The organism is Enterobacter sp. FB (genome assembly GCF_000805795.1).
In the GTDB taxonomy this organism is placed as follows: domain Bacteria; phylum Pseudomonadota; class Gammaproteobacteria; order Enterobacterales; family Enterobacteriaceae; genus Enterobacter; species Enterobacter roggenkampii.
Map to the genome: position 1 here is coordinate 230,687 of NZ_JSZC01000006.1, position 114,414 is coordinate 345,100.

General features: G+C 56.8%; 109 protein-coding genes, 1 tRNA gene and 1 riboswitch (2 of these 111 only partly in view). Of the genes, 56 read left to right on the forward strand and 54 right to left on the reverse strand.

What is annotated here, in order from left to right:
• A protein-coding gene (hldE, locus tag PI91_RS03540; protein ID WP_039265448.1) for a bifunctional D-glycero-beta-D-manno-heptose-7-phosphate kinase/D-glycero-beta-D-manno-heptose 1-phosphate adenylyltransferase HldE crosses the window boundary here: on the forward strand, positions 1-1,120 show its 3' portion. It extends 311 nt beyond the left edge of the window; the window shows 1,120 of its 1,431 coding nt (coding positions 312-1,431); its start codon lies off the left edge, out of view; its stop codon occupies positions 1,118-1,120.
• Between the two features lie 115 nt (positions 1,121-1,235).
• On the opposite strand, the gene ubiK is transcribed toward hldE, so the two are convergent.
• Entirely contained in the window at positions 1,236-1,532 is a 297-nt protein-coding gene (gene ubiK, locus PI91_RS03545; RefSeq protein WP_008502963.1) for a ubiquinone biosynthesis accessory factor UbiK, read from the reverse strand.
• Between the two features lie 119 nt (positions 1,533-1,651).
• Positions 1,652-1,802: riboswitch (FMN riboswitch) on the forward strand.
• A 106-nt stretch (positions 1,803-1,908) separates the two neighbouring features.
• Between ubiK and ribB the strand changes: the two genes are divergently transcribed.
• A complete protein-coding gene (ribB, locus tag PI91_RS03550; protein ID WP_008502964.1) occupies positions 1,909-2,562 on the forward strand; it encodes a 3,4-dihydroxy-2-butanone-4-phosphate synthase in 654 nt (217 codons plus the stop codon).
• Positions 2,563-2,606: 44 nt separating this feature from the next.
• On the opposite strand, the gene PI91_RS03555 is transcribed toward ribB, so the two are convergent.
• The 5 genes from PI91_RS03555 to zupT all read right to left on the reverse strand — a co-directional run bounded on the left by PI91_RS03555 (position 2,607) and on the right by zupT (position 8,606).
• Complete coding sequence (locus tag PI91_RS03555) at positions 2,607-3,668, reverse strand: type 1 fimbrial protein (RefSeq protein ID WP_039265449.1); 1,062 nt, start codon at positions 3,666-3,668, stop codon at positions 2,607-2,609.
• Entirely contained in the window at positions 3,652-4,413 is a 762-nt protein-coding gene (locus PI91_RS03560; protein WP_039265450.1) for a molecular chaperone, read from the reverse strand. The genes PI91_RS03555 and PI91_RS03560 overlap by 17 nt, the downstream gene beginning before the upstream one ends.
• Before the next feature lie 9 nt (positions 4,414-4,422).
• Positions 4,423-6,861, reverse strand: coding sequence for a fimbria/pilus outer membrane usher protein (locus PI91_RS03565; protein WP_039265451.1), 2,439 nt, complete (start codon positions 6,859-6,861; stop codon positions 4,423-4,425).
• 78 nt (positions 6,862-6,939) lie between these two features.
• Positions 6,940-7,500 (reverse strand): fimbrial protein, encoded by a 561-nt coding sequence (locus tag PI91_RS03570; protein WP_021242311.1) that lies wholly within the window; start codon positions 7,498-7,500, stop codon positions 6,940-6,942.
• A gap of 332 nt (positions 7,501-7,832) precedes the next feature.
• Complete coding sequence (gene zupT, locus PI91_RS03575) at positions 7,833-8,606, reverse strand: zinc transporter ZupT (protein WP_008502969.1); 774 nt, start codon at positions 8,604-8,606, stop codon at positions 7,833-7,835.
• 196 nt (positions 8,607-8,802) lie between these two features.
• Between zupT and ygiD the strand changes: the two genes are divergently transcribed.
• Positions 8,803-9,591, forward strand: a complete 789-nt coding sequence (gene ygiD / locus PI91_RS03580; protein WP_023294571.1) for a 4,5-DOPA dioxygenase extradiol — start codon at positions 8,803-8,805, stop codon at positions 9,589-9,591.
• 79 nt (positions 9,592-9,670) lie between these two features.
• Here the strand turns inward: ygiD and PI91_RS03585 are convergent, their stop codons facing one another.
• The 3 genes from PI91_RS03585 to tolC form a co-directional block, all read right to left on the reverse strand.
• On the reverse strand, positions 9,671-10,831 hold the full coding sequence (locus tag PI91_RS03585; RefSeq protein WP_021242309.1) for a glutathionylspermidine synthase family protein: 1,161 nt from the start codon (positions 10,829-10,831) through the stop codon (positions 9,671-9,673).
• 2 nt (positions 10,832-10,833) lie between these two features.
• Positions 10,834-11,499 carry a DUF1190 family protein gene (locus PI91_RS03590; protein ID WP_008502972.1) on the reverse strand — a complete coding sequence of 222 codons (666 nt, stop codon included), beginning with the start codon at positions 11,497-11,499 and terminating at the stop codon, positions 10,834-10,836.
• Positions 11,500-11,693: 194 nt separating this feature from the next.
• Positions 11,694-13,172 (reverse strand): outer membrane channel protein TolC, encoded by a 1,479-nt coding sequence (gene tolC, locus PI91_RS03595; RefSeq protein ID WP_032675510.1) that lies wholly within the window; start codon positions 13,170-13,172, stop codon positions 11,694-11,696.
• A 204-nt stretch (positions 13,173-13,376) separates the two neighbouring features.
• Here tolC and nudF point away from each other — a divergent pair, with 204 nt between their 5' ends.
• The 5 genes from nudF to parE are packed head-to-tail and all read left to right on the forward strand — an operon-like array spanning position 13,377 to position 17,785.
• Entirely contained in the window at positions 13,377-14,009 is a 633-nt protein-coding gene (gene nudF, locus PI91_RS03600) for an ADP-ribose diphosphatase (RefSeq protein ID WP_008502974.1), read from the forward strand.
• The gene (locus PI91_RS03605; protein WP_003862516.1) at positions 14,006-14,428 is read left to right on the forward strand and encodes a DUF1249 family protein; all 423 of its coding nucleotides are present in this window, start codon (positions 14,006-14,008) and stop codon (positions 14,426-14,428) included. Before nudF ends, PI91_RS03605 begins: the two co-directional genes overlap by 4 nt.
• Positions 14,429-14,455: 27 nt before the next feature.
• A complete protein-coding gene (cpdA, locus tag PI91_RS03610; protein WP_008502975.1) occupies positions 14,456-15,283 on the forward strand; it encodes a 3',5'-cyclic-AMP phosphodiesterase in 828 nt (275 codons plus the stop codon).
• Positions 15,283-15,864, forward strand: coding sequence for an esterase YqiA (gene yqiA / locus PI91_RS03615; protein ID WP_008502976.1), 582 nt, complete (start codon positions 15,283-15,285; stop codon positions 15,862-15,864). The genes cpdA and yqiA overlap by 1 nt, the downstream gene beginning before the upstream one ends.
• A gap of 28 nt (positions 15,865-15,892) precedes the next feature.
• Complete coding sequence (gene parE, locus PI91_RS03620; protein WP_008502977.1) at positions 15,893-17,785, forward strand: DNA topoisomerase IV subunit B; 1,893 nt, start codon at positions 15,893-15,895, stop codon at positions 17,783-17,785.
• 83 nt (positions 17,786-17,868) lie between these two features.
• Here parE and PI91_RS03625 read toward each other — a convergent pair whose 3' ends face one another.
• Positions 17,869-20,010: a TonB-dependent siderophore receptor gene (locus PI91_RS03625; protein WP_039265452.1), complete on the reverse strand. Its 2,142-nt coding sequence runs from the start codon at positions 20,008-20,010 to the stop codon at positions 17,869-17,871.
• A gap of 385 nt (positions 20,011-20,395) precedes the next feature.
• Between PI91_RS03625 and PI91_RS03630 the strand changes: the two genes are divergently transcribed.
• From PI91_RS03630 to PI91_RS03650, 5 genes are read left to right on the forward strand one after another with little or no spacing between them, the layout of a single operon-like run.
• Positions 20,396-21,208 (forward strand): ABC transporter ATP-binding protein, encoded by an 813-nt coding sequence (locus PI91_RS03630; protein ID WP_039265453.1) that lies wholly within the window; start codon positions 20,396-20,398, stop codon positions 21,206-21,208.
• On the forward strand, positions 21,205-22,188 hold the full coding sequence (locus PI91_RS03635) for an iron ABC transporter permease (RefSeq protein WP_039265454.1): 984 nt from the start codon (positions 21,205-21,207) through the stop codon (positions 22,186-22,188). The genes PI91_RS03630 and PI91_RS03635 overlap by 4 nt, the downstream gene beginning before the upstream one ends.
• Entirely contained in the window at positions 22,185-23,225 is a 1,041-nt protein-coding gene (locus PI91_RS03640) for an iron ABC transporter permease (protein ID WP_039265455.1), read from the forward strand. The genes PI91_RS03635 and PI91_RS03640 overlap by 4 nt, the downstream gene beginning before the upstream one ends.
• A gap of 9 nt (positions 23,226-23,234) precedes the next feature.
• Positions 23,235-24,185 carry an iron-siderophore ABC transporter substrate-binding protein gene (locus PI91_RS03645; RefSeq protein WP_039265597.1) on the forward strand — a complete coding sequence of 317 codons (951 nt, stop codon included), beginning with the start codon at positions 23,235-23,237 and terminating at the stop codon, positions 24,183-24,185.
• Positions 24,182-25,069 carry a MurR/RpiR family transcriptional regulator gene (locus PI91_RS03650; protein ID WP_021242303.1) on the forward strand — a complete coding sequence of 296 codons (888 nt, stop codon included), beginning with the start codon at positions 24,182-24,184 and terminating at the stop codon, positions 25,067-25,069. Before PI91_RS03645 ends, PI91_RS03650 begins: the two co-directional genes overlap by 4 nt.
• Before the next feature lie 96 nt (positions 25,070-25,165).
• Here PI91_RS03650 and PI91_RS03655 read toward each other — a convergent pair whose 3' ends face one another.
• From PI91_RS03655 to qseB, 4 genes are all read right to left on the reverse strand, one after another.
• The gene (locus PI91_RS03655; protein ID WP_008502984.1) at positions 25,166-25,480 is read right to left on the reverse strand and encodes a putative quinol monooxygenase; all 315 of its coding nucleotides are present in this window, start codon (positions 25,478-25,480) and stop codon (positions 25,166-25,168) included.
• A gap of 31 nt (positions 25,481-25,511) precedes the next feature.
• On the reverse strand, positions 25,512-26,093 hold the full coding sequence (locus PI91_RS03660) for an NAD(P)H-dependent oxidoreductase (RefSeq protein WP_039265456.1): 582 nt from the start codon (positions 26,091-26,093) through the stop codon (positions 25,512-25,514).
• 105 nt (positions 26,094-26,198) lie between these two features.
• A complete protein-coding gene (gene qseC, locus PI91_RS03665; protein WP_039265457.1) occupies positions 26,199-27,548 on the reverse strand; it encodes a quorum sensing histidine kinase QseC in 1,350 nt (449 codons plus the stop codon).
• Complete coding sequence (gene qseB, locus PI91_RS03670; RefSeq protein WP_039265458.1) at positions 27,545-28,204, reverse strand: quorum sensing response regulator transcription factor QseB; 660 nt, start codon at positions 28,202-28,204, stop codon at positions 27,545-27,547. The genes qseC and qseB overlap by 4 nt, the downstream gene beginning before the upstream one ends.
• 138 nt (positions 28,205-28,342) lie before the next feature.
• Here qseB and PI91_RS03675 point away from each other — a divergent pair, with 138 nt between their 5' ends.
• The 5 genes from PI91_RS03675 to PI91_RS03695 all read left to right on the forward strand — a co-directional run bounded on the left by PI91_RS03675 (position 28,343) and on the right by PI91_RS03695 (position 35,819).
• On the forward strand, positions 28,343-28,744 hold the full coding sequence (locus tag PI91_RS03675; protein WP_039265459.1) for a YgiW/YdeI family stress tolerance OB fold protein: 402 nt from the start codon (positions 28,343-28,345) through the stop codon (positions 28,742-28,744).
• A gap of 118 nt (positions 28,745-28,862) precedes the next feature.
• Positions 28,863-31,121, forward strand: coding sequence for a DNA topoisomerase IV subunit A (gene parC, locus PI91_RS03680; protein ID WP_039265460.1), 2,259 nt, complete (start codon positions 28,863-28,865; stop codon positions 31,119-31,121).
• Positions 31,122-31,284: 163 nt separating this feature from the next.
• On the forward strand, positions 31,285-32,022 hold the full coding sequence (gene plsC / locus PI91_RS03685) for a 1-acylglycerol-3-phosphate O-acyltransferase (RefSeq protein WP_024906505.1): 738 nt from the start codon (positions 31,285-31,287) through the stop codon (positions 32,020-32,022).
• A 58-nt stretch (positions 32,023-32,080) separates the two neighbouring features.
• Positions 32,081-33,493, forward strand: a complete 1,413-nt coding sequence (gene ftsP / locus PI91_RS03690) for a cell division protein FtsP (RefSeq protein WP_039265461.1) — start codon at positions 32,081-32,083, stop codon at positions 33,491-33,493.
• Between the two features lie 151 nt (positions 33,494-33,644).
• Positions 33,645-35,819: a YgiQ family radical SAM protein gene (locus tag PI91_RS03695; protein WP_023344923.1), complete on the forward strand. Its 2,175-nt coding sequence runs from the start codon at positions 33,645-33,647 to the stop codon at positions 35,817-35,819.
• 97 nt (positions 35,820-35,916) lie between these two features.
• Here the strand turns inward: PI91_RS03695 and dkgA are convergent, their stop codons facing one another.
• Both dkgA and yqhD read right to left on the reverse strand, forming a co-directional pair.
• On the reverse strand, positions 35,917-36,744 hold the full coding sequence (dkgA, locus tag PI91_RS03700) for a 2,5-didehydrogluconate reductase DkgA (protein ID WP_008502994.1): 828 nt from the start codon (positions 36,742-36,744) through the stop codon (positions 35,917-35,919).
• A gap of 105 nt (positions 36,745-36,849) precedes the next feature.
• Complete coding sequence (yqhD, locus tag PI91_RS03705) at positions 36,850-38,013, reverse strand: alcohol dehydrogenase (protein WP_008502995.1); 1,164 nt, start codon at positions 38,011-38,013, stop codon at positions 36,850-36,852.
• A 194-nt stretch (positions 38,014-38,207) separates the two neighbouring features.
• Here yqhD and PI91_RS03710 point away from each other — a divergent pair, with 194 nt between their 5' ends.
• On the forward strand, positions 38,208-39,107 hold the full coding sequence (locus tag PI91_RS03710) for an AraC family transcriptional regulator (RefSeq protein WP_039265462.1): 900 nt from the start codon (positions 38,208-38,210) through the stop codon (positions 39,105-39,107).
• A gap of 48 nt (positions 39,108-39,155) precedes the next feature.
• On the opposite strand, the gene yghB is transcribed toward PI91_RS03710, so the two are convergent.
• The gene (gene yghB / locus PI91_RS03715) at positions 39,156-39,815 is read right to left on the reverse strand and encodes a DedA family general envelope maintenance protein YghB (RefSeq protein WP_008499812.1); all 660 of its coding nucleotides are present in this window, start codon (positions 39,813-39,815) and stop codon (positions 39,156-39,158) included.
• A gap of 143 nt (positions 39,816-39,958) precedes the next feature.
• Entirely contained in the window at positions 39,959-41,146 is a 1,188-nt protein-coding gene (metC, locus tag PI91_RS03720) for a cystathionine beta-lyase (protein ID WP_039024633.1), read from the reverse strand.
• Between the two features lie 251 nt (positions 41,147-41,397).
• Between metC and exbB the strand changes: the two genes are divergently transcribed.
• The gene (exbB, locus tag PI91_RS03725; protein ID WP_021242115.1) at positions 41,398-42,129 is read left to right on the forward strand and encodes a tol-pal system-associated acyl-CoA thioesterase; all 732 of its coding nucleotides are present in this window, start codon (positions 41,398-41,400) and stop codon (positions 42,127-42,129) included.
• 4 nt (positions 42,130-42,133) lie between these two features.
• A complete protein-coding gene (gene exbD / locus PI91_RS03730; RefSeq protein ID WP_008499809.1) occupies positions 42,134-42,559 on the forward strand; it encodes a TonB system transport protein ExbD in 426 nt (141 codons plus the stop codon).
• Positions 42,560-42,602: 43 nt separating this feature from the next.
• Here the strand turns inward: exbD and PI91_RS03735 are convergent, their stop codons facing one another.
• Positions 42,603-43,052 (reverse strand): hypothetical protein, encoded by a 450-nt coding sequence (locus PI91_RS03735; RefSeq protein ID WP_023294557.1) that lies wholly within the window; start codon positions 43,050-43,052, stop codon positions 42,603-42,605.
• 1 nt (position 43,053) lies between these two features.
• Positions 43,054-43,458 carry a hypothetical protein gene (locus PI91_RS03740; RefSeq protein ID WP_008499807.1) on the reverse strand — a complete coding sequence of 135 codons (405 nt, stop codon included), beginning with the start codon at positions 43,456-43,458 and terminating at the stop codon, positions 43,054-43,056.
• Between the two features lie 103 nt (positions 43,459-43,561).
• On the opposite strand from PI91_RS03740, the gene PI91_RS03745 reads away from it, so the two are divergent.
• A complete protein-coding gene (locus PI91_RS03745; RefSeq protein WP_008499806.1) occupies positions 43,562-44,065 on the forward strand; it encodes an ESA_00282 family adhesion-associated protein in 504 nt (167 codons plus the stop codon).
• Between the two features lie 82 nt (positions 44,066-44,147).
• Positions 44,148-44,636 (forward strand): TIGR00645 family protein, encoded by a 489-nt coding sequence (locus tag PI91_RS03750; protein WP_008499805.1) that lies wholly within the window; start codon positions 44,148-44,150, stop codon positions 44,634-44,636.
• Between the two features lie 64 nt (positions 44,637-44,700).
• Here PI91_RS03750 and PI91_RS03755 read toward each other — a convergent pair whose 3' ends face one another.
• On the reverse strand, positions 44,701-45,741 hold the full coding sequence (locus tag PI91_RS03755) for an aldo/keto reductase (RefSeq protein ID WP_039265463.1): 1,041 nt from the start codon (positions 45,739-45,741) through the stop codon (positions 44,701-44,703).
• A gap of 181 nt (positions 45,742-45,922) precedes the next feature.
• The gene (locus tag PI91_RS03760; protein WP_232764373.1) at positions 45,923-48,469 is read right to left on the reverse strand and encodes an autotransporter outer membrane beta-barrel domain-containing protein; all 2,547 of its coding nucleotides are present in this window, start codon (positions 48,467-48,469) and stop codon (positions 45,923-45,925) included.
• A gap of 550 nt (positions 48,470-49,019) precedes the next feature.
• Between PI91_RS03760 and PI91_RS03765 the strand changes: the two genes are divergently transcribed.
• The 3 genes from PI91_RS03765 (at position 49,020) to PI91_RS03775 (ending at position 51,424) form a co-directional block, all read left to right on the forward strand.
• Entirely contained in the window at positions 49,020-50,567 is a 1,548-nt protein-coding gene (locus PI91_RS03765) for a methyl-accepting chemotaxis protein (RefSeq protein WP_023326068.1), read from the forward strand.
• Between the two features lie 126 nt (positions 50,568-50,693).
• Positions 50,694-50,948, forward strand: coding sequence for a hypothetical protein (locus PI91_RS03770; protein ID WP_039265465.1), 255 nt, complete (start codon positions 50,694-50,696; stop codon positions 50,946-50,948).
• 203 nt (positions 50,949-51,151) lie between these two features.
• The gene (locus PI91_RS03775; RefSeq protein ID WP_008499800.1) at positions 51,152-51,424 is read left to right on the forward strand and encodes a hypothetical protein; all 273 of its coding nucleotides are present in this window, start codon (positions 51,152-51,154) and stop codon (positions 51,422-51,424) included.
• Between the two features lie 44 nt (positions 51,425-51,468).
• Here PI91_RS03775 and PI91_RS03780 read toward each other — a convergent pair whose 3' ends face one another.
• The 4 genes from PI91_RS03780 to yghU form a co-directional block, all read right to left on the reverse strand.
• A complete protein-coding gene (locus PI91_RS03780; RefSeq protein WP_008499799.1) occupies positions 51,469-51,795 on the reverse strand; it encodes a DNA-binding protein in 327 nt (108 codons plus the stop codon).
• Between the two features lie 12 nt (positions 51,796-51,807).
• Positions 51,808-52,140 carry a type II toxin-antitoxin system RelE/ParE family toxin gene (locus PI91_RS03785; protein WP_008499798.1) on the reverse strand — a complete coding sequence of 111 codons (333 nt, stop codon included), beginning with the start codon at positions 52,138-52,140 and terminating at the stop codon, positions 51,808-51,810.
• A 192-nt stretch (positions 52,141-52,332) separates the two neighbouring features.
• Positions 52,333-52,665 carry a glycine zipper domain-containing protein gene (locus PI91_RS03790; RefSeq protein ID WP_008499797.1) on the reverse strand — a complete coding sequence of 111 codons (333 nt, stop codon included), beginning with the start codon at positions 52,663-52,665 and terminating at the stop codon, positions 52,333-52,335.
• A gap of 158 nt (positions 52,666-52,823) precedes the next feature.
• Positions 52,824-53,690, reverse strand: coding sequence for a glutathione-dependent disulfide-bond oxidoreductase (gene yghU, locus PI91_RS03795; RefSeq protein ID WP_008499796.1), 867 nt, complete (start codon positions 53,688-53,690; stop codon positions 52,824-52,826).
• Positions 53,691-53,935: 245 nt separating this feature from the next.
• On the opposite strand from yghU, the gene PI91_RS03800 reads away from it, so the two are divergent.
• The 6 genes from PI91_RS03800 (at position 53,936) to gss (ending at position 61,365) form a co-directional block, all read left to right on the forward strand.
• Entirely contained in the window at positions 53,936-55,525 is a 1,590-nt protein-coding gene (locus PI91_RS03800; RefSeq protein ID WP_039265466.1) for an ABC transporter substrate-binding protein, read from the forward strand.
• A gap of 45 nt (positions 55,526-55,570) precedes the next feature.
• A complete protein-coding gene (locus PI91_RS03805; protein ID WP_032675493.1) occupies positions 55,571-56,524 on the forward strand; it encodes an ABC transporter permease in 954 nt (317 codons plus the stop codon).
• Between the two features lie 5 nt (positions 56,525-56,529).
• A complete protein-coding gene (locus tag PI91_RS03810) occupies positions 56,530-57,375 on the forward strand; it encodes an ABC transporter permease (protein ID WP_008499793.1) in 846 nt (281 codons plus the stop codon).
• Entirely contained in the window at positions 57,368-58,345 is a 978-nt protein-coding gene (locus tag PI91_RS03815) for an ABC transporter ATP-binding protein (RefSeq protein ID WP_039265467.1), read from the forward strand. Before PI91_RS03810 ends, PI91_RS03815 begins: the two co-directional genes overlap by 8 nt.
• Entirely contained in the window at positions 58,342-59,319 is a 978-nt protein-coding gene (locus tag PI91_RS03820; protein WP_039265468.1) for an ABC transporter ATP-binding protein, read from the forward strand. Before PI91_RS03815 ends, PI91_RS03820 begins: the two co-directional genes overlap by 4 nt.
• 183 nt (positions 59,320-59,502) lie before the next feature.
• Entirely contained in the window at positions 59,503-61,365 is a 1,863-nt protein-coding gene (gene gss, locus PI91_RS03825; RefSeq protein ID WP_039265469.1) for a bifunctional glutathionylspermidine amidase/synthase, read from the forward strand.
• Positions 61,366-61,417: 52 nt separating this feature from the next.
• On the opposite strand, the gene pgaD is transcribed toward gss, so the two are convergent.
• From pgaD to pgaA, 4 genes are read right to left on the reverse strand one after another with little or no spacing between them, the layout of a single operon-like run.
• A complete protein-coding gene (gene pgaD, locus PI91_RS03830; RefSeq protein WP_039265470.1) occupies positions 61,418-61,849 on the reverse strand; it encodes a poly-beta-1,6-N-acetyl-D-glucosamine biosynthesis protein PgaD in 432 nt (143 codons plus the stop codon).
• Positions 61,846-63,177: a poly-beta-1,6-N-acetyl-D-glucosamine synthase gene (pgaC, locus tag PI91_RS03835; RefSeq protein ID WP_039265471.1), complete on the reverse strand. Its 1,332-nt coding sequence runs from the start codon at positions 63,175-63,177 to the stop codon at positions 61,846-61,848. Before pgaC ends, pgaD begins: the two co-directional genes overlap by 4 nt.
• Complete coding sequence (gene pgaB / locus PI91_RS03840; protein WP_113771488.1) at positions 63,170-65,113, reverse strand: poly-beta-1,6-N-acetyl-D-glucosamine N-deacetylase PgaB; 1,944 nt, start codon at positions 65,111-65,113, stop codon at positions 63,170-63,172. The genes pgaC and pgaB overlap by 8 nt, the downstream gene beginning before the upstream one ends.
• A gap of 2 nt (positions 65,114-65,115) precedes the next feature.
• Entirely contained in the window at positions 65,116-67,554 is a 2,439-nt protein-coding gene (gene pgaA / locus PI91_RS03845) for a poly-beta-1,6 N-acetyl-D-glucosamine export porin PgaA (RefSeq protein ID WP_039265472.1), read from the reverse strand.
• Between the two features lie 671 nt (positions 67,555-68,225).
• On the opposite strand from pgaA, the gene PI91_RS03850 reads away from it, so the two are divergent.
• Both PI91_RS03850 and PI91_RS03855 read left to right on the forward strand, forming a co-directional pair.
• Positions 68,226-68,753: a LuxR C-terminal-related transcriptional regulator gene (locus PI91_RS03850; protein WP_021242095.1), complete on the forward strand. Its 528-nt coding sequence runs from the start codon at positions 68,226-68,228 to the stop codon at positions 68,751-68,753.
• 282 nt (positions 68,754-69,035) lie between these two features.
• Positions 69,036-69,362: a hypothetical protein gene (locus PI91_RS03855; RefSeq protein WP_039265473.1), complete on the forward strand. Its 327-nt coding sequence runs from the start codon at positions 69,036-69,038 to the stop codon at positions 69,360-69,362.
• Here the strand turns inward: PI91_RS03855 and PI91_RS03860 are convergent.
• From PI91_RS03860 to PI91_RS03870, 3 genes are all read right to left on the reverse strand, one after another.
• Complete coding sequence (locus PI91_RS03860) at positions 69,340-70,158, reverse strand: DUF4225 domain-containing protein (RefSeq protein ID WP_023326053.1); 819 nt, start codon at positions 70,156-70,158, stop codon at positions 69,340-69,342. The genes PI91_RS03855 and PI91_RS03860 overlap by 23 nt on opposite strands.
• Before the next feature lie 543 nt (positions 70,159-70,701).
• Positions 70,702-70,777, reverse strand: a tRNA-Phe gene (locus PI91_RS03865).
• Positions 70,778-70,872: 95 nt separating this feature from the next.
• Positions 70,873-71,586 (reverse strand): DUF554 domain-containing protein, encoded by a 714-nt coding sequence (locus PI91_RS03870; RefSeq protein WP_008499781.1) that lies wholly within the window; start codon positions 71,584-71,586, stop codon positions 70,873-70,875.
• 182 nt (positions 71,587-71,768) lie between these two features.
• Between PI91_RS03870 and PI91_RS03875 the strand changes: the two genes are divergently transcribed.
• A complete protein-coding gene (locus PI91_RS03875; RefSeq protein WP_039265474.1) occupies positions 71,769-73,904 on the forward strand; it encodes an ornithine decarboxylase in 2,136 nt (711 codons plus the stop codon).
• Positions 73,905-73,992: 88 nt separating this feature from the next.
• On the opposite strand, the gene PI91_RS03880 is transcribed toward PI91_RS03875, so the two are convergent.
• Positions 73,993-74,685, reverse strand: coding sequence for a response regulator (locus PI91_RS03880; protein ID WP_023326051.1), 693 nt, complete (start codon positions 74,683-74,685; stop codon positions 73,993-73,995).
• Positions 74,675-76,300, reverse strand: coding sequence for a sensor histidine kinase (locus PI91_RS03885; RefSeq protein ID WP_039265475.1), 1,626 nt, complete (start codon positions 76,298-76,300; stop codon positions 74,675-74,677). Before PI91_RS03885 ends, PI91_RS03880 begins: the two co-directional genes overlap by 11 nt.
• Before the next feature lie 344 nt (positions 76,301-76,644).
• On the opposite strand from PI91_RS03885, the gene PI91_RS03890 reads away from it, so the two are divergent.
• The 8 genes from PI91_RS03890 to citG are packed head-to-tail and all read left to right on the forward strand — an operon-like array spanning position 76,645 to position 83,956.
• Positions 76,645-78,006 (forward strand): 2-hydroxycarboxylate transporter family protein, encoded by a 1,362-nt coding sequence (locus PI91_RS03890; RefSeq protein ID WP_021242090.1) that lies wholly within the window; start codon positions 76,645-76,647, stop codon positions 78,004-78,006.
• Between the two features lie 17 nt (positions 78,007-78,023).
• Complete coding sequence (locus tag PI91_RS03895; RefSeq protein ID WP_021242089.1) at positions 78,024-78,887, forward strand: fumarylacetoacetate hydrolase family protein; 864 nt, start codon at positions 78,024-78,026, stop codon at positions 78,885-78,887.
• A gap of 13 nt (positions 78,888-78,900) precedes the next feature.
• Positions 78,901-79,923 (forward strand): [citrate (pro-3S)-lyase] ligase, encoded by a 1,023-nt coding sequence (citC, locus tag PI91_RS03900; RefSeq protein ID WP_039265476.1) that lies wholly within the window; start codon positions 78,901-78,903, stop codon positions 79,921-79,923.
• A gap of 16 nt (positions 79,924-79,939) precedes the next feature.
• Positions 79,940-80,233 (forward strand): citrate lyase acyl carrier protein, encoded by a 294-nt coding sequence (gene citD / locus PI91_RS03905; protein ID WP_023294531.1) that lies wholly within the window; start codon positions 79,940-79,942, stop codon positions 80,231-80,233.
• A complete protein-coding gene (gene citE, locus PI91_RS03910; protein WP_023294530.1) occupies positions 80,230-81,105 on the forward strand; it encodes a citrate (pro-3S)-lyase subunit beta in 876 nt (291 codons plus the stop codon). Before citD ends, citE begins: the two co-directional genes overlap by 4 nt.
• 10 nt (positions 81,106-81,115) lie before the next feature.
• Positions 81,116-82,639, forward strand: a complete 1,524-nt coding sequence (citF, locus tag PI91_RS03915; RefSeq protein ID WP_039265477.1) for a citrate lyase subunit alpha — start codon at positions 81,116-81,118, stop codon at positions 82,637-82,639.
• Positions 82,636-83,175, forward strand: a complete 540-nt coding sequence (gene citX / locus PI91_RS03920; protein WP_023326046.1) for a citrate lyase holo-[acyl-carrier protein] synthase — start codon at positions 82,636-82,638, stop codon at positions 83,173-83,175. Before citF ends, citX begins: the two co-directional genes overlap by 4 nt.
• Positions 83,153-83,956, forward strand: a complete 804-nt coding sequence (gene citG, locus PI91_RS03925) for a triphosphoribosyl-dephospho-CoA synthase CitG (RefSeq protein WP_039265478.1) — start codon at positions 83,153-83,155, stop codon at positions 83,954-83,956. Before citX ends, citG begins: the two co-directional genes overlap by 23 nt.
• Positions 83,957-84,035: 79 nt before the next feature.
• Here citG and PI91_RS03930 read toward each other — a convergent pair whose 3' ends face one another.
• From PI91_RS03930 to mutY, 4 genes are all read right to left on the reverse strand, one after another.
• The gene (locus PI91_RS03930) at positions 84,036-85,292 is read right to left on the reverse strand and encodes a nucleoside permease (protein WP_039265479.1); all 1,257 of its coding nucleotides are present in this window, start codon (positions 85,290-85,292) and stop codon (positions 84,036-84,038) included.
• A 218-nt stretch (positions 85,293-85,510) separates the two neighbouring features.
• Positions 85,511-86,587 (reverse strand): membrane-bound lytic murein transglycosylase MltC, encoded by a 1,077-nt coding sequence (gene mltC / locus PI91_RS03935; protein ID WP_021242082.1) that lies wholly within the window; start codon positions 86,585-86,587, stop codon positions 85,511-85,513.
• Positions 86,588-86,711: 124 nt separating this feature from the next.
• Entirely contained in the window at positions 86,712-86,984 is a 273-nt protein-coding gene (locus PI91_RS03940; RefSeq protein ID WP_008499765.1) for an oxidative damage protection protein, read from the reverse strand.
• A 26-nt stretch (positions 86,985-87,010) separates the two neighbouring features.
• Entirely contained in the window at positions 87,011-88,063 is a 1,053-nt protein-coding gene (mutY, locus tag PI91_RS03945; RefSeq protein ID WP_169809165.1) for an A/G-specific adenine glycosylase, read from the reverse strand.
• 144 nt (positions 88,064-88,207) lie between these two features.
• On the opposite strand from mutY, the gene trmB reads away from it, so the two are divergent.
• From trmB to PI91_RS03960, 3 genes are read left to right on the forward strand one after another with little or no spacing between them, the layout of a single operon-like run.
• Positions 88,208-88,927 carry a tRNA (guanosine(46)-N7)-methyltransferase TrmB gene (gene trmB, locus PI91_RS03950; protein WP_025760376.1) on the forward strand — a complete coding sequence of 240 codons (720 nt, stop codon included), beginning with the start codon at positions 88,208-88,210 and terminating at the stop codon, positions 88,925-88,927.
• Positions 88,927-89,253 carry a YggL family protein gene (locus tag PI91_RS03955; protein ID WP_003862421.1) on the forward strand — a complete coding sequence of 109 codons (327 nt, stop codon included), beginning with the start codon at positions 88,927-88,929 and terminating at the stop codon, positions 89,251-89,253. Before trmB ends, PI91_RS03955 begins: the two co-directional genes overlap by 1 nt.
• A 56-nt stretch (positions 89,254-89,309) precedes the next feature.
• A complete protein-coding gene (locus PI91_RS03960; RefSeq protein ID WP_039265480.1) occupies positions 89,310-90,026 on the forward strand; it encodes a DUF2884 domain-containing protein in 717 nt (238 codons plus the stop codon).
• A gap of 190 nt (positions 90,027-90,216) precedes the next feature.
• Here PI91_RS03960 and hemW read toward each other — a convergent pair whose 3' ends face one another.
• The 5 genes from hemW to PI91_RS03985 are packed head-to-tail and all read right to left on the reverse strand — an operon-like array spanning position 90,217 to position 93,537.
• The gene (gene hemW / locus PI91_RS03965; protein WP_039024092.1) at positions 90,217-91,365 is read right to left on the reverse strand and encodes a radical SAM family heme chaperone HemW; all 1,149 of its coding nucleotides are present in this window, start codon (positions 91,363-91,365) and stop codon (positions 90,217-90,219) included.
• Positions 91,358-91,951, reverse strand: coding sequence for an XTP/dITP diphosphatase (locus tag PI91_RS03970; protein WP_023294524.1), 594 nt, complete (start codon positions 91,949-91,951; stop codon positions 91,358-91,360). The genes hemW and PI91_RS03970 overlap by 8 nt, the downstream gene beginning before the upstream one ends.
• 3 nt (positions 91,952-91,954) lie before the next feature.
• Positions 91,955-92,251, reverse strand: coding sequence for a DUF167 family protein YggU (yggU, locus tag PI91_RS03975; RefSeq protein WP_008499758.1), 297 nt, complete (start codon positions 92,249-92,251; stop codon positions 91,955-91,957).
• Positions 92,248-92,814, reverse strand: a complete 567-nt coding sequence (locus tag PI91_RS03980) for a YggT family protein (RefSeq protein ID WP_039265481.1) — start codon at positions 92,812-92,814, stop codon at positions 92,248-92,250. Before PI91_RS03980 ends, yggU begins: the two co-directional genes overlap by 4 nt.
• A gap of 21 nt (positions 92,815-92,835) precedes the next feature.
• Positions 92,836-93,537, reverse strand: coding sequence for a YggS family pyridoxal phosphate-dependent enzyme (locus PI91_RS03985; RefSeq protein WP_008499756.1), 702 nt, complete (start codon positions 93,535-93,537; stop codon positions 92,836-92,838).
• A 17-nt stretch (positions 93,538-93,554) separates the two neighbouring features.
• Between PI91_RS03985 and PI91_RS03990 the strand changes: the two genes are divergently transcribed.
• Positions 93,555-94,535 carry a type IV pilus twitching motility protein PilT gene (locus PI91_RS03990; protein ID WP_039265482.1) on the forward strand — a complete coding sequence of 327 codons (981 nt, stop codon included), beginning with the start codon at positions 93,555-93,557 and terminating at the stop codon, positions 94,533-94,535.
• Between the two features lie 10 nt (positions 94,536-94,545).
• Here PI91_RS03990 and ruvX read toward each other — a convergent pair whose 3' ends face one another.
• From ruvX to metK, 8 genes are all read right to left on the reverse strand, one after another.
• Positions 94,546-94,962 (reverse strand): Holliday junction resolvase RuvX, encoded by a 417-nt coding sequence (gene ruvX, locus PI91_RS03995; protein ID WP_021242076.1) that lies wholly within the window; start codon positions 94,960-94,962, stop codon positions 94,546-94,548.
• The gene (locus tag PI91_RS04000) at positions 94,962-95,522 is read right to left on the reverse strand and encodes a YqgE/AlgH family protein (RefSeq protein WP_008499752.1); all 561 of its coding nucleotides are present in this window, start codon (positions 95,520-95,522) and stop codon (positions 94,962-94,964) included. Before PI91_RS04000 ends, ruvX begins: the two co-directional genes overlap by 1 nt.
• A gap of 82 nt (positions 95,523-95,604) precedes the next feature.
• Positions 95,605-96,552 (reverse strand): glutathione synthase, encoded by a 948-nt coding sequence (gene gshB, locus PI91_RS04005; RefSeq protein ID WP_008499751.1) that lies wholly within the window; start codon positions 96,550-96,552, stop codon positions 95,605-95,607.
• A 19-nt stretch (positions 96,553-96,571) separates the two neighbouring features.
• Positions 96,572-97,303, reverse strand: coding sequence for a 16S rRNA (uracil(1498)-N(3))-methyltransferase (gene rsmE / locus PI91_RS04010; protein ID WP_021242075.1), 732 nt, complete (start codon positions 97,301-97,303; stop codon positions 96,572-96,574).
• A 51-nt stretch (positions 97,304-97,354) separates the two neighbouring features.
• The gene (gene endA, locus PI91_RS04015) at positions 97,355-98,062 is read right to left on the reverse strand and encodes a deoxyribonuclease I (RefSeq protein ID WP_021242074.1); all 708 of its coding nucleotides are present in this window, start codon (positions 98,060-98,062) and stop codon (positions 97,355-97,357) included.
• Between the two features lie 94 nt (positions 98,063-98,156).
• A complete protein-coding gene (locus tag PI91_RS04020) occupies positions 98,157-98,654 on the reverse strand; it encodes a SprT family zinc-dependent metalloprotease (RefSeq protein ID WP_039265483.1) in 498 nt (165 codons plus the stop codon).
• A gap of 58 nt (positions 98,655-98,712) precedes the next feature.
• Positions 98,713-100,110: a galactose/proton symporter gene (gene galP / locus PI91_RS04025; RefSeq protein ID WP_008499747.1), complete on the reverse strand. Its 1,398-nt coding sequence runs from the start codon at positions 100,108-100,110 to the stop codon at positions 98,713-98,715.
• A 441-nt stretch (positions 100,111-100,551) separates the two neighbouring features.
• Positions 100,552-101,706 (reverse strand): methionine adenosyltransferase, encoded by a 1,155-nt coding sequence (metK, locus tag PI91_RS04030; protein ID WP_032664347.1) that lies wholly within the window; start codon positions 101,704-101,706, stop codon positions 100,552-100,554.
• Between the two features lie 138 nt (positions 101,707-101,844).
• Here metK and PI91_RS24130 point away from each other — a divergent pair, with 138 nt between their 5' ends.
• The 4 genes from PI91_RS24130 (at position 101,845) to speB (ending at position 105,637) form a co-directional block, all read left to right on the forward strand.
• Entirely contained in the window at positions 101,845-102,015 is a 171-nt protein-coding gene (locus PI91_RS24130; protein WP_045335271.1) for a hypothetical protein, read from the forward strand.
• A gap of 354 nt (positions 102,016-102,369) precedes the next feature.
• Positions 102,370-102,501 carry an acid stress response protein YqgB gene (gene yqgB, locus PI91_RS24465; protein ID WP_127312443.1) on the forward strand — a complete coding sequence of 44 codons (132 nt, stop codon included), beginning with the start codon at positions 102,370-102,372 and terminating at the stop codon, positions 102,499-102,501.
• A gap of 8 nt (positions 102,502-102,509) precedes the next feature.
• Positions 102,510-104,486, forward strand: a complete 1,977-nt coding sequence (gene speA / locus PI91_RS04035; protein WP_008499744.1) for a biosynthetic arginine decarboxylase — start codon at positions 102,510-102,512, stop codon at positions 104,484-104,486.
• A 230-nt stretch (positions 104,487-104,716) separates the two neighbouring features.
• Positions 104,717-105,637, forward strand: a complete 921-nt coding sequence (gene speB / locus PI91_RS04040; RefSeq protein ID WP_008499737.1) for an agmatinase — start codon at positions 104,717-104,719, stop codon at positions 105,635-105,637.
• A 50-nt stretch (positions 105,638-105,687) separates the two neighbouring features.
• Here speB and PI91_RS04045 read toward each other — a convergent pair whose 3' ends face one another.
• Both PI91_RS04045 and PI91_RS04050 read right to left on the reverse strand, forming a co-directional pair.
• Positions 105,688-106,956 (reverse strand): OprD family outer membrane porin, encoded by a 1,269-nt coding sequence (locus PI91_RS04045; RefSeq protein WP_039265484.1) that lies wholly within the window; start codon positions 106,954-106,956, stop codon positions 105,688-105,690.
• Between the two features lie 209 nt (positions 106,957-107,165).
• The gene (locus PI91_RS04050; protein WP_021242066.1) at positions 107,166-107,924 is read right to left on the reverse strand and encodes a M48 family metallopeptidase; all 759 of its coding nucleotides are present in this window, start codon (positions 107,922-107,924) and stop codon (positions 107,166-107,168) included.
• 272 nt (positions 107,925-108,196) lie between these two features.
• Here PI91_RS04050 and tkt point away from each other — a divergent pair, with 272 nt between their 5' ends.
• The 5 genes from tkt to PI91_RS04075 form a co-directional block, all read left to right on the forward strand.
• Positions 108,197-110,188 (forward strand): transketolase, encoded by a 1,992-nt coding sequence (gene tkt / locus PI91_RS04055; protein ID WP_039265485.1) that lies wholly within the window; start codon positions 108,197-108,199, stop codon positions 110,186-110,188.
• 325 nt (positions 110,189-110,513) lie between these two features.
• Positions 110,514-111,533, forward strand: coding sequence for an erythrose-4-phosphate dehydrogenase (gene epd, locus PI91_RS04060; protein WP_039265486.1), 1,020 nt, complete (start codon positions 110,514-110,516; stop codon positions 111,531-111,533).
• 49 nt (positions 111,534-111,582) lie between these two features.
• Positions 111,583-112,746 carry a phosphoglycerate kinase gene (gene pgk / locus PI91_RS04065; protein WP_008499732.1) on the forward strand — a complete coding sequence of 388 codons (1,164 nt, stop codon included), beginning with the start codon at positions 111,583-111,585 and terminating at the stop codon, positions 112,744-112,746.
• A 92-nt stretch (positions 112,747-112,838) separates the two neighbouring features.
• Positions 112,839-113,918: a class II fructose-bisphosphate aldolase gene (gene fbaA, locus PI91_RS04070; RefSeq protein ID WP_008499731.1), complete on the forward strand. Its 1,080-nt coding sequence runs from the start codon at positions 112,839-112,841 to the stop codon at positions 113,916-113,918.
• Positions 113,919-114,104: 186 nt separating this feature from the next.
• On the forward strand, positions 114,105-114,414 hold the beginning of the coding sequence (locus PI91_RS04075; RefSeq protein WP_039265487.1) for a small-conductance mechanosensitive channel MscS. 545 nt of this gene lie beyond the right edge of the window; only the first 310 of its 855 coding nucleotides appear in the window; its start codon is at positions 114,105-114,107; its stop codon lies beyond the right edge, outside the window.

The window sequence follows — 114,414 nt, forward strand, 5'->3', positions numbered from 1 at the left end:
CACCAAGCTGCGCGTGCTGTCACGTAACCAGCAGCTGATCCGCCTTGACTTTGAAGAAGGGTTCGAAGGCGTTGCTCCCGAGCCGCTGCACGAGCGCATTAACCAGGCGTTAGGCAATATCGGCGCGCTGGTGCTGTCCGACTACGCGAAAGGCGCGCTGGCCAGCGTGCAGACGATGATCCAGCTGGCGCGTAAGGCCAGCGTACCGGTGCTGATCGATCCTAAGGGCACCGACTTTGAGCGCTATCGCGGCGCAACCCTCCTGACGCCAAACCTCTCCGAGTTTGAAGCGGTGGCGGGCAAATGCAAAACCGAGGAAGAGCTGGTTGAGCGCGGCATGAAGATCATTGCTGACTTCGAATTATCTGCGCTGCTGGTGACCCGCTCCGAGCAGGGGATGACGCTGCTGCAGCCGGGCAAGGCGCCGCTGCATATGCCAACCCAGGCGCAGGAAGTGTATGACGTGACCGGTGCCGGTGATACGGTGATCGGCGTGCTGGCAGCGACGCTGGCGGCGGGGAACTCCCTGGAAGAAGCGTGCTACTTCGCCAACGCCGCGGCAGGTGTGGTCGTTGGTAAACTCGGTACCTCAACCGTTTCCCCAATCGAGTTGGAAAACGCGGTGCGCGGCCGTGCGGACACCGGTTTCGGTGTGATGACCGAAGACGAGCTGAAAGTGGCTGTCGCCGCTGCGCGCAAGCGCGGTGAAAAAGTGGTGATGACTAACGGCGTGTTCGACATCCTGCACGCGGGCCATGTCTCTTATCTGGCGAATGCGCGAAAGCTGGGTGATCGCCTGATTGTGGCGGTGAACAGCGATGCCTCAACCAAACGTCTGAAGGGTGAAACGCGTCCGGTGAACCCGCTTGAGCAGCGTATGATCGTGCTCGGCGCGCTGGAAGCCGTGGACTGGGTGGTGTCGTTTGAAGAAGACACGCCGCAGCGCCTGATTGCCGGTATTCTGCCGGACCTGCTGGTGAAGGGCGGGGATTACAAGCCGGAGCAAATCGCGGGCAGCGAAGAGGTCTGGGCCAACGGCGGTGAGGTGATGGTGCTCAACTTCGAGGATGGGTGTTCCACCACCAACATCATCAAGAAGATCCAGAAAGACAGTCAGTAAAAAACGGGCCTATTGGCCCGTTTTTTTATGTCGGGTGGCGGCTGCGCCTTACCCGACCTACGCGTTCATTCAGGCCCGGTAAGGCGTAGCCGCCACCGGGCTCAACAGGCCGCACTTACTCCTGGTTATCCACCGGCGGAATGGCTGGCGCTGGCTTCACTTCTTCCGGCGCATTGCGGTTTTCCAGCTCGGTCAGACGCTGTTCCAGCAGTGCCAGCTTCTCGCGGGTGCGCAGCAGAACCTGGGTCTGCACGTCAAACTCTTCGCGGCTGACGAGATCAAGGCGAACCAACTGCGCCTGCAGCGTCTGGCGGATTTTCTTCTCAACGTCATCACCAAATTCACGAATGCCTTTTGGCATAGACTCGTGAACCTGACGCGCAATTTGCTCAATTTTCTTCGGGTCAATCATTGTCGTTTCCCTTGATGAAAAGGTGTTAGTGTCCATTGTAGCGCGTCATGCCCGGGGTAAACAAAATTGTTTGATGCTTATGCATTGCCCAGGATAATCAATAGCGTTATAGTTATCTCGCTTATTCTCAGGGCGGGGCGAAATTCCCCACCGGCGGTAAATCAGCTTAACGCTGAAAGCCCGCGAGCGCTTTGGGTGAATTCTCAAAGGTCAGCAGATCCGGTGTAATTCCGGGGCCGACGGTTAGAGTCCGGATGGGAGAGAGTAACGATCCAGTCGGGCATGGGCCCGCTCACGTTATCTTTTTGCCGCTTATACGGCGCTCCTAAGACTGCCCTGATTCTGGTAACCATAATGTTAATGAGGTTTTTTTACCATGAATCAGACGCTACTTTCCTCTTTTGGCACTTCAACTCAACGTGTTGAACATGCACTGGATGCACTGCGCGAAGGCCGCGGTGTGATGGTGCTTGACGATGAAAACCGTGAAAACGAAGGCGACATGATTTTCGCCGCCGAAAACATGACCGTTGAACAGATGGCGCTGACCATCCGTCACGGCAGCGGCATCGTATGCCTGTGTATTACCGAAGATCGTCGTAAGCAGCTCGAGCTGCCGATGATGGTCGAAAACAACACCAGCGCGTTTGGTACCGGATTTACCGTGACCATTGAAGCGGCGCATGGCGTGACCACCGGTGTGTCTGCGGCTGACCGTCTGACCACCGTACGTGCCGCGATTGCTGATGATGCGAAGCCATCCGATCTGCATCGTCCAGGCCACGTCTTCCCACTGCGCGCGCAGGCGGGTGGCGTGCTGACCCGCGGCGGTCACACCGAAGCGACGATCGACCTGGTGACGCTGGCTGGCTTCAAACCTGCGGGCGTGCTGTGTGAACTGACCAACGACGACGGCACCATGGCGCGTGCACCAGAGTGCATCACCTTCGCACGTCTGCACAACATGCCGGTGGTAACGATTGAAGATCTGATTGAGTATCGCCAGGCGCACGAGCGCAAAGCCAGCTGAAATGGCTGATGTGAAAAAGCCGGGGAAACCCGGCTTTTTTGTCTCTAGTGGTAGTTAATTTTGAACAGCACCACCGTTTCGAACGGGCCGGACTGGATCGCTTTTCCTTCGACCGGCGACAGTTCTGCGGTGTATTGCTGCTCATGCTCAAGCGTGCTGCCCGTAAAATCCACGTATTCGTTGTAGTGGTTAAAGGTGTAGGGCTCGGTTCCGTTAAGGATCCTCAGCTTCAGGCCATTGCCTATCAGCAGTGCGGTATCGTTGGCGGTAAGCGCTTCATTTGTATAGAACGACGAGTCCATTTTGAAGCCATCTGAACATTGGGCATCCTGCACTTTCGTCGTCTTCACCGAAAAGGTCCGTTTACGCGTCTGTTGATTCACAATATCGCGTGCGCTAAAGGTGCCGAAATCAATCTCCTGGTTCTCAGGGTAAATACTGAACGTTGCCCCGCAGTCCAGAACGGTAATATTTTGCAGCCCGTTGATGTGATATTTGAGGTTTTTCGCATCCGACATCTGGTTCACGCCGCCTTTTCCGTCAAACTGGACAACGATGTAATCGCTCAGCGTGCTGACGTAGCCGTGAGGCGGCATGGCTTTAATTTTTACGTATAAGCGCAGACGAGCAATAAAGGTTCGTGAAGTGTGGATATCATCCGGGTTACCGGAACAGATACGATTTTCCCATCCCATTTGTCGGATCTGCTCGGGGGTATAAATCGTGATGTTTTGGTTGTCCAGACATTGTCGGGTATCGACGCCGTTAGGCTGGCCTTTTGCATCGTAGTCTATCCCTTCATAGGTTACGCCCAGTTCATAATAGGGATCGGAGGTTGAAGGATAAGGATTCACCCAGCCAAAAATATCCTCCGGTTGAAAGCTGCTTGTGACATTGTGGTTGCATGTCACCGGGATTTTGATGTCATCCGATTCCCAAATTTTCTCACCTGCCTGTGCATTACTGGGGATAGCAAACGGCGAGATCGTTTTAGTTTCTTCTACGGGGCCGCCCGAACCGCCGAGGTAGCAGTCGAGCGCCAGCGCTTCTCTTAAAGGCAGCACTGAGAGCAGCACTATGAACAATACGTTAGCGAGATTGCGCATCTTTTTCGATCTTCCGTTCGGTGAGCGAGCACTGCGCCGTTCCCGCGCACTGTACGTCGACCTTTTTCAGCGCGCCGTAATCGTCGATATAACCGATGCTGTAATAGTTACCGTGGTAGTCACCGGTAGAGGTTGTTGCTGTCGCGAAAGGCGCAAGCATCAGGCTGTCGAAGCCTGGCAGCATGGTTCTGGCATTCTTACTGAGCCACGCCAGCGTGATGTAGTACGGCGTCGGGTTATGTATGGTCAGCCCATTCGCAGTGGCTGAAACTTCCATCCGCATTTCCGCCTGCTCGCCGGGTTTTTTGGTTATCGCTTTAGGGCGCCAGAACAGCTTGATCCTGCTCTGCATCGCCACCTGCATGACGCTGCGTTCATCGCTGGCGCTGGTGCTTTTCGGCGGCACTTCGCGCAGGTTGAAATAAAACAGGGATTCTCTGTCTTTCGGTAACTGACTGGTGGCCGCTTGCTTTACGATCCTGACCTGTGATGCGGAACCCGCTTCAATGCGTTGAATCGGAGGCAGCGCCATGAAATGCCTGTCTTCTTTACGGCCTTTCTCATCTTCAATCCAGGAGAGCGCCAGATAGGGCAGCGCTTTACTCTGGTTTTCAATCTTCAGGCTGCTGGCCTTGTCGCTTTCCGGAAAGACAATGCGCGTGCGGTCCAGGTTTACGGCCGCGTGAGTGGTGAATGCTGTGGCGACCAGCATCAGGCACAGGCTTTTGAATAAGTTTAATTTCATCATGATTTCTTACTGACATGGCAGTATCAACTGCATACTGTTTTCAAGGTGTGAAGGTAACGTGAAGCGACACTGCTGATTGTCTCCCCACGTCACGCGAAACTGTTGTTCTGGCTCTACGGCGCCGAGCCAGACGTGGCCGTCATCGGCGACCATGGCAATCTGCCGATCGTCTTCCAGCTGGCGAACAATGGCGCCCAGCGGCGGTGTGCCAGAGGAAGTACGTAAGATGCCTGCGATATCATTGCCTGCACGCGTCGCGATCTGACGGTACCCGATGGCACCTTCCGTCCAGGTTGAGGTGACGACGCGGGTGTCAACGTCTACGCCATCGGGCAGGTTGTTCATATTGACCTGCACGCTGGAAGGCGAATAGCTGGAGATGGACGGTAAAACGCCAATCCCGAAGCGATTGGTTTCATCCCGCGACATGTTCAGCGGGATGTTGCCTACGCCATCGGTACTGACCATCACGCGCGGCTCGTTACCGTAGCTGCGGCGGTGCAGCGCAGCGCCTTTAGCCGTCGAGGTGAATGAACCGGTCCAACTGGCACTCAGGGAATTGTATTCGTTAGCCTTAACGCTCCCGGAGAGATTCAGGTCGCCATAAGGAGAATAATGTTGATAGTTGCCGCTCACCTGCGTGCCGGCATCTGACTTCTCGCTTTCGGTACCTGCCGAAACGCCCCAGGTGTTGTTGCGGTCTGATGTGTCATACCACGATACGTTCTGACTCAGACTGTCGCTGTTGCGCAGGTCGTAATTCAGACGATGATCGGGATCGAGCGGTACGCTCAGTGAGAGATAGAACTGCGTATCGTCGTCTTCGTCTTCATAGTGGGTTTTACTCCACGACACGGTGAGGCCCAGATTTTTCCAGCGACCGATATCAAAGTTATAGCCTGCGGTCACGCTGCCCGTCGTGGAGGAGGAATCGTTCCACCAGGTTTGACGCAGCATGTTCACATAGAGGTTGAGCGATAGCGCCGAAATGTACTGGCTTGCCGTCACGCTGAGCGTCTGTTTTTCTGACTGCCGATCGTTATTGCCATCATCCAGAAAACGGGCGTAGCTGAGAAACTGCGGGTCGGAATAGCGATAACTGGCGAGCGTAAGCTGGCTGCCGGTGGTATCGAAACGCTTACTGTAGTTGAAACGGTAGCTGTAACCTGTCTGGCTATTCTGATTGGGCAACTGGCTGGTTGCCTGCGTCACGTCAAAAGAGAGCGCGCCCAGGTACTCCATGTTTTGACCTATTCCGGCGGCAACGGACCGGTAGCGATCGCCATCGGCGAGCGTACCGCCGTAGAGGGAGGTTTGTGACAGCATCCCCCAGGAGAATTCGCCGCTCATAAACGCGTTATCTTCAACGTCATGCGAGGCGTCTTTGCGCGCTTTTCCTGCCGCCAGCTTATAGCGAACCTGACCTTTGCGGGTTAAAAAAGGCACCGATTCCGCAGAAACCTGGAAGGTGCTTACGCGCCCATCTTCTTCTGTCACTTTGACGTCCAGCGTACCCTGTACAGACTGGTTTAGATCCTGAATAACAAACGGCCCTGGCGGAACGTTGCTTTGGTAAATGACACGGTCAGCCAGGCTAACCGTTACCGTGGCGTTAGTTTGCGCGATGCCGGTAATTTGTGGCGCGTAGCCGCGCAGCGACCATGGCAGCATGCGCTCATCGCTAATCAGGGAGGCACCGGTATAGGTGAAGGCATCAAAAATAGCGGACTGGAAATCCGTTTCACCCAGTGTGAGTTTGGCTCCGAGCGAGGGGAGAGGACGGAACATATAGAGGCGTGAAAAGCGCCCGTCATTCTCTGAACCTGCGTCGGTATGGGTTTGTGTATACTGATAATCACCGCGCAGTCGCCACGCGCCCATATTCGCGCCGGCAGTGCCATAAGTGTTGACGTTATCCGTGCTGCTGCCATCGTTCGGCTGGTAATGACTGGCAAAAAGATTGTAATCCAGTAGTACGCCCGGCACGCCGTTGTCCCAGGTTGAAGGGGGCATCCAGTCTGCGGCACGGTACTGTAACCAGGCCTGAGGTATCGTGACCTTCAGCGTCTGGCTGGATTGCTCAAAATTAAATTTAATATCCGGTTTTGATGCAAAGTCGACGCACCCGTCTTTTTCCGCCAATGCGCTACGGATATTGTCCTGCAGAGCAAATGTATCGGCCAGTTCAGGTGGAATACAGACTTGTACGCTCTTGTCTATCTCCTGCCAGCGGAGCTGCCAGCCATTTGCCAGCGGGATATCATTAATTGAAACGGTAACAAAATAGTCGCCTGGTGTGATCGATATTTGATCTTTAAAAAGAGATAAATCAACGCTGCTACGCTGATCTTTATCGATGGCATTGATGTTAAATTCGGTAGCGGAGGCAAGCTCCACCATAAACAGGGACGTCATAATAATTATGCATTGTAATTTATATGTCATCGCCCTGTTACTCAAATAAATACATTCAACGCCGGCTGACATTAAATGCCAGCCGGTTTAATTTGAAACATGGCGTAGTTATTTATACGCCAGAATATAGTTGGCTGTGGCTTCCACCTGGCCAGCAGTCGCCGTTTTACCCGTTACCACTTCCATTAATGCTTTGAAGTGCAGCGTTTGAGTCGTTGAGCCTGCCAGCAGAGCAACCTCATTAGCAGCACCCAGCGTGATGTTGGCTTCGGCGTTATTCAGAAGACGAACGCCCACGTTCTGTGCACCACTTGCATAGGTATTGGTCATCAGACTGGTGTCGGTCGCGTCTGTCGCTGAGCTGGTAAACGTGACATCGACTTTGGTCACTGGTGTGTCAGTCTCGTCGGCCGGATCGTCAAGCTGGCAGTTTTCCAGATTGATATCAACCGGAACTGCGGAAGACTTCTTGTTGGCATTGATCACGGCTGTGGTCACTTCACCGAGATCGACTTCTTTATCAACGCTGTCTGGTGCAATGCTGCAAGGCGCATCAATCACAACGCCTTTGAATTTGATTTTTCCCGACCCCTGCTCGGCAGCAAAGGCGGAACCCGATACTGCGGCAGCGATAGTTACAGCTAATAGAATTTTTTTACCCATATACATGAAAATATCCTTTTTCAAACGAATTCATACTCTGAATATAAGTTTCAAAACGCAAATGGAGTATATGGGAGGACGAAGGGGAGATGCGATTACTGCATCTTAAAGCAATTTTAAGATTATTTTAATATATAATTAATATTGATTGTAAGCATCGGCTAACATTCATAATATATGCAGTAACTCAGATAATGGACTGATAAGGTTTCATCATTCTATTTCTATGAGCTATATATTTTGCAAAGGCTTTGTAGGCAACAAAATAACGTATCATTTCTATCTATATCTTAACGTTTCGAAAGTCTGCCTCCGTATTATACGGAGGCAGACTAATCCTAACCGATACCTGCAGATTGCAATAACACCAGGCTTAAGCCCATGACTGACATTCCGCACAGCACGCCATAGCTGGGGTTGTTATTGGGATCGATCTCTTTCGCCAGCGGCATTAATTCATCGACGGAAAGCGCCACCATAATCCCGGCAACTGTGGCCATAATGGCGGCCATCACGACAGGGGAGACCAGGCTTCCGAGAATCAACCAGGCCAGGACACCGCCGAGGATTTCAGCCATCCCGGAAATTCCTGCCCAGAATACCGCGGTACGTTTCGAGCCCGTGGCGGCATACACCGGTCCGGCGACCGCCAGTCCTTCAGGAATATTGTGTAAGGCCACCGCCAGCGCGATGCCAAAGCCCATTTCCAGATTGCTGCTGGCCGTCACGTAGGTCGCGACCCCTTCCGGGAAGTTATGCAGGCTAATCCCCAGCGTGAGCAGAACCGCCGTTCGCTTAATATTCCGCGGCACAGGCGTTACGTTTTTCTGCATTAAATCCTGCGGATGCGCGTGGGGTAGCATCCGGTCGAGGGCAAAGTAACCCAGCAGGCCAACGACAAACATGCCGTAGCCCAGCAGGGGAGACATCCCGTCGGTGCCCAGCGCAGCAGGGAGCATCTCCATCAGGGAGATAAGCAGCATGATCCCGGCAGCAAAGCCCAGCGAGAAGGCCAGCACGCGGTTTGACGGCTTCTGACCAAGCACGCCGAGGATTGCGCCGATAAAGGTCGCGGCGCCCGCCAGTATGGTCAGGATCAGAGGGACTGACATGGATTGCTCCTTATGATAATGATTATCATTAATATAAATGATTCATTTCTGGCAAAGCGAGGGGCGACCCCCGGCTTTACACATTCCTTACATTCAAAATTCCTGATGATGATCTTCACGCTTATCAGCGTTCATCTTTGTCCGATTGCGCGTAATGTAGCACCATTAAATTGACACCTTCTGTAAGGATATCATCATGACTTCTTCCCGTATGCCAGCCCTGTTTTTAGGCCACGGCAGCCCAATGAACGTTCTGGAAGATAACGTTTATACCCGCGCATGGCGTCATCTGGGCGAGACGCTGCCGCGTCCAAAAGCGATTGTGGTGGTATCTGCGCACTGGTTCACCCGCGGCACGGGCGTGACCGCCATGGAAGCGCCAAAAACCATTCATGATTTTGGTGGCTTCCCGCAGGCGCTGTATGACACGCACTATCCGGCCCCCGGCTCGCCTGAGCTGGCACAAAGGCTGGTGGAACTGCTGGCGCCTGTTCCGGTTGCGCTGGATAAAGAAGCCTGGGGCTTTGACCATGGCTCATGGGGCGTGCTGATAAAAATGTATCCTGATGCGGATATCCCGATGGTGCAGCTGAGCATCGACAGCACCAAACCGGCTGCCTGGCATCTGGAGATGGGGCGCAAGCTGGCGACGCTTCGTGATGAAGGCATCATGCTGGTGGCAAGCGGCAACGTGGTGCACAACCTGCGTACGGCGCGCTGGCATGGCGAAAACACGCCATACCCGTGGGCGACCGCTTTTAACGACTACGTTAAAGCGAACCTGACCTGGCAAGGCCCGGCTGAGGCGCATCCGCTGGTGAACTATCTGGAGCACGAGGGCGGTTCGCTCTCTAACCCGACGCCGGAGCATTTCCTGCCGCTGCTGTACGTGCTTGGCGCATGGGACGGTGAGGAGCCGGTTACGATCCCGGTCGATGGATTAGAGATGGGAAGTCTGAGTATGCTGTCGGTGCAGGTAGGGTGAAAATATGCCCGGTGGCGCTACGCTTACCGGGCCTACAAAACCGTAGGCCGGGTCAGGCGAAGCCGCCACCCGGCAGATCTTACTCCACAAAAATATGCGGGTAGAACCGCGACAGATCCTGCGTAATCAGCGCGCGATCTTCGCGAATGCCAATTCCGGCAGGTTGATCGTTAATGAGCCAGCTGCCAATTAGCGTATAGCTGTCGCCAAATTTCGGCAGTTGATAGAACGCCTGGACGATCATCCCTTCCTCGCCGTAAGGCCCTTCAACCGCTTCCAGCGTTTTACCGTTTTCGATGATCGACACGTTCGCGCCTTCGCGGGAGAAGATCGGCTTAACGACGTATTTCTCCATCTGCGGGTAATCATCTTCCGCAAAGTACGCTGGCAGCAGGTTAGGGTGATTCGGGAACATCTCCCACAGCATCGGCAGCAGGGCCTTGTTGGAGATAATGCTCTTCCAGGCCGGTTCCAGCCAGCGCACACCCGCATCTTCCAGCTTGGTGGAGAACATCTCGCGCAGCATGTACTCCCACGGGTAGAGCTTGAACAGGTTGCTGATGACCTGATCCTGCATGTCCGTAAACTGACCTTTTTCACCCAGGCCGATATCCTCGATATAGAGGAACTCGGTCGCCACTTCCGCTTCGGCGGCGCAGTCCTGCAAATACTGAACCGTGCCACGATCTTCTTCCGTGTCGCGGCAGCAGGCGAGATGCAGCAGGTTGAAGCCAAACTGCTCGCGCAGCTCGGCAAAGCGCTCGATCAGCTTCTCCTGCAGGCTGTTGAACTGGTCGCTGCCTTCCGGCAGGTTTCCGGCGTTCATTTGATCTTCCAGCCAGATCCACTGGAAGAATGCCGCTTCATAGAGGGAGGTTGGCGTATCGGCGTTGTTTTCTAAAAGCTTCGGTTCACCCACGCCGTCCCACGCCAGATCCAGGCGAGAGTAAAGCGAAGGCTGATTCGTTTTCCACGACTGGCGGACAAAGCTCCAGGTGTGCTTTGGAATGCGGAACTTGGCCATCAGCTCGTCGCTGTCGATGACTTTTTCCACCACCTTGAGGCACATCTGGTGCAGCTCAGCCGTGACCTCTTCCAGCTTCTCAACCTGGGCCAGGGTGAGCTTGTAGTAAGCGTCTTCACACCAGTACGGCTCGCCGTACATGGTGTGGAAGTTAAAGCCGTACTCGGTGGCTTTTTCGCGCCAGTCCGGGCGCTCGGTAATACTGACTCGTTCCATGATTAGCCGCCCATTGAGCGAGTAGAGGTGCCTGATGCACTGCGCTGCATGCTGGTCTGTTTCGCCACAGACTCACCGAACCCGCCGCGGGTGATGGTGCTGGTGGTCGCAGGCTTCGGCGCCATCGCGGTTTTCGGTACGGTTACGGTGCGGCCCGGAGTCGCTGCGCCGTAGCCTTTACCGCTGGCATCGGTATATTGACCGTAAGCCGGGCTGGCCGGGTTTTTCGAGCTAAACAGCGGCTGCTGCTGGTAGCCCGCACCGCCGCCCATCAGACGGCCCATCATGTAGCCTGCCATCAGCGGCATCCAGAAGCTGCCGCTGGACTGCGCCTGTGCCTGATTTTCAGGTGCCGTGCCTGCCTGAGCCGGTGCCTGCTGGCACTGACCTTCACCAAATTCCGCTACGCAGTCTTCGCGTGAAGCATATTTCGGCGCGGTGCGTTCCGCTTCTTTCAGCGCGTTGGTGTAGGCCGTTTTACATTCGGCCGCTTTGCCGGTTGCGGCGGAGCAGTCGTCCGCGTTTTGATACAGCGAAACCGTTTCATCGTTTTTCTCACAGCCTGCCAGCATAAAGACAGCGGTAACCGCCAGCGCAACAGGGGTGAGGTGACGTGCGTTCCAGCTCTTGCGGAACGACGCGTGATTGATCGTTTTTGTCCGTTTCATGTTTGTCTTCCAGGACCCAGTGGTAATAACGCTCAGGATAGAGGATGAGTGGTTGAAAATGAAGCGAAGAGGGGCGGAATCAGGGGGATCTTTACGTTGGCTTACGTTCGGATGTGATTTTGCGCCGAGTGGCGCTGCGCTTACCCGGCCTACGATTCAGTAGGCCCGATAAGCGAAGCGCCATCGGGCAATGCTTAGTTACGGAACGGATTGTTGCCCTTGCTGGCAGGCGCTGTGGTGCGCGCGGCAGCAGGCTGTGCAGCAGGGGTAGTGCTGTTAGCGTTGAAGTTATCAACCGCGGCAACCTGCTCCGGGTTCTCCGGTGCAACGCTGTCCGGAGAGGTGGAGACCGGCTTGCCCAGTGCGCTGTTCAGCATCTGCAGGTCTTGCTCGTTCAGCGTACCCAGAGCCTGCTTAATGTTCAGCTGGTTAATCAGGTACTGATAACGCGCGCTGGAGAGCTGCTGTTTCGCGTTGTACAGCGTGGTGGTGGCGTCGAGCACGTCAACGATAGTACGTGTACCGACGGAGTAACCCGCTTCCATCGCGTCCAGGGAGCTCTGTGCAGACACAACGGCCTGTTTATAGGCGTTGATGCTGCTGATTGAGGCGTTCACGTTGTTGAAGGATGAACGTACGGTCTGCACCACGTTACGATGGGCGCTTTCCAGCTGCTCGCTCGCGCCAACAAAGTTGTACTGCGCCTGTTTCACCTGGGAGTTAACCTGACCGCCCTGATACAGCGGCAGGGAGAAGCTCAGGCCCACTTTGTTCTGACCCATATTGCTGTCGTCATACTGGGCAGAATTGGTTTTAGAGCCACTGTAGGTGGTGTCAGAAACGCCGGTAGAGGCGCTCAGGCTCAGGGTTGGCAGATGGCCGTCCTGCGCCTGACGAATTTGCTCGCGGGCCAGGTCCTGGTTCAGACGCGCCTGCAGCAACGTCAGGTTGCGGTTTTCCGCCTCTTTCAGCAGGGCGTTAACGGCCTGCGGCTTATCCGTTTTGAAGCTGTCGACGTTCAGGGAGGCCAGCTCAGGATAGTAGTTCCCGGTCACCTGGCGCAGGGATTCCAGCGCGTTGTCGAGGTTGTTACGCGCGGTCACTTCGTTAGCCAGCACGGTGTCGTACTGTGAACGGGCGTTCTGCACGTCGGTGATCGCCACCAGACCCACGTTGAAGCGCTGGGTGGTTTGATCTAACTGACGGTAAATGGCCTGTTTCTGCGCTTCGGTGTAGGAGAGCGCGTCAATGGCGCTCAGCACGTTGAAGTACGCCGTAGCTGTGTTCAGGATCAGCGTCTGCTGGTCGGTCTGATAGGTCACATCCTGGATGCCCGCGCTCTTTTCCTGCAGGGTCAGGGCACGCCATTTGGACATATCAAACAGCGTCTGTGTTAATTGCAGTGAGGCACTGGTAGCATTGGAGTTTACGCCGTTAGCGTCGCGGAAACCGTTGCTGTAGGTATAATCTGCACCTAACCCTAACTGTGGCAGCAAGGGGCTACGCGCTTCGTTAATCTTTTCAAACGCAGCATCACGATCGGCCGCTGATTTACGTAAATCAGGGTTGCCCAGACGTGCCTGCTGGTAGACCTGTAACAGGTTTTCCGCCTGGCTCATTGCACTGAAGCCCGTCAGGCTCAGGCCGATAAGGATGGGGAGCAATTTCTTCATTTGCATTCCTTGTTGTGAAGCAGTATTAGCGCTGATCTAATTAAAAAATAATTGCCGATTCTAACAGAATCATCCACACCAAAAGGTTGGCGTTACGTGCCATCTGGCGGTAATTTGCACCAATCTATCATATAGCCTTACAAACGGCAGCCAAACAGCCTTGAAATTCACAATTTCATCACCATTGCTACCAGGACTCGACTCATGCAAAAACCAGAAAAGTTGCCTGTGACATTCGCCAAAAACGATGTAGAAATTATTGCACGAGAAACGCTTTATAGCGGTTTTTTTTCAATGGATCTTTACCGTTTCAGGCATCGCCTGTTTAACGGTGAAATGAGCGGCGAAATCAGACGCGAAATTTTTGAGCGCGGGCATGCGGCAGTCTTGCTACCCTTTGACCCAGTGCGTGACGAAGTCGTGCTGGTGGAACAGATCCGTATCGCCGCTTATGACGTCAGTGAGAGCCCGTGGCTGCTGGAGATGGTGGCCGGGATGATCGAAGAAGGCGAGACGGTTGAAGACGTCGCCCGGCGCGAGGCGCTGGAAGAGGCGGGGCTGGTGGTGGGCCGCACCAAACCGGTGTTGAGCTATCTGGCGAGTCCGGGTGGCACCAGCGAACGCTTATCCATTATGGTGGGTGAAGTGGACGCCACGACCGCGGAAGGCATTCACGGTCTGGCTGATGAAAACGAAGATATTCGGGTTCATGTGGTGAGCCGGGAACAGGCTTATCAGTGGGTAGAAGAGGGGAAAATCGACAACGCAGCGTCTGTCATCGCCCTGCAATGGCTGCAGCTGCATTATCAGACATTACGAAACGAGTGGAAAAAATGAAGCGCTATACGCCTGACTTCCCAGAAATGATGCGCCTGTGCGAAACGAATTTTGCACAATTGCGCCGCCTGCTGCCGAGAAACGACGCACCCGGCGAAACGGTAAGCTATCAGGTGAGCAACGCGCAGTATCGATTAACGATAACAGAATCAACGCGCTACACTACGCTGGTGGAGATTGAGCAAACGGCACCCAGCATTAGCTACTGGAGCCTGCCGTCGATGACGGTACGCCTCTATCACGACGCGATGGTCGCTGAAGTGTGTTCAAGCCAGCAGATCTTTCGCTTCAAGGCGCGGTATGATTACCCGAATAAAAAGTTGCATCAACGCGACGAAAAGCATCAAATTAACCAGTTTTTAGCCGACTGGCTAAGGTATTGTTTAGCACATGGAGCAATGGCGATTCCGGTTTGTTAGCGTCATAAACCTACCTAAGGACACCATTTGGAAAGCCTGTTGAACCTGACTGTTGCTGGTGGGGCGCCAGTCAGGATATTACAAATCACCGATACCCACCTTTTTGCCGAAAAGCATGAAACGCTGCTGGGGGTGAATACCTGGGAGAGTTATCAGGCGGTACTGAGCGCCATTCACGCTGAAAACCGTGCATGCGATCTGATTGTCGCAACGGGCGATCTGGCGCAGGACCAATCTTCCGCGGCCTACCAGCATTTTGCTGAAGGCATCGCGAGCTTTAGCGCGCCCTGCGTCTGGCTGCCGGGTAACCACGATTTTCAGCCCGCAATGTACAGTTCTCTCCAGGATGCGGGGATTTCTCCGGCGAAATGTGTTTTTGCGGGTGAACAGTGGCAGATCCTCCTGCTGGACAGCCAGGTGTTCGGCGTCCCGCACGGTGAACTAAGCGAGTTTCAACTCGACTGGCTGGAGACCAAACTGGCGGCTGAACCTGAACGTCACACGCTGCTGTTGCTTCATCATCACCCTCTGCCGGCGGGCTGCAGCTGGCTCGATCAGCACAGCCTGCGCAACTCCGCGGCGCTGGATCGCGTGCTGGCGAAGTTCCCGCGGGTGAAAAATCTGCTGTGTGGACATATTCACCAGGAGCAGGATCTCGACTGGAACGGGCGCCGCATGCTGGCGACGCCGTCGACCTGCGTTCAGTTTAAGCCGCACTGCGCCAACTTTACGCTGGATACCATCGCGCCAGGCTGGCGCTGGCTGGAACTGCATCCCGACGGCACGCTGACCACGGAAGTCTGCCGTTTGACCGGCGCACAGTTCCGCCCGGACACCGCTTCAGAAGGCTATTGATGTCTACGCTCCTTTATCTGCACGGATTTAACAGTTCGCCGCGCTCCGCAAAAGCGACACAGTTTCGCCAGTGGCTGAGCGAGCATCACCCTGACGTTGAGATGATTATCCCACAGCTGCCGCCTTACCCGGCAGAAGCCGCGGAAATGCTGGAATCCATCGTGCTTGCGCACGGCGGCGAAACCTTTGGTGTGGTCGGTTCATCGCTGGGGGGATATTACGCCACCTGGCTCTCGCAATGCTTTATGCTGCCCGCCGTGGTGGTTAATCCGGCGGTACGGCCATTTGAGCTGCTGCGGGACTTTCTTGGCGAAAACGAGAACCCCTACACCGGCCAGCAATATGTGCTAGAGTCACGCCATATTTACGATCTCAAAGTTATGCAGGTCGACCCGCTCGAGGCGCCGGATCTCATCTGGCTGCTGCAGCAGACGGGTGATGAAGTGCTGGATTACCGCCAGGCAGTGGCGTATTACGCCTCCTGCCGCCAGACTATAGAAGAGGGCGGAAACCATGCTTTCACGGGCTTTGAGAATCATTTCACCCAGATTGTCGATTTTCTTGGACTGCACAGCCACTGACAATCAATGCGAATTGCTAGTTTAAATCATGACGCAAACCTATAACGCTGATGCCATTGAGGTCCTCACCGGGCTTGAGCCGGTTCGCCGCCGCCCGGGGATGTACACCGATACGACGCGCCCAAACCATCTGGGCCAGGAAGTTATTGATAACAGTGTGGACGAAGCGCTGGCGGGCCATGCCAAACGCGTTGACGTCATTCTGCATGCCGATCAGTCGCTGGAAGTTATTGACGACGGGCGCGGCATGCCGGTGGATATCCACCCGGAAGAGGGCGTCCCGGCCGTTGAGCTGATCCTCTGTCGTCTGCATGCGGGCGGTAAGTTCTCCAACAAAAACTACCAGTTCTCCGGTGGCCTGCACGGCGTGGGGATTTCCGTCGTCAACGCCCTGTCCAAACGCGTGGAAGTGAACGTCCGTCGCGATGGTCAGGTCTACAACATCGCGTTTGAAAACGGCGAGAAGGTGCAGGATCTGCAGGTTGTCGGCACGTGCGGCAAACGCAACACCGGCACCAGCGTCCACTTCTGGCCTGACGAGAGTTTCTTCGACAGCCCGCGCTTTTCCGTATCCCGCCTGACGCACCTGCTGAAAGCCAAAGCGGTGCTTTGCCCGGGCGTGGAAATCACCTTTAAAGATCACGTTAATAATACCGAGCAGACCTGGTGCTACGCCGATGGCCTGAACGACTACCTGTGCGAAGCGGTAAACGGCCTGCCAACGCTGCCGGAAAAACCGTTCGTCGGCAACTTTAGCGGCGATACCGAAGCGGTGGACTGGGCGCTGCTGTGGCTGCCGGAAGGTGGCGAGCTGCTGACCGAAAGCTACGTTAACCTGATCCCCACTATGCTCGGCGGAACCCACGTCAACGGCCTGCGTCAGGGGCTGCTGGACGCGATGCGCGAATTCTGCGAATACCGTAATATCCTGCCGCGCGGCGTGAAGCTGTCGGCGGAAGATATCTGGGACCGCTGCGCCTACGTGCTCTCCGTGAAGATGCAGGATCCGCAATTTGCCGGTCAGACCAAAGAACGTCTGTCGTCACGCCAGTGCGCGGCGTTCGTCTCCGGTGTGGTGAAAGATGCCTTTACCCTGTGGCTGAACCAGAACGTTCAGGCGGCGGAGATGCTGGCCGAAATGGCGATCTCCAGCGCCCAGCGTCGTCTGCGTGCGGCGAAAAAAGTGGTGCGTAAAAAGTTGACCAGCGGCCCTGCGCTGCCGGGCAAGCTGGCAGACTGTACCGCGCAGGATCTCAACCGTACCGAACTGTTCCTCGTGGAAGGGGACTCGGCGGGCGGGTCGGCCAAGCAGGCGCGCGATCGTGAATACCAGGCGATCATGCCGCTCAAGGGTAAGATCCTGAACACCTGGGAGGTCTCGTCTGATGAAGTGCTGGCCTCGCAGGAAGTCCACGATATCTCGGTCGCGATCGGCATCGATCCGGACAGCGACGATCTGAGCCAGCTGCGCTACGGCAAGATCTGCATTCTCGCGGATGCGGACTCCGATGGTCTGCACATCGCTACGCTGCTGTGCGCGCTGTTTGTGAAGCACTTCCGCACGCTGGTGAAAAACGGTCACGTCTACGTGGCGCTGCCGCCGCTGTACCGTATCGACCTCGGCAAAGAGGTTTACTACGCGCTGACGGAAGAAGAGAAAGCGGGCGTGCTTGAACAGCTGAAGCGCAAGAAGGGCAAACCGAACGTGCAGCGCTTTAAAGGGCTGGGCGAGATGAACCCGATGCAGCTGCGCGAAACGACGCTGGATCCGAACACGCGCCGTCTGGTGCAGCTGACGATCAGTGATGAAGACGAACAGCAGACCAACGCCATGATGGATATGCTCCTTGCCAAGAAACGTTCGGAAGACCGTCGTAACTGGCTGCAGGAGAAAGGCGATATGGCGGATATTGAGGCTTGATGCCCTCATCCTAACCCTCTCCCGCAGGGAGAGGGAATGGATCCTAGGCCCGGTAAGCGCCAGCGCCACCGGGCTTTTTTACATCAAAACTCCATCTTCACCGTAAACTGCACTTCGCGAGGGTCGCCAATCTGGTTACCCAGGTTGTTTGTCGCAATGGACGAGGTGTAGTAGGTCTTATCAAACAGGTTCTTCACGTTGACCTGCAGCGTCACCGGATACTGCAGCTTCATCTTATAGGCCGCAAAAGCATCCGCCACAAAATAGCCCGGCAGATAATAATCCGCGCCGTTGGTCGCTGAACGACGGCTCACGCCGTGTCCGCCACCGCCCAGCGTCAGGGTATTCCCGGCAAACGCATTATGAATGTCGTACGTCAGGAACAGGGAGCCGGTGTGGCGCGGCACGTTCGGCAGCGGTTTGCCCGCGTAGTCCGGGTCTTCCAGCACCTTCGCGTCGGTGTAGCCGTAGCTGGCGATGATATTGGTGTTCTCGGTCAGCGATCCGGCAAGATCCACCTCCACGCCCTGGGATCGCACGCGTCCCGCGGTTTTGGCGATGGTTTCACCTCCCACGCTTTCGTTGTACAGCACGTTGCGTTTGTGGATATCAAACAGCGCGATATTGGCGGTAACGCCGTCGAACAGGTCGAACTTCGCGCCCACTTCGTAGGCGTTTGAGGTTTCCGGCGGCAGGTCGCCAATGTAACTTGCAATGGACGACTGCGGCATAAACGTCTGCGAGTAGTTGGCAAACAGCGAGACGGATGGCGTGAGCTTGTAAACCAGCCCCAGCTTTGGCGTCCACTGTTCGTCGCGGCTGTCGGTGTTGACGTTGAACGGACGACCTTTACCCGCGTACTGGGTGTAATACTGGTAGCGCATTCCGGCGACGGCGATCCACTTATCCGTCAGGTACAGGGCATCCTGCGCGTAGGCCGAATAACTCTCCTGCTTGAGCGTCTGGTCGCTGTCTGCGGCGGAGACGGTTGTACACTTGTTGAGTTTGCCGTAAACCGGATGGTAGATGTTGAAACCTTTGACGTTCTTACAGCGCATCATGTCCGTACGCAGCAAATCGTAATTCTCATACGATACGCCGGTCAGGATCTCATTGTAAAAGCCTGCAATATCGACATTCCCCTGCAGATCCGCGCGGGTGCTGTGCATGCGCTGGGTCGAGCCCTGGGTCGCATCCACGCGGCGGGTCAGGTTGCCGGTTTTTGCATCGTAGGCCATCACGCGGGCCTGGTTATCGCTGTATTTGTCCTGGCTGTAGCTGTAGTCGAACTTCGCGGTCCACTGGCTGTTAAGACGGTATTCCGCGTTCAGCTGCGCCAGATCGGACTGACCATCGGTCACGTTAAACGGCTCGTCAAAGCGGGTTTTACGATCGACATCAACGGCCTTTTTGGTGTTGAGATCGAAGATCGTTCCGCGATCGAACGGCGTTTTATAGTCGCGATGCGAATAGAGCACGGTCACGGTGGCATCATCGCCGAACCAGGTGAGCGACGGGGCGATAAAGGTGCTGCGTTCGTTGCCAAAATTACGCCAGTAATCTTCGTCCTGATACTCACCCGTGAGGCGATACGCCAGACGCGTGCCGTCGATCGGGCCGGTCACATCGACCTGTCCGGTGCCGCCGCCAAAGCTGGAGGAGGTGGCGGACAGAGAACCACCGAAGGTTCTCTCCGGGCGTTTGGTGACGACGTTAATCAGGCCGCCCGGATCGAGAATGCCATACAGCGTTGAGGCCGGGCCTTTGAGCACCTCCACGCGCTCGGTGGCGGCGTTAAAGCTGCGCGGCAGGACGGTGCGCAGGCCGTTGGTCATGATCGAGCCGTCCCGGTTCGCGCCAAACCCGCGGCGCACGAAGGCATCCTGCGTACCGCCGAGGGTATTCGTCTGGACCACGTTGCTAACGTTATAGAGCGCCTCATCCAGCGTGGTGGCGTGCTGATCCTCCAGCACTTTATCGCTGACGGTATTCACCACCTGCGGGATATCCAGCATCGGCATGTTGGTCAGCGTTGCGGTGGAGGTGTTCAGCGGCTGGTAGCCGTTGGTGGCTTCCGCCGGCGTATTTGGATCGGCAGTGACGGTAAGCGTTTCGCCGTCTTTAGCCGCGGTGGTGTCCGCCGCCTGGGCCAGCGGCGCCATAAACAGCAGTGAAAAGAGCGCGCGCCCTTTTACCCCAGAGAGTGAAGGTGTGAACGTAGCCATTACATCTGTTATCCCAAAATACCCGTGAATCACCTTCACGGAAGAATGTGTGAGTCATTGCCCTTTAATGCTCTGCTCGTTAGCCAGAACCGGCATCGAACATGTAATTGAGAATCATTCAATCATGCGGGAATGTAGTAGTAAATGAAAAATGATAAAAATCGGCTACATGCATGAAACGCAACGGAAAAGCACAAGGCTAATTAATTATTCAATTGAAAAATAATGATTTATTAGTTTTGTGGTCTGCACGGTAACGCTCCGTTACCCCTGGTTTTTTCAGGGTGTTTCTTCGCTTGACTACTACATGGCGTGGCGTCAAACTCTCAAAAGAGAATGATTTTTATTTATATTTGTTGCGCTTTTTTATTACGTTGGCGTTCACGTGGCTCACAACACAAAACAACCGGGACTGGTTCTGGAGAACCTCTCTGCGGGCTATCAGAAAAAAATCATCGTTGATGATATCTCCCTTGCGATCCCCCAGCAGAAAATAACCGTTCTGGTGGGCGCAAACGGCTGCGGGAAATCCACGCTGTTGAGCACCATTGCGCGGCTGCTCCAGCCGCTTGGCGGCGCGGCGGTTCTCGACGGCAAGGCGATCCACGAGCAGCCGACCAAAGCCGTCGCCCGCCAGCTTGGTATTCTCCCGCAGTCCCCGCTGCTCCCGGAAGGGTTAACCGTTTTTGAGCTGGTCTCGCGCGGCCGCTTTCCCTGGCAAAACGTTATGCGCCAGTGGAGCGACGAGGACGAACTGGCGGTGGAAGAGGCCCTGCGCCTGACCGGCACGGCAGCGTTTGCCCATATGCCGGTGGAAAGCTTATCCGGCGGCCAGCGTCAGCGCTGCTGGATCGCCATGGCGCTGGCGCAGCAAACGCCGTATATCCTGCTGGATGAACCCACCACGTTCCTCGATCTTCGCTACCAGGTGGAGATCCTGGAACTGCTGCACGCCCTGACCCGCCAGCACGGGCGTACCGTCGTGGTGGTGCTGCACGATCTCAACTTTGCCGTGAACTACGGTGATTCCCTGGTCTTTTTACGCCAGGGAAAAGTCGAGGGGGTGTTACATGAAGGCGACGCCTGCACGCCGGATCTGATCAAAGCGGTGTTTGATATGGACGTGCATATGTCCATCAACCCCTTGACCGGCAAACCGTTCTTTATGCCGTTTCGCCAGAGCATTCAGAAGCCATGATGCGCATCTCTCTGGCTTTCCTGATTTTCACCCTGCTGTTGGCAATGGGGGCGATTGCTCATCTGGGGATCGGTGCACGCTTTATCGCCCCGCAAACGGTAGTGGAGGCATTCTTTCACTTCGACCCGCGCAATTTCGACCATAACATCATCATCAGACTACGGCTGCTGCGCCTCTGCGCCGCAATGGTGACAGGCGCCGCGCTCGGCGTGGCGGGCGTGCTGCTGCAGTCCGTGATCCGCAACCCGCTCGGCGAGCCGCATATTCTGGGACTCAACGCCGGGGCAGCGCTGGCGGTGGTGATCGCCAGCGCGCTTGGGCTTTCGCTGACGTTTGGTCGCCCGCTGATTGCCGCCGCTGGTGCCGCCGCGCTGTTTCTGCTGGTGCTGATGTTCTCCTCGACCGGTCGTACCGGGCTCACGCCGATGAAGGTCACCCTGTGCGGCGTGGCGATGTCGGCGTTTGCCTCGTCGATTACCGCCGCGGTGTTAATCTTGGATGAACAGACGCTGCTCTCTCTGCGCACCTGGCTGGCGGGTGATATCGCCGGGATCAACGCGCAGATGCTCCAGAGCGCCCTGTGGGCTGCAGCCGCTGGTTTTGTTCTTGCTATCGGGCTGTCGCCCTCGCTCAACATGCTGGCGCTGGGCGACAGAATGGCGCAGGGGCTTGGCGTGTCGCTGCTGAAAACCCGCCTCCTTGCCCTGCTGGCCATTGCATTGCTCTGCGGCGCGGCCGTCTCCATCTCCGGACCGATTGGCTTTATCGGCCTTGTAGTACCGCAGCTCATTCGCCGTCTGGTGTCGGTCGATTTACGCGCGATGGTGCCGCTGTCGGCCCTCTGCGGTGCGCTGGTGTTGCTGCTGGCGGATATCGCTGCCCGCACGCTGTTTACCCCCTGGGAGCTGGCAACCGGCATCATGACGGCCCTTGTCGGCGCGCCCGCGTTCATCCTTATGGCCTCGAGGATGTTCAAATGAACCGGGCCGGACTCCGCGCGATCCGTGTTGGTCGCCTGTCGGCGCTGGTTCGCCCGAAGGCGCTGGCGTGCCTGTCGCTTTTCGCGCTGATGGCGCTAGGCCTGCTGGGCTTTGGCCTGACGCACGGTTCTCTGCCCATCCCCGCCTCTGCCATCGGGCGGGCGCTGTTTTCGCCTGAAAGTCTGACGGCGGAGACGCGCTACGTCGTGATGGATATCCGCCTGCCGCGCCTGCTGATGGCAGTGCTGTGCGGCGCGATGCTCGGCATGGCGGGGGCGGCGATGCAGTCCATCACCCGCAACGGACTGGCTGACCCGGGGCTTATCGGCGTGAAGGAGGGCTGTAGCGCGGCGGTACTGCTGCTGATTTTTCAGTTCCCGGAGCTGAGCCTGGCCTGGCGTCCGCTGGTTGGCATGGCCGGCGGGCTGCTCACCGCGCTGCTGGTGATAGCTCTGGCGCGCGATATCTCGCGCCCGCGGTTTATTTTGATCGGCATCGGCGTGTCGTGGGCGTTTGCCGCGGCAATGGGCGTCTTTATGACCACCGCCGACGTGCGCGACGTGCAGACGGCGATGCTGTGGCTGGCGGGCAGCCTGCACGCGGCAAACTGGACGCTGGTAGGGCTGGCCGCGCTCTGGGCTGCCCCCGCGTTTGCGCTGCTGCTCTTTACCGCCCGGGCCGCGGACGTGGCGTTGCTCGGCAATCAGGCCGCTACGGGCCTTGGCGTGCGCACAACCCGGCTGGCGCTGCTGCGGGTTCTCGCTCCGGTGGTGCTGACGGCGGCCTGCGTCTCCTGCGTGGGCAGCATTGGCTTCGTGGGGCTGATTGCCCCGCACATGGCGCGCCTGCTGCTGCGCGGCGGGCAAACCGCGCTCCTGACGGGAAGCGCCGTGCTGGGGGCGCTGCTGGTGCTGCTGGCGGATAACGTCGGCCGTCTGGCATTCCTCCCGCTGCAGCTGCCGGCGGGAATTGTGATTTCATTGATTGGCGGACCGTTTTTCCTGCTGCTGCTCTGGCAGCGTCGGGACAGATTTTAGGGGACTATGATGCGCGTACTGTTTTCGATGCTGTTGCTGGTGGGGTTCGCGGTGAGCGCGGCGGAGCCGACGCAGGTATTTACCGACGATTTGGGACGCAAGGTGGTTGTGCCGGTTCATCCGAAGCGGATTGTTTCCTTACACGATCTGGATATCACCATTCCGCTGATTGAGCTTGGCGTGCCGCCGGTGGCGAGCCATGGCCGCACGCGGCCGGACGGCAGCCACTTTCTGCGCTCCAGCGGCATGTTAACCGGCGTCGACTTCGATAATTCCGATATCAAATTTATCGGCACGGCCGATATCGACATCGAAGCCATCGCCGCCGCAAAACCTGACCTGATCGTTACCGAACCGACCCGCAACACCCCGGTGGAACAGCTGGAAAAAATTGCCCCGACGGTGAGTATCGATCATCTCGACGGCGGCGCGCCGGAAATCTACCGCAAGCTGGCGCAGCTCACGGGCACGCAGGCAAGGCTCAAGGTTCTGGAGCGGCGATATCAGGAGCAAATCAAGGCGCTGAAGGCGACCATCGACACGCGCAAAATCACCGTATCGGTGATTCAGGCCAATCAGGGGAAAATCAACGCCATGCACAGCTACCACTCGCTGGGCCGCGTTCTGCGCGACGCCGGATTCAAATTCCCGCCACTGATTGAGTCCATCCCGGAAGGGGGGCGCATCGACTTCAGCGCCGAGCGCCTGCCGGAGTTGGATGCCGATTTCGTCTTTGCTACCTGGCGCGGGGATACGGGCGGTAAACCGCAGGACGAGCTGGCAGCGATGGAGGCGGTGATGCCGGGCTGGTGTCAGTTCCTGACTGCCTGCCGAACCGGGCATTACGTGCTGATCTCGCGTGAAGAGGCGATCTCGAATTCGTTCGCGTCTTTAGGGCTGATGGCCGCGCAGGTGCAGTCACAGATTGCCGGGCGTCCGCTGCCGGAGGCCTCACGGTGATCCGCAAAGAGAAGGGGCGCGTGGATGTCTATGGCGACCGCTTTCGCGCGCGGGCGCATCAGCTGACGCCGCGTCTGCTGCAGGTCGCACGCTATATCCATGACAACCGCGAAGCGGTGATGGAGCAGACCGCCATGGAGATTGCCGCCGTAGTGAAAACCTCGGATGCCACGGTGGTCCGCGCCATACAGGCGCTGGGGTTCGCCGGGCTGCGCGATCTCAAGCAGACGCTGGAGCAGTGGTTTGGCCCGGTGGTCACCTCCAGCGAAAAGATGTCCACCACGGTGAACACGCTCGCCAGCGACGTCAACGCGAGCATTGATTTCGTGCTGGAGGGACATCAGCACACCTGCGAGGTGTTATCCGAGCCCCACAACCGCTACGCGATGGCGCAGGCGGTCTCACTGCTGGCGCAGGCAAGGCAGGTCGCCATATTTGGCATTGGCGCCTCCGGTATTCTGGCCGAGTACACCGCCAGGCTGTTCAGCCGTATGGGGTTACCCGCCACGCCGCTCAACCGTACCGGGATAGGGCTTGCCGAGCAGCTGATTGCGCTTCAGCGCGGTGACGTGCTGGTGATGATGGCGCAGAAATCCGCGCACCGGGAGGGGCAAACCACCCTGCGTGAAGCAAAACGTCTGGGCATTCCCACCATCCTGCTGACCAACGCCCTCGATTCGCGTTTCAGTAAGGAGGCGAGCGTGGTGATCCACGTTCCGCGCGGCGGTGAAAAGGGTAAAATCCCGCTCCACGGCACGGTGCTGCTCTGTCTGGAGATGATCATTTTGTCCGTCGCCGCCACCGAACCGCAGCGCGCCATCAAGTCGATGAAGCGCATCAACGAACTCCATCGCGGGTTAAAGCCGGGGAAGAAGAGCAGCTAAAAACAACAAAGCCCGGTGGCGCTAGCGCTTACCGGGCCTACGGTTCAGGTTTTGTAGGCCGGGTAAACGCAGTGTCACCCGGCAAATTCCACGAACTTAAACCCCTTGCTCCAGGATGCGGATGTGGGTTTCCAGCACGTCGCCCTTCACCGCGTCGCTCCACGCTTTCATGTGCGCGGTCTGCAGATGCGCTTCAAGATGCGCGACGGTTTCCCACTGCTCAACCATGATGATCGAGTCCGGCGCGGTCGCCTGGAAGCTGGCATCAGTGGCGGCATCCACCATCGGCGCGTAGCCGTGGCAGCCTTCTTCTTTCAGTACGGTCGGGATGATTTTCGCGAACTGATCCAGCACCGCCTGGCGGTGATGTTGACCTGGACGAGTACGGATTTCTGCGATAACGGTAAGCATGTTTACTACTCCTTTAATTCCAGGCTACCAGTTAAGCAAAAATTTCCGCGAGATGCTTGCGATATTCTGCGATATAGCGCGGGACATCAGGCATTTTAATCACGTCGTTGACGATAAAGGTCGGCAGCGGATCCATGCCCAGGAACTGATTCGCCTTGTGGAACGGCAGATAAGCGCCGTCTACGCCCACGCCCTCGAAGAACTGATCTTTCTCGGTGAAGGCTTCCAGCGGTGCGTTCCAGGTCAGTGACAGCATATATTTTTTGCCCTGAATCAGGCCGCCTGAACCGTATTTTTTGGACGCGTCAGAGCGGGTGCGGCCATCGCTGGCATACAGCGAGCCATGACCTTCGGTGAACACGTCGTCCATGTACTTTTTCACGGTCCACGGCGCGCCCATCCACCAGCCTGGCATCTGCCAGATCACCACGTCAGCCCACAGGAAGTTCTGCACTTCGGCCTTCACGTCGTAGCGGCTGTCTGCACGCACGACCTTAACATCATGCCCGGCGTCGCGCAGGAAACCGTCCGCGACCTCGGTCAGGGTGTCATTCAGCTGGCCTTTAGAGTGCGCAAATTCTTTTGCACCGTTAATAATCAGAATGTTGCTCATTTTTTGTCCTCGACGATGAGAGTATGCCGGGTATTCTACGCGCGAGGACGGAGCGGAAAAATGAGCAAAATGTGCAAAGTCTTTTGCTGGAGATGCAATAATCCGCTACCAGCTGACCTTTACCTCAAAGCCGCCTTCCGCCGCATTGCTTAGCGAGACGCGCATCCCGTGCAGCGCGGCAATGCGCCTGACGATAGAAAGCCCCAGCCCGCTGCCCGTGGCGTTCTGGCCCGGTGGACGATAAAAACGCTCGCCGATGCGCGCCAGCACCTCGGGGTCAACGCCGAGACCGTTGTCGCGCACGCTAAAGCTACGCGCGTCCAGCGTCACGTCCACCACGCTGCCGCGTGGGCTGTAGCGGATGGCATTGTCCAGCAGGTTGCGCACCAGCAGGCTGAGCAGCAGGGGCTGCCCCTGACGTTTGACCTGCGGGGCATGGTTGATGAGGCGAATATCAATCCCTGCCTGCTGCGCCGGATGCCAGATATCCAGCACCGCCGACTGCAGTAAATCGGCAAGCGTGATCGGTTCGACATCGTCAAGGTTATCCAGCGAGTCCAGACGCGACAGGGTGAGGAGCTGATCCACCAGCCGCGAAGCGCGGTCGATTCCCGCATGCAGCTGTGCCAGCGCTTTTTCCCGCGCCTGCGGATCGTCCTGCGAGAGCTGCGCCACGTCAGTTTGCACCTTCAGGGCCGCCAGCGGGCTGCGCAGCTCGTGAGCCGCATCGGAGGTAAAGCGGCGCTCGCGGGTCATCATCTCCTGGGTACGTGCGAAGAGGTGATTCAGCGCGTCGAGCAGGGGGCGCACTTCCGTGGGCACACCCTGAAGCACAAGCGCATCGGTCGCATCCGGCGAGCGGGAGCGCAGGGTCTGCGCCAGCTTTTTGAGCGGCCTCAGCTCCCGGCTCAGGAGGAGAACCAGCAAGAGCAGCATCACCGGCAGCGCCACCAGCCAGGGCGTGAGCTGCGAGCTGACCACGTCCAGCGCCATATCCTGGCGGTACTCCCACTCCTGACCGACCACCACGCGGTACTTCCCGTCGGGTGAGGTCAGCCACAGGAAACGCCATTCGTCGTTGTCGTCCTGGAGCTGCCCGTTAGCAAACCCGTCGCGGCGATAGTGGTACGGAATATCGCGCCCGTTCTCGCCGTCGTTCAGCAGCATTTTGCCGTCGACGCTGTAAATGGCGAAAGCCAGCGCGTCGTCATCGAGACGGCCATGCTTCACTTTTTTTGGGATCTCGCGCATCCGCTCGGGGGCGCGGATCTCGTCAAGATCCATCGTCAGCAGCCGTTTGGCAAACAGCATCTGCTGCGTGTCAAAGAGCTTATCCAGCTTGTGGGTGGTCTGCTGCCAGGCCACCAGGCTGGCGGCAAACCATGCCGTCAGGGAGAGCGCTAAAAAGAGGAGCGTCAGGCGCAGCTTCAGGCTCAGGCGTTGCGTCAGCTTCATGCGTCACCCAGGGTGTAGCCGATGCCGTGCACGGTGCGGATAAACTCGCTGCCAAGCTTGCGGCGCAGATGATGAACGTGGACTTCTACCGCGTTGCTGGAGACGTCGTCGTCCCAGGTATACAGTTTTTCCTCAATCGTCTTGCGAGGGAGCACGCGGCCTGCATTGCGCATCAGCAGTTCCAGCAGCGCGAACTCTTTCGGCTTCAGCGTCAACGGTTCACCGTCCAGCGTGGCGACGAGACGGGTCGGATCGAGCGTGACCTTGCCGTGGCGTAGCTCGCTATGCGTCTGGCCGTGGCTGCGGCGAACCAGCGCCTCGAGGCGGGCACCCACTTCAATCAGCGCGAACGGCTTGCAGAGATAATCATCCGCGCCAAGACGCAGCCCTTCCACGCGCTGGTTAAGCGCATCCCGCGCGGTCAGGATCAATACCGGCTCGCTGCGCCCGCTTTCGCGCCACGCGCGCAGGATGTCCAGACCGTCGATTTCCGGCAGCGTCAGATCCAGCACCACGGCATCATAGGGCGCAGACGCGAGCGCGGTCTGACCGGTTTTACCGTCGGTAAACCAGTCCACGCTAAAGCCCATTTTGCTTAAACCCGCCCTGATACCGTCGCCGATTAACGTGTCGTCTTCTACCAGTAAAATGCGCATATTCCCTCCTTGATGCCGTCAGTAAACCCTCTGTAAGCGCCTGCTGTACAGCAATAATAAATAAATTTTTCCCTTAAGAAGTTGTTAAGGATTACCCTGTTTAATGGACTGCGAAACCAGATTAAAGGGAGAGTTAATATGAAAAAATTCGCTGCCATTGCCGCCATCATGATGATGTCCACTGCCCCCGTTTTTGCCGCGCAGGGCGGATTTAACGGCCCGTCCGCCACGCAAAGCCAGACCCAGACGCAGGCAGGCGGTTTTGTCGATAACGACGCCAACCTCACCACCGCGGTGAAGGTGAAAGAGATGAAGGACGACAGCTGGGTGAAGCTGCGCGGGAACATCACCCAGCGCCTGTCCGATGACCGCTACACCTTCCGCGATGAGACCGGCACGGTGAACGTGGAAATTGACCACAAGCGCTGGAACGGCGTGACCGTCACCCCGCAGGATAAAGTGGAAATCCAGGGCAAGGTCGATAAAGAGTGGAACGATTTTGAAATCGACGTGAAGCAGGTCATTAAGCTGAACAAATAACCCGAAAAGGGCCGCATAAGCGGCCCTTTTTCTTTGTGACTCAACTCGTCAGATAGGGTAGTATCTGCGGCAATATTGCCTGAAACCCTTCGGTTTCTGAGTTGAGGAATTACACGTAATGAGCGATATGGCAGAGCGCCTCGCGCTACATGAATTCACGGAAAACGCCTACCTGAACTACTCCATGTACGTCATCATGGACAGGGCGTTGCCGTTTATCGGGGATGGCCTGAAGCCCGTTCAGCGCCGCATCGTGTATGCGATGTCCGAACTGGGGCTGAATGCCACCGCCAAGTTCAAGAAATCCGCCCGTACCGTCGGTGACGTACTGGGTAAATACCATCCGCACGGCGACATCGCCTGTTATGAAGCAATGGTGCTGATGGCGCAGCCGTTCTCTTACCGCTACCCGCTGGTGGATGGTCAGGGGAACTGGGGGGCGCCGGACGATCCGAAATCCTTCGCGGCGATGCGTTATACCGAATCCCGCCTCTCTAAATATGCCGAAGTGCTGCTGGGCGAGCTGGGGCAGGGGACCGTTGACTGGGTACCGAACTTCGACGGCACGCTGCAGGAGCCGAAGATGCTGCCCGCGCGTCTGCCGAACATCCTGCTGAACGGCACCACCGGGATCGCGGTCGGTATGGCGACGGACATTCCGCCGCACAACCTGCGTGAAGTGGCGAAAGCCGCCATCACCCTGATTGAGCAGCCGAAAACCTCGCTCGACGATCTGCTGGATATCGTGCAGGGTCCGGATTTCCCGACCGAAGCCGAAATCATCACCTCGCGCGCGGAAATCCGCAAAATCTACCAGAACGGTCGCGGCTCCGTACGCATGCGTGCGGTGTGGAATAAAGAAGACGGCGCCGTGGTCATCACCGCGCTGCCGCATCAGGTTTCCGGTGCCAAAGTGCTGGAGCAGATCGCCTCCCAGATGCGCAATAAAAAGCTGCCGATGGTGGATGACCTGCGCGATGAATCGGACCACGAGAACCCGACCCGTCTGGTGATTGTGCCGCGCTCCAACCGCGTGGACATGGAGCAGGTGATGAACCACCTGTTTGCCACCACCGATCTGGAAAAAAGCTACCGCATCAACCTGAACATGATCGGCCTCGACGGACGCCCGGCGGTGAAAAACCTGCTGGAGATCCTCACCGAATGGCTGACGTTCCGCCGCGATACGGTACGCCGTCGTCTGAACCATCGTCTCGAGAAAGTGCTTAAGCGCCTGCATATCCTTGAAGGTTTGCTGGTGGCGTTCCTCAATATCGACGAGGTGATTGAGATCATCCGTACCGAGGACGAGCCGAAGCCCGCCCTGATGTCGCGCTTTGGCATCAGCGAAACCCAGGCCGAAGCGATCCTTGAGCTGAAGCTGCGCCATCTCGCCAAACTGGAAGAGATGAAGATCCGCGGCGAGCAGAACGAGCTGGAAAAAGAGCGCGATCAGCTGCAGGCGATCCTCGCGTCCGAACGCAAGATGAACACCCTGCTGAAGAAAGAGCTGCAGGCCGATGCCGACGCGTTTGGCGACGACCGTCGTTCTCAGCTGCACGAGCGCGAAGAAGCGAAGGCGATGAACGAGCACGACATGCAGCCGTCCGAGCCGGTGACCATTGTCCTGTCGCAGAGCGGCTGGGTGCGCAGCGCCAAAGGCCATGATATCGACGCGCCGGGGCTCAGCTACAAAGCGGGCGACAGCTTTAAAGCGGCGGTGAAAGGCAAGAGCAACCAGCCGGTGGCGTTTATCGACTCCACTGGGCGCAGCTACGCCATAGACCCGATCACGCTGCCTTCCGCGCGTGGGCAGGGCGAGCCGCTTACAGGTAAGCTGACGCTGCCGCCGGGCGCGACGGTTGACCATATGCTGATGGAAGCCGATGACCAGAAGCTGCTGCTGGCGTCTGATGCGGGCTACGGCTTTATCTGTACCTTCAACGATCTGGTTTCCCGCAACCGTGCCGGTAAGGCGCTGATTAGCCTGCCGGACAACGCTCACGTGATGGCACCGCTGGTGATTGAGAACGAAAGCGACATGCTGCTGGCGATCACCACCGCCGGACGCATGCTGATGTTCCCGGTCAGCGATCTGCCTGAGCTGTCAAAAGGCAAGGGCAACAAGATCATCAACATCCCGTCGGCGGAGGCCGCGAAAGGCGAAGATGGCCTGGCGCACCTCTTCCTGCTGCCGCCGCAGAGCACCCTGACCATTCACGTCGGCAAGCGCAAAATCAAGCTTCGTCCGGAAGAGCTGCAGAAGGTGGTGGGTGAGCGCGGTCGCCGCGGCTCGCTGATGCGCGGTCTGCAGCGTATCGATCGCGTGGAGATTGACTCTCCTGCACGCAGCGCTGCGGGTGACAGCGAAGAGTAATGTCGTGATATCCCCCTCTGTCCGGAGGGGGAATTTCAATAAAATTTCCCGTAAAATCGTTGTTAATTCGTGCGTTGCGATTAACAATACGCGCTCGTAATAAAGTCCTTACCTGGCCACAGGTGAAGTATAATTGTCAGCTGTTGGGGCTTCAGAGGTCGCTATGCTATATATTGTTCGTCTTATTCTTACCGTTATCTACTGCATTCTGGTCTGTATTTTCGGCTCTATTTATTGCCTGTTCAGCCCGCGTAATCCGAAGCATGTCGCCACCTTTGGCCATATGTTCGGGCGCCTTGCGCCGCTGTTTGGTCTGAAAGTTGAAAAACGTCTGCCGGAAGGGGCGGAGAATTTCGGTAACGCCATCTATATCGCCAACCATCAGAACAACTACGATATGGTGACGGCCTCTAATATCGTGCTTCCACCGACCGTGACGGTGGGCAAAAAAAGCCTGCTGTGGATCCCGTTTTTTGGTCAGCTGTACTGGCTTACCGGTAACCTGCTGATCGACCGTAATAACCGTGCAAAAGCGCACAGCACTATTGCGGAAGTGGTGAATCATTTTAAAAAGCGCAAAATTTCAATCTGGATGTTCCCGGAAGGGACGCGTAGCCGCGGCCGCGGCCTGCTGCCGTTTAAAACCGGTGCGTTTCATGCCGCAATTGCGGCAGGTGTTCCAATTATTCCTGTGTGCGTTTCCAATACTTCGAATAAGATTAATCTTAACCGCCTGAATAACGGGCTGGTGATTGTCGAAATGCTGCCACCCGTCGATACCAGCAAATACGGTAAAGATCAGGTGCGCGAGCTGGCCGCGCACTGCCGTGATCTGATGGCTGAGCATATTGCGCTGCTCGACAAAGAAGTCGCAGAGAGAGAAGCCGCCGGTAAGATTTAATCCGGCGTTGAAGGGAAAACGAATTCCCGCGTTGTTAGTCGTTTCAGATGGAGCTTATATGTCACTCAGTCGGCGTCAGTTTATTCAGGCTTCGGGGATCGCCCTTTGTGCGGGTGCGATGCCGCTGACAGCCAGCGCCGCCGGGCAGCAACAGCCGCTGCCTATTCCGCCACTCATTGAATCCCGTCGCGGTCAGCCGCTTTTCCTGACGCTGCAGCGCAGCCACTGGTCCTTTACCCAGGGGACGCGTGCGCCGGTCTGGGGCATTAACGGACGTTACCTTGGGCCGACCATACGCGTGTGGAATGGCGATGACGTTAAGCTCATCTACAGTAACCGTACCCCTGAAAATATCGCCATGACCATCAGCGGCCTGCAGGTGCCTGGCCCGCTGATTGGCGGCGCGGCGCGCATGATGTCACCCAGTGCCGACTGGGCGCCCGTTCTGCCGATTCGCCAGAGTGCGGCAACCCTGTGGTATCACGCCAACACGCCTAACCGCACGGCGCAGCAGGTCTATAACGGCCTGGCCGGCATGTGGCTGGTGGAAGATGAAGTCAGCAAATCCCTGCCGATCCCGAACCACTACGGCGTGGATGACTTCCCGATTATCATCCAGGACAAACGTCTGGATAATTTCGGCACGCCGGAATACAGCGAGCCGGGCAGCGGTGGCTTCGTCGGCGATACGCTGCTGGTTAACGGCGCGCAGAGCCCGTATGTCGAAGTGTCCCGTGGCTGGGTGCGCCTGCGCCTGCTCAACGCGTCTAACTCGCGCCGCTATCAGCTGCAGATGAGCGATGGCCGTCCGCTGCACGTGATCTCCGGCGATCAGGGCTTTTTACCGGCGCCGGTGTCCGTCAAACAGCTGGCGCTCGCGCCGGGTGAGCGTCGCGAAATTCTCATTGATATGACCAACGGGGATGAAGTCTCTGTCACCTGCGGTGAAGCGGCCAGCATTGTCGACCGCATTCGCGGGTTCTTTGAACCGTCGAGTATACTTGTCTCGACCCTGGTGCTGACCCTGCGTCCAACCGGTCTGCTGCCGCTGGTGACCGATAGCCTGCCCATGCGTCTGCTGCCGCAGGAGATCATGAGCGGCTCGCCGGTGCGCAGCCGTGATATCAGCCTGGGCGATGATCCGGGCATCAACGGCGCGCTGTGGGACGTCAACCGCATTGATATCACCGCGCAGCAGGGCACCTGGGAGCGCTGGACGGTGCGTTCAGATATGCCGCAGTCGTTCCATATTGAAGGGGTGTCGTTCCTGATCCGCAACGTCAACGGCGCGATGCCGTTCCCGGAAGATCGCGGCTGGAAAGATACCGTCTGGGTGGACGGCCAGGTTGAGCTGCTCGTCTACTACGGCCAGCCTTCGTGGCCGCACTTCCCGTTCCTGTTCCACAGCCAGACGCTGGAGATGATGGACAGGGGTTCGGTGGGACAAATGCTGGTCAACCCGGCGCCGTAAAACGAGTCGGGTGGCGGCTTCGCCTTACCCGACCTACAGCCCCTCAGGCCCGGTAAGCGTAGCGCCACCGGGCAATAAATACCCCTTCATTTCCCACAATGATCCAGCGTATAATCCCCGCCCTTTTGTCTATTTTTTCTTCGGAAGCATTATGAGCGCAATTTCCCTGATCCAGCCGGATCGTGACCTCTTCTCCTGGCCCCAGTACTGGGCGGCCTGCTTTGGACCGGCGCCGTTCCTGCCGATGTCCCGGGAAGAGATGGACCAACTGGGCTGGGACAGCTGCGACATCATTCTGGTCACGGGCGATGCCTACGTTGACCACCCGAGCTTCGGCATGGCCATCTGTGGCCGCATGCTTGAGGCGCAGGGCTTCCGCGTGGGGATCATCTCCCAGCCTGACTGGAACAGCAAAGACGACTTTATGCGTCTGGGTAAACCGAACCTGTTCTTCGGCGTGACCGCGGGCAACATGGACTCGATGATCAACCGCTATACCGCCGACCGTAAGCTGCGCCATGACGACGCCTACACGCCGGATAACGTGGCGGGCAAACGTCCGGACCGCGCAACCCTCGTCTACACCCAGCGCTGCAAAGAAGCCTGGAAAGACGTGCCGGTGATCCTGGGCGGCATCGAGGCGAGCCTGCGCCGTACCGCACACTACGACTACTGGTCAGATACCGTGCGCCGCTCGGTGCTGGTGGATTCCAAGGCCGACATGCTGATTTACGGAAACGGCGAGCGTCCGCTGGTGGAAGTGGCGCACCGCCTGTCGCAGGGCGAGCCGGTGAGCAGCATCCGCGACGTGCGCAATACTGCGATCATGGTGAAAGAGGCGCTGCCGGGCTGGCGCGGGGTAGATTCCCGCATCATCGATATGCCGGGCAAAATCGACCCGATCCCACATCCGTACGGCGACGATCTGCCGTGTGCCGATAACAAACCGGTAGAGCCAAAGAAGGCGGAAGCGAAGGCGATCGTCGTGCAGCCGCCGCGCCCGAAGCCGTGGGAAAAGACCTACGTACTGCTGCCCTCCTACGAGAAGGTGAAAGCCGACAAGGTGCTCTACGCGCACGCGTCCCGTATTCTGCACCATGAAACCAACCCGGGCTGCGCCCGCGCGCTGATGCAGAAGCACGGCGAGCGCTTTATCTGGATCAACCCGCCGGCGATCCCGCTCTCCACCGAAGAGATGGACAGCGTCTTTGCGCTGCCGTACAAGCGCGTGCCGCACCCGGCGTACGGCAACGCCCGCATCCCGGCGTATGAGATGATCCGCTTCTCGATCAACATCATGCGCGGCTGCTTCGGTGGCTGTTCCTTCTGCTCCATTACCGAGCACGAAGGGCGCATTATTCAGAGCCGCTCTGAAGATTCGATCATCAATGAGATCGAAGCCATCCGCGACTCCGTGCCGGGCTTTACCGGCGTGATTTCCGATCTTGGCGGCCCAACCGCCAACATGTATATGCTGCGCTGCAAATCACCGCGCGCGGAACAGACCTGTCGTCGCCTCTCCTGCGTCTATCCGAGCATTTGTGAGCACATGGACACCAACCACGAGCCGACGATCAACCTCTACCGCCGCGCGCGCGATCTGAAAGGCATCAAGAAGATCCTCATCGCGTCCGGGGTGCGTTATGACATCGCCGTGGAAGATCCGCGCTACATCAAAGAGCTGGCGACGCACCACGTGGGTGGCTATCTCAAGATTGCGCCGGAGCACACCGAAGAAGGCCCGCTGTCGAAGATGATGAAGCCGGGCATGGGCAGCTACGATCGTTTTAAACAGCTGTTCGACACCTACTCGAAGCAGGCGGGCAAAGAGCAGTATCTGATCCCGTACTTCATCTCCGCCCACCCGGGCACGCGTGATGAAGACATGGTGAACCTGGCGCTGTGGCTGAAGCAGCGCCGCTTCCGTCTGGATCAGGTGCAGAACTTCTATCCGTCACCGCTCGCCAACTCGACGACCATGTACTACACCGGCAAGAACCCGCTGAGTAAGATTGGCTATAAGAGTGAAGACGTGGTGGTGCCGAAAGGGGATAAACAGCGTCGTCTGCACAAAGCGCTGCTGCGCTACCACGATCCGGCCAACTGGCCGCTGATCCGCCAGGCGCTGGAAGAGATGGGCAAAAAGCACCTGATCGGCTCGCGCCGCGACTGTCTGGTACCGGCCCCGACGCTGGAGGAGATGCGCGAAGCGCGTCGCCAGAACCGCAATACGCGCCCGGCGCTGACCAAGCACACGCCGATTGTGCATCAGCGTTCGAACGGTGGAGCGGGAACGAAGAAGACCGTAAAACGTAAGATCGGTTAAACCTGTAACAAAGCCCGGTGGCGCTAGCGCTTACCGGGCCTACTGGTCAGCGCGTAGGCCGGGTAAGGCGCAGCCGCCACCCGGCTTTTTTACGCGACTATCCGCCAAACTGATCCGGGTCTGGCCCAAGCCGCTTGCCCTTATCCAGCTTCGCAATTTCCCCCAGCTCATCTTTGTCCAGACGGAAATCCCAGACGTCGAAATTCTCGGCGATGCGCGATGGCGTGACCGATTTCGGGATCACCACCAGGCCGTTGTCCAGATGCCAGCGAATGACGATCTGCGCCGGGGTTTTGCCGTATTTATCCGCCAGGTCGCGGATAATTTTCTGATCGAATACCCCTTCACCGCCCTGAGCCAGCGGGCTCCAGGATTCGGTCTGAATCTTATGCGTGGCGTTCCAGGCGTGAAGCTGGCGCTGCTGCAACAGCGGGTGCAGCTCGATCTGGTTAATCACAGGCGCGACGCCCGTCTCGTCAATCAGCCGCTGCAGGTGATGAACCTGGAAGTTACAGACGCCGATACTTTTCACCAGCCCCGCTTTTTGCAGTTCAATCATCCCTTTCCAGGCATCAACGTAATGGTCGATGGCCGGAACCGGCCAGTGCATGAGATAAAGGTCGACGAAATCGAGCTGGAGCTTCTCCAGACTCTCCTGCAGGGCTTCGCGGGGACGCTTTTGATCGTCATTCCACAGTTTCGTGGTGATGAATAACTCATCGCGGGGGACACCGGCGCTGGCCAGTGCGGTCCCCACGCCGTCCTCGTTTTTGTACGCGGCGGCGGTGTCAATCGACCGGTAGCCGACTTCCAGGGCTTTATGAATGGCGGAGACGACCTCGTCGTTACCGGCTTTCCATACACCTAGCCCCAGCTGGGGCATCACGTTGCCGTCCTGCAGCTTGATTACGGTTTGGTTTGCCATTTTTCCTCCTTCAGGTGCGCATCGCCGGAGGGAGACTCCGGCGATGGGGTGTGCATTAAGTCTGGACGAAATGTCAAAAAACGAAAGTCGGGGGGACAAAAACGCTTAGCGTGCCGCCTCGTAAATACGGCGGCTGACGTCCAGGGTAATGTCGCCGTGCTCGCCCAGATGGGTCATGCCATGCTCTTCGAGTTTCGCCAGCAGGGCAGGGATAGAGCTGCCGTCCAGACCGTAGCCAGACAGACGCGTTGGCACGCCCAGACCTTCAAAGAAGCTGCGGGTCGCTTCGATGGCGGCATCAATACGCGCATCGTCAGAACCCTCGGTGATGTTCCACACGCGCTCAGCGTACTGCAGCAGTTTGGCGCGTTTGGTATCACGTTTTTCATTCCACAGCGCAGGCAGCACAACGGCCAGCGTCTGCGCATGATCCAGACCGTGCATCGCCGTCAGCTCGTGGCCCAGCATGTGGGTCGCCCAGTCCTGCGGCACGCCAGCACCGATCAGGCCATTCAGCGCCTGGGTGGCGGCCCACATCACGTTGGCGCGAACGTCATAGTTTTCCGGCTCTTTCAGCGCTTTCGGACCTTCTTCAATCAGCGTCAGCAAAATGCCTTCCGCAAAACGATCCTGAATTTTGGCATTCACCGGATACGTGACGTACTGCTCGACGGTATGAACAAAGGCATCGACCACGCCGTTCGCGACCTGACGCGCAGGCAGGGTGTAGGTGTAAACCGGGTCCAGGATGGCGAACACGGGCTGAACGTGTTCGTTCATGAAGGCCTGCTTGTCGCCGGTGGTTTTACGGGAGATCACCGCGCCCTTGTTGGATTCAGAACCGGTGGCCGGGAGGGTCAGCACGGAGCCCATCGGGATGGCGCTTTTGATGTCGCTCCCGCGGGTTTCCAGAATGTGCCACGGATCGATGCCGTCAGCATAGTGCGCTGCCGCCGCGATGAATTTGGTGCCGTCCAGCACGGAGCCGCCGCCGACCGCCAGCAGGAAGGTGATGTTTTCTTCGCGGGCGATTTTCACCGCGTTCATCAGCGTTTCGTAGGACGGGTTTGGCTCTATGCCGCCAAACTCACGCACGTCCAGACCGTCCAGCGCGCTGTAAACCTGATCCAGCACGCCGGTTTTTTTCACGCTGCCGCCACCGTAGGTGATCAGCACGCGGGCGTCAGCAGGGATCTGTGCGCGCAGGTCAGCGATAGCGTCTTTACCAAACAGAATGCGGGTTGGGGTGTGAAGATTAAAGTTGTTCATTGCTCGTTCCCTTTAGTGGGTGAAAAACCGTGGTGCGCAGAGGGCGACCTGATGCTGCTCATTGTGGCCGTCCGGGGCTACGCCCTCAATGCACATTCCTGCCGATGTCTTGCCCATTTCTACAGAGCGCTAGAGAAAGCGCGGAAAACAACGCACACTGTCAACGTCGAAAACCGCACCCGGAGTAACGCAAGATGAACCGTGAGGCTATCTGCCAGCAGCTCACTGCGCAGATTAAGAGATTGATAGATAATGAAAATCGTGCCAGCGATCTGCTGCCGGACATTCGCCTGCTCTACGGCACGCAGCCCGGAACGCGCACGCCGGTCATGTACCAGCCGGGCATCGTTTTTCTCTTTTCAGGCCATAAAATTGGCTATATCAACGAGCGCGTGTTCCGCTACGACACCAATGAATATCTGCTGCTGACAGTACCTTTACCCTTCGAATGTGAAACCTTCGCGACAGAGGCGGTTCCGCTGGCGGGGATCCGCGTCAATGTCGACATCCTCCAGCTGCAGGAGCTGCTGATGGAGATTGGCGAAGACGAACTCTTCCAGCCTTCGATGGCCTCAAGCGGGATCAATTCGGCGACGCTGTCGGGAGAGATCCTTTGCGCCATTGAGCGTCTGCTGGACGTCATGGAGAGGCCGCTGGACGCGCGCATACTGGGCAAGCAGATTATCCGAGAAATTCTGTACCACGTGCTGCTGGGCCCGGGCGGCGGCGCGTTACTTGCCCTGGTGAGCCGACAGACCCACTTCAGCCTGATAAGCCGCGTGCTCAAGCGTATCGAAAGCCAGTACACCGAAAACCTCAGCGTCGACCAGCTGGCGGCGGAAGCCAATATGAGCGTCTCGGCGTTTCACCATAACTTTAAATCGGTGACCAGCACTTCGCCGCTGCAGTACCTCAAAACCTACCGGCTGCATAAGGCGCGGATGCTGATGATCCACGACGGCATGAAGGCCAGCGCGGCGGCGATGCGGGTGGGCTATGAAAGTGCGTCGCAGTTCAGTCGGGAGTTTAAGCGCTATTTCGGCGTCACGCCGGGAGAGGATGCGTCACGTATAAGAACGATGCAGGGAGCCTGACGAAAAACGTAGGCCGGGTAAGCGATAGCGCCACCCGGCTTTGTTGAATTATGCGCTGCAGTACTTCTTCTTAATCACTACCGCGATGGTTCCCACCAGACCCGCCACCAGCAGGAACATCGGCAGCACCATCAGGAAGGTCATCACCTGATCTTCGTGGTGTTTCACGAAGGGGATCATATTCAGCGCGTAGCCGAATGTCGTCACCACGCCAACCCAAAGCAGGGCGCTCAGCCAGTTGAAGAACTGGAATCGGCGGTTCGACAAACCGGAAATGCCCGCCATCGTCGGCAGAAGGGTGCGAACGAACGCCAGAAAACGTCCGGCCAGCAGCGCAAGCAGGCCGTGCCGGTCAAACATGCAGGTTGCACGCTGATGGTATTTATGGGGTAACTGCGCCAGCCAGCTTTTGACCACGCGCGTGTTGCCGAGCCAGCGGCCCTGCAGATAGCTCAGCCAGCAGCCCAGGCTGGCTGCGGAAGTGAGGATAACCATCGTGGGCGTAAAGTCCATGACGCCTTTGCCGATCAACGCCCCGGCAAGCAAAAGCAGACTGTCACCGGGTAAAAACGAGGCTGGCAGTAATCCATTTTCCAGAAACAGCGTTGCGAACATCACGAAATAGACGACGCCTATGACGTGAGGATCCGCCAGGGCGGCAAAATCATGTTGCCAGAGCGCCGCGATAATATCTTGAATAACAGCCATGGACTTTCCTGTGGAACAGCAGATATAGCGCTATTGTACTCCCTAATTCGCCCGTCGGGTTTGATCCCGGGCGCAACTCATGCAGACTTTTCTGCTTGCGGTGTCCACAAAAGCGTCCAGAGAGTACATTTTCAGCCAGCACTCTACACGATACGCTCGAACCCTGCTGCTAAATCCGCAATCAGATCGTCAACATTTTCTAAACCGATATGCAGTCGTATTAGGGTACCGCTGAAGTCCACTTCACCACCGGGGCGCAGGGCCGCGATCTGCTCCGGCTGGTTAGCCAGGATCAGGGATTCAAAACCGCCCCAGGAGTAGGCCATGCTGAAGAGGCTAAAATTATCCAGATAGCTTGCCAGCTCGTCATTATTCAGCCGTTTTTTCAGCACAAACGAGAACAAACCGCTGCTGCCCGTAAAGTCACGTTGCCAGAATTCATGCCCCTTACTGTCCGGCAGCGCCGGATGGTTTACGCGCTCAACCTGCGGATGCTGCGCCAGCCATTCGGCCACCTTCAGGCTGCTTTCGTGGTGCTGACGCAGGCGAACGCCCAGCGTGCGAATTCCGCGGCTGGTCATGTAAGCCGTGTCGGCATCCACCATCTGGCCCATCAGATAGGCGTTTTCACGCAGTTGATCCCAGCAGCGCGCGTTGGAAACCGCAGTACCAATCATGCCGTCAGAGTGGCCAATCAGGTATTTCGTCGCCGCCTGGATGGAAATATCAATGTCGAATTCCAGCGCTTTAAACAGCACGCCTGCCGCCCAGGTGTTGTCGATCATAATGATCGCCTCTGGCGCTTTGCTGCGCACGGCCTTGACGATAGCCGGCACGTCGTGAACTTCCATGGTGAGTGACCCCGGCGATTCCAGGAACACAATGCGCGTGTTTGGCTGAATAAGTTCGGCAATACCTTCACCAATCAGCGGGTCGAACCAGCCGGTCGTCACGCCGAGCTTGCTGAGGATTTTGGTACAGAAGTCCTGGCTGGGTTCATAGGCGGTGTTGGTCATCAGGATATGGTCGCCCTGTTCCACAAACGCCAGAATGGTGTTGGCGACCGCCGCCGCGCCGCACGGGAACAGCGCGCAGCCTGCGCCGCCTTCCAGCTCGCACATCGCTTCCTGCAGAGAAAAGTGGGTTAGCGTGCCGCGACGGCCATAAAACAGCCCGCCTTTTGCGCGGTTGCGCGTGGCGTTTTTTTTCTCCTCAACGGTGTCAAACACCAGCGATGAGGCGCGTTGAATCACGCTGTTGACCGATCCCTGAGTATATTTTTTGCTGCGTCCTGCCTGTACCAGCGTGGTATCAAGATGCTTCGTTGTCATGTTCGCTAACCCTGTTTTTATACGTCTGGACGTCCAGACTACCACGATTGGAAAAAACTGCACCCGCAGGCTTATCGAATAAGCAGAAAATATTAGCAAAAAAGCGCATAAGAAATTTTTACTGCGTAAGCGCAAGGAAAGTGAACGAAAATTGCGTCACTATGCAAATACTAATGAGAACTACTATCAATTCGACGATGTTTTGATATTATTACGTTCAGATTTTGTGATTTGCGTCCTGGAGATACAGAGTGGGTAATAATTTGATGCAGGCGGATCTCTCCGTTTGGGGCATGTATCAGCATGCTGACATCGTGGTTAAGATTGTGATGATCGGCCTGATTCTGGCGTCCGTTGTCACCTGGGCTATCTTCTTCAGCAAGAGCGCCGAGCTGCTTTCGCAGAAGCGTCGCCTCAAGCGGGAACAGCAACAGCTGGCAGAAGCCCGCTCTCTGGATCAGGCCTCAGATATGACCTCATCCTTCCACGCGAAAAGCCTGACCACCCTGCTCGTGAATGAAGCACAGAACGAGCTGGAACTCTCCGCGGGCAGTGAAGATAACGAAGGCATCAAGGAGCGTACCGGTTTCCGTCTGGAGCGTCGCGTGGCGGCGGTTGGCCGACACATGGGGCGCGGCAATGGTTATCTGGCCACCATCGGCGCGATTTCGCCGTTCATCGGTCTTTTCGGTACGGTATGGGGCATCATGAACAGCTTTATCGGTATCGCGCAGACCCAAACCACCAACCTGGCGGTCGTTGCGCCGGGTATCGCAGAAGCGCTGCTGGCGACGGCGATTGGTCTGGTCGCGGCGATTCCGGCGGTGGTTATCTACAACATCTTCGCGCGCATGATTGGCAGCTACAAAGCCACCCTCGGTGACGTTGCCGCGCAGGTTCTGCTGCTGCAGAGCCGCGATCTCGACCTGAATGCCAGCGCCGTTAAGCCGGTGCACGCGGCGTCCAAACTGCGCGTGGGTTGATATTATGGCGATGCGTCTAAACGAAAATCTGGACGATAACGGCGAAATGCATGAGATCAACGTGACGCCGTTTATCGACGTCATGCTGGTTCTGCTGATCATCTTCATGGTGGCCGCGCCGCTGGCGACGGTGGACGTGAAGGTGAATCTGCCAGCCTCGTCCAGCCAGCCGCAGCCGCGCCCGGAAAAGCCTGTCTATCTGTCCGTGAAGGCCGATAAATCGATGTTCCTCGGTAACGACCCGGTAACGGCCGACTCTGTTATCCCGGCGCTGGATCAGCTTACCGGCGGTAAAAAAGACACCACGGTCTTCTTCCGTGCGGATAAAACCGTGGATTATGAAACCATGATGAAGGTAATGGACACGCTGCATCAGGCGGGTTATCTGAAGATTGGGCTGGTCGGCGAAGAGAAAGCGGCCGCGAAGTGATAAAGAAGCTGGCGAAAGCCGGCTTTTTTTATGCCTGTTGGGTTTATGCGTTCTTATTTTCCGTCGGTGCGGTAGAGGGGGTTGCCAGCGCGTCCTCATCAAGCGCAACGCAGGTGACGTTTGAGGTACGGTACTCGCCGTCTGACAGTTTGCGCGTCAGACGCAGGGTGGCGATCTCTCTGGCAAGCAGATACTGGTAGTTGGCCTCAAGGCGTCCCAGAAGCTTCTCTTTTAGCTCTGGCCGCTGTTCCATGATGGCGTTCATCACGGCACCGTAAATTTCTTCTTTGACCTGCAGCGGATAAATCTCACGGCGATTCTGCCATTTCAGCCGGACCAGCGTCGCCGGGATCGATACCAGGTCTTGTGTAATGCGCGTCATCTCGTCATTTTTTGTGTTTCGCAGCGCGTCGAGATTTTGCTTTAAGATAAATTCATCACTTTTTTTATCATCCAAAGTCAAATAAACGTCGTTATTTTTAACTTCCTTCACGTTAATCCTCCCCCAGGCTATAAAAAATTGGGTTGTTTTTTTCGCGCGTAATTAAGTTAAGCCAAATTTCATTGCCCGCTTCGTTAATTTCTTTGGTTTTTTCGGCCAATATTTGACTTAGTTTCTGGGCATCTATTTCACCTTCGGCCTGCAGATCATTCAACAGGTGGACAAAGGCTTCAATTTTTATGGCGCGAAATAAGCGGTCTTTTATATGACGATCGTGCTCTTCCAGCAACATATTACGGGATTTGCCGGTACGGGAAACACCAATTAATATATCAGGCTCGAAATCAGAGAGCTTTCTTTTCCCCTGAGTGAAACTGACCTCTTTTTCTGCTTCCGTCGGTTGCTGTTCCACAGGCGTAATGTGGTACTTAGCCGGGACGAGATAGTCGGGCAGCATTTTTAATTTCCTTTAATTTCAACAGGGTGGGGTTGGTAAAGGCGTGAGATTCGTTGACAATATCATGAGGCAAATTTAAAATCAAAAAAAATGGAGCCTACCCATGAACAGCATCTTTTTTACGGTCATCACATTACTATTACTGACCGCTGGTGTGCTTTTATTGATGCAGGAGTTCAATAAAACGAAAGTGTCGAAAGACACCAGTGAACCGCCGCAACCGGAACTCATGACAAAAGAGGAAGGGGAAGACCATTTCTCTGTATTGATGAACTCCGTTACGCCTGTCTGGTACTGGCGGGTGAACCATGAATATATCGACTTTTTACACGCGACAATTAAACGCATGAAAATGTCGGAAATTAATGACACCCCCGGACTGTTTGAAGCACAGCGTCGCTGTAGCGATCTCAATTCAGCCGTGTATAAATATTATGACAATATCAAAAAACGCTGCCTTAACGGCGAGAAGGTCTCTTATTCCGATCTGGACGTATTAAATTTGCGTCAGTGTTTTCGTGAGTTCAGTCTGGAAGCCTACCCGGAGCTGGTGGTGCTGGTCTGGCCGGAATACGCCCGTCCCGAGGTTAACCCGGACAACGTCTGAGTGACCATACTGGTGAGCTATTGCAAACAGTCAGCGCCATTGGGATATACTGGGCGCTGGTTTCTTTTGCAAACAGGACTTTATGGAACGCTTTTTTGAAAATGCCATGTACGCCTCTCGCTGGATACTGGCCCCCGTCTATTTTGGCCTTTCGCTGGCGCTTATCGCGCTGACGATTAAGTTCTTTCAGGAAATCCTGCACGTTCTGCCGAATATCTTTTCCATTGCCGAGGCGGATTTGATTCTGGTTCTGCTGTCGCTGGTGGATATGACCCTGGTGGGCGGGCTGCTGGTAATGGTGATGTTCTCCGGCTACGAGAATTTCGTCTCTCAGCTGGATATCGACGAGCGCAAAGAGAAGCTCAGCTGGTTGGGCAAAATGGATGCCTCGTCGCTGAAGAATAAAGTGGCCGCGTCGATTGTGGCGATCTCTTCTATCCACCTGCTACGCGTGTTTATGGACGCGAAGAACGTGCCGGATAACAAACTGATGTGGTACGTCATTATCCATCTGACGTTTGTGCTGTCTGCGTTTGTGATGGGGTATCTGGATAAGATCAGTAAGAAGTAAAGTACGCCTTACCCCTCACCCTAACCCTCTCCCCAAAGGGGAGAGGGGACTGCTCGGTGCGGCCTTACTTATCAGACGACGCCTGCCACAGGTTCAACTCCCCATCCGCAACATGCTGGTCAATCCCCTTGAGTTCGTCCTCACTGAAGTACACGTTATCCAGCGCCCGAACGTTCTCCTCAATCTGTTCCGGGCGGCTTGCGCCAATCAGCACTGACGTCACGCGCGCGTCTTTCAGCAGCCAGCTCAACGCCATCTGCGCCATAGTCTGACCCCGCGCCTGCGCCATTTCACTCAGCAAACGCAGGCTGTTCAGGTTGGCTTCGGTCAGCATTTTTTCGTTCAGACCGCGGACTTTCTTGCCTTCACGCTGCATGCGTGAATCTTCAGGAATACCGTTCAGGTATTTTCCGGTCAGCAGCCCCTGCGCCAGCGGGGTAAAGGCGATGCACCCGGTACCGTTGGCCGCCAGCGCATCCAGCAAACCGGTCTTATCGACCCAGCGGTTGAGCAGGTTATAGGACGGCTGGTGGATCAGCAGGGGGATCTTCCACTCGCGCAGCAGCTCGGCCATTTTTTGCGTGCGCTCGGTTGAATAGGAGGAAATGCCTACATACAGCGCTTTGCCGCTCTGCACGGCGTGGGCAAGCGCAGAGGCCGTCTCTTCCATCGGCGTGGTTTCATCCACGCGGTGGGAATAGAAAATATCCACGTAGTCGACGCCCAGGCGTTTCAGGCTCTGATCGAGGCTGGCGAGCAGATATTTGCGCGATCCGCCTGAGCCGTATGGCCCGGCCCACATGTCGTAACCCGCCTTGGTGGAGATAACCAGCTCGTCGCGATACGCGGCAAAGTCCTCCCGCAGCAGACGGCCAAAATTCTCTTCCGCGCTGCCTGCTGGCGGGCCGTAGTTGTTGGCAAGGTCGAAATGGGTAATGCCGAGGTCGAAGGCTTTACGGAGCAGCGCCCGCTGGGCATCAAGAGGCTGAATATGGCCGAAGCTATGCCACAGGCCAAGCGACAGCGCGGGCAGGCGAAGGCCGCTTTTGCCACAGTGGCGGTACTGCATGTTCTCGTAGCGGTCAGGGGCAGGGTACCAGGACATGATGTCTCCTTTTCTTATCGATGAATTTTTGAAACGGCGTTTTCATTCTGTCCTTATCAAAACACAAATCCCGGGTAGAAGCGATGGCAGAACTCCCTGCCAGCAATTTTCCCCGGGATGCGTCAGACGTTGAGTCCCGCACTGCCCGGTACACGCAGGTCACCGGGCAATCAGACGACAATCAGAAGCTATAGCTCATCCCCGCCTGTACGCTGGCATCGTTATCCACATCGCCAGTACCGACATAGACGCCGGTAGTCAGGGTGAAGTTATGGGCGATGGTGGCGTTGATACCTGCCCCAAAGATGCCCATGGTGTTGTTGTGACCGGAGGTATTGTGATAATCCGCCGCCTGAATGTCGGTGTCATCGCTGAACTCTTTCTGGAAGCGCGCGTCGATCCACGGCATCACCTTCACGTTCTTGTTCAAATCGCGAAGGGTGGTGGTGAGCCTCACGCCCGCGCCGCCATTCCAGGAAGAGACCTGGCTGTCGGCAAAGGTGACTTCGCTGTCAGAGAAGCCGTTCGCTTTGGTCTGATCCCAGCCAAGAGTGGCGTAGGGTTGCAGCAGCGTTTCGCCTGGCAGCAACACGTTCACCCCGGTGCGGGCCTGCGCCAGATACAGACTGCCATCGGTGGAGCCGTGCAGCGCTTCCGTCATGCCGCTGGTATCGCCCGTCACGTTGTTGGCAGACAGCGAGTAACGCATATCGCCGTAGCTGAAGCTGCCGTCAGCAAACAGACCCCAGGTTCGGCCGTTCAGCGCCTGCTGCCAGCCGCCATACAGGCTGTAGTAGTTACCGTAAACGCTGTCTTTGAAGCTATCCGCGCCGTCGCTGGTGTCCTGCACGCGGCTGCGCGTCCACGCCAGCGCGATACCGCCGGTGACGCTGTCGCCGTTGTCCAGATGCGCCGTCCAGTCTACGCCGCCCTGCGCACCCTGAGTGATGCTTTTATAGTCGACGTCGTTGCTGAAATTACCGTTCTGATAAAGGAAATCGCCCCAGACCTGCGCACCGTCCTGCTGTTCTCCCAGCAGGTTTGCCAGATGCACCTGGTTCATGTGGTTGCTGATGTCATCCGCTACCTGATGCCCGGCCTGTTCCGCTGCATCCAGGCCGGCTACCAGCCCCTGAATGTCGCTCGCAAGGTTGCCCTTCTGGCTGTTAAATTCAATATTCCAGCTCTGGCTATTATCTGCAGTCAGCTGAGCCTGAGGCGCGCTGTCGGCCGCAACAATATTCAGACTGTTGTTGTAGTTATACGCGCCGCTACGATTCTCCACGGTCTGGTCGCCGTTGGTAAACGTGGCTGCTGCATAATTCTGCGGCGCACTGCTGCCCGACGTGGTGAAGGTCCCCAGGACTATTCCCTGCTGATTTTGCGCTGACGGCGTAATGCTGTTCACCACCACGGCGTTATTGGCGCCGGTAATATTACCGAAATTCACGTAGCTGTCGGTGCTCATGGTAACCAGCGCATTGCTGCCGGTGGTGTTGGCAATCAGGGTTGAACCGTTTTGCAAACTCCAGCTGGTTGCATCGTTAATTTTATCAATGGCAATGCTGTTATCACTGGTGGTATTTACCGTTTCAAACTGGCTTATTTGTCCGGATATAGAACTGCCCGCATCCATTGACAGGGTATCGCTGCCGTCACCACCGTTAACATTGCCATTGACATGTGAATCATTGGTCAGCACGACCGTATCATCACCTGCACCCGTTGTAATATCACCGTTGACGGTCGCGTTGTTCTGCAGCGTAATTGTGCTATTGCCCGTACTCTGGCTGGTATTTATCTCGCCATTCACGGTGCTGTTATCCACCAGAACGGAATTTGCGGCGTTACCATCGACGGTCACATTGCCATTTACCACGCTGTTATTGGTCAATGAAATCAGCGTGGTGCCGTTTTCGTTAAAGGCCCCAATGTCGCCGGTGACCGTACTGTTATCCAGCGCCAGCGAATCAGCCTTCGTTCCGTACATCGCGATGGCGACATCGCCAAAGGCATCCAGGTTGATGTCGCTGAAGGGCTTGTATCCGCTCAGTTTTACCGCCAGCGTGTCGATGTTCTGCGCGATTTCGCTCTGCGAGGCATCCACGGAAGCGTTAGTCAGCGTAATATTGGTATCAGATTTATCGCTACCCGCGTAAATACCGCCTTTATCCATCGTGCTGTTGCTGATGGCAATATTTTGTGCACCGGCTCCCGCACTGAGAATACTGCCGTGCAGCATGCTGCCGTCCTCAACGTTGACGGTGTGGTAACCTTTATCCATGGGGTCGAGATAAATGGCGGAACCCATCATATAGGCTTTCTTGCCCTCGTAGCTTCCGGCGTCATTTTCGCCATTCAGCGTGGCGTCATCGATGGTCACCGTCGTATTGGTGGTTGCACCGGTATTGCCCACTTCGATCATATCGACGGTGGCGCCGTTATTCACCGTAATATTAGCCGTCCCCCCGTTGCTGCCCTGAATATAATGGCCGGACATGTCGGTACCAGAAACGGTTAATGACTGGGTATCCCCTGATTCACGGCTTCCATCCATAAAGATATTATTTGCGGTGGTGTCGGCCATAATGGCATTAGTCACGCCGGGATCTTCATAGAAACTATTATCTACATATTTCGTTAAGCCGCAGGTCTGCGATGTCACGCCCGGCTGGCAGGGCGTAGCGGGCGTTACGTTAGCCTGGGCGCCAAATGACGTTAAAGCCACTAATACACATTGCGAAAGCAATGTACGATTCATTAATTTGCGCATTTGAAGTTCTCTGGATGAGTCGAAAATTGTCCGGCTCTTTTTAAATGAATTTATTTAAAATAAGAACTTCCTCAGCAGGTAAGGATGTAATGAAATCTAAAAAAATATCCTGCACAATAATTAGCGTTTAAATAATTAAATCTGATTAATAAATTTAATTTAATTCATGAGCTAAATGCTTTGGAATGATTTGCATACAAATTAAAGGGTTTCTTGACCGGTCGTGCGGTTCTTTGACCGTCTCATTCATCAGGGTATTCATCCTTTCGGGTTGTGAGGTTAATTAACTGTTTGTCTGTTTTACATTTCGACGGCTGCTGAAATATGAAAACATGTATTGAGCAGTAAGATTTTCCCCGCAGTGATTATCCTTTTCCGGCGAACGGCAGGGTAGCGAAGATTTTTATAAAATTACGCGCGAAATAGTATAACTTCGTCAGTTTCTGCCGATAACGAGGGTAAGACTCGCCTCTGGGCGAATTCACCCTCACGGCAAGGAAGACTTATGAATATGCTCCGTAATTTCACGATCCGTTTCGTCATGCTGGCGATTCTCGGGATCTTTTGTTTAATGTGGGCGGGTGTTGGGCTGTACAGCACCTGGTCTCTGTCTCGCGTTTCAGATGGCAACGAGGTGGACCGCCAGCTGGTCAAGCAGATGACGGTGCTCAGCCAGGGCAACGATCAGTATTTCCGCTTTGTGACCCGTCTGAGCCGCGCAATGGAAGTCAAAGCCGCAGGCGGCACGCCGGATCTGGCCTCTGCCCAGCAGGCGCTGGATAACATGGGCAAGAAGCTGGCCGAGATGAAAGCGATCTCCCCAGGCCCAATGGATCCCCAGGTCTCTTCCCGGGTGATCGGTGCCTGGCAGGCGCTGCTCGAACAGGGCGTGACGCCGCAAATGCAGCAGGCGAAACTGGGCGCGCTGGACGGCTATCGTCAGCAGGCCAATAACGTCACGCCAACGCTGAGCCGCGCGTTCGGCGCGGCGGCTGAAGAGTTCAACAATGCTGCAGCGAAGTCGCTCGACAGCACCCGCGTGGTGGTGGACGGCCTGACCAGCATGACCCGTACGGTGATTATCGTCGCCACGATCGTCGGTCTGCTGATCCTGCTCTTCACCGACCGTTACCTGGTCGCGATGCTGGTCAAACCGCTGGACCGCATTCGCCAGCAGTTCCGCCAGATTGCTCAGGGCGATCTCAGCCAGCCCATTGAGCCGTTCGGCCGAAACTGCGTGGGACAGCTGGTGCCGCTGCTGAGCGCCATGCAGGACAGCCTGCGCGAGGCGGTCAGCACGATCCGCTCCGGCAGTGAAAATATCTGGCGCGGGGCGACGGAGATTTCCAGCGGTAACAACGATCTCTCCTCCCGTACCGAAGAGCAGGCGGCGGCGCTGGAAGAGACGGCAGCCAGCATGGAACAGCTGACCGCTACGGTGAAACTGAACGCGGAGAGCGCCCGTCAGGCAAGCCAGCTGGCCGATGTGGCCTCAACCACCGCCAGCCGCGGCGGTTCGCTGGTGGAAGAGGTGGTAAGCACCATGAGCGGTATTTCGGAAAGCTCGAAGAAAATTGCTGAAATCACCAACGTCATTAACAGCATTGCCTTCCAGACCAATATTCTGGCACTCAACGCGGCGGTTGAAGCCGCGCGCGCGGGTGAACAGGGCCGAGGCTTCGCCGTCGTCGCAGGCGAAGTTCGCAACCTGGCAAGCCGCAGCGCCAACGCGGCGAAAGAGATTGAAGGGCTGATTACCGATTCCGTTTCCCGCGTCGAGCAGGGTGCAAAGCTGGTAAGCGACACGGGGACGACCATGGATGCGATTTTGCGGGACGTGACGGAAGTGACGACCATTATGAAGCAAATCGCCTCTGCCTCTGAGGAGCAGAGTAAGGGCATTTCGCAGGTCGGTATCGCCATTACGCAGATGGACGGCGTCACCCAGCAAAACGCCTCGCTGGTGGAGGAGGTTTCCGCGGCGGCTTCGGCGCTGGAGCGTCAGACCGAAGATCTTCAGCGCTCGGTGCAGAAGTTCCGCCTGACGGCATAACGCAACGTTGTAAGGCCGCCTTGAGTGGCCTTACATTATTAACGCCTTCCCCATTCCGCGTGCTCTGAAACTGCTATTCTTTTGCTAACCCCTGACGTTCTGGACTCTCTTCTACGAGGTGTTGCTATGAACAGATCGTTATCTTTTATCCCTGTCCTTTCTCTCATTTTTCTGACGCTTTTCTCGGTTTCCACCAGTGCGACCCAGCAGGCGCAGGAGCGGCGCGTGGCGCGTGATGTCAGGCAGGAAACCCGCGACGCGTCACGGCAGGTGAAGCAGACCTGCGTGGCGAACAATAGCCAGAGTAATCACGACTGCCGCCAGGATAAACGTCAGATGAAACAGGCCGGGCGGCAAAAAGCGCGGGATATAAAGTATTAACATAACAGGCGAGGCGGCATGCAAGCGTATTTCTTGCCGCCTTTTTAAAAAAACGTAAGTCAATATTTTTTAAATATTAAATTATTCGCTTGTAACAATATATTTGGCATTTTCTGCACATTCCAGAACATGAAAATTAATATTGTCTTAAGAATTCGCCGACATAATGAATTATCTACTTGAAGCCGGAAATAATTCAATTTATGAAAAACCGTATTATTTTATTTGCTGCCCTGGCAGGTTTTGCCGTGGTCAATACAGCGATGGCCCAGAGCGTCACGGTCGATGTTCCTGCCGGGTATAAGGTCGTGATTGTTCCGCAGTCAGCCACGGTTCCCGAGGCGGTAAGCGTTGCGCCTGCACCTGTACAAACAACGTATGCCGCCCCTGCACCGGTCTATCATCCTCGTGCACGCCATGTGGCGAGCGTGGCGGAAGGAATGGTGATTGAGCATCAGTATGACGATCACCATTGATGTATTGCCCGGGTCGCATATCCGGGCCTATTTTGGAGTGGCTCTCACGCTGTTGTGTTTAATCCTGCTGTTGCAATTCGGGATATTGGGTAGCCCGTTGCAGATGCCACTTCGGCGATACGCTTAAATGAGGGATTACCGTTTGGTGAAAGTGATTTGTAGAGTGATTCGCGAGAAATGCCTGCGCGTTTTGCAATGACAGTCATCCCGCCGGAGGCTTCTATAACATGTCGTAAAGCCAGCATGAATGCCTCATAGCCTCCGGGCTCGTCAATTTCAATGAAAGCCTGATGAAGATATACGGGCGCAAAATCCGGAGAATCTTTCAGGAGTTGTACCATTGCGTCATCATGGAGTACTGATTTAGCCATTGCGATTTCCTTTTATATCCTGCGCTTGTAGTCGTTGAGGTACTCAACGGCTCTTTCAATATCTGCACTTTGCTTTTTTTTCGTTCCAGTCAGTAGCACCAGACTCACTGCGCCATCTGCCGGATCGGAGACTTCGCTGAAATAGACACGGTAACCCGGCCCCTGGTTAATTCTGAGCTCTGAAACGCTCTCTCTGCATGGTTTACAATCACCATAGTTACCCGTTGACATTCTGGCGACACGCGTGGCAATCATGGCTTTTGCTATGGGATCTTTCACACTTCTTAGATATGCATCAAAAGGGTCATACCCATCAGCTGTGATGTAGTGTTTAACCTTAGCCATTATTGTAGCCTGTAGTTTACGATAAGCAAATGCATTGTAATCTTCAGGCTACGACTGGCAATTGTTAACATCGCTGCGACAGAGGGGAAATGCTATTTCGGAAAGCGGCTCGCAAAAATGCGAGATTGGGTGCGGGGTTATTACTGAACAGCCATGAGGCCGGGCACGCGCTGCGACGCCCGGAGAAGTTTATCAGTGCGTCGCTTCACCAATCAGCGCGCCCGTGCCCGCGCCCACGGCTGCACCTTTCAGCACGCTCTTGCCGGTAACCGCCGCGGCGCCTGCGCCCACGGCAGCTCCTACGGCGCCGCCTTTACGCGCGGCTTTACCTTTGTCGCCGTTTTTGAACATGGCACCCGTGCCTGCGCCAACAACGGCACCGCCAACGGTGGATTTCAGATCTTTGCCCGTGGCCGCGCCAATGGCAGCGCCTGCTACCGCGCCAGCGGCGGTTTTATCGATGGCCATTCCCGAGGTGGAAAAAATGAGGGCGCTGATAACCAGCGTTGTTTTAATCAGTTTCATAACAGATCCTTTGTGACTGCTGTCGGTTGATACGTCGCTTCTCACTCTGAGGTGAGAAAAACGCACAGATAGTGCCAGCAATACCGGCTCAACCTTTAGGCCAATCATGCCCTGGGCAAGGATCTCTGTTGCCGGGCGGCGATCCGCCCGGCAGAACATTACGCCTGACGCTTATCTTCCGTATTGGTCTCGAAGTCGCTCGCCGCGTGGCGTTCGTGAAGCTGCTCGTTCAGCTCGCCGCTGGTGCGGTTAACGATGCGTCCGCGCTTAACGGCATGGCGATTCGCCACGTCTTTCGCCCAGCGCTGCACGTTGGTGTACTTTTCTGCGTCGAGGAACTCAGCGGCGTTATACACGCTGCCCAGCGCCACGCAGCCGAACCATGGCCAGATGGCGATATCGGCAATGGTGTACTCCTCACCCGCCACGTAGCGACCGCGCGCCAGCTGTTTATCCAGCACGTCGAACAGGCGTTTGGCTTCCATGGTAAAGCGGTCAATCGCGTACTCGATTTTCACCGGGGCATAGTTATAGAAGTGGCCAAAGCCGCCGCCGAGGAACGGCGCCGCGCCCTGCAGCCAGAACAGCCAGTTCAGCGTCTCGGTGCGTCCCGCCGGATCTTTCGGCAGGAAGTGGCCGAATTTCTCCGCCAGATAGAGCAGGATATTGCCGGATTCAAAGACGCGCGTTGGCGGGTTCGTGGAGTGGTCACGCAGCGCCGGTATTTTCGAGTTCGGGTTCACCTCTACGAAGCCGCTGGAGAACTGGTCGCCCTCGCCGATGCGGATCAACCACGCGTCGTACTCCGCGCCCGTCACGCCCAGCGCCAGCAGCTCTTCGAGCATGATCGTCACTTTCTGGCCGTTCGGTGTGCCCAGCGAGTAGAGCTGCAGCGGGTGAGAGCCGACAGGAAGATCTTTCTCATGGGTCGCGCCGGAAATGGGGCGGTTGATGTTGGCGAACGCGCCGCCGTTGTTCTTTTTCCATTCCCACACTTTGGGTGGCTGATACGTGTTGTCTGACATGTTGGCCTGCCTTTTGAGTGATGTGTTGAGGCAGTGTAGCAGGAGATTTGTGAAGCGTTTAACGAACTGAGCGTAATCGATCTGCCGCTATTCCTTCCGGCGCTTATATATATCAAATCCGGTATAAGCTTAATCGAAAATCGCATTTTCATAATTAATGCGTAAACGGATAAAGCTGCATATGATGCTTCAACATAAATAAAAGATGCAGTCATAAACACTTTATAAGGCAAGGAGTTAGTGAGATGCGCAAGCTTCTGTTATCGGCAGTGGTTGTTTCGCTCGCGTTAGGCCTGGCGGGCTGTGATGATGCGAAAAATAAAGAGACAAATACGCCCCCAGCGGCAAAAAGCGATGCGCCAAAAGCGGGCGGTTCGCTGATTATCGGTATTACCTCCGGCGACCCGTTAGCTGTAAATCCGCTCTACGCCAGCGACCGTACCACGTTGACGATCATGCAGGCGCTCTATGCCCCGCTCTATAGCTTCAACAACGGTAAGATCGAATGGGGCCTGGCGGAAAGCCTGACGTCCTCTGCCGACAACCTCAGCTACACCCTGACGTTAAAACCCAACCTGAAATGGCAGGACGGCCAGCCGCTGACGGCGGACGACGTGGTCTTCACCTTCAATAAGCTGCTGGATGCCAAACAGCACAGCTTCTTCCGCAGCATGTTCACCTACGGCGATAAGCCGGTACAGGTAAGCAAGGTTGACGACCGCACCGTTAAGTTCACCTTACCGCAGGTCAGCGCGGCCTTTACCGGCACGCTGGTACAGATCTACCCGATCCCGCAGCACGTGTTCGCCAGCGAAGGCGACCTGGAAAAGAGCAGCAAAAACGATGCACCGGTCGGCTCCGGGCCGTTCAAATTTAAAGAGTACCGCGCCGGACAATATTACGCCCTGACCCGTTTTGACGATTACTGGAACGGCAAAGCGAAGCTAGATTCAGTGACCTACCGTTTCGCCAAAGACAGTAACGCCGCCAACCTTGCGCTGCAAAACGGTGAAATCAACCTCAAGATGGTTGACCCGCAGGATGTGAACCGCCTGAAAAATACCGGTAAGTTTGACTTCGTGGTCTATCCGGAAGGCCGTCTGGCCTATATGACGTTCAACCAGAACGTGCCGGTAATGAAGAGCAAAGCACTGCGTCAGGCCATTGCGTACGCCATCAACAAAGACGAGCTGACCCAGACCGCCTTTACCTCGCTGGACTACGCCAAACCCGCGACGTCCTTCCTGACGCCCGATACGCTTTACAAGACGGATGACGTCGAGCAATACACATTCGACCTGCAAAAAGCTAAAGAGCTGCTTAAAGCGTCCGGCGCGCCGGACAACCTCAAGCTGCGCCTGGCGTATGTGAATACCAACAAAACCCAGGAGAGCATGGCGCTCTACATTCAGCAGGCGCTGAAGGGCATTGGGGTGAACGTGGAGCTGATGCCGCTGGACTCCAACGCCATGTCCCAGCGCAGCCTCGATATGAACAACACCGCGTGGGAGCTGAACCTGGGCGGCTACATCATGGGCTCAGAGCCGGACGGCTACAAATCGCTGTTCATGAGCAACGAAGCCTATAACTACGCGCACTACAAAAATCCGCAGTTTGATGCCCTGTGGGATAAAGGCGCCGTGGAAACCGACGCCGCGAAACGTGCCGATATCTACAAGCAAATTCAGCAGACCGTGGCGAACGACATGACGTACTACCCGATCGCCTATACCAATGCGACCGTCGCGGTGGACAAGCGTTTCGGCGGCACCCAGGAAGCGGAGCCGAAACCGGTCTATCTGTTCCAGGATCTGTCAAAAATCTATCAGAAATAAGCGATTGCCCCGGCCATCGGGTCGGGGCCTTGGTAAGGGCATGTCGTGAACACACTTCTCACGCGTCGGCTGCTGCAGCTGCTGCCGATGCTGTTCTTCATTTCGCTGGTGGCGTTTTTGCTGGTCAAGCTCGCGCCCGGCGATCCGGTGGCGGCGTACATTACGCCGCGTATGGCTCCGGAAGATATCGAACGTATTCGCCAGAGCCTGGGGCTGGATAAGCCCCTGGTCACGCAGTACGTCCTGTGGCTGAAAAACGTCCTGCAGGGCGATCTCGGCTATTCGCTGATCTACCACCGTCCGGTGCTCGAGATGATCGGCGAACGCATTCCGGCCACGCTGGGGCTGATGGGCGCGTCGCTGCTGCTGGCGATCGTGCTGGCGATCCCGCTGGGCCTGCTGGCCGGGGCATTTAAGCACCGCTGGCTGGATCACCTGCTGAACCTGTTCGCCTATATCGGCATCTCGGTGCCGATTTTCTGGTTCGGCATTTTGCTCATCACCGTTTTTGCCGTGCAGCTTAACTGGTTCCCCAGCATGGGAATGCGCACCATCGGCATGGAGGATAATGTGCTGGACGTGCTGCGTCATGGCGTGCTGCCGTGTATTGCCCTCACGTTCTACAACCTCTCCAGCTACGTGCGCTACATCCGCTCCAACACCATCTCGCAGCTCTCTGCCGACTACGTGCAGACCCAGCTGGCTTACGGCGCCACGCGTTCCAGCATTCTGTTCCGCCACGTGCTGAAAAACGTGCTGCTGCCGGTGATCACCCTGTTCGGATTGTCGTTCGGCGAGCTGATTGTGGGGGCCTACGTGACGGAAAGCGTCTTCTCCTGGCCGGGGATGGGGCTGCTCGGGATCCAGTCGATCGCCTCGCTGGACTACCCGCTGATCATGGCGATCATCATGCTCTCGTCGATGATGCTGATCGTCGGTAACCTGATCGCCGATCTGCTTTATCGCTTCGCCGATCCCCGCATTCGTACGCTGAGGTAACCCGGATGAGCAGACGCTGGCAGCAGGTTCGTCACCAGCTGCGCCGCAACCGTCCGGCGCAGTTCTCCCTGTTTGTGCTTTTTATATTTGTTATCGCCGCGCTCTGTGCCGGGTTAAGTCCCTACGATCCGGATCGGATGGCGCTCGGCGCACGTACGCTGCCGCCGGATGCCGCACACTGGTTCGGCACCGACGAGTACGGGCGCGACTACTTCACCCGCGCGCTGTATGGCGGGCAGATCTCCCTGATGGTCGGTTTTCTCGCCATGCTCTTTTCCACGCTTATCGGCACGGTGGTGGGAACGGTGAGCGGCTACTTTGGCGGCTGGCTGGACAACCTGATGATGCGCGCCGTGGATATCCTGATGGCCATTCCGGCCTTCTTCCTGCTGCTGGTGGTGAATGCGTACCTCAAGCCGGGCGTGGATAACATCATTCTGATCATCAGCCTGCTGACGTGGATGAACATGTCGCGGCTGGTGCGCGCTGAAACCTTGTCGGTGAAAGAGCGCGAGTATGTGCTTTATGCCCGCGCGTCGGGGGAGCACCCGCTGCGCATTATCGTTCGCCACATTATTCCCGGCGTGCTGCCGACCATTATCGTGGCCGCCACGCTCAATATCGCCTCGGCCATTCTGATGGAGTCGACGCTCAGCTTCTTAGGGCTGGGCGTGCAGGCACCGGCGGCGTCGTGGGGAAGCATGCTCAACAACGCCCAGTCTTATATTGGCGAAGCGTCGTGGCTGGCGATGTTCCCCGGCATTCTTATCCTGCTGACGGTGTTCAGCTTTAACGTGCTGGGCGATGTGTTTCGTACCGCCTTTGAGCCAGGAGCGAATCGCGATGAGTAGCTTATTAGCGTTGGAGAACCTGCAAACCACCTTCCGCACCCGCGAGGGCGAGGTTCACGCGGTGCGCGGCGTGAGCTTTCAGGTGCAGCCGGGGGAACTCGTCGGCATCGTCGGCGAGTCGGGCTGCGGGAAAAGCGTCACCTGTAAGTCGATCATTCAGCTTCTGGGGAGCAACGGACGGATAACCGGCGGCAGCGTTCGCTTCCAGAATGACGATCTGGCGCAGAAAACCCCTGCGCAGATGCGCGCCATTCGCGGCAACGAGATCGCGATGATTTTCCAGGATCCGATGACCGCCCTGAACCCGGTGCTGACCATCGGCAAACAGATGACCGAGATCCTGATGCGCAATAAAGGGCTCACCAAAAGAACGGCCAAAGCGGCGGCGATCGCCATGCTGGAACAGGTGGGCATTGCCGAGGCGGAACGCCGATACGACCAGTATCCCCACGAGTTCAGCGGCGGGATGCGCCAGCGGGTGATGATCGCCATTGCGCTCTCCTGTAACCCGAAGCTGCTTATTGCCGATGAGCCGACCACCGCGCTGGACGTTACCATTCAGGCGCAGATCCTGCGTCTGCTGAAAAGCCTGCAACAGCAGACCCAAACCGCAATTCTGCTGATCACCCACGATCTCGGCGTGGTGGCGCAGGTCTGCAGCCGCGTGGTGGTGATGTACGGCGGGCTGGTGATGGAGGAGGGGAGCGTGGAGGACATTTTTTATCGCCCTGCGCATCCTTATACCCAGGGGCTGCTGGCCTCGCTGCCGCGCCCGGATGAGGTCAACCAACGTTTATCGCCCATTGAAGGCGCGCCGCCTGGCCTGCTTAACCCGCCGCCGGGCTGTCCGTTCGCCGAACGCTGCCCGAAACGCATGCCCCAGTGTGAACGGCAGCCCGCTTTTTACGCCATGGGTGAAGGCCATCGCGCCGCCTGCTGGCTATGGGCCGATAAGGAGATTCAGGCATGAGTGAACAACAGGCCCCTTTAGTAAGCGTGCGCGATCTGCGCAAACACTATGCGCTTAACGGCGGTTTGCTGCGTAAAGGCGCGGCGGTGAAGGCGGTTGATGGCGTGAGCTTTGATATCCAGCCCGGCGAGACGTTTGGCCTGGTGGGGGAATCCGGCTGCGGGAAATCCACCCTCGGGCGCGCCATCCTGCGCCTTTTCGATATCACCGCGGGCGAAATCCACTTTGCCGGACAGGCGATTGCCCACGCCCGTGAAAAAGAGCTCAAGCCGCTGCGTAAGCGGATGCAGGCGATTTTCCAGGACCCTTACTCCTCGCTTAACCCCGGCATGACGGTGCGGCAGCTGGTGGCCGAGCCGATGCAGATCCACGGCTACAGCCGTGCAGAACAGCGCGAACGGACGGAAACGCTGCTCTACAAAGTGGGGCTGAAGCAGGAACACCTTGAGCGGTTTCCGCATGAGTTCAGCGGCGGGCAGCGCCAGCGCATCAGTATTGCCCGCGCGTTGTCCGTGCGTCCCGAATTTGTGCTGTGCGATGAGCCGCTCTCGGCGCTGGACGTCTCGGTGCAGGCGCAGGTGGTGAATATTCTGCAGGACCTGCAGCAGGAGCTGGGGCTGACCTATCTGTTCATCGCCCACGATCTCTCGATGGTGCGCCATATCTCCAGCCGCATTGGGGTGATGTACCTCGGTAAGCTGGTAGAAGTGGCCCCGGCGAATGAGCTGTATCAGCGTCCGGCGCACCCTTATACCCGCGCGCTGCTGGCGGCGGTTCCCCAGCCCGACCCGCGGATTCGCAACCTCGAAGACGCAACCCTGCGCGGCGAAATGCCCGGCCCTACGTCCGCGCTGCCGGGCTGTAAGTTCTGCAGCCGCTGCCCGCACGCCGTGCCGGTTTGCCAGACGCAGGAGCCTGCCATGCAGGAGATCGCGCCAGGGCATTTCGCGGCGTGCTGGCTGTTTAAGATGTGAGCCTTAAACGTGTCGGGTGGCGCTTCGCTTACCCGACCTACAGGGTTTTGCGTTTTGTCGGCCGGGTAAGGCGAATTATTTACCACACAGGTGTATGATAAACGCTCCTCTGTCAGGTTAATTACAACGTGCAGACGACGACAACCCATAAAAATTGCCGCCTGCCTGTTTTAGGTTGGATACATGCGTAAAGGAACGTTAAGCATTGATGCGCCATTCGGGACATTGTTAGGCTATGCGCCCGGTGGCGTGGCGATTTACTCTTCAAATTACGGCAGTCTGGACCCGCGAAACTATCCGGAAGATGCGGATTTCCGCAGCTACATCGGCAACGAATACATGGGCCACAAGTGGCAATGCGTTGAGTTTGCCCGCCGTTTCCTGTTCCTCAACTATGGCTTCGTGTTTACCGACGTCGGTATGGCGTGGGAAATTTTCTCTCTGCGCTTTTTGCGTCAGGTGGTCAACGATAACATTCTGCCCCTTCAGGCGTTTGCCAACGGCTCAAAACGCGCGCCGCGCGCCGGGGCGCTGCTGATCTGGCAAAAGGGCGGCGAGTTTCACGAGACCGGCCACGTGGCGGTGATCACCCAGCTTCTGGACAATAAGGTGCGAATTGCGGAGCAGAACGTGATTCACTCCCCGCTGCCGCTCGGGCAGCAGTGGACGCGCGAGCTGCGCCTGAGCGTGGAGAACGGGCGTTATACGATCCACGACACCTTCAGCGACACGGAAATTCTCGGCTGGATGATCCAGACCGACGATACGGAACACAGCATTCCCCAGCCGGAAATCGACGGCGAACTGCTGAAAATCAGCGGTGCGCGGCTGAAAAACACACGTCAGTTCGACGGGAAATGGCTCAACGAAAATGACGCGCTGCAGCAGGCGTATATTCGCGCCAACGGTCACGTGATCAACAAAGATCCCTGCCAGTACTTCACCATTACCGAAAGCGCCGAACAGGAGCTGATCAAAGCCACCAACGAGCTGCACCTGATGTACCTGCACGCCACGGATAAGGTGCTGAAAGACGACAGCCTGCTGGCGCTTTTCGACATCCCGAAAATCCTCTGGCCGCGCCTGCGCCTCTCCTGGCAGTGGCGTCGTCACCATATGATCACCGGTCGTATGGATTTCTGCATGGATGAGCGCGGCATCAAGGTCTACGAGTACAACGCCGACTCCGCCTCCTGCCATACCGAGGGCGGGCTGATTCTCGAAGAGTGGGTGAAAAATGGCTATCGCGGTAACGGGCATAACCCGGCAGAAGGCCTGCTGGAAGAGCTGACCGGCGCCTGGAAGCACAGCCACGCGCGGCCGTTCGTGCACATCATGCAGGACAACGATGTCGAAGAGGACTATCACGCGCTCTTTATCCAGCGTTCTCTGCTGCAGGCCGGGTTCGAGACCAAAATCCTCCACGGGCTGGGGGCGCTCAGCTGGGATGCCGCCGGACAGCTGATTGACGACGAAGGCCGCCACGTCAACTGCGTGTGGAAAACCTGGGCGTGGGAGACGGCGATTGAGCAGATCCGCGAGGTCAGCGAAACCGAATACGCTGCGGTGCCGATCCGCACCGGACATCCTGAAGGCGAAGTGCGCCTCATTGACGTCCTGCTGCGCCCGGAGGTGCTGGTCTTTGAACCCCTGTGGACCGTTATTCCCGGCAACAAGGCGATTCTCCCGGTGCTGTGGCAACTGTTCCCGAACCACCGCTACCTGCTCGACACCGATTTTGAGGTCAACGATCTGCTGAAGCAGACCGGATACGCCGTTAAGCCGATTGCCGGACGCTGCGGCAGCAATATCGATCTGATCAGCGCCCAGGACGAACTGCTGGATAAATCCAGCGGCAAGTTTGTTGACCGCAAAAACATCTACCAGCAGCTGTGGTGCCTGCCGAAGGTCGACGGCAAGTACATACAGGTCTGTACCTTTACCGTGGGCGGGAACTACGGTGGGACCTGCCTGCGCGGCGATGACTCGCTGGTGGTGAAGAAAGAGAGCGATATTGAGCCGCTGATCGTGGTTAAAGATAAGTAGCTCTTACCCGCAATAAAAAAGCCCCCGCAGGGCATCCTGCGGGGGCTTTTCGTTACTGTTCTTCCTCTTCCTGCCCGTTGATTTTCAGATCGATGATGCGGCCAATCTGGTCATGATAGACCGTCAGCAGGTTGTACTGGCTCATCTCAGAGATGATCTGCGGTGAGACATTAAAGCTGCGGGCCAGCTCCTCCTGGTGAAAATAACCCGGCTGACGCCGCCTCGCGTGGGCCCGACGGCGATTGTACTGATACCACAAAATCAGCAGCCAGCCGTTGAGCGCGGCGAACAGCAGGTAGAGCAACACCGTATTAAAGGACTCAATAATCACGCTCCAGCGGTGGTCGCTCTCCTCGGTGAGCTGCATCCAGAGCCGGGCATACAGGAAAAACAGAAAGCCTCCCCACGCCACCAGCGTTAACGCGGCATCGAAAAGACGTGGCAACAGCCGATGTTCGGTCAGAATTAAGGTATTTTCGTTCATTGAAGGCTTCCTTTTCCCCGGTCCGGACTGATCCAGCGCGCGCGGGCGCGCTGGCGTTTAAGCATGACTTTTGGAAACGCGACGAGGGTGGTGAACAGGCCGATCATCCAGTACACCATCGGGAACCAGATCACCCAGAAAAGCGAGCTGGCCACCTGCCGTTCATAGCGCCGCTCGATGAACAGGCTGACCAGGAACTGCAGCAGGCACATCACCCCCAGCAGCAGCCCGGTAAACGCCGGTGGAAAGAGGCTCTCCACGGTCAGCCTGGCGGGAATCGGCGTGATATGGCTGAGGATAAATAACAGCACCGTCATGGCGTAGGCGAAGGCCCACAGCGTTGACAGGGCATACTCAAGAAACAGGGGCCACATGCGGTGATGCTCCCAGCGCACAATCCTGCGAAGGTTGACCAGAAACACCTCCGCGCCGCCCTGGGCCCAGCGCAGACGCTGTTTCCACAGGCCCTTGAGCGTCTCCGGCATCAGGATCCAGCACAGCGCCCGCGGCTCGAAAAAGATATCCCAGTGGCGCAGCTGGAGCTTCCAGCTGATGTCAATGTCTTCGGTGATCATGTCCGGGCTCCAGTACCCGACGTCCGCCAGCGCCTGTCGGCGAAAGGCGGCGATAACGCCCGAGACGGTAAAGACCCGGCCATAGATCCGCTGCGTCCGCTTGATGAGCCCGATAATCGATGAGAACTCGCCCACCTGAATGCGGCCGATCAGCGTGGAGCGCGTGCGAATACGCGGATTCCCGGTGACCGCCCCGACGTGGGGATACTGAATCAGCGGGGCCACCAGATACGCTGCCGTATCGCGGTCGAGCAGGGCGTCGCCGTCAATGCAGACCAGCAGATCGCCCCGGGCCGCCGCTGCCCCGGCTTTGAGCGCCAGCGCTTTCCCCTGGTTTTCCGCAAGATTAATCACCCGCAGGCGCGGCTGCTCCTGCGCCAGCGCCTGCAGCACCTGCGCGGTGTTGTCAGACGAGCCGTCGTTGATGGCGATAACTTCGATATTTTCATACCGCTGATCCAGCGCGGCGCTGATGGTCTCCCGGGCATTCCTTCCCTCGTTGAAGCAGGGGATAAGAATGGAGATGAGCGGCTCACCGGCGAGCGTCGGGGCGGGCGTCTCTTTATCCCACGACCAGTGGCGTTCAAGCTGAAACCAGAAATAGAGCCCGCCGGTTATCCAGAGCACGGACATGAACAGCGGCCAGAAGAACACAAAATCCAGAATCAGCTCGCCGGTAAAGAGGGCGGCCACGCCTAACGGCAACCCGAATACCAGACATAAAATGGAAAAGGCGATAATGCGATCAGTCATTGTCAGGGTACCAGTACGAAGAAAATACAGGCCTGATGCGTGAGATATCAGGTTGGTTGTTGATGAAATCGTCGGGGTAGTAGCCGTAGTTTTTGACGCCGTTCAGCTGGAGCACGCGCATCCACTGTGCCAGCTGGCTGTCGGAAACGGCGCGCTGCGGTTTCCGCTCCCAGTCCCGGGCCTGCAGCTCGAAAATGGTTTTATCGAGCGCGCCGTGACGCGCGGCGACCACTTTAACCAGACGCGTCAGCCAGGCATCACTCTCGTCTGCCGGGACGGACTCCATCAGCGGCATGGCCATCGGCACCGTCCAGTCATACTCCGCCAGAAAATCATCAAGATTCTGCGCGAACCACGCTTCGCTTTCGGGCTGCAGAATGGGCAAGGCGAACATGTTGCGCGCGGTTTTTATCTGCGGGCCACGGATATGCTTCACCGCGAGGCTCAGGGCGTGGGTAAACCCAATAAGCGTCTGGCTTTTCTGACGTGTTGTGCTCTGAGGGCCATCGTCCACGTCGGTCAGCACCGCATCGTCATGGAACAAGATCCCGTTGAAGCTGGCATAGCGGGCCAGATCTTCATAGATGTCCGTCACCTGCTGGCGCACCTGCGGGTCCCACGGGGAGAGCCGGATATAGGGATCGGTGGCTTCGCGCCGCTGGCCTGACGAGCGGTCCCGACGCTGCACGCGCGGCAGGGCAGGATCGAGATCGAACGAGAGCACCGGCATCCACGCGAAGACTTTTACGCCCGCGCGGGTTTGCAGCTGCCAGGAGACAAAATTAAAGAGGTCGGCCCGGACCGGCAGCTGGCGGTTGGGAAAATAGAGCGCCTTGATCCTGCCGTCGCCCTGCGGGTCGGCAAACGCCTGCAGGAAAACATGGCTGATTTTCATGTCGTAGACCCGCTGGATCAGCCTGTTGATATTTTGCGTCTGCTGGGCCGGATTGGGATCGTAAACGTAGTCGAGATCGACGTGCATGACGCGCACGGGTTCGTGCTCCTGAACCTGGCTGACCGTACTGGCAAATGCCTTGAGCGAGGGATTGCCGGCGATCAGCAGACGGGGGATGTTCCCCAGCTCCTTCACGTTCCCCAGCCCGTCCTCAAGGGTAAAGGCCAGCTGATAACCCTGCTGTCTGGCGATGGCGAGCGACGTGCCGTTGGCGGCACCGTAGGGCCAGACCCAGGCGCGCGGCGCCTTGCCCGTCACCTGCGTGATTTTTTCAGTCACTTTGCGAACGTCATCGCCGATCCGCTGGCTGAATTGCCGATCGGTTTCATAGCGGCCCGTCGCTTTATCGTAAAAGCGGTTGGCGATGGCCGGTTCGCGGCTGCCCTGCGGGTTGGCAACAATGCCGTAATGCGAGGCCCAGGTGTGCGACCCGATCTCAATCAGCGGAGACCGGCTGAGCTCGCGCACCATATCCCACGTCGCGAAGCGATCGCGTGGCGTCATCAGGCCGCCGAAGTTAACTTTTTGATTTTCCGGCGTATCCACCCAGCTGCCCACCGGCGCCCAGAGCGCAGGGACGTTCCACGCCTGAAGCAGTGGCCAGACGCGGGTGTAAAAGCTGCTGTAGCCGTCGTCAAAGCTGAGCAGAACGGCTTTGGGCGGCAGCGTTTTTTTTCCGTCATGGGCATCCAGAATGTCCTGCACGCTGATGACGTGATAACCGTTGTGCAGCAGCCAACCGATCTGCTCGTTTAGCGCGCTGGTGCGCACGGAGAGGTAGCGCTGATCGGCGGCATCGTCTTCGACGTCGTGGTAGGCCAGCACCAGAAACTGGTTCTGCGGCCAGGGTTTGCTCGCCTCCAGCTGCGGCCGATCTTTGGGCGCAATAAACGAAAATGCCTGCGCGCAGACATTTGCGCTGAGGCAGAGCCAGCCGATGAGTATCAGGCTCGCGGAAAAACGTGTGTTCATTATCATCATCCTTAAAAGCGTAAAGTCGCATCAAACGTGACGGAGAGGTTGCTCTCGCGTTTGCCGTCGTAAGGGCGCTTGTCCCAGTTCAGCATCACGCCGGTATCCATGACGTTGTTCCACTGAACGCGTTGTCCGTAACCCAGCACAGCGATGGCACCAGCGGACTGATTTTTCTGCCAGTAGCGGCCGCCTCCCGCCACGAACTGCTGGCTCCAGAGGGTGTTGTAATGGCGGACCAGCTCATGGTCAACGGCCAGGGCGGCCGTCACGGAGAGATCCCGCGCCGGGTTGTAATAGAGGGTGTCCCGCAGGCTGTTTTTGCTGGCGGCGATCCCCGGTTCGAGATCCATCGTCAGGGACGGGGTCTGCCAGAGACGCTCCTTGCCCGTGAGGGTGTATTCCTGTCGGCGGTTATGATCCGAGAAGCGGCTGACGGCGGCGCTGAACTGGTACTCACGGCGCTCGTTTTGATACCAACGCACCCCGCCTTCCCCCCGGTTGGCGCTGATCCCGTTGCGTAACGCCCGCAGGGGCGTGTTGCGCGACAGGCGCTCAAGGCTGCCGCTGACCTGCCAGCTATCGGTGAGGCTGTACGTCGTTGAGAGGCGAGCGCCCGGCTTGTTCGCCCCGTGATAGCGGTTGCTTGAGAGCTCGGCTTCGAGCTGGAGATCGCGTGGCCGCCATTCGATGCCGCCCAACAGGTGACGGCTGGAGCCTTTGCCTTCATCGAAATTGCCCTCTGCATAGCGGGTGCCGGCAAACAGCCGCCAGTTATCCGCTACGGGCGGGCCATAGAGCGTGGCGTCCCAGTTGAGATCGTGCGTCCCGCTGACGGGGTTATCGGAGTGCAAACCCTTGCTCGCGTTGAGGCGCAGCTCGGACATATGGTGGACGGTGCGGAGCCTGTCCAGACGCCTTGCGCTGCGATCGCGCGGCGCGCGGGCAACGACGTCGTCGGCCAGTAAATCCATCTGCCGCCACTCCTGCAGATCCATGGCGACGTAAGCCTGCTGCTGCTCAAGCTCCAGATTCGAGGGCTCCAGCGCCTCCGCCATTTTCAGCGTTTGCTCGGCCGCGCGCGGCAGGCCTCGCGCCTGAAGCAGGGTGGCGTAGTCAATCTGCAATCCCTGATTGCCCGGCGCGGTTGCTGCCAGACGTCGCGCCAGCTTTTCGGCTTCCGGCAGGGCATTCGTCGCCAGCAAATAGTTAAAACGAAGCGACTGACCGGTAAGCCACCGATCGTTCGGCTGAGGGGTAGGGGAACCGAAATCGTAACGGGTCCAGGGAACGTTGCGGGTGTGGCGCTCTGCATACCGGCGGGCGGACGGATACTCTCCCGTATCCAGCCAGGCGTAGAAAAGCGCGTGCTCCTCGTCCTGCGGATCAGATGCGTACTGCGGATAGCGTTGCAGAAGCGCGAAGGCGGCGGCAGCGTTTTTCTCCTGCAGATATGCGGAGATCACCCAGCCGATTGCCCAGCCCGGCACCGGATGCCGGGCTGCCGTCAGATCCTGATATTCGCTGATGACCCGCGGGTAATCGGCATGGGCATACAGCGCGCCGAGCCGGTCGATACGCGCAAGCACGACGTCTTCCGCCGCCTGCGGCTCGCTCTGCCAGCGAGAAAGCAGCGCGTCGTAACGATTCAGCGCGGATTGCGCAAGCTGCAGGCGCTCCTTTTCTGTTCTGCCCGGCACATCTGCAAGGCGAACGCTTTCGGCGGCGGCATTCAGCTCAAGACGACGACGCTCCGCGGGGGCTAGCGCCACCTTTTGTGAAAGCAGGAGCGCGGGGGTATTGACCCGGTTATCCGTTAGCGCGTCGACCCGCTCGCGGAGAAGCGCGTGATTTTCTGGCGCGATATACAGCGCGCGCGTGTCGGCTAAAAGCCGATCCCAGCTTTTTCCCTGGCGTAGCCAGACGTATGCCAGCGTCTGAAGATGCGCCTGCGAGGGGGCCTCCGCCACCAGCCGTCGGGCCTCCTGCAGGGCAAGCGTATCTTTACGGGCATCGGCCAGGGTTTTGATATAGCCGATACGATAATCGTCGTTATCCGGCGCAAGGCTGCGCGCTTCTTTCCAGAGCGCCAGAGCGGGCTCCCACGCTTTCTGATTTCGTCTGGCCTGCGCGACAGCCGCAACGCCGCGGGCGGGCAGCGGCATATAAATGCTGTAGCGCTGCCAGACCTGAATAACCTCGTCATCATGACCTGCCCAGGCCGCCACCTGTAACCAGTCCGCAACGTGCTCAGGCGTCAGGGCATGCTGCTGCTGATAACGCTGAAGATAATCGAGAAACGACGTGTAATTACCATTACGCGCCTGTTGAATCTGTTGCTCATAAACGGATTCCGTCGCCTGAACCAGAACAGGAAAGAGTAATAACAGAAACAATAATGTTGGGGTGCGATAAAAGAATAATGTACTGAAGCGAAGCGATCTTTCCATATCTATTTGCCATTTGTTTATCATGAATCCATTGCATAACACGGCTGCCTTTTAACTCTGCGTTAAAGGCCATAAATGAGAACATTAAATCTGAATGCAGTAACGTTAAGGGGTACTTACTTAAAGGTAATTATGGCGCCTCATCTTAGTGGACTGGATGGGAGGTAATGTACACCCGATATGTTGCCCGATAAATATGCTGAAAAGCGGCTGTGTCGTTTTGAGATAATTCTGTAATGAGCAGTTTTTTGTGTTTATTTTGAATTGAGTGATTAATTGCAAATAATTGAAATATAATGATTTTATTTTATTGTGACAGTTTTGTATATATTTTTAATGACGCTTGTTAGCCTCAATTAAAGTACTTTCTGGTGCATGTTTGGGAAGTTTCATGACAAAAATTCTTAATGTTTAGAGAAGTGTCTTTTCTGCGATTTTTTTTTACTTATAATTAAAGACAGACATTGAATGATAGTCTACAGGAAGTCTTACTCATCAATGTGTGTATTGAGGGATGTCCAAAGCCAGAATACATCTATCGTTAATATAACAGCGCTATAAAACGAAGGCGGTCTTCTTTTCGCAGGATCGTTCTTGCTTTAATCTAAAAGGGATGGTTAGTGGCAACTTCAATAGTGTTAGTGACTCAGGATCGCTACCTTGTCAGGGGGATGCGGATATTTTTTCCGGATATTATCCTGCTCGATTCGATTGACAGAAACATATTTGATAACGGTGCAGATGAATATTCTGTATTGATTGATAGTCGTGCGCCGCTCCGTTTATATGATTACCTGATACGCCATCCGGCCAGAACGAAAAAAACGATTTGCTGCGTTATGCTTGATATGCGCCATCGCGAGGAGAATCTGCTCAGTATGAAGCTGTTTATGAACACGTCGCTGACGGCGCCGGATATGGCCTCGCTGTTTAACCTGGTGCTCAATATGAAGGGCCGTCGCCTGACCACGAAGTGGCTGCTGAATTTACGGCTGAGCACGCATGAAACGATCATGTTGCGGTTGCTGAGAGCAGGGATGTCAATGGAGGAGATTGCAGGCGAGCTGAATACGTCGGTGAAAAGTCTCTATCGCAAACGAATGGCGCTCTCGGAACGACTGGGGGCGGAGAACTTCAACGAGGCGTGTTTGTTTATCTTCAAAAACAAACTGCTGGGCGCAGGTGGGAACGATCCCTAGGTTGGGGAGAGAACAAAAGCATAATTGCGGGCGGTATTCAGAGGTTTGAGAACGCTGGATGAGGACAACTTCCTGGCCTTGGGTTTGGATTTACTCTGGCTCAAAACGACACAAGGACGTTGTCATGGACACGATTGAAGAGTCTGGTCACCGCCACTGTAAGATATCTTCAACTATTTGATATAAATATAAATTTGACAAATATCGACAGGTAGCGATTTATCCGTCAAATTCAGTTAAACTTCGTCACATGTTTCAGTGAGTTATGGGATGGTTAGTAGAATGACCAGCGAAGAAGCACTTTTAAAATCAGGTTTTAGTAAACGAGATCTTCAAAAGCTAAAAAACAATATCGAGAATTACGGTGGTTCGTTTGATAGCGTAACTCATGATCTGGCCAATCGTTTTAAGGCAATGAAGTGGATAACTATTATTGCCTTTATCATACTGGCTTTAACTCTTTTACTTGCATCCAGGGATACAAGTCTGACACTTGCGCTCACGTTATTGATTGTACTACCTTTTATCTGGTATATAACGCCAGCAAAACTTGGCTACAAATCCTGGCGTTACCGTAAAATGCTGACTAATTCTGAGACGGGTCGCTGACGGACAACAGATCAAAAATAATCTTAGCTTTCACGCCGTAACCTGCTATTTTCATTGTAAGCTGCGGGCGGCTCAATGTGCTCACCTTTCGGTAATAGTCTGTGGGTAGATAACGAAACAGTCGCCAGGTACCAGGTCGCCGTAACAAGCCAAAAATGGTATACGCATTAGCGGCCAGTGAGATTGATTTGTAGACACCTAAACCATTCTCACGACTAAAGCCCATAAACTCAGCTGTAGACATCGCGGCATTCGCGACCAGCCCTTCACTGGTAGTGTTGTTCGTTGCGTAGCGAGCCACTTCTTTACTGATGCTGTTTGCCCCGTCAGTAACCAGAATCGCACCAGCAAGAACTCCGAGAGGGGTCATCGTGCCAATCAGTGTAAATCCTGCGGCTATTTCAGCACCGGCCAGGACAACACTAACTGCCGAGATAACATACCCAACAATTTTGTTATTCTCTCGGATGAACTCGACTTTCGCGTAAAGCTTCGCTGCCTTCGTTCGTAATAAACGAGCTTGTTCCAGGAGGTTATAGTTTTCTTCTCGAAGTATTTTAACGCAGTCCATGCATTCTTTATCTGATTTAGCCTGACGAGCTAGCGTAAACTGTTGTTCTATGAGGTCCCGAATTTCCTGAATGAACTTCATTCGAGTCAGACCATCGCTGAGATGAAAAGCCGACAGAGTGTTGGCTGTATTTACCAGTTTCCTGGCTTCCATATTCACCATCGTTTCCGCCCAGGCTTTATTTCTTCCACCTGATTGCATCATGTTAAGCAATGCTGCATCCATTGTAATTCCTCTCAATTGCTTTACCGGCGTCTGTTTAGACTGATAAACGGCTCCCTCTGACTGCCATGCGTGCCAACGCATGCACAATATAGTAGCAATGTGGTTACGGGGTCTGAAGCAGAAGTCGCTTTTTGCAGCTACACACCTCGGCCTGCTAGACGGCTTTCACCGGGCATCACCGAAAGTATCAGGCCAGATTTTTGCTCAATGGCATCAATGAGAAGCCCGTTCTCGCTTGAGTGGCCGCTGTAGTAGGGAAAGGGCAACACCAGCGGAAAGCCAGCCGTTTTTGTCGGGAATTTCACCATCAATCAGGCCGGATGTGCAGCACGACTGGACGTTTTCGGAGGCCCTGGGCAATCCGGCATGTGTCCACTGTATAGTAGGTGCCGTTTCGGTCTTTGGTAGGCTTTATCATAATGCCCATTTTGTACCACCGGGAAGCGGGGCCGGAGGAAAGATAAGAGGGGTAACTACTGATAAACCAACAAGTTGTTGACTCAGAAAGCAAAAACCCGCCATGAGGGCGGGTTCTTTAAATAGTGGTGCCCGGACTCGGAATCGAACCAAGGACACGGGGATTTTCAATCCCCTGCTCTACCGACTGAGCTATCCGGGCAACGGGGCGCATTAAACCCGATCTGCCCGGTGGCGTCAACGAAAAATGTTGTTTTCGTTACGGACTGCGCAATCTCTCACCATTTCGCCGCATCCTTAAGCGAAAAAGTGCGTCCAGAGCGCGGAGAGCGGCATGGCGAGCAGCAGCGCGGGCAGCATGTTCACCACGGCAAACATCTTGATCCCACAGATGCGCAGCCCTGTTGCCAGCAGCAGCAGGCCGCCGACGGCGGTGAAGTCTGCCATCATCGCCGGCGTAGTGAGCGGGAGAATTAACGTGGCGCAGGTAGCCAGTGCCAGCTGGATAAGCAGCATCGGCACGCAAATCGCCGCGACGGCAATGCCGAGCGTGGTGGCAAAAATAGTGGCGGTGAAGAAATCCAGAAACGCTTTTGCAATCAAAATGCTCGGGTCGCCCGTCATCCCTTCCTGCATCGAACCGAAAATCCCGGTGCCGCTGGCGCAAAACAGAATAATGATGGCGACATAGTTCTGAATAAACGTCTCGTGCGTGCCGTGCTTCGCCTTGCCCGGTCGGGCTATCAGGTTTTTGGCTTTGCCTACCGCATTATTGATGCCTTTTTCCAGATAGCAAAACTCGCCAATCAGCGCGCCGAGCAGGGTGGCCAACACCATCACCGGCAGGTTGGCGCATTTGACCACTAGCAGAATACCGATCCCTAACGAGGCCAGGCCGAATATCGAGGGCATGGATGAGCGGATACGCTCCGGCAGCCGCTGGCTCAGCACTGCGCCGAGTACGCCGCCCAGCAATACGGCTCCTGCGTTGATAAATGGCCCGATAACCACGCTTAACTCCTGTTATTTAATCATTGATATTGCATTATTATGGCACGTCAGCGCTGCGCGGGCCTTAGCTTTGGGTGATATACGTGCATACTGATTCCTTCTTGCACCTCAAAATAAAAGGTGACATTATTGCGCGAATTTTCTCCTCCCTGTCTCACCGTTCGGTGAGGGTAATTGCGCTTATGAAAACCATGAAAATCGCCGTCAGCCGCGAGCTGCTCTCAACGGTGTCTACGCATCGCGAAAAGGTGACGCTGGACAGCACGGATTTCACCGATGTGGCAGCCGTCGTCATGACGACGACAGAGAGTCGCAGCGGCATCCTTGCCTTGCTGAAACGCACGGGCTTTCATTTACCGGTGTTTATTTTCTCTCAGGAGCCGACGGAGGTGCCTGACGGCGCCACCGCGGTCATCTCGGGTAAAGCTCAGGAGTTTCTGGAACTGGAGACTGCTGCCAGCCGTTACGAAGAGAACCTGCTGCCGCCGTTTTTCGACACCCTGAGTCAGTATGTGGAGATGGGCAACAGCACTTTCGCCTGTCCGGGCCACCAGCACGGCGCGTTTTTCAAAAAACACCCGGCAGGGCGGCAGTTCTATGATTTCTTCGGTGAGAACGTGTTCCGCGCGGACATGTGCAATGCCGACGTGAAGCTGGGCGATCTGCTGATCCACGAAGGGTCCGCCAAGCATGCGCAAAAGTTTGCGGCGAAAGTCTTCAACGCGGATAAAACCTACTTCGTGCTGAACGGCACGTCGGCGGCCAACAAGGTGGTGACCAACGCGCTGCTCACCCGCGGCGATCTGGTGCTGTTCGACCGCAACAACCATAAATCTAACCACCACGGGGCGCTGATCCAGGCGGGCGCCACGCCGGTTTACCTTGAGGCCGCACGTAACCCGTTTGGCTTTATTGGCGGGATTGACGACCACTGCTTTGACGACGCGTATCTGCGGGACCTGATCCGCGAGGCGGCGCCGGAGAAAGCCGACGAGCCGCGTCCCTTCCGCCTGGCGATCATTCAGCTTGGCACCTACGACGGGACGATCTACAACGCCCGTCAGGTGATCGACAAGATCGGCCATCTGTGCGACTACATTCTCTTTGACTCCGCCTGGGTAGGCTACGAGCAGTTTATTCCGATGATGGCGGAAACGTCCCCGCTCTTGCTGGAACTGAACGAGAACGATCCGGGCATCTTTGTGACCCAGTCGGTGCACAAACAGCAGGCCGGGTTCTCGCAAACTTCGCAGATCCATAAAAAGGATAACCATATCCGCGGCCAGGCGCGTTTCTGCCCGCACAAGCGGCTGAACAACGCCTTTATGCTGCATGCCTCCACCAGCCCGTTTTACCCGCTGTTCGCGGCGCTGGATGTCAATGCGAAAATCCACGAAGGGGAAAGCGGGCGCAGGCTGTGGGCCGAGTGTGTGGAGCTGGGCATTGAGGCGCGCAAGGCCATCATCGCTAACTGCCATATGATCAAGCCGTTTATCCCACCGGTGGTGGCGGGGCGGCCGTGGCAGGATCATCCGACGCACGCCATTGCCAGCGAGCTGCGCTTCTTCAGCTTCGAGCCGGGGGCCAAATGGCACGGATTTGAGGGCTATGCGAGCGAGCAGTACTTTGTTGACCCGTGCAAGCTGCTGCTGACCACGCCGGGCATTGATGCCGAAACCGGGGAGTACACCGATTTCGGGATCCCGGCGACGATTCTGGCGCACTACCTGCGTGAAAACGGCATCGTGCCGGAAAAATGCGACCTTAACTCGATCCTGTTCCTGCTGACGCCTGCCGAAAGCAGCGAGAAGCTGGCTCAGCTGGTGGCAATGCTGGGGCAGTTTGAACAGCATATTGAAGACGACACGCCGCTCGCCGACGTGCTGCCGACCATCTACCAAAAATACCCGGTGCGTTACCGCGACTACACGATCCGTCAACTGTGCCAGGAGATGCACGATCTCTACGTCAGCTTCGACGTGAAGGATTTGCAGAAGGCGATGTTCCGCAAGGAGAGCCTGCCTGAGGTGCTGATGAACCCGCAGGATGCCAATCAGGCGTATATTCGCGGGAACGTGGAGCTGGTTCGCATACGGGATGCCGAAGGGCGGATTGCTGCCGAAGGGGCACTGCCCTATCCGCCGGGCGTGCTGTGCGTGGTGCCGGGTGAAGTCTGGGGCGGGGCGGTACAGCGTTACTTCCTTGCGCTGGAGGAGGGCATCAACCTGCTGCCGGGCTTCTCGCCGGAGCTGCAGGGCGTTTACAGCGAGAAGGATGCCGACGGGATTAAGCGGCTATATGGATATGTGTTGAAGTAGACTCTCCCCCGAACGTAGGCCGGGTAAGCGTTAGCGCCACCCGGCGATTTACCCGGTGGCGCAAGCTTACCGGGCCTACAATATAGCTTCAGGCTTCTGCGCGCCGGTACATCCTTCTCGGATGCCCAATCTTGCCGTACAGCATCTCCACGCTGAGAAACCCGTTCTCCACGCAGTGCTCCAGATAGCGACGGGTGGTGGTTTTACTCAATCCCGTCTCGCTCACCACCTCATCCACGGTAAAGCAGTGCGTTGCCTTGTCGTTAAACAGCGACTGCACCCGCGCCAGGGTATTTTCCTCGATGCCCTTGCTGCCGTTGTCCTGGCGGTAGTTTTTCGCCTGAAGCTGATACAGCGAATCGACGTTCTGCTGGTCGACAATCTTCCAGACGCGCTGCTGTTCGGCAAACTGCACAAACCGCTCCAGCGACTGGCTGAGCCGCTTCCAGGAGACGGGTTTGAGGATGTAGTCGAACGCGCCGTTGCGGATGGCCTGGCTGCAGGTGTCCATATCGCTGGCGGCAGTGATAAAAATGACCGAGCAGTTGGCGCGGGCCAGCATGGGGTTATTGATCAGCGAGATCCCTTTGCCGTCCGGCAGATAGTTATCCAGCAGCACCAACTGCGGCTGTTTGCTTGCAAGCTCTGCCTGGGCCGCAGCCAGCGACGAGGCAATGCCCACCAGCCTCAGACGCGGATGCTTGCTTATCAGCTCCGCGTGCAGTTGCGCCAGCTCGTTCTCGTCTTCAACAATCAGTACGTCGATAAGTTCATGTTGCATAGTCGGTGTCTTCCAGTTGCCGGGCGGTTCCCGTGGCCGGGATAAACAGGGAGAAAATGGCGCCGCGCGGGATATTATCGGCAACTTCTATCGCGCCGCCAGCCTGTGTGACATAGCTTTCGATCAGATACAGACCAATCCCATGATCGCCGCGCGTTTTGGTGGTGATGCCGCGCTCAAAGATCCGCTCACGGATCTCCGGCTTGATGCCAACGCCCTGGTCGGCCACTTCAATAATCAGCTCCTGATCGCTGAGCTTTATCAGCACCTCCACCGGGGCGTGGGGAAGCGGCGACCGCTGCGTCGCTTCGATAGCGTTATCCAGCAGGTTGCCAATAATCGAAATCAGCTCTTGTTCCCCCAGTGGCAGGAACGGCTTGTCCAGCCGACAGGCCGGGTCGAAACTCAGCTCGACCCCTTTCTCCCGCGCGCGGGCGGCTTTCCCCAGCAGCAGGCCGCACAGGGTCGGGGAGCTGAAGCGCGAAGAGATAAAGTCCAGCAGCTCCTGAGCGTGTTCAGACTGCGCCTGAATGTAGCCAATCGCCTCCTCATAGCGGCCCATATGCAGCAGACCGGAGAGGGTGGTCATCCGGTTTAACTGCTCATGACGCATGATGCGAAGGTTATCGACGTAGCGTTTGACCTGGCTGAGCTGGGCGCTCAGCGAGTCGATCTCGTTGCGATCGCGGAAGGTGATCACCCAGCCCTGCAGCGATCCCTCAAGCATGATGTGGACCCGGCTGGCAATCACCGTGAGATCGTTAAAACGGCAAATCTCATCATGGGTATCTTTCGCCAGCATCGTCTGCGTGTCGAAGAACGGGACCGGATCGATCACCTGGCTTATCAGCTGCCCGCGAAGCTCACGGGCCGGCTGGCTCAGCCCCAGCAGCTTGCGCGCCGCCTGGTTGATGACTTCAATCCGCCTTTGATCGTCAATGGCAATTACGCCTTCATAAATAGACTCCATCAACGCCTTCTGCTGGCGCACTAGCAGGCCGATCTCGCGCGGCTCGAGGGAGAAGATCTGCTTCTTAATACTGCGGGTAAAGAACCAGGAGAAGATAAAGAGAGCAATCAGCAGCAGCACCGCGGCAATCAGGATATTGACCACTTTACTGACGGTAATGGTGTCCAGGTAGCTGGTGAGATAGCCGACCGAAACAATGCCGACCACCTGTCCGGCAGCGTTGAAGATGGGGGCCTTACTGCGCAGCGAAATACCCAACCCGCCTTTGCGGATGGTGGTGGTGCTTTTACCCTGCAATACGGCTTCGTTGTCACCGCCTACCAGCGTGGTGCCCACTCTGTCGGCGAAGACGGAGTGAAAAAGATGCTGGCCCTTATTATCACCAATCACAATAAAGCTGGCGTCACTGTGCGCAGACATCTTTTGCATAAAGTCATGGATGGCGATGATATTCTTTTGTTCAACTTCATGTCGCAATGTTGGAATAAGCGCAATCTCTTCAGCCTGTATTTTGGCGCGCGTGCTCATTTCCTGATAAAGCTGTTTTCCGACATCGGCATAATAATATCCGCCCAGTAACGCAAAAAGTACTGAGAAAAAGGCAACCAGCGAAATAAACAGCTTTATCTGGAAAGAGACTTTCATAACTCTCACGCAAGGTAGCGACAAAGAACGCCAATATATCATCTTTTTTCGCGCGGACGTCCGCTTTGCCGAAAACTTGTGATCCCTTGCACAGCGGGCGTTGTAAAAGCGTTATCCCAAAGACGGGTGGCCTCTGGCTGCACGAATAAATGTTATTTGTTTGTTCAATTCAGAAAAGAAACCATAAAAACCACGGCCATAAATAAGGCGTAAATCACATTAAATAAAAGAAACCATTAAAACCATAGCAGCCATTAAAACTTCGCTTTTAATATGCCATTCCTCACATAAAGTAAGCCTTTGTGACTCTAAGCTGAACGCACAAAATAACCAAGGGGCTTATTATGAGCACAACTGACGATTCTTTCTCTGTTACCCACGACCCGATTGAAATTCAGCGGCCTTCGCTTAAAGAGCGCTGGTGGCATATTATGGATACCTGGAAAATCGGGATTATTCCTCTGCCGCTGTTCGTTCTGGCGGGCGCGCTGATCGCCATTGATTGCCTGGGCGGAAAACTGCCGAGCGATATCGTGGTGATGGTGGCGACGCTGGCCTTCTTCGGCTTTGCCTGCGGCGAGTTTGGCAAACGCCTGCCGATTGTCGGCAAGCTCGGCGCGGCGGCGATTTGCGCCACCTTTATCCCTTCCGCGCTGGTCTATTATGGCCTGCTGCCGGACGTGGTGGTCGAGTCCACCACCAAGTTCTACAAATCCACCAACATTCTCTACCTCTATATCTGCTGCATTATTGTCGGCAGCATCATGAGCATGAACCGCACGGTGCTGATTCAGGGCTTCCTGCGCATCTTCTTCCCGATGCTGTGCGGCGAAATCGTCGGCATGCTGGTGGGGATGGGCGTCGGCCTGGCGCTGGGTCTTGAGCCATTCCAGATCTTCTTCTTTATCATCCTGCCGATCATGGCGGGCGGCGTCGGGGAAGGGGCAATCCCGCTTTCCATCGGCTATGCCACCCTGCTGCACATGGATCAGGGCGTGGCGCTCGGACGCGTGCTGCCGATGGTCATGCTCGGCGGTCTGACGGCGATCATCATCTCCGGCTGCCTGAACCAGCTGGGTAAACGCTACCCGCACCTGACCGGTGAAGGCCAGCTGATGCCTAACCGCGCCAATGCCGATGCCACCGTCTCTCAGCCCGCGTTCTCCGGCAAAGCGGACGTCACTACCATCGCCTCCGGCGCGCTGCTGGCGGTGCTGCTCTACATGCTGGGCATGCTCGGCCACAAGCTGATCGGCCTGCCTGCGCCGGTCGGCATGCTGTTTATGGCGGTGCTGGTGAAGCTCTGCAACGGTGCCTCTCCGCGCCTGCTGGAAGGCTCGCAGGTGGTGTACAAGTTCTTCCAGACCTCCGTGACCTACCCGATTCTCTTTGCCGTTGGCGTGGCCATCACCCCATGGCATGAACTGGTGGCCGCCTTCACGCTGACCAACCTGCTGGTGATTATCAGCACCGTCTCCGCGCTGGTGGCGACCGGGTTCTTCGTCGGCAAAAAGATTGGCATGCACCCGATTGATGTCGCCATCGTCTCCTGCTGCCAGAGCGGCCAGGGCGGTACCGGCGACGTGGCGATCCTGACCGCAGGCAACCGCATGAGCCTGATGCCGTTCGCCCAGATTGCTACCCGTATCGGCGGGGCGATTAACGTCTCCATCTCACTGCTGATTCTGGGCAACTTCCTCGTTTAAGTTTTCAGGAAAGAACAATGAAACTCGCAAGCTTTTTATACCAGGGAAAACGCAGCTACGGCATCGTCCAGGCCGACGGCGTGATTGATTTGGGCCGCCGTCTGGGCGACCGCTACAGCGACCTTAAGGCGCTGCTGCAGGGCAACGGGCTGGCGCAGGCCACCCGCTACCTGAACGATGCCGTGGACGTGCCGATGAGCGCCATCACCTTCTTACCGGTGATTGAGCAGCCGGAAAAAATCCTCTGCGTGGGCATGAACTACGCCGACAAGCGCAAGGAGTTTGACCAGCACAACCCGGCCCCGACGCTGTTTGTCCGCTTCCCGGACTCACAGACCGGCCACAACGAGCCGGTGCTGAAGCCGCGCCACTCCAGCGAATTCGACTACGAAGGCGAGCTGGCGGTGATCATCGGTAAAGGCGGGGAGAACATCAGCCGCGACGACGCCCTGCGCCACGTGGCCGGCTACAGCTGCTACATGGACGGCTCCGCCCGCGACTGGCAGCACACCTGGTTCACCGCCGGTAAAAACTGGCGCAAAACCGGCGCGTTTGGCCCGTGGATGGCGACGGCGGACGAGATCCCCGATCCGCACCAACTGGCAATCCGCACCTGGCTGAACGGCCGCATGGTGCAGGAAGACAACACCAGCAGCATGATCCACAAGGTGGCGGAGCTGATCGAGTACATCAGCACCTTCACCCGCTTAAGTCCTGGCGATGTGATCATCACCGGATCCCCGGGCGGGGTGGGTAAAAAGCGCAATCCGCCGCTGTTTATGAAAGAGGGCGATCGCATTGAGGTGGAGATCGAGCATATCGGTCATCTCAGCAACGTGATCGTGGAAGCGCCAGCCGTCGGGCTTGCGGCAGCACATTAAGTAAGGCGGCAGCATGCATTCGCAACCCATCGATTTTCGCCACACGCTGGTGGCGAAACATCCGGAACGCTTAAGTCAGATCCGTTACCTGCTGGCAGACAGCGGACTTGGCCTGGACAACGACATCACGCTGTTCGTCGAAGCCTGGTCCGGCCCGCAGCTGGTGGGGTGCGCAGGGCTTGCCGTCAACGTCATCAAGTGCGTGGCGGTCAACGAGCAGCTTCGCGGCGAGAACCTCAGCGCGCGGCTGCTGGCGGAGGTGCAAAATGCGGCGCTGGAGCGCGGCCATTTTCACCTCTTCCTCTGCACCCGGCCGTGCAACCGGGAGCGCTTTGCCCGCAGCGGCTTCTGGCCTATCGCCCAGAGCGGGAACAACGCGGTGCTGATGGAGAACACCCCGCAGGGGATCGCGCGCTACTGCCGTTCCCTGCGCGCGAGCCGCAAATGTGGGGAGAATATTGGCGCCATCGTGATGAACGCCAACCCGTTCACCCTCGGCCACCGCCATCTGGTGGAGCAGGCGGCGCAGCGGTGCGATGCCCTGCATCTGTTCGTGGTGCGTGAAGACGTGTCGTTCTTCCCGTTCAGCGCGCGTCTCGAGATGGTGCGCGCGGGCGTGGCGCACCTGCCGAACGTGGTGGTGCATGAGGGCTCGCAGTACATCATTTCCCGCGCCACGTTTCCGGCCTACTTCCTGAAGGAGACCGGCAAGGTGCAGCAGGCGTGGAGCGAGATCGACGTGCTGATCTTCCGGGATTTCATTGCCCCGGCGCTCGGCATCACGCACCGCTTCATCGGCTCGGAGCCGTTCTGCGACATCACCCGCCAGTACAACCAGACGCTGCACGACCTGCTGGCCTCGCATATTGAGGTGGTGGAAATGCCGCGCATCAAGGCCACCGGTAACGCCATATCGGCGTCCGAAGTGCGCCGATTACTGAAGACACAGCAGTTTTCCCGGATCCGGGAGATTGTCCCGGACTCCACCTTCGCGCACCTCGAAACGCATTACCGTGCGAGTGCCGAAGTCGCTTAACTACCAGGAATTTATCATGAAAATTGTAAGGGAGGCGCTGGCCGGAACGCAGGAGTCCAGCGACCTGATGGTGAAAATTGCTCCCGCTCACGGCGAGCTGGAGATCGTCATCCACAGCGAAGTGATTAAGCAGTTTGGCGAGCAGATTCGCCAGGTGGTCAACGACACATTGCGCGCCATGAACGTGCACCAGGGATTAATCATTATTGAAGACAAAGGGGCGCTGGACTGTGTGATCCGCGCCCGCCTGCAAAGCGCGCTGCTGCGTGCCGCCGATGAACAGGCCATCAACTGGGGGGCGCTGAAATGAGCAAACTCCGCCGCAGTATGCTGTTCCTGCCGGGCGCTAACGCCGCCATGCTCTCCACCGCCTTTATCTACCGTCCCGACGCCATCATGTTTGACCTTGAGGACGCCGTTGCCCTGCGCGAGAAGGATACGGCGCGCATGCTGGTGTTCCACGCGCTGCAGCACCCGATGTATCAGGATATCGAAACCGTGGTGCGCATTAACCCGCTGAGCACGCCGTTTGGTCTGCTGGATCTGGAAGCCGCCGTGCGGGCCGGCGTGGACGTGATCCGTCTGCCGAAAACCGATACCCCGGACGACATTTACGAGCTGGAGGGCCACCTCGAGCGCATCGAGCAGGCGTGCGGCCGCGAGGTCGGCTCCACCCGCGTGATGGCGGCGATTGAATCGGCCATTGGCGTCATCAACGCCGTGGCGATTGCCCGCAGCTCTCCGCGCCTCATCGGCATTGCGCTGGCCGCCTTTGACTACGTGATGGATATGCAGACCGAGCGCGGCGACGGCACCGAGCTGTTCTACGCCCGCTGCGCCGTGCTGCACGCCGCCCGCGCGGCGGGTATCGACGCCTTCGACGTGGTGTGGTCAGACGTTAACGACGAGGCCGGGTTCCTGCGCGAGGTCGATCTGATCCGCAAGATGGGCTTCAACGGCAAATCGCTGATTAACCCGCGCCAGATTGACCTGTTGCACAACGCCTACGCCCCGACGCAGGAAGAGGTGGATCACGCCAGAAGGGTGATTGAGGCGGCAGAAGAGGGCGAGCGTAACGGCCTGGGCGTGGTGTCGCTCAACGGCAAAATGGTGGATGCACCGATTATTAACCACGCGCAGGTGGTGCTGGAGCGCGCGGCGGCCTCCGGCGTGCGTCGGTAAGGATGAGATGATGAATCAGACAGAACTTCTTCACGTGAATTTTCCCCATCTGCGGGACTTAAAACCCTTTGATACCGCCCACAGCGCCACGCCGTGGCTGGCGGACAGCGATGCGAAGCACAGCCGCAAGCTGTGTGCCTCCATTGAAGAGGCGGTTAAGCGCTGCGGTCTGCAGAACGGGATGACCATCTCCTTCCACCATGCGTTTCGCGAAGGCGACCGGGTGATCAACACCGTCGTGGCGCTGCTGGCGCGGATGGGCTTCAAAAACCTGACGCTGGCCTCCAGCTCGCTGATGACCTGCAACGACGCGCTGATCGAGCATATCGAAAGCGGCGTCATCACCCGGATTTACACCTCGGGCATGCGCGGCAGGCTGGCGGATGCCATCTCCCACGGGCTGATGGACGAGCCGGTGCAAATTCACTCCCACGGCGGGCGCGTGAAGTTGCTCCAGGACGGCGAGCTGAATATCGACGTGGCGTTTCTCGGTGTGCCGTGTAGCGATGAGTTTGGCAACGCCAACGGGACGCACGGCAAATCGTGCTGCGGCTCCCTGGGCTACGCCATGGTGGACGCGCACTTTGCCCACAAGGTGGTGCTGCTGACTGAAGAACTGGTGCCATTTCCTAATATGCCCGCCAGCCTGGTGCAGGACCAGGTGGACTACATCGTTCAGGTCGAGAGCGTGGGCGACCCGGCGAAAATCAGCGTCGGCGCGGCGCGCGTCACCAGCAACCCGCGCGAGCTGATGATCGCCCGCTATGCGGCGGACGTGATCGAGCATTCCGGCTACTTCAAGCCGGGCTTCTCGATGCAGACCGGCTCCGGCGCGGCGGCCACGGCCTGCACCCGCTTTATGGAAGAGAAGATGGAGCGCGGCGGCGTGAAGGCGCGCTTTGCGCTCGGCGGCATCACCGGCAGCCTGGTGGATCTGCACGAGAAGGGGCTCATCGAAAAGCTGCTCGATACCCAGTGCTTTGACGGTCAGGCGGCGGCCTCGCTGGCGCGTAACCCGAACCACGTGGAGATCTCCACCAACGTTTACGCCAACCCCGGCAGCAAGGCGGCAAGCTGCGACCAGCTCGACGTGGTGATCCTCAGCGCCCTGGAAATCGACGTCGAGTTCAACGTCAATGTTATCACCGGCTCCGACGGCGTGATGCGCGGCGCGTCCGGCGGGCACTGCGACGTGGCCGCCGCGGCGAACCTGACCATTGTGGTCGCGCCGCTGCTGCGCAGCCGCATTCCGACGGTGGTGAAGCGCGTTACCACGCGCCTTACGCCGGGGGAGAGCATCGACGTGCTGGTCACCGATCACGGCATCGCGGTCAACCCGGCGCGCCCGGAAATCCGCGAGCGGCTGCTGGAGGCCGGGCTGAAGGTTGTGGATATCAACGCGCTGTATGAACGGGCGATCTCCCTGACCGGCGTCCCGAAACCGATTGAGTTCACCGACAAAATCGTCGGGGTGATCCGCTACCGCGACGGCAGCGTGATCGACACCGTGCGACAGGTGAAGGAGGACGTATGACTTTAGCGACACCCGTGCGGGCGGGTGTCAGCCTTGACGAACTGCTGGCGGCGAAAGAGCGCCGCGCAGCGCGCCAGGCTGACATGCTTGAGCACTATCAACAACCGGTGATCTCCCTCACGCTGGTCACGCCGGGGGAAATCAAGGACTGCCTGCGCTACCGCAATACCATGGGCGTGGCGCTGCAGATGTGCGACCAGTTGCTGTGGGAAAACCGCTGGCAGGTGCTGGACCGCCAGGTGCTGTGGCTCCCGACCGGGCCCGAAGCCCTGTGGTGCGTGGCCCATCCGGCGGTGGAAATCAAAGCGCACTGTGCGGATCTGGAGCAGACGCACCCGCTCGGCAGGCTGTGGGATCTGGACGTGATTTGCCCTCAGCACGGCCACGTCGGGCGTCAGTCGCTGGGGGGGAATCTCAGGCGCTGCCTGATCTGCGACGCGCCCGCCCACGCCTGTTCCCGTTCGCGCAATCACCCCATTGAGCAGGTGGTTTCCCGCGTGGAGAAGACGATCGATGACTGGTTTGCTCGCGACTAAACCGCGCCCGGCTGACGTGCCCGCGCTTGCCGAAGCGGCGCTGTGGCAGGAGCTGGAGCTGACGCCCAAGCCGGGGCTGGTGGACAGGCTCAACAACGGTTCCCATCGCGATATGGACCACGCGCTGTTCGTCCGCAGCATTGCGGCGATTGCGCCGTGGTTTTCGCGCTTTGCCGAGCTGGGCAGCGCGCATGCGGATAAACCCGCTGGCGAACAGCTACGCCTTCTCCGCCCGATGGGGCTGGCCTGCGAGCAGGCGATGTATGCCGCGACGAACGGAGTGAACACCCACAAGGGCGGGATTTTTGCCCTGGGTTTACTGTGCTTCGCCGCCGGTCGTGTGAAAAATATCTCCACAGAGAGCCTCTGCTGTGAGGTGAGTAACATCTGCCGCGGGCTGGTGTCGCGGGAGCTGGCCGCACGCAGCGGACAGGCGACGGCGGGCGAGCGGCAGTTTAAGCAGTACGGCTTAACCGGCGCGCGCGGTGAGGCGGAGAGCGGCTTTGCGACGGTGCGTAAGGCTTTGGATTCGTGGAACGGACAGTCGCTTCACGGCCTGCTGTTGCGCCTGATGGCCGTCAATCAGGACAGCAATCTGGTTTCTCGCGGCGGCATGGAAGGGTTGCGCTATGTTCAGGGCTACGCGCGGGAACTGCTGGATAACGGCTGGGACCGCGAGGCGTTGAGCAGAATGGATAACGCACTGATTGAACGGAACCTGAGCCCGGGCGGCAGCGCGGATTTGCTGTCGGTGGGGTGGGTGCTCTCTGCAATAAAATAGCCGGGTGGCGGCTTCGCCTTACCCGGCCTACGGTCTGGTTTTTTAGGCCCGGTAAGCGCAGCGCCACCGGGCACAACAATCAATGCGCTATTGGCTGCGCACCGTGTGGTTCACGCACGTGCTTGTACTTGAACAGTGCGATGAACGCGAAGAACAGCACCAGCGAGTACGCCGCGAAGATCAGCCACACCGGCTGCCAGTTGGTGATGCCGTTGGTGGTGTACATCTCAACCACTTTACCGCTCACCACGCCGCCCAGAATACAGCCGAAGCCGTTGGTCATCATCAGGAACATACCCTGCGCGCTGGCGCGGATTTCAGGTTTAACCTCTTTTTCCACAAACACCGAGCCGGAGATGTTGAAGAAGTCGAAGGCGCAGCCGTAAACAATCATCGACAGCACCAGCAGCACGGTGCCGAACGGGCTTGGGTCGCCGTAGGCGAACAGACCGAAGCGCAGCATCCACGCCGCGATACTGATCAGCATGACGTTCTTGATGCCGTAGCGGCTCAGGAAGAACGGGATGGTCAGGATGAACAGCGTCTCAGAGATCTGAGAGATGGACATCATCACCGACGCATGCTCAACGATAAAGCTGCCGGAGAACAGCGGATTGTTATCGAAGCTGTGCAGGAAGGTGTTGCCGAACATGTTGGTGATCTGCAGCTCCGCGCCCAGCAGCATGGAGAAGATGAAGAAGATCGCCATGCGTTTGTTTTTGAACAGCGCGAAGGCATCCAGGCCGAGCATGGTGCTCCAGCTCTGGTTTTTCTGCTGGTTAGACACCGGAATGGTTGGCAGCGTCAGGGTGAAGATCGCCAGCAATACGGAGAGCGCCGCACCGATATAGAGCTGCATATGGCTCAGTTCGAAGCCCGCGAAGCTTACGCCCCACATTGCCATGATAAAGCCGATGGTGCCCCAGATACGGATTGGCGGGAAATCGGTCACGATATCCATATCCGCGGACTTCAGGCGGTAGTAGGAGATGGTGTTGATCAGCCCAAGCGTTGGCATATAGGCCAGCGAGTTGAGCAGGATCACCATGAACATCGCCCCCAGCGTGGTCACCTGGGCTGCCATAAACAGCGTCCCCGCGCCCACCAGGTGGCAAAGCATGTACAGCCATTTGGCGCTTAACCATTTATCCGCCACGATCCCCAGCAGCGTTGGCATGAAGACAGCCGCAATACCGAGCGAGCTGTAGACGGCACCGATTGACGCACCATCGAACTTCAGCGTCACAAACATATAGGAGCCGAGTGTAGTCAGCCAGCTACCCCACAGGCAGAACTGCAGAAACGACAATATTTTAAGCTGCAGCTTAAGGTTCATGTTACTTTCCTCACAAGTGAGCGGGAGATATGTTGTTATAGAAACATTCAGGGTTGTTATTTGATGCAATTCTATCAGTTGGCAACGATATGTTTTGTTACCTCCCGCAAAAAAATGCAATCCACATTAATTTGCAGTTTGGATTGTGATGCAAATAACATTTTCGTATGGGTGGGGAGAAGCAGAACACCTTCTCCTTGCAGGAGAAGGTGTGCGGATCACCGGCGACGGTAGTTCTTCTGCGCCGTATTCACCTTATACAGATAACGACGGGATTCCGCGGACGGGTGGCGGGTGGTCAGGGTGGCGTAGACATCCCCTGGCGCCATGCTGTTGATGATGTTTGCGGCCTGCACTTTGTCATTTGAGAAGACGCGCAGCACGCTGCCCGCGCCGCCGTTATAGGCGGTGATCACCGCATAGCGACGCGACGTCGGGTTGTCGATGCCGCCGAGGTAGACATTGTTCAGCATCGCCAGATAGGCCGTGCCGGTATCAATGTTGCTCTGCGGGTCGAACAGATAGCTGCGGCTCGGCGTGCCGGATTTGCCCTGCGCGCGGAACACGTCTTTACCGGCGCTGTGCTGCACCACCTGCATCAGCCCCAGGGCGTCGGAACGGCTTACCGCATACGGGTTAAACGAGGATTCGGTCTGCATAATCGCCAGGATCAGCGACTCATCCACGCCGTATTTACGCGAGGCCTGACGCACCATGCCCAGATACTTATGCGCACGCTTGTCGAGGTGGTTCGGGACGAGGTTGATGGTGACGCTGTAGATAATCTTCAGACCGTTAGAGCGGCTCTTCAGGCGCGTCTGCAGCAGGTAATCGGCAAATTTCGTGGCGCGACCTTCCCAGCGGATCGGCTGGCCGGTCTGATCGACGACCTGACCGTACAGGAACGGCTCTTTCGAGATGGTGATATCGTCGGCATCGGAGTAGAGATCGATAGAGCCCGGATCGTCACCCATCAGCAGGGTTTTGATAATGGCCTGACGGAGTCGAGCCGCAGGGTCTGTGCCTGCGATGGTCTCAATCGTGATCGTCCCCTCATCAAAGTTGATGTGGCTACGGGTCAGATAGGCGTCGGTGTACTTAACGTAGTCCTTAGGTCCGGCAATAAGAACTTCGTTAAATCCCCATATGTTCTCGATGTTGTGGGCAAACTGCCCCATCAAAATGTCAAAACCGTTGGTGTCCTTGATCCAGGCTTCGTTGTAATCATCGCCTTTTTTTGACGAACACGAGACAAGCAACGGCGCAACAAGGGCTAGCGCTAAAAGTTTTTTCATCATTCCGGGAGTGCGTGTTGTGTTTGCTTAGTCGTTGCTTTCGCCGGGTGGCGCTGCGCTTACCCGGCCTACAAAACCGTAGGCCCGTGCAAGCGAAGCGCCGCCGGGCAACAGCCGCTCGATGTTATTTTTCCGGTGGCGTATAGCCTTCGATGTGCACGTCTTTACCTTCGAACAGGAAGCTCACCATCTCCTGCTCCAGCAGCTTGCGGTGTTCCGGGTTCATCATGCTGAGTTTCTTCTCGTTGATCAGCATGGTCTGCTTTTTCTGCCACTGTCCCCAGGCTTCTTTGGAGATTTCATTGTAGATGCGTTTACCCAGCTCGCCCGGATAAAGCTGGAAATCCTGGCCCTCAGCGTCACGCTGCAGGAAAGTACAAAAAATCGTTCTGGCCATACTCATTCCTCTTTTTCTTGTCGATGCTAAACCATTGCACCGGCACGTAATTGCTGTAACAGGCGCTCCACGGGAGCCGCCAGTCCGACTGATGGCGGTTGCGCTAAGTTATACCAGAGAGCGGTGCCTTCATCCATGCACGAGGCGACGGAGGACACGGGAAGCCACATCGGCACAATATCCAGATGGAAATGGCTGAAGGTGTGGCGAAACGCGGTCAGCTGCGTCAGGTTATCGGCAGCAATCCCGCGCTGTTTAAGCCATTCACGCAGCAAGTCTTCATCTTCAAACTGTGGGAAGCAGTATAGACCACCCCACAGACCGCTCGGCGGACGCTGGGCGAGAAAGACCTCATCACCGTGCTGCATCAGCAGCATATAGCCGGTGCGCTCCGGCAGCGTCTGTTTGGGTTTCTTGCCCGGATACTGCGCCCAGGAATGGTTGGCATACGCCACGCAAAGATTATTCACCGGGCAGAGCTCGCATTTGGGTTTTGAGCGCGTGCAGACCATGGCGCCGAGATCCATCATCGCCTGGTTGAAACGCTCGACGCCGTTGGCTGGGGTAACCGCTTCACTGATTTCCCAAAGGCGTTTTTCAACATCCTTCTTCCCCGGCCAGCCGTCAACGGCATAGCAGCGTGCCAGCACGCGCTTGACGTTGCCGTCGAGGATCGGGAAATGCTTGCCTAAAGACAGGGAGAGAATGGCGCCTGCGGTCGAACGCCCGACGCCGGGTAAGTCCGCCACCTCGTCGAAGGTTTCCGGGAATTTCCCGTTGTGGCGCGTCGCGACCTGCTGTGCGGCCTTGTGCAGGTTGCGCGCGCGGGCGTAATAGCCCAGCCCGGTCCACAGGTGCAGCACCTCGTCCAGCGGGGCGTTGGCCAGATCGGTGACCGTCGGGAAGCGCGCCATAAAACGCTCGAAGTAAGGGATCACCGTGGCGACCTGCGTTTGTTGCAACATCACCTCGGAGAGCCATACTTTGTACGGCGTTTTTTCAATTTGCCAGGGCAGGGTTTTACGCCCGTATTTGTCGTACCAGTCCAGCACCTGGGCTGAAAATTGAGAGGCTTGCATGGTCATCGATTCGCATAATCAGGGACGCAGATTGCAGCACAGCGTCAATCTGCTGTAAACCGGATCTTTCCCATGCTTGCATAGAAGCCTTAACTTTGGATAATGCCCGTTTCCCGAACATTCTCACAAGCAGACAACTCTTTTATGAAAAACGACGTCATTTCACCGGAATTTGATGAAAACGGCCGCCCGCTGCGCCGTATTCGCAGCTTTGTCCGTCGTCAGGGCCGCCTGACAAAAGGTCAGCAACACGCGCTGGACAACTACTGGCCGGTGATGGGCGTTGAGTTCAGCGAGCAGCCTCTGGATTTCAGCGAGCTGTTTGGCCGCGACGCGCCGGTCACGCTGGAAATTGGCTTCGGTATGGGCGCCTCGCTGGTGACCATGGCGAAAGCGCGCCCGGAGCAGAACTTCCTTGGTATCGAAGTGCATTCGCCGGGCGTGGGCGCGTGTCTGGCAACGGCCCATGAAGAGGGCGTTGAGAACCTGCGCGTAATGTGTCACGACGCGGTGGAAGTGCTGCACAAAATGATTCCTGACAATTCTTTAACCATGGTTCAGCTCTTTTTCCCTGACCCGTGGCACAAAGCGCGTCATAATAAACGCCGTATCGTTCAGGCGCCGTTTGCCGAGCTGGTTAAAAGCAAGCTGAAGCTGGGCGGTGTCTTCCATATGGCGACCGACTGGGAACCGTATGCGGAACATATGCTGGAAGTGATGTCGTCGCTCGACGGTTACAAAAACCAGTCTGCGAGCAACGACTATGTACCGCGTCCGGAATCGCGTCCGGTAACGAAATTTGAACAGCGTGGCCATCGTCTTGGTCACGGTGTATGGGACTTAATGTTCGAGAGGGTGAAATAATGGCAAAGAATCGTAGCCGTCGTCTGCGTAAAAAGATGCACATCGAAGAATTCCAGGAAGTGGGCTTCTCCGTTGCGTGGCGTTTCCCGGAAGGCACCAGCGTTGAGCAGATCGATCAGGACGTGGATGCGTTCATCAACGAGGTGATCGAGCCAAACAAACTGGCCTTCGACGGTAGCGGCTATCTGGCCTGGGAAGGTCTGATCTGCACCCAGGAAGTGGGTAAATGCACCGAAGAACATCAGGCCCTGGTCCGTAAATGGCTTGAAGACCACAAGCTCGAAGATGTCCGCGTCAGCGAACTTTTCGACGTTTGGTGGGACTAATAAAGCAGTCAAGGGCCAGCATTAGCTGGCCCATTTTGTCTGAGGGAGTGTTTAAGATGCGCAAAACGTTGCTGGCAGTTGCTTTGATGGCAACCGGATTCACCGCCCATGCGGATTATCAATGTAGCGTCACCCCGCGTGATGACGTGGTGTTAAGCCCGCAAACCGTGCAGGTCAAAGGCGAGAACGGCAATCTGGTAATTACGCCAGAAGGGAACGTCACCTATAACGGCAAGCAGTACAACCTGACTGCCGCACAGCGCGAGCAGGCGAAAGACTACCAGTCCGAATTGCGTACCGCGCTACCGTGGATTAATGAAGGTGCCCTGACGCGCGTCGAAAAGAGCCGCGTGGCGCTGGATAAGATCATCACCAAAGAGGTGGGTGAGAGCAGTAACATGCGCACCCGCCTGACGAAGCTGGACAAGCAGCTTAAAGAACAGATGAACCGCATTATCGAGACGCGCTCCGACGGCCTGACGTTCCACTACAAGGCGATTGATCAGGTCCGTGCCGACGGGCAGCAGCTGGTGAACCAGGCGATGGGCGGCATCCTGCAGGACAGCATCAACGAGATGGGCGCCAAAGCGGTGCTGAAAGGCGGCGGTAACCCGCTGCAGGGCGTGCTGGGCAGTCTGGGCGGCCTGCAAACCTCCATTCAGAACGAGTGGAAAAACCAGGAAGATGATTTCCAGCAGTTCAGCAAAGACGTGTGTAAGCGCGTGGTGTCGCTGGAAGATAGCCGGAAGGCGCTGGTGGGGACGCTGAAGTAAGGACCCCTAACCCTAACCCTCTCCCTTTTAGGGTGTACGGTCCGGGGACATGGTAGACAGGTGTTCGGGGACATGGTGAACACTTTTTAACATCCTTTACCCATGGTGATCGACTGTTTCTTCAGGTCGATCATCTCCACACTCTGCCAGCCTTTCCCTCAGCCGGCAGAACGGGATGCAAAATCCTGAATCAGCCTTCAGCTTCTTCGGCGAGGAACAGCTCAAGAAGGGAGTTAAGGAACAGTTTGCCGTGCTCGGTGATCTGCCAGTATTCCTCACATTCCGTGAGATACCCCTGCGCCAGCGCTTCGTCGATCTGCGGGCGAATCACCGACTCCGGCAGCCCGGTGTACAGCGCAAACTCAGCGCGCGGCGCGGCTTCCAGCAGACGGAAGCGGTTCATAAAGAACTCAAACGGCTTATCCGCCGCCTCGACGTCGTGCTGACGCTCCAGGTAGCGGCCTTCCATATACCCGCGCGGGTGGCGGGTTTTGGCAGTACGCAGAATACGCCCGTCCGGGAAGGTCACCTTGCCGTGCGCGCCGCAGCCAATGCCCAGATAGTCGCCAAAGCGCCAGTAGTTCAGGTTGTGCTGACACTGATAGCCCGGCTTCGCATAGGCCGACGTTTCGTACTGCTGATAGCCCGCAGCGGTTAACAGCTGGTGACCCTGCTCGAAGATATCCCACAGCGCGTCGTCATCCGGCAGCACCGGCGGACGCGAGCCAAACAGGGTGTTGGGCTCGATGGTGAGCTGGTACCACGACAGATGAGGGGGATTCAGCGCAATGGCCTGGCGCAAATCGTCCAGCGCCTCGTCCAGCGACTGATCCGGCAGGCCGTGCATCAGATCCAGGTTAAAGCTGCGAAGATTAAGGCCGGTCGCCAGGTTTGCTGCGCGCTTCGCCTCTTCCGGGCCGTGAATACGCCCCAGGCGCTTCAGCTTCGGCTCGCTAAAGCTCTGCACGCCGATGGAGATGCGGTTCACGCCCGCGCGCTGATAGTCGACAAAACGGTCGGCCTCAACGGTGCCGGGGTTGGCTTCCATCGTAATTTCAGCATCCGCTGCCAGGTTCAGGCGCGCGCGCACGCCGTCCAGCAGCGTTTGCATCGCCGGGCCTGACAGCAGGCTCGGCGTACCGCCACCAATGAAAATGGTCTTAACTTCACGTCCCTGTGCGTAAGGTACATCGGCATCCAGGTCGGCCAGCAGATGCGCAACGTAGTCATCGTGCGGCACTTCGCCCTTCAGCGCGTGCGAGTTGAAATCACAGTACGGGCATTTTTGCACGCACCACGGGATGTGAATATAAAGACTCAGAGGTGGCAAATTAGCCATTACGCAGTGCTTCCAGTAACAGTTTCAGCGCGCGTCCGCGGTGGGATATCGCGCTTTTCTCTTCGCGGGTCAGTTCCGCAGCGGTTTTGCCCTCGGAAGGGACAAAGAAAATCGGGTCGTAACCAAAGCCGCCGTTGCCAGCCGCTTCACGGGTAATCACGCCCGGCCAGCTGCCGTGGCAGACGATCGGCGTCGGGTCTTCCGCGTGACGCAGATAGACCAGCACGCAGTGGAACTGCGCGGTGCGCTGTTCGTCCGGGACGTCTTTCAGGGCGACAAGCAGCTTTTCCAGATTCTGCTGGTCGGTGGCGTCAACGCCGGAATAGCGGGCAGAGTAGATCCCCGGCGCGCCGCCGAGGGCGTCTACGGCCAGGCCGGAGTCGTCGGCAATCGCGGGGAGGCCAGTTACCTGCGCAGCGTGGCGCGCTTTAATGATCGCGTTTTCGATAAACGTCAGCCCCGTCTCTTCGGCGGAATCCACGCCAAGATCGGTCTGGGCGACCACGTCCAGACCAAAATCATTTAATAGCGAGGCCAGCTCGCGCACTTTACCGGCGTTGCCGGTCGCGAGAACAACTTTCTGCATGGTTTAGTCCTGTTCTGTCAGAGCCGCGACTTCCGTCGGGATAGATTGCGGATTAAGGATTTTTACCTGTTTATGTCGCCCCAGTTCGCCTTTTTCAATGATGACCTGGCTTTTGGCGACGCGAAACTGTTTTGCCAGATATTTGGTCAGATGCGCGTTCGCCTGGCCGTCAACCGGCGGGGCAGTGATGGCGACTTTTAACTCGTCGCCATGCAGTCCAACAATACCGTCACGGCTGGCTTTCGGCTGAATATACAGCCGTAAAACCAGCCCGTCAGCGCAGGTGCTTACGGCACTCATAGCGCCATCCACAGCCCCGGCAGCAGCATATCGCCCGTGGACTGCAGCAGTTCAGCGACCCCCATGTTGATCACATAGAGCAGCAGAACCAGGATCATCGGCGAAAAATCGATGCCGCCCATAGACGGAAGCAGGTTACGGATCGGGCGCAGCAGCGGCTCGGTCAGCTGAATCAAGGCGTACTCCACCGGGCTACGGCCCTGGCTCACCCAGCTCATGATCGCCATGACCAGCAGCACCCAGAAGATCAGCAGGCCGATGGTTTTGATCAAAATCAGGATGGCGACAATCCAGATAATCGGCTGGAAGGTGAAGACCATAAACAGCACAATCGCTTTGATAACGCTCAGAATAAACGCCACCAGCAGAGACGAACTGTCGATGGGCCCCATGGCCGGGATAATACGGCGCAGCGGTCCGACAACAGGCTGCGTGATTTTCACGACAAACTGCGAGAACGGATTGTAAAAATCACAGCGGGCCCACTGCATCCAGACGCGCAGCAAAAGCGCCATCGTGTACAGCTCAATGACCGTTGAGAGCAGGAAAGTCAACGTCTTCATGGCGTTCCTCAGGTTTCCTTATTATTTTGAGTAGTCGCGCGCACCGAAAATTGCCGTGCCGATGCGCACCATCGTGCTGCCTGCCGCAATGGCGGCTTCCATATCATCCGACATGCCCAGAGAAAGCGTGTCTACCGTGTTATAGCGCGCTTTAAGCGCCTCAAATGCTACAGCCATTTGCTGTGCCACGGCAAACTGCCTTTCATAACTTGACTCAGGCGCCGGGATTGCCATCAAACCACGCAGGCTTAAGCGCGGCAGTTCGGCCACCTCGGCTGCCAGCGCATCCAGCTCGCTCAGCGCAATACCGGACTTGCTGTTTTCATCGCTGATGTTGATTTGAATCAGCACGTTAAGCGCTGGCATCTCTGCCGGACGCTGGTCGTTCAGGCGTGTCGCAATGCGCAGACGGTCAACGGTATGGCACCAGTCGAAGTGCTCCGCCACCAGACGGCTTTTGTTCGACTGCAGTGGGCCGATAAAGTGCCACTGCAGATCCGTCTTCCCCTGTTCCTGGAAGTAGCGAATTTTATCCACGCCTTCCTGGACGTAGTTTTCACCAAACGCCCGCTGGCCTGCGTCAATGGCTTCTGCGATGGCGCTCGCAGGCTTGGTTTTGCTGACAGCAAGTAGCGTAATTTCTTCTGAAGCCCGGCCGCAACGCGTTGCGGCGGCTGAGATTTTGTCCCGGACCTGTGCCAGGTTATGCGCAATGTCGTTCATTTTCCGAGGAGTAGTCTATGGATGTGGAAGAAATTGTGGCCCTTAGTGTAAAGCATAACGTCTCCGATCTACACCTGTGCAGTGATTCGCCACCTCGCTGGCGCAGAACGGGCCGCCTTGAACCGGCACCGTTTCCTTCTCCGGACCTCGGGGCGTTGTTAAAAGCGTGGCTCAACGATGAGCAGCAGGGGATATGGTGGGCCAACGGGCAGGTGGATTTTGCCGCGACGGTGGCGGGAGGCCAGCGCCTGCGCGGCAGTGCCTTTAAGCAGATGCACGGAGTCTCTGTGACGCTACGGCTGTTGCCGCGTACCTGTCCGCAGCTCGCTTCGCTGGGCGCACCGAGGGTTATCCCGGAACTGTTAACCAATGCGTCCGGGTTGATTCTGGTGACGGGGGCGACCGGCAGCGGCAAATCTACGACGCTGGCGGCGATGGTCGATTTTCTCAACCACCATACTGACGGCCATATTCTCACGCTCGAAGATCCGGTGGAGTTTATCTATCAGAGCGAGCGTTGCCTGATCCAGCAGCGGGAGATCGGCCAGCACAGCCCGTCATTTGCCGACGCGCTGCGCAGTGCCTTACGCCAGGATCCGGACGTGATTTTGCTGGGAGAGCTGCGCGACAGCGAAACGATCCGCCTGGCGCTAACGGCAGCGGAGACCGGGCACCTGGTGCTGGCGACGCTGCATACGCGCGGGGCATCGCAGGCGATTGAGCGGCTGGTCGATACGTTCCCGGCGCAGGAGAAAGATCCGGTGCGTAACCAGCTGGCCGGCAGCCTGCGGGCGGTGCTGGCGCAGAAGCTGGTTCCTGACTTACAGGACGGGCGCGTCGCGCTGTATGAGCTGCTGGTGAATACCGCGGCGGCGGCGAATCTGATACGAGAAGGAAAAACGTGGCAGCTGCCCGGCATTATTCAAACCGGACAGCAGGCAGGCATGCAGAACTTTGACCAAAGCCTGGCGGAGAGACGGGCGCAGGGGCGGCTCTAGGCCCCTGTGCTTAAAAGCCCTGCTCGAAATAGCTTTCGAGGATGATGACGGCAGAAGCGGAGTCCACGCTGCCTTTGTTCAGCGCCCGGAAGCCGCCGTGCTCAAACAGACCCGCACGCGCTTCGACGGTGCTGAGACGCTCGTCGTGCAGCTTCACGGAGACGCCAAAGCGACCATGGATTTTATTGGCGAACTTACGCGCCCGGGCGGTCAGCGGCTGTTCGGTACCGTCCATGTTGAGCGGTAATCCGACAATCACGTCATCCGGCTGCCACTCTTTGAGCAGACGCTCAATGAGATTCCAGTCCGGCGTACCGTCGTTGGCCTTCAGGGCGGTAAGCGGACGCGCGGTACCGGTGATGCGCTGCCCCACGGCGACGCCAATGCTTTTGGTGCCAAAATCGAAGGCCAGAAGCGTTCCGCTCATCAGGCGTGCCCCGCTACGCCAGGCATGGTCAGAATATCAATACCAATCAGCTTCGCCGCATCGCGCCAGCGATCGGCAATCGGCGTTTTAAACAGGATATTCATGTCCGCAGGGGCGGTGAGCCAGGCGTTATCGAGGATCTCCTGCTCAAGCTGGCCTTTCTCCCACGACGAATAGCCCAGCGCCACCAGCACTTCAGAAGGCTGCTCTGCGGTGCCCAGCGTTTCGAGCACGTCACGTGAGGTGGTGATGACGGTGTTATCCGAAATTCGAATACTGGAAGAGAACACCGGCGGCGTATGCAGGATAAAGCCGCGATCTTCTGCAAGAGGTCCACCCAGCATCACGGGCTTATCAAGCCGGATCTCCGGCAGTCGCGCTTCAGCCGGGATTTTCAGCTTGTCCAGAATCCCTTCAACCTGAAGATTTTCCAGCGGTTTATTAATGATAATACCCATCGCGCCGTCTTCATTGTATTCACAAATATAAACCACGGCGCGGCGAAAAATCGGGTCCTGGAGAGCAGGCATGGCAATAAGAAAGTGATGCTGTAAATTCATTGTCAGAGGTACTGTTTCCTGGTTTAAAAAGCGACAGCGACCAGTATGCGGAGAAAGCCGGGCGCTGTCACTCATTGGTGGGTTATTTCTGCAGGCGTTTTTCGATGGCGTCCATCAGCATTCCGGTGATCGAGACCGGGAATTCCGCTTCAATTTCACGAATGCAGGTCGGGCTGGTGACGTTCACTTCGGTCAGACGATCGCCGATGATATCCAGTCCGACGAAGATCAGGCCTTTGGCTTTCAGCGTTGGGCCAACGCGGCGGGCAATTTCCCAGTCGCTTTCGGTCAACGGGCGCGGCTCACCGCGACCGCCGGCCGCCAGGTTACCACGGGTTTCGCCACCCTGCGGGATACGCGCCAGGCAGTAAGGGACCGGTTCGCCATCCACCACCAGCACGCGTTTATCGCCGTCCTTGATCGCCGGAATATAGTTCTGTGCCATGCAGTAACGGGTGCCCAGTTCGGTCAGGGTTTCGGCAATCACGCCAATGTTCGGGTCACCTTCTTTCACGCGGAAAATCGACGCGCCGCCCATCCCGTCCAGCGGCTTCATGATGATATCGCCGTGCTTCTGCCAGAATGCCTTCAACTGCGCTTTGCTGCGGGTCACCAGGGTTTCCGGCGTCAGGTCAGAGAACCAGGCGGTGTAGAGCTTCTCGTTGCAGTCGCGCAGGCTCTGCGGCTTGTTGACGATCAGCGTCCCTTTCTCTTCTGCACGTTCAAGGATATAGGTGCAGTAGATGTACTCGGTGTCGAACGGCGGATCTTTACGCATCAGAATGACGTTGAGATCGGCCAGCGCAATGTCCTGCTCTGTGCCAAATTCATACCATTTGTCGTAGTTCTGCTCGACGTTAACGATGCGGGTGCGGGCGCGGGCTTCACCGTTGATCAGGTAAAGATCGTTCATCTCCATATAGTGGAGTTCATAGCCGCGACGCTGCGCTTCCAGCAGCATGGCGAAGCTGGAATCTTTCTTGATGTTGATGTTTGCGATGGGGTCCATCACGATGCCGAGCTTGATCATCTTTCTCTCCAATAATGCGTCAACCCAGATCGCCAAACCGTACCTGTAGCGCGGTAATGGCCGTGAGTGCCGTTGTCTCAGTGCGCAGAACGCGAGGTCCCAACAGAATATCAGTAAACTGGTAACGTGCCGTCATCGCAATTTCGTCCGCCGACAGGCCGCCTTCAGGCCCAATCAGCAGGCGAACGCGCTCAACGGGCAGCGGCAGCGTATTGATGCTGGCGCTGGCGCGCGGATGAAGATTGAGCTTCAGCCCACTGTCCTCTTCTGCACACCACTCCTCCAGATCCATCGCCGGGCGGATCTCCGGAATACGGTTGCGGCCACTCTGTTCGCAAGCCGCGATGGCAATTTTCTGCCACTGCTGGATCTTTTTGTTCAGACGTTCCGCATCCAGTTTAACGCCACAGCGCTCAGAAAAAAGTGGCGTAATGAGGCTTACACCCAGTTCAATGGATTTCTGAATCGTGAACTCCATTTTCTCGCCGCGCGACATCACCTGGCCCAGATGGATATGCAGCGGTGATTCCCGGTCATCCACTTCACCGCGCAGGACGTTCACGTGTACGCTTTTTTTATCCGCCCGCGTGATTTCCGCGTCGAAAACCTGGTTAGAGCCGTCGAACAATTGTATTGCCTGGCCGGCGCCCATGCGCAGCACGCGGCCAACGTGGTTGGCGGCGTCATCAGACAGGGCGATTTCACGGCCTGCGGTAATCAGTTCAGGATGGTAAATGCGGGGAATGCGCATAGTCAGAAATTCCATGTGTCATGCGATATAAGCGAATTGCCGTAGTGTAGGTTAGCTCTTTTGCGCCTGGCAAGCCCGCTGGACGTAAGGGTTGTGATTCCCCTGGACTCTGGCGATACGCTCGTCGCGCTGGCATTCCCACTCCGTCACCGGGTATTGCTTGTCCCAGGCGTTGAACAACTGGGTCTGCTGGCGGGAGAGGTTGAGATCGTAACGGTCACGCATATAGAAATAGGTGCGGGCAATGCTGCCGCGCGCGCGGGCAGGGGGCTCGGCGACTTTCTCTTTAAAATCAATCTTCATACCGCACTGGCCGTACTGACCTTCGCCACCGTTCCACTGGCTGTACATGAAGTTGCCGCGATCGCCGTTCACTTCGCCCACCGCGGGCTGCAGGTTATGCATGTCGCTTTCCATCTGGCGGTATACCGGATCTTTGGCGCAGTTTTTACGTCCGCCATCTTGCCAGCACTGGCGCTGGTGGCCAAACTGCCATGCCGGAACGACATGTTCCCATTCAATACGGCTGGCGCGGTTTTCGTTTTTACGCACCTTGTAGCCGCAGGACTCAAGGTCTACGACCCCTTTTTTACCCTGCCAGTTAATTTTACAGCCGCAGTAGAAATCGCCCGGTACGTCAGCGTTGACCTTTACACCGGCCGCTTTGGCCTGAGAGAAACTGTTGATACCGTCGGCCAGGGCGTGGCCTGAGAGCGCCGTCGTCAGAAAGGCGACCGCGAGAGAAAAATTACGGGACATCTTACACTCCGTGTCAAAACGAGCCCGCAACGTAACGAATGTTGTTCCTGTATGCAATCAGTCAGATCAGGAAAGTTCCTGAACGTTCAGATAATTATTCCGCCACCAGCGGCTCGCCGCATTTCACGCAGCGGTAGGTTGCCTCGCCGCGCACCACGCGATTATGGCGGCGGACGGTAAGCTGATGTTGCTGACACAGGCAGCGGTAGGGGAAGGTATTGCGACGCACCGATTCCAGCTCGAACTGATGGGTTCTGCGCGCCGGAACGCCGAGCACCGCTTCCATCATCCACTTCCACTCCTTGCCGTGGGGGGCGACGCGTCCGAAGTGTTTCCACACCAGCAGGTGCGCCAGCTCGTGCGGCACCACCTCATCAATAAACGCCTGCTGGTTTTCCATCATCAGAACCGGGTTCAGGCGGATCTCATAGGATTCCAGCCAGGCGGTACCGGCCGAGGTGCCACGCTGCTGGTAGACGAGTTTGGGTTCAGGGTAATTGCGACCAAGCTTCAGGTTCGCCTGGGCGAGTTTTTCCCGCAGGCTGCGCATAACGGCTTGCTGAATGGCGATGGGGAGACGGGGAGCTTTCATAGGGGCAGAGCATAAAGCGGGAAGCGGGGAGGCGCAAGAGGCGCCTCCCGCAAGAGGATCAGTCGTGAGCGCCGATTTCGCGCAGCGGGCGACCTTTCATCAGGTTACGTTCAATATGTTCCAGAGACACGTGTTTGGTTTCTGGAACCAGCCAGATGGTCAGCACAATAAAGAAGATGTTCAGACCGGCGTAGACCCAGAAGGTATTGGCATTGCCCAAGGTATTGAGCATGGTCAGGAACGTTGCGCCGACGATCATGTTGGCAATCCAGTTGGTTGCGGTAGAGCAGGTGATACCAAAATCACGTCCTTTCAGCGGCTGGATCTCAGAGCACAGCACCCAGATCAGCGGCCCGGCGCTCATCGCAAACCCGACGATAAACATCAGCAGCATGCCTACCGCAAAGTACTGGGCGGTTGGGGAGTGAATGCCCACATGCATCATGGTACCGAGGACGCCCATACCGGCCGCCATCACCAGGAAGCCCAGCGTCAGGGTTGGCTTACGTCCCCAGCGGTCCACCAGACCGATGGCGATAAAGGTCGCCAGCACGTTGGTCAGACCCACGATGACGGTCCCCCACATCTGCTCGGTGGTGTTGGTGTAACCCGCCAGCTCAAAGATTTTGGGCGCGTAGTACATGATGACGTTCATCCCGGTGAACTGCTGCATCACCTGGAGCAGCACGCCGAGGAACACCGCCCGGCGGAAGTTGCTGTTCTCTTTAAACAGCGCCCAGCCGGACTGTTTGACCTTCAGGCTTTCGCGGATCTCTTCCAGCTCGTTTTTCGCTTCCGCGCTGGTATCGCGCAGGCGCATCAGCACGCGTTCGGCATCGTGGAAGCGACGTTTTGCAGCAAACCAGCGCGGGCTGTCCGGCAGGAAGAAGACGCCAATCAGCAGCAGAACCGCAGGGATGATGATCACGCCGAGCATCCACCGCCATGCGCCGCTGTAGCTAAACGCGGTATCGGAAAGGTACGCGCCCAGGATACCGATGGTGATCATGAGCTGGTACATCGAAATCATACTGCCGCGGATTTTCTCCGGCGCGATTTCCGACAGATACAGTGGGGCGGTATAGGACGCCACGCCCACGGCCAGACCGAGCAGCACGCGGGAAACCAGCAGAACCTCAACGTTAGGTGCAGCAGCAGAGAAAAGTGAGCCGGCCACGAACAGGATCGCGCCAATCATCAGGCTCTTTTTACGTCCGAGTTTGAAGGAGAGCCAGCCGCTGCCGACGGCCCCAACGGCCGCACCGAACATCATGGAGCTGACCACCCATTCCTGGGTGTGAGCGCTAATCTGGAACTCGTCAGTGATGAAAGGTAATGCACCGGCAATCACGCCGATATCCAGGCCAAAAAGTAATCCTGCCAGGGCGGCGAGGAAACAGACGAAGAATGTCATCGCCTTGTTGGACGTACGCCCCTGTTTTTTATTGTCAGGCATTATGCCCTCCAGTTGGGTTATCAGTTTTATTGATGGTAAGGGTAGGTGAGCGACCCGTAAAAATATGTGAGATTAATCACATTGGTGTAATCGGTTACACTCGTGTGCAACCGTAAATAAAATTAAAGCTTTGAAAATATAGAGGTAAATGAAGTGAGGCGCATCGCGAAAGGAGATATTTCAGACTTAACTGAAAGGGAATGTAACAGCAGAAGAATGGCGATCATGCAAAGAGAATATTCTGAAAGCGGAGAGCTGCCGGTGCGGTGTAATCGGTTCCAAAGGGTACACCTTTCAGCCGGGTGGCGGCTGCGCCTTACCCGGCCTACAAATGCCCAAAACCCGTAGGCCCGTGCAAGCGAAGCGCCGCCGGGCAAGGATGATCGCACAAATGCAAAAGGCCAGCCCGAAGGCTGGCCTTTTAAAAGCGATGACAGTCGATTACTTCAGACCGGCAGCTTCACGCAGCAGGGCGGCTTTGTCGGTTTTTTCCCATGGGAAATGTTCACGACCAAAGTGACCGTATGCAGCGGTTTCTTTGTAGATTGGGTGCAGCAGATCCAGCATCTGAATCAGGCCGTATGGGCGCAGGTCGAAGAACTCGCGCACCAGCAGGGTCAGCTGTTCTGAAGGCACTTTCTCGGTACCAAAGGTTTCCACCATGATGGAGGTGGGTTCAGCCACGCCGATAGCGTAGGAAACCTGAATCTCACAGCGGTCAGCCAGGCCGGCAGCCACGATGTTTTTCGCCACATAACGTGCCGCGTACGCTGCAGAACGGTCCACTTTTGATGGATCTTTACCGGAGAATGCACCGCCACCGTGACGCGCCATGCCGCCGTAGGTATCAACGATGATTTTACGACCGGTCAGGCCGCAGTCACCCATTGGGCCGCCGATAACAAAGCGTCCGGTTGGGTTGATAAAGAATTTGGTGGCGCTGCTCAGCCATTCGGTTGGCAGAACCGGCTTGATGATCTCTTCCATCACTGCTTCCTGCAGGGATTTCTGATCGATCTCTTCGGCATGCTGGGTAGACAGAACCACCGCGTCAATACCGACAATTTTACCGTCGTCGTACTGGAAGGTGACCTGGCTCTTCGCATCCGGGCGCAGCCACGGCAGGGTGCCGTTTTTACGCACTTCAGCCTGACGCTGCACCAGACGGTGTGCGTAGGTGACCGGCGCTGGCATCAGCACGTCGGTTTCGTTGGTTGCATAGCCGAACATCAGGCCCTGGTCGCCCGCGCCCTGTTCCAGCGGATCGGCACGGTCAACGCCCTGGTTGATGTCTGGAGACTGTTTGCCAATTGCGCTCAGTACCGCGCAGGAGTTGGCATCAAAGCCCATATCAGAATGCACATAACCGATCTCACGCACCGTGTTACGGGTGATCTCTTCGATATCAACCCATGCGCTGGTGGTGATCTCACCGCCAACCAGAACCATGCCGGTTTTGACATAGGTTTCACACGCGACGCGTGCTTTTGGATCCTGCGCGAGGATCGCATCCAGCACCGCATCGGAGATTTGGTCAGCAATTTTATCAGGATGTCCTTCTGATACGGACTCGGACGTAAACAGGTGTTTTGCCATGTTTTATTTCACCTAAGAGGAATTTGGTTAGCTCAAGCTGCTGTGTGGAATAGCCAAAGGAGATAATTCTACCAAGGCCTGCAGGTTTTTGACACTGGCAGTATGAGTGTTAATCAGTATAGATGGATTAACATCTGGATGGCTATTTTAGGTCACTTCTTCACCCGATTTCCAGTTTTTTTTGACTCATCTCTCACTCAGTTGAAATTGCTGCTGGCAAAAATTCCTGACGGTGCTGGCAACACGCGCATTTTTGTTTTGCTTTTTAGCCCCCTTCTCGGTATAAAACGCGGCGCGCGGCTCATATAAAATAAGCGCTCGATGAACTCATCGTGTCGCCACTTCCAGCCGGGTAAAGCAGTGAACTTTTAGCTTTGGCTTGGGGTCCGTTTCAGCAGAGGCGGCCGTGGAGGTGATACGAGATAATGAACCATCGTTTTCCGCTAATTCAGCGTAGCCGTTCTGGCGCGCATTTGATTCCCGCAACCCGCATTTCTAGTCTGCAAACCTGCCGATGTTATACCCATCTCGGCGCTTCTCAGGATTCCAGGGCCGGTCACGCTTTGTGAAAACTGAACAAGGGCGCTCTTGTTAATACAAGAGTTTTCTCGTGGTTTCGCCGAACCTTGTCATACAGAGTTCGGATACGTGTTTTACAATGATATGAATAAGAAACCGGTCGCACGGTCTGGATTTCAGCATACTCTGCTGGGAAACGGAGCCGTTTATGGGTTGTTATCGCCGTATAACGCTGCGATAGTAGTCAACTGTTTTACACTTAATACAAAGAGTTGAGGTTCGCTATGTCTGACGACATGTCTTCTTTTTCGCCTTCGTCAGCGGGCGAACAGGGTGTACTACGTTCTATGCAGGAGGTTGCGATGAGCTCCGAGGAAGCCAGCAAGATGCTGCGCACTTACAATATTGCCTGGTGGGGCAATAACTACTACGACGTCAACGAACTGGGCCACATCAGCGTCTGCCCGGATCCGGACGTCCCTGAAGCGCGCGTGGATCTCGCCAAACTGGTGAAAGCCCGTGAGGCTCAGGGCCAGCGTTTGCCTGCACTGTTCTGCTTCCCGCAGATCCTGCAACATCGCCTGCGTTCGATTAACGCCGCGTTCAAACGCGCGCGTGAATCCTACGGCTATAAAGGCGACTACTTCCTGGTTTACCCGATCAAGGTAAACCAGCACCGCCGCGTGATTGAATCGCTGATCCACTCCGGCGAGCCGCTGGGGCTGGAGGCGGGTTCCAAAGCCGAACTGATGGCCGTGCTGGCGCATGCGGGGATGACCCGTTCAGTGATCGTCTGTAACGGCTATAAAGACCGTGAATACATTCGTCTGGCGCTGATTGGCGAGAAGATGGGCCACAAGGTCTATCTGGTTATCGAGAAGATGACTGAAATCGCCATCGTGCTGGAAGAAGCCGAGCGTCTGAACGTGGTGCCGCGCCTTGGCGTGCGTGCGCGTCTGGCGTCGCAGGGTTCCGGAAAATGGCAGTCCTCCGGCGGTGAAAAATCCAAGTTCGGCCTGGCGGCCAACCAGGTGCTGCAGCTGGTAGAAATTCTGCGCGAGCGTGGTCGTCTGGACAGCATTCAGCTGCTGCACTTCCACCTCGGCTCGCAGATGGCCAACATTCGTGATATCGCCACCGGCGTGCGAGAGTCGGCGCGTTTCTACGTTGAGCTGCACAAGCTTGGCGTGAATATTCAGTGCTTCGACGTGGGCGGCGGCCTGGGCGTGGACTATGAAGGGACCCGCTCACAATCTGATTGTTCCGTGAACTATGGCCTGAACGAATACGCGAACAACATCATCTGGGCGATCGGCGACGCCTGTGAAGAGAACGGCCTGCCGCACCCGACGGTGATTACCGAATCCGGTCGCGCGGTGACCGCGCACCATACGGTGCTGGTCTCTAACATTATCGGCGTTGAGCGCAGCGAAACCACCGAAGCGACGCCGCCGGCAGACGATGCCCCGCGTTCCCTGCAAAGCATGTGGGAAACCTGGCAGGAGATGCACGAGCCGGGTACGCGTCGTTCCCTGCGCGAATGGCTGCACGACAGCCAGATGGATCTGCACGACATTCACGTCGGCTACTCTTCAGGCACCTTCAGCCTGCAGGAGCGCGCGTGGGCAGAGCAGCTCTATTTGAATATGTGCCATGAAGTGCAGAAGCAGCTCGACCCGAGCAACCGCGCCCACCGTCCGATAATCGACGAGCTGCAGGAGCGTATGGCGGATAAGATTTACGTCAACTTCTCGCTGTTCCAGTCGATGCCGGATGCCTGGGGTATCGATCAGCTGTTCCCGGTTCTGCCGCTGGAAGGATTGAATCACGCCCCGGAACGTCGCGCGGTGCTGCTGGACATCACCTGCGACTCTGACGGCGCCATCGACCACTACGTGGACGGCGACGGTATCGCCACGACGATGCCAATGCCGGAATACGACCCGGAGAACCCGCCAATGCTGGGCTTCTTTATGGTCGGCGCGTATCAGGAGATCCTCGGCAACATGCACAACCTGTTCGGCGATACCGAGGCGGTCGACGTGTTTGTCTTCCCTGACGGCAGCGTGGAAGTTGAGCTGTCTGACGAAGGGGATACCGTGGCGGACATGCTGGAATACGTTCAGCTGGATCCGAAAACCCTGCTCACGCAGTTCCGCGACCAGGTGAAAAACACCGGGCTGGACGATGCGCTGCAGCAGCAGTTCCTGGAAGAGTTTGAAGCGGGTCTGTACGGTTATACGTACCTGGAAGACGAATAGTCGCTGATGCCCGGTGGCGCTGCGCTTACCGGGCCTACGAATGTAGGCCGGATAAGGCGAGGCCGCCATCCGGCAGAATGCTATACTCTCTTGAACCCGTGTGCATTACCGGCGATAATTCGCCTCAATTAGCGATTTACGAATCAATCCCTTCCTCGTCGGGTTTAACGACGCGGAGGGGATTTTTTTTCATCTGTTTTTAATGTATCGACTTTAAAAGAGGTCAGGACATGAGCACTTTAGGTCATCAGTACGATAACTCTCTGGTATCTAACGCGTTTGGTTTTTTACGCCTTCCGATGAACTTCCAGCCGTACGACAGTGACGCGGACTGGGTGATCACCGGCGTGCCGTTCGACATGGCAACGTCAGGCCGTGCGGGTGGGCGTCATGGCCCGGCGGCGATCCGTCAGGTTTCCACTAACCTGGCCTGGGAGCACAACCGTTTCCCGTGGAACTTCGACATGCGCGAGCGCCTGAACGTGGTGGACTGCGGTGACCTGGTGTATGCCTTTGGTGATGCGCGTGAGATGAGCGAAAAGCTGCAGGCCCACGCCGAGAAGTTGCTGGCTGCCGGTAAGCGCATGCTCTCCTTCGGCGGCGACCACTTCGTGACCCTGCCGCTGCTGCGTGCCCACGCGAAGCACTTCGGTAAAATGGCGCTGGTACACTTTGATGCGCATACCGACACCTACGCGAACGGCTGTGAGTTTGACCACGGCACCATGTTCTTTACCGCGCCGAACGAAGGTCTGATCGACCCGAATCATTCCGTGCAGATCGGTATTCGCACTGAGTTCGACAAAGATAACGGCTTCACCGTGCTGGATGCAGGTCAGGTTAACGACCGCGGCGTGGATGACATCCTCGCGCAGGTGAAGCAGATCGTGGGTGATATGCCTGTGTATCTGACCTTCGACATTGACTGCCTGGATCCGGCATTTGCACCGGGTACAGGTACCCCGGTAATCGGCGGCCTGACCTCAGACCGCGCCATCAAGCTGGTGCGCGGCCTGAAGGATCTCAACATTGTCGGGATGGACGTGGTGGAAGTGGCGCCTGCGTACGACCAGTCCGAGATCACTGCGCTGGCCGCAGCGACCCTGGCACTGGAAATGCTCTACATCCAGGCAGCCAAAAAAGGCGAATAAGCCTCTTCTGGCGTAAAAAAACCTCTCCCTGGAGAGGTTTTTTATTGCCTTTAGAACACGTTAAACGGGTATTCCACGTAAGCGCGGATCTCGTCCCCGCCCACGTTATAGTCGCTGGCGTTGCTGGAGACGCGCAACACGGAATAGCGCAGTTTCAGTTTCAGATCCTTCGCCGGGCCATCCTGCACCTGGTACTGGATCTGGTTAAACCACTCGTGCTCTTTGCCGTTGCTGGTTTCCGCGGTTTTGATGTTGTCCCCGCGCACGTAGGCGGTGGTCCAGCTCAGACCCGGCAGGCCAAGGCCGCCAAAGTCCAGACCGTAGGATGCCTGCCAGGAACGTTCATCTTCGCCGTTAAAATCAGACCAGTAGGAGTTTGCCAGCCAGATGGTGTTACCGCCATCACCCACGCCGCCCTGATCGCGGTAGCCGCCGTAGTTGTAGCCGGTGCTGCCGCTGCTCTGCTGGTACGCCACTTTGAACGTGTGAATATCCCAGATGTAGCTCGCCGCCAGGCTCCAGATAGCGTTGCTGCGGCCCGTATCGAGGCTGTCCGCGTAACTCTGGTCGAGACGGGAGTTATAGCCGTTGAAGTCGAGCACCAGCTGCTGCCCGGTGCTGAACGGCTGTTTGAAGTTCAGGCCCAGATACTGCTTGTTCATCACCTCTTCATTGTGAGAGGCGTAAAACGCGCCGCTGAACTGATCGTTGAACTGATAGCTCGCGCCGCCGAAGGAGAGGCTCTTCAGCCCGCTGTCGTGGCGGTCGTCACTTTTACGCTGCTCGTCGGTGAAATAACCGGCGTTAATTTCCAGACCGTCGATCTCTTTTGAGGTCAGCATGGTGCCGGTGTAGCTTTCAAAGAGCAGGCGAGAGCTGTCGGCATTGACGATGGGCAGCTCAGGACGCTGATTCCCGTAGCTCAGTACGGTATTCGAGATGCGCATTTTGGCGGTTGCGCCAAACTTTGCCAGATCGGATTTTGCCCGGCCGTCGTCTTCCTGCTTAAAGAAGTCGATGCCGCCTGCGCCGCTCTTGCCGCGACCGCCGTCCAGGCGCACGCCGTATTGAGCAATACCGTCCACACCAAAGCCCACCAGCCCTTCGGTATAGCCGGATGCAAACGTGGCGATGATCCCCTGACCCCATTCGGCTTTGTCCTGCTGGCCCTGATGATAATCACGGCTGATGTACGCATTGCGTAAAAACAGGTCCAGATGGCTGTCGTCAATAAAACCCTGGCTGCCGGATTGCTGGCTTGCAGCGGCAGGTAATGCGGAAAATAAACTTAAAGCAATTAATGATAATTCTTTTTTCACGGAGGGAACGTCTCTGTCTGGATATATTAATTGAATAACTGCAGGGGTGATAATTACCGGAAAAAGTGACCTTTGCAATAATTATGTGACCAGACGTTTCAATGTGACAGGGCAGATTTGGCGGGGCTTTCAGAGGTGTTATCGATACGTGCTGTTAAGTTAACATTTCATGCGAAATAAAAAGGAGGCAAAACTGCCTCCTTCTGAAATTATTTAATTCCGTCTGCGGCCATACGGTCGCGAATATGCTGTGCGCGCTCTTCTGAGGCAGGGTGATCGTCAAACATAGAGCTTTGACGTCCTGCTTCCAGTTTGGCCAGTTTTTCAAAGCTGGTGGCTAAACCGGATGGATTAATGCCGCGTTTGCGCAACAGATCGTAGGAGTAGTCATCCGCTTCGGACTCCTGACGCTGGGAGAACTGGGAGTTCACCAGTTTTTCACCCACGTCGCCAAGCTGTGACTGGGACAGGCTGCCAACGATACCGCCTGCTGAGGCCGCCGCTGCGCGGATGGCATTGGTGCCTAAGGCAACCTGCATCCCTTTCTTCACGTGGCCCAGCGCAACGTGGCCCATTTCATGGCCGATGACCGCTTCCACTTCGTTGTCGGTCATCATATCCATCAGGCCGCTGTAAACGCGGATACAGCCGTTCGCCATCGCGAAGGCGTTGACGTCTTTCGCCATGTAAACCTTGTAGTTCACCGGCTGGCCGTTGATGTTATCGCCCAGCGCGGAAGCAATCTTATTCAGACGCTGCGTGTAGGTACTGTTAGCCGGCGCAAGCGTGGCTTTTCCGTCCATATCTTTACAGGCCTGGTCGCTCAGCGCTTTTACCTGCGCATCGCTCAGGGAATAGGCCTGAAAGGCCTCTGCGCCTGAGGTCATCAGGCCGTTAGAATCCATATTCTGACAGCCGCTCAGCAGGAGCGTTGTACCCAGGGCCAGCACTATTGCACGCATTTTCATGAGGTTGCTTCCGTACTCGTTAATCTGAATAAAATCCGAAAAGTGCACCGTCAGCGAAGCCGGTGTCGGGCTAAGTATAAGGAATATCTACAGGGCCGGGCGAGCAGATTGCGCAACATGCGAGCATGATCCAGAGATTTCTTAAGCTGCAAAAGAATGGTCCATGTACATGGCATGCCGCTTGGGTTACATTGTTGGCACTTTTTTCCGGCGTAGCCCAAAACGCGCTGTCGTCAAGGGCATGGCCTTTAACAGTCCGATCTGGAGTTAAAATGTCCTCACGTAAAGAGCTTGCTAATGCTATTCGTGCGCTGAGCATGGACGCAGTACAGAAAGCCAAATCCGGCCACCCAGGGGCCCCTATGGGTATGGCTGATATCGCCGAAGTCCTGTGGCGCGATTTCCTGAACCACAACCCGCAGAACCCGTCATGGGCTGACCGCGACCGTTTCGTACTGTCTAACGGCCACGGCTCTATGCTGATCTATAGCCTGCTGCACCTCACCGGCTACGATCTGCCTATCGAAGAGCTGAAAAACTTCCGTCAGCTGCACTCCAAAACTCCAGGTCACCCGGAAGTGGGCTACACCGCTGGCGTAGAAACCACCACCGGCCCGCTGGGTCAGGGTATTGCTAACGCTGTGGGTATGGCGATCGCTGAGAAGACCCTGGCGGCGCAGTTCAACCGTCCTGGCCACGACATCGTTGACCACTTCACCTACGCGTTCATGGGCGACGGCTGCATGATGGAAGGCATTTCTCACGAAGTGTGCTCCCTGGCAGGTACCCTGAAGCTGGGTAAACTGGTTGCGTTCTATGACGACAACGGTATCTCCATCGACGGTCACGTTGAAGGCTGGTTCACTGACGACACCGCTAAACGTTTCGAAGCTTACGGCTGGCACGTTGTGCGTGGCGTTGATGGTCACGATGCTGACTCGATTAAACGTGCAGTAGAAGAAGCGCGCGCTGTGACGGACAAACCGTCCCTGCTGATGTGCAAAACCATCATCGGCTTCGGTTCCCCGAACAAAGCGGGTACGCACGACTCCCACGGCGCGCCGCTGGGCGACGCGGAAATTGCACTGACCCGCGAAGCGCTGGGCTGGAAATACCCTGCATTCGAAATCCCATCTGAGATCTATGCTCAGTGGGATGCAAAAGAAGTAGGCCAGGCGAAAGAAGCGGCGTGGAACGAGAAGTTTGCGGCTTACGCGAAAGCCTTCCCACAGGAAGCGGCTGAATTCACCCGTCGTATGAAAGGTGACATGCCGTCTGACTTCGACGCGAAAGCGAACGAGTTCATCGCTAAGCTGCAGGCGAACCCGTCTAAAATTGCGAGCCGTAAAGCGTCTCAGAATGCCATTGAAGCGTTTGGTCCTCTGCTGCCTGAGTTCCTCGGCGGCTCCGCTGACCTGGCGCCATCTAACCTGACCCTGTGGTCCGGTTCTAAGCCAATCAACGAAGACACTGCCGGTAACTACATCCATTACGGTGTACGTGAATTCGGTATGACTGCGATTGCCAACGGTATCTCCCTGCACGGTGGTTTCCTGCCGTACACCTCTACCTTCCTGATGTTCGTTGAATATGCGCGTAACGCCGTGCGTATGGCGGCGCTGATGAAACAGCGTCAGGTGATGGTTTACACCCACGACTCCATCGGTCTGGGCGAAGACGGTCCAACTCACCAGCCGGTAGAGCAGGTGGCTTCCCTGCGCGTGACCCCGAACATGAGCACATGGCGTCCGTGTGACCAGGTTGAATCCGCGGTAGCGTGGAAATACGGCGTTGAGCGTCAGGACGGTCCTACCGCGCTGATCCTCTCCCGTCAGAACCTGGCACAGCAGGAGCGTACGCCAGAGCAGCTGGCGAACATCGCTCGCGGTGGTTACGTGCTGAAAGATTGCGCGGGCCAGCCAGAGCTGATCTTCATCGCTACCGGTTCTGAAGTTGAGCTGGCTGTTGCCGCATGGGAAAAACTGACTGCCGAAGGCGTGAAGGCGCGCGTGGTCTCCATGCCGTCTACCGACGCGTTCGACAAGCAGGATGCCGCTTACCGTGAATCCGTACTGCCTAAAGCGGTTTCCGCTCGCGTGGCAGTGGAAGCGGGTATCGCTGACTACTGGTTCAAATACGTGGGCCTGAACGGCGCTATCGTCGGCATGACCACCTTCGGTGAGTCTGCGCCGGCAGAGCAACTGTTCGAAGAGTTCGGCTTCACCGTTGAGAACGTTGTCGCTAAAGCGAAAGAACTGCTGTAATCGCCGTTTTGCCCGGTGGCGCTACGCTTACCGGGTCTACAAATGGCTCGAAAGTAGGCCGGGTAAGCGCTAGCGCGCCACCCGGCTTTTTTTGCGTCATTATTCCACCGAAAATGTGACGCAAGTCATATAGCTCGCTTATTCATCTGGACAGACATTCCTTTTATTCCCCGATTCGCTTATTCTTGCTGAAGCGTTTCAGTCGATTAAATGTTCGACAATTGACCAATCAATCGCAGTTTGTGACAGCAAGGATTCCCCTTCGGGCGTAGCTGGATTACTCTTTCAGCCACCTCACACTCTGGGATTGCTTTGCAGGAGATCTATGACCGTACGCGTAGCGATTAACGGCTTCGGTCGCATCGGGCGTAATGTGGTTCGTGCTTTGTATGAATCCGGACGTCGGGCGGAAATAACCGTGGTGGCAATCAATGAACTGGCGGATGCTGCGGGCATGGCGCATTTATTGAAGTATGACACCAGCCACGGACGCTTTGCCTGGGATGTGCGTCAGGAAAGAGATCAGCTTTTTGTGGGTGATGACGCTATTCGTGTGCTGCATGAGAACAGCATCTCCGGGCTACCCTGGCGTGAACTGGGTGTGGATGTCGTACTTGACTGTACCGGAGTGTATGGCAATCGCGAACATGGCGAAGCGCATCTGACAGCCGGCGCGAAAAAAGTTCTGTTTTCTCATCCCGGCAGTAACGACCTCGACGCGACCGTCGTGTTTGGCGTCAACCAGCATGAGCTGCGGGCCGAACACCGCATTGTTTCCAACGCCTCCTGTACCACCAACTGCATTATTCCGGTCATCAAACTGTTAGACGATGCGTATGGCATTGAGTCCGGCACCGTGACCACGATTCACTCCGCCATGCACGATCAGCAGGTCATTGACGCTTACCACCCGGATTTACGGCGCACGCGTGCAGCGAGCCAGTCAATCATTCCGGTGGATACGAAACTGGCGGCAGGGATCACCCGAATTTTTCCGCAGTTCAATGACCGTTTTGAAGCGATTGCCGTGCGCGTCCCAACGATCAACGTCACCGCAATCGACCTTAGCGTAACGGTGAAAAAACCGGTAAAAGCCTGTGAAGTCAACCTGTTGCTGCAAAAAGCGGCACAGGGGGCATTTCATGGTATAGTTGACTATACGGAATTACCGTTGGTCTCAGTAGATTTTAACCACGACCCGCACAGCGCCATCGTCGATGGCACGCAAACGAGGGTCAGTGGCGCACACCTTATCAAGACGCTGGTCTGGTGTGATAACGAATGGGGCTTTGCTAACCGAATGCTCGACACCACGTTAGCAATGGCTGCTCAAGGTTTCAGGTAAGACGCATCGTGCGTCTGCAAAACTTTAAGAATCAACGAGAGGATTCACCATGTCTGTAATTAAGATGACCGATCTGGATCTGGCTGGTAAACGCGTTTTCATCCGTGCCGATCTGAACGTACCGGTTAAAGATGGCAAAGTGACCAGCGACGCGCGTATCCGTGCATCTCTGCCAACCATCGAGCTGGCTCTGAAGCAGGGCGCGAAAGTGATGGTCACCTCCCACCTGGGTCGTCCAACTGAAGGCGAGTACAACGAAGAGTTCTCTCTGCTGCCAGTGGTTAATTACCTGAAAGACAAACTGTCCAACCCGGTTCGCCTGGTGAAAGATTACCTGGATGGCGTTGACGTAGCAGCCGGTGAACTGGTTGTTCTGGAAAACGTTCGCTTCAACAAAGGCGAGAAGAAAGACGACGAAACCCTTTCCAAAAAATACGCTGCACTGTGCGACGTGTTCGTGATGGATGCCTTCGGTACGGCGCACCGTGCTCAGGCGTCTACCCACGGTATCGGTAAATTCGCAGACGTTGCGTGTGCCGGTCCTCTGCTGGCTGACGAACTGGAAGCGCTGGGTAAAGCACTGAAAGAACCTGCTCGTCCAATGGTGGCTATCGTTGGTGGTTCTAAAGTTTCTACCAAACTGACCGTTCTGGATTCCCTGTCTAAAATCGCTGACCAGCTGATCGTTGGCGGTGGTATCGCGAACACCTTCGTTGCCGCTCAGGGCCACAACGTGGGTAAATCCCTGTACGAAGCAGACCTGGTTGACGAAGCCAAACGCCTGCTGGGTACCTGTGATATCCCGGTTCCAACTGACGTTCGCGTCGCGACCGAGTTCTCCGAAACCGCAACCGCGACTCTGAAGTCTGTAAACGACATCAAAGACGAAGAGCAGATTCTGGATCTGGGCGACGTTTCTGCACAGAAACTGGCTGAAATCCTCAAAAACGCAAAAACTATCCTGTGGAACGGTCCGGTTGGCGTGTTCGAATTCCCGAACTTCCGCAAAGGGACTGAAATCGTTGCTAACGCTATCGCAGACAGCGAAGCGTTCTCTATCGCAGGCGGTGGTGACACCCTGGCAGCAATCGACCTGTTCGGTATCGCTGACAAGATCTCCTACATCTCCACTGGTGGCGGCGCATTCCTCGAATTCGTGGAAGGCAAAGTACTGCCAGCAGTAGCAATGCTCGAAGAGCGCGCTAAGAAGTAAGCCATTCAAGGGCAGGGAAACCTGCCCAATTTTCAGCGCGCTTTTAAGAGCTCGCACCTTTTCTAACGGCCGAAGATACAGGACTAAGCAACATGTCTAAAATTTTTGATTTCGTAAAACCTGGCGTTATCACTGGTGATGACGTACAGAAAGTGTTCCAGGTAGCTAAAGAAAACAACTTCGCTCTGCCAGCAGTTAACTGCGTGGGTACCGACTCCATCAACGCCGTACTGGAAACCGCTGCAAAAGTTAAAGCACCGGTTATCGTTCAGTTCTCTAACGGCGGCGCTGCGTTCATCGCAGGTAAAGGCGTGAAAACTGACATTCCTCAGGGTGCTGCAATCCTGGGCGCTATCTCTGGTGCGCACCACGTTCACCAGATGGCTGAGCACTACGGTGTTCCAGTTATCCTGCACACTGACCACTGCGCGAAGAAACTGCTGCCGTGGATCGACGGTCTGCTGGACGCGGGTGAAAAACACTTCGCGGCAACCGGTAAGCCACTGTTCTCTTCTCACATGATCGACCTGTCTGAAGAGTCACTGCACGAAAACATCGAAATCTGCTCTAAGTACCTGGCGCGCATGGCCAAAATGGACATGACCCTGGAAATCGAACTGGGTTGCACCGGCGGTGAAGAAGACGGCGTGGACAACAGCCACATGGACGCTTCTGCACTGTACACCCAGCCAGAAGACGTTGATTACGCTTACACCGAGCTGAGCAAAATCAGCCCACGCTTCACCATCGCAGCGTCCTTCGGTAACGTACACGGCGTTTACAAACCAGGCAACGTGGTTCTGACCCCAACCATCCTGCGTGATTCTCAGGAATACGTTTCCAAGAAACACAACCTGCCGCACAACAGCCTGAACTTCGTCTTCCACGGCGGTTCCGGTTCTTCTGCTCAGGAAATCAAAGACTCCGTAAGCTACGGCGTTGTGAAAATGAACATCGATACCGACACCCAGTGGGCAACCTGGGACGGTATCCTGCAGTACTACAAAGCGAACGAAGCTTACCTGCAGGGCCAGCTGGGCAACCCGAAAGGCGAAGACCAGCCGAACAAGAAATACTACGATCCACGCGTATGGCTGCGCGCAGCGCAGACGTCCATGGTGACCCGTCTGGAGCAGGCTTTCAAAGAACTGAACGCGATCGACGTTCTGTAATTTGAGCTGCTAACAGCATCAGAAGGCCCGCAAATGCGGGCCTTTTTTTATGCTTTTTCAATACCCTGCCAGACCTGCTTTTGTGATCTGTTTGGCAAAACCAGTGCTTTTTGTTTACCCTTTACAGACCTGCCTGTCTCCATGGGGGATGGATTTTGTGTTTTGGTTTAACAAAAGGAAGAATAAATGGAACAACTCGATGTTGTAGACAGCATCAATAACGCCGGTAACTGGCTGGTGCGCAACCAGGCCCTGCTGCTGAGCTATGCCGTGAACATCGTCGCGGCGATTGCCATCATCATCGTCGGGATGATCGTGGCGCGTATTGTCTCGAATACGGTTAACCGCGTGATGCTGGCCCGTCACATTGACGCCACGGTGGCTGACTTCCTCTCCGCACTGGTGCGTTACGGCATTATCGCCTTTACGCTGATTGCGGCGCTGGGCCGTGTTGGAGTGCAAACCGCCTCCGTCATCGCCGTTCTCGGTGCCGCCG

Bases quoted from the DNA above. Each gene is read 5' to 3' on its own strand.
- zupT (WP_008502969.1), bottom strand. From the start codon at position 8,606: ATGTCAGTCCCTCTGATCCTGACCATACTGGCGGGCGCCGCGACCTTT.
- PI91_RS03985 (WP_008499756.1), bottom strand. From the start codon at position 93,537: ATGAACGACATTGCGCATAACCTGGCACAGGTCCGGGACAAAATCTCA.
- PI91_RS03585 (WP_021242309.1), bottom strand. From the start codon at position 10,831: ATGGAACGAGTCAGTATTACCGAGCGCCCGGACTGGCGCGAAAAAGCC.
- yqhD (WP_008502995.1), bottom strand. From the start codon at position 38,013: ATGAACAACTTTAATCTTCACACCCCAACCCGCATTCTGTTTGGTAAA.
- fbaA (WP_008499731.1), top strand. From the start codon at position 112,839: ATGTCTAAAATTTTTGATTTCGTAAAACCTGGCGTTATCACTGGTGAT.
- galP (WP_008499747.1), bottom strand. From the start codon at position 100,110: ATGCCTGACAATAAAAAACAGGGGCGTACGTCCAACAAGGCGATGACA.
- PI91_RS03955 (WP_003862421.1), top strand. From the start codon at position 88,927: ATGGCAAAGAATCGTAGCCGTCGTCTGCGTAAAAAGATGCACATCGAA.
- PI91_RS03765 (WP_023326068.1), top strand. From the start codon at position 49,020: ATGAATATGCTCCGTAATTTCACGATCCGTTTCGTCATGCTGGCGATT.
- rsmE (WP_021242075.1), bottom strand. From the start codon at position 97,303: ATGCGCATTCCCCGCATTTACCATCCTGAACTGATTACCGCAGGCCGT.
- endA (WP_021242074.1), bottom strand. From the start codon at position 98,062: ATGTCCCGTAATTTTTCTCTCGCGGTCGCCTTTCTGACGACGGCGCTC.
- PI91_RS03635 (WP_039265454.1), top strand. From the start codon at position 21,205: ATGATGCGCATCTCTCTGGCTTTCCTGATTTTCACCCTGCTGTTGGCA.
- PI91_RS04050 (WP_021242066.1), bottom strand. From the start codon at position 107,924: ATGAAAATGCGTGCAATAGTGCTGGCCCTGGGTACAACGCTCCTGCTG.
- yggU (WP_008499758.1), bottom strand. From the start codon at position 92,251: ATGAGTGCCGTAAGCACCTGCGCTGACGGGCTGGTTTTACGGCTGTAT.
- ubiK (WP_008502963.1), bottom strand. From the start codon at position 1,532: ATGATTGACCCGAAGAAAATTGAGCAAATTGCGCGTCAGGTTCACGAG.
- citG (WP_039265478.1), top strand. From the start codon at position 83,153: ATGACTGGTTTGCTCGCGACTAAACCGCGCCCGGCTGACGTGCCCGCG.
- yqgB (WP_127312443.1), top strand. From the start codon at position 102,370: ATGAATAAGAAACCGGTCGCACGGTCTGGATTTCAGCATACTCTGCTG.
- PI91_RS03855 (WP_039265473.1), top strand. From the start codon at position 69,036: ATGACCAGCGAAGAAGCACTTTTAAAATCAGGTTTTAGTAAACGAGAT.
- PI91_RS03750 (WP_008499805.1), top strand. From the start codon at position 44,148: ATGGAACGCTTTTTTGAAAATGCCATGTACGCCTCTCGCTGGATACTG.
- PI91_RS03940 (WP_008499765.1), bottom strand. From the start codon at position 86,984: ATGGCCAGAACGATTTTTTGTACTTTCCTGCAGCGTGACGCTGAGGGC.
- PI91_RS03625 (WP_039265452.1), bottom strand. From the start codon at position 20,010: ATGGCTACGTTCACACCTTCACTCTCTGGGGTAAAAGGGCGCGCGCTC.
- speB (WP_008499737.1), top strand. From the start codon at position 104,717: ATGAGCACTTTAGGTCATCAGTACGATAACTCTCTGGTATCTAACGCG.
- metK (WP_032664347.1), bottom strand. From the start codon at position 101,706: ATGGCAAAACACCTGTTTACGTCCGAGTCCGTATCAGAAGGACATCCT.
- PI91_RS03875 (WP_039265474.1), top strand. From the start codon at position 71,769: ATGAAAACCATGAAAATCGCCGTCAGCCGCGAGCTGCTCTCAACGGTG.
- PI91_RS03560 (WP_039265450.1), bottom strand. From the start codon at position 4,413: ATGAAATTAAACTTATTCAAAAGCCTGTGCCTGATGCTGGTCGCCACA.
- pgaA (WP_039265472.1), bottom strand. From the start codon at position 67,554: ATGGAAAGATCGCTTCGCTTCAGTACATTATTCTTTTATCGCACCCCA.
- citD (WP_023294531.1), top strand. From the start codon at position 79,940: ATGAAAATTGTAAGGGAGGCGCTGGCCGGAACGCAGGAGTCCAGCGAC.
- trmB (WP_025760376.1), top strand. From the start codon at position 88,208: ATGAAAAACGACGTCATTTCACCGGAATTTGATGAAAACGGCCGCCCG.
- PI91_RS03860 (WP_023326053.1), bottom strand. From the start codon at position 70,158: ATGGATGCAGCATTGCTTAACATGATGCAATCAGGTGGAAGAAATAAA.
- parC (WP_039265460.1), top strand. From the start codon at position 28,863: ATGAGCGATATGGCAGAGCGCCTCGCGCTACATGAATTCACGGAAAAC.
- qseC (WP_039265457.1), bottom strand. From the start codon at position 27,548: ATGAAGCTGACGCAACGCCTGAGCCTGAAGCTGCGCCTGACGCTCCTC.
- PI91_RS03755 (WP_039265463.1), bottom strand. From the start codon at position 45,741: ATGTCCTGGTACCCTGCCCCTGACCGCTACGAGAACATGCAGTACCGC.
- PI91_RS03740 (WP_008499807.1), bottom strand. From the start codon at position 43,458: ATGCTGCCCGACTATCTCGTCCCGGCTAAGTACCACATTACGCCTGTG.
- pgk (WP_008499732.1), top strand. From the start codon at position 111,583: ATGTCTGTAATTAAGATGACCGATCTGGATCTGGCTGGTAAACGCGTT.
- mltC (WP_021242082.1), bottom strand. From the start codon at position 86,587: ATGAAAAAACTTTTAGCGCTAGCCCTTGTTGCGCCGTTGCTTGTCTCG.
- PI91_RS03710 (WP_039265462.1), top strand. From the start codon at position 38,208: ATGAACCGTGAGGCTATCTGCCAGCAGCTCACTGCGCAGATTAAGAGA.
- PI91_RS03660 (WP_039265456.1), bottom strand. From the start codon at position 26,093: ATGAGCAACATTCTGATTATTAACGGTGCAAAAGAATTTGCGCACTCT.
- dkgA (WP_008502994.1), bottom strand. From the start codon at position 36,744: ATGGCAAACCAAACCGTAATCAAGCTGCAGGACGGCAACGTGATGCCC.
- speA (WP_008499744.1), top strand. From the start codon at position 102,510: ATGTCTGACGACATGTCTTCTTTTTCGCCTTCGTCAGCGGGCGAACAG.
- ribB (WP_008502964.1), top strand. From the start codon at position 1,909: ATGAATCAGACGCTACTTTCCTCTTTTGGCACTTCAACTCAACGTGTT.
- yghU (WP_008499796.1), bottom strand. From the start codon at position 53,690: ATGTCAGACAACACGTATCAGCCACCCAAAGTGTGGGAATGGAAAAAG.
- PI91_RS03800 (WP_039265466.1), top strand. From the start codon at position 53,936: ATGCGCAAGCTTCTGTTATCGGCAGTGGTTGTTTCGCTCGCGTTAGGC.
- yghB (WP_008499812.1), bottom strand. From the start codon at position 39,815: ATGGCTGTTATTCAAGATATTATCGCGGCGCTCTGGCAACATGATTTT.
- PI91_RS03570 (WP_021242311.1), bottom strand. From the start codon at position 7,500: ATGTATATGGGTAAAAAAATTCTATTAGCTGTAACTATCGCTGCCGCA.
- PI91_RS03895 (WP_021242089.1), top strand. From the start codon at position 78,024: ATGAAACTCGCAAGCTTTTTATACCAGGGAAAACGCAGCTACGGCATC.
- PI91_RS03640 (WP_039265455.1), top strand. From the start codon at position 22,185: ATGAACCGGGCCGGACTCCGCGCGATCCGTGTTGGTCGCCTGTCGGCG.
- PI91_RS03815 (WP_039265467.1), top strand. From the start codon at position 57,368: ATGAGTAGCTTATTAGCGTTGGAGAACCTGCAAACCACCTTCCGCACC.
- PI91_RS03675 (WP_039265459.1), top strand. From the start codon at position 28,343: ATGAAAAAATTCGCTGCCATTGCCGCCATCATGATGATGTCCACTGCC.
- pgaC (WP_039265471.1), bottom strand. From the start codon at position 63,177: ATGACTGATCGCATTATCGCCTTTTCCATTTTATGTCTGGTATTCGGG.
- pgaD (WP_039265470.1), bottom strand. From the start codon at position 61,849: ATGAACGAAAATACCTTAATTCTGACCGAACATCGGCTGTTGCCACGT.
- PI91_RS03960 (WP_039265480.1), top strand. From the start codon at position 89,310: ATGCGCAAAACGTTGCTGGCAGTTGCTTTGATGGCAACCGGATTCACC.
- PI91_RS03930 (WP_039265479.1), bottom strand. From the start codon at position 85,292: ATGAACCTTAAGCTGCAGCTTAAAATATTGTCGTTTCTGCAGTTCTGC.
- PI91_RS03745 (WP_008499806.1), top strand. From the start codon at position 43,562: ATGAACAGCATCTTTTTTACGGTCATCACATTACTATTACTGACCGCT.
- gss (WP_039265469.1), top strand. From the start codon at position 59,503: ATGCGTAAAGGAACGTTAAGCATTGATGCGCCATTCGGGACATTGTTA.
- citC (WP_039265476.1), top strand. From the start codon at position 78,901: ATGCATTCGCAACCCATCGATTTTCGCCACACGCTGGTGGCGAAACAT.
- PI91_RS03820 (WP_039265468.1), top strand. From the start codon at position 58,342: ATGAGTGAACAACAGGCCCCTTTAGTAAGCGTGCGCGATCTGCGCAAA.
- plsC (WP_024906505.1), top strand. From the start codon at position 31,285: ATGCTATATATTGTTCGTCTTATTCTTACCGTTATCTACTGCATTCTG.
- PI91_RS03890 (WP_021242090.1), top strand. From the start codon at position 76,645: ATGAGCACAACTGACGATTCTTTCTCTGTTACCCACGACCCGATTGAA.
- exbD (WP_008499809.1), top strand. From the start codon at position 42,134: ATGGCGATGCGTCTAAACGAAAATCTGGACGATAACGGCGAAATGCAT.
- PI91_RS03770 (WP_039265465.1), top strand. From the start codon at position 50,694: ATGAACAGATCGTTATCTTTTATCCCTGTCCTTTCTCTCATTTTTCTG.
- PI91_RS03880 (WP_023326051.1), bottom strand. From the start codon at position 74,685: ATGCAACATGAACTTATCGACGTACTGATTGTTGAAGACGAGAACGAG.
- PI91_RS03655 (WP_008502984.1), bottom strand. From the start codon at position 25,480: ATGCTTACCGTTATCGCAGAAATCCGTACTCGTCCAGGTCAACATCAC.
- mutY (WP_169809165.1), bottom strand. From the start codon at position 88,063: ATGCAAGCCTCTCAATTTTCAGCCCAGGTGCTGGACTGGTACGACAAA.
- qseB (WP_039265458.1), bottom strand. From the start codon at position 28,204: ATGCGCATTTTACTGGTAGAAGACGACACGTTAATCGGCGACGGTATC.
- gshB (WP_008499751.1), bottom strand. From the start codon at position 96,552: ATGATCAAGCTCGGCATCGTGATGGACCCCATCGCAAACATCAACATC.
- PI91_RS03970 (WP_023294524.1), bottom strand. From the start codon at position 91,951: ATGCAGAAAGTTGTTCTCGCGACCGGCAACGCCGGTAAAGTGCGCGAG.
- parE (WP_008502977.1), top strand. From the start codon at position 15,893: ATGACGCAAACCTATAACGCTGATGCCATTGAGGTCCTCACCGGGCTT.
- PI91_RS03645 (WP_039265597.1), top strand. From the start codon at position 23,235: ATGCGCGTACTGTTTTCGATGCTGTTGCTGGTGGGGTTCGCGGTGAGC.
- metC (WP_039024633.1), bottom strand. From the start codon at position 41,146: ATGACAACGAAGCATCTTGATACCACGCTGGTACAGGCAGGACGCAGC.
- PI91_RS03810 (WP_008499793.1), top strand. From the start codon at position 56,530: ATGAGCAGACGCTGGCAGCAGGTTCGTCACCAGCTGCGCCGCAACCGT.
- PI91_RS03555 (WP_039265449.1), bottom strand. From the start codon at position 3,668: ATGCGCAATCTCGCTAACGTATTGTTCATAGTGCTGCTCTCAGTGCTG.
- hemW (WP_039024092.1), bottom strand. From the start codon at position 91,365: ATGGCTAATTTGCCACCTCTGAGTCTTTATATTCACATCCCGTGGTGC.
- PI91_RS24130 (WP_045335271.1), top strand. From the start codon at position 101,845: ATGGCTATTTTAGGTCACTTCTTCACCCGATTTCCAGTTTTTTTTGAC.
- pgaB (WP_113771488.1), bottom strand. From the start codon at position 65,113: ATGATGATAATGAACACACGTTTTTCCGCGAGCCTGATACTCATCGGC.
- PI91_RS03565 (WP_039265451.1), bottom strand. From the start codon at position 6,861: ATGACATATAAATTACAATGCATAATTATTATGACGTCCCTGTTTATG.
- citE (WP_023294530.1), top strand. From the start codon at position 80,230: ATGAGCAAACTCCGCCGCAGTATGCTGTTCCTGCCGGGCGCTAACGCC.
- PI91_RS03850 (WP_021242095.1), top strand. From the start codon at position 68,226: ATGCGGATATTTTTTCCGGATATTATCCTGCTCGATTCGATTGACAGA.
- ruvX (WP_021242076.1), bottom strand. From the start codon at position 94,962: ATGAGCGGAACGCTTCTGGCCTTCGATTTTGGCACCAAAAGCATTGGC.
- PI91_RS03790 (WP_008499797.1), bottom strand. From the start codon at position 52,665: ATGAAACTGATTAAAACAACGCTGGTTATCAGCGCCCTCATTTTTTCC.
- epd (WP_039265486.1), top strand. From the start codon at position 110,514: ATGACCGTACGCGTAGCGATTAACGGCTTCGGTCGCATCGGGCGTAAT.
- PI91_RS03775 (WP_008499800.1), top strand. From the start codon at position 51,152: ATGAAAAACCGTATTATTTTATTTGCTGCCCTGGCAGGTTTTGCCGTG.
- PI91_RS03990 (WP_039265482.1), top strand. From the start codon at position 93,555: ATGGATGTGGAAGAAATTGTGGCCCTTAGTGTAAAGCATAACGTCTCC.
- tolC (WP_032675510.1), bottom strand. From the start codon at position 13,172: ATGAAGAAATTGCTCCCCATCCTTATCGGCCTGAGCCTGACGGGCTTC.
- PI91_RS03605 (WP_003862516.1), top strand. From the start codon at position 14,006: ATGAAGCGCTATACGCCTGACTTCCCAGAAATGATGCGCCTGTGCGAA.
- PI91_RS03780 (WP_008499799.1), bottom strand. From the start codon at position 51,795: ATGGCTAAATCAGTACTCCATGATGACGCAATGGTACAACTCCTGAAA.
- PI91_RS04000 (WP_008499752.1), bottom strand. From the start codon at position 95,522: ATGAATTTACAGCATCACTTTCTTATTGCCATGCCTGCTCTCCAGGAC.
- PI91_RS03980 (WP_039265481.1), bottom strand. From the start codon at position 92,814: ATGAAGACGTTGACTTTCCTGCTCTCAACGGTCATTGAGCTGTACACG.
- PI91_RS03695 (WP_023344923.1), top strand. From the start codon at position 33,645: ATGAGCGCAATTTCCCTGATCCAGCCGGATCGTGACCTCTTCTCCTGG.
- yqiA (WP_008502976.1), top strand. From the start codon at position 15,283: ATGTCTACGCTCCTTTATCTGCACGGATTTAACAGTTCGCCGCGCTCC.
- PI91_RS03885 (WP_039265475.1), bottom strand. From the start codon at position 76,300: ATGAAAGTCTCTTTCCAGATAAAGCTGTTTATTTCGCTGGTTGCCTTT.
- ftsP (WP_039265461.1), top strand. From the start codon at position 32,081: ATGTCACTCAGTCGGCGTCAGTTTATTCAGGCTTCGGGGATCGCCCTT.
- tkt (WP_039265485.1), top strand. From the start codon at position 108,197: ATGTCCTCACGTAAAGAGCTTGCTAATGCTATTCGTGCGCTGAGCATG.
- PI91_RS03785 (WP_008499798.1), bottom strand. From the start codon at position 52,140: ATGGCTAAGGTTAAACACTACATCACAGCTGATGGGTATGACCCTTTT.
- nudF (WP_008502974.1), top strand. From the start codon at position 13,377: ATGCAAAAACCAGAAAAGTTGCCTGTGACATTCGCCAAAAACGATGTA.
- PI91_RS04020 (WP_039265483.1), bottom strand. From the start codon at position 98,654: ATGAAAGCTCCCCGTCTCCCCATCGCCATTCAGCAAGCCGTTATGCGC.
- citX (WP_023326046.1), top strand. From the start codon at position 82,636: ATGACTTTAGCGACACCCGTGCGGGCGGGTGTCAGCCTTGACGAACTG.
- PI91_RS03590 (WP_008502972.1), bottom strand. From the start codon at position 11,499: ATGAAACGGACAAAAACGATCAATCACGCGTCGTTCCGCAAGAGCTGG.
- citF (WP_039265477.1), top strand. From the start codon at position 81,116: ATGAATCAGACAGAACTTCTTCACGTGAATTTTCCCCATCTGCGGGAC.
- ygiD (WP_023294571.1), top strand. From the start codon at position 8,803: ATGACTTCTTCCCGTATGCCAGCCCTGTTTTTAGGCCACGGCAGCCCA.